The 86,150-nt window shown below is 64.9% G+C and carries 72 protein-coding genes; 47 read left to right on the forward strand and 25 right to left on the reverse strand.

The annotated features are described in order from the left end of the window. Positions 1–404 precede the first annotated feature (404 nt). The 3 genes from Q0K12_RS02760 to Q0K12_RS02770 form a co-directional block, all read right to left on the reverse strand. Positions 405–2,858 carry a PBP1A family penicillin-binding protein gene (locus Q0K12_RS02760; RefSeq protein WP_297260184.1) on the reverse strand — a complete coding sequence of 818 codons (2,454 nt, stop codon included), beginning with the start codon at positions 2,856–2,858 and terminating at the stop codon, positions 405–407. Between the two features lie 230 nt (positions 2,859–3,088). Beyond that, positions 3,089–3,406, reverse strand: a complete 318-nt coding sequence (locus Q0K12_RS02765) for a TusE/DsrC/DsvC family sulfur relay protein (RefSeq protein ID WP_296304256.1) — start codon at positions 3,404–3,406, stop codon at positions 3,089–3,091. 188 nt (positions 3,407–3,594) lie between these two features. After that, positions 3,595–4,260 (reverse strand): CBS and ACT domain-containing protein, encoded by a 666-nt coding sequence (locus Q0K12_RS02770; RefSeq protein ID WP_297260186.1) that lies wholly within the window; start codon positions 4,258–4,260, stop codon positions 3,595–3,597. A 220-nt stretch (positions 4,261–4,480) separates the two neighbouring features. Between Q0K12_RS02770 and Q0K12_RS02775 the strand changes: the two genes are divergently transcribed. After that, positions 4,481–5,677 (forward strand): LarC family nickel insertion protein, encoded by a 1,197-nt coding sequence (locus Q0K12_RS02775; RefSeq protein WP_297260188.1) that lies wholly within the window; start codon positions 4,481–4,483, stop codon positions 5,675–5,677. Between the two features lie 518 nt (positions 5,678–6,195). Here the strand turns inward: Q0K12_RS02775 and Q0K12_RS02780 are convergent. The 4 genes from Q0K12_RS02780 to Q0K12_RS02795 form a co-directional block, all read right to left on the reverse strand. Next, positions 6,196–7,401, reverse strand: coding sequence for an FprA family A-type flavoprotein (locus tag Q0K12_RS02780; protein ID WP_297260189.1), 1,206 nt, complete (start codon positions 7,399–7,401; stop codon positions 6,196–6,198). Between the two features lie 99 nt (positions 7,402–7,500). Continuing rightward, on the reverse strand, positions 7,501–7,641 hold the full coding sequence (locus tag Q0K12_RS02785; protein ID WP_297228853.1) for a rubredoxin: 141 nt from the start codon (positions 7,639–7,641) through the stop codon (positions 7,501–7,503). A gap of 33 nt (positions 7,642–7,674) precedes the next feature. Further along, positions 7,675–8,055 (reverse strand): desulfoferrodoxin, encoded by a 381-nt coding sequence (locus tag Q0K12_RS02790; protein WP_297228855.1) that lies wholly within the window; start codon positions 8,053–8,055, stop codon positions 7,675–7,677. Positions 8,056–8,203: 148 nt separating this feature from the next. Continuing rightward, positions 8,204–9,250 carry a phosphodiester glycosidase family protein gene (locus tag Q0K12_RS02795; RefSeq protein ID WP_297260191.1) on the reverse strand — a complete coding sequence of 349 codons (1,047 nt, stop codon included), beginning with the start codon at positions 9,248–9,250 and terminating at the stop codon, positions 8,204–8,206. Positions 9,251–9,409: 159 nt separating this feature from the next. Here Q0K12_RS02795 and folD point away from each other — a divergent pair, with 159 nt between their 5' ends. The 5 genes from folD to Q0K12_RS02820 all read left to right on the forward strand — a co-directional run bounded on the left by folD (position 9,410) and on the right by Q0K12_RS02820 (position 13,700). Then, a complete protein-coding gene (folD, locus tag Q0K12_RS02800; protein WP_297260193.1) occupies positions 9,410–10,264 on the forward strand; it encodes a bifunctional methylenetetrahydrofolate dehydrogenase/methenyltetrahydrofolate cyclohydrolase FolD in 855 nt (284 codons plus the stop codon). A gap of 41 nt (positions 10,265–10,305) precedes the next feature. Next, positions 10,306–11,478, forward strand: a complete 1,173-nt coding sequence (locus Q0K12_RS02805; protein ID WP_297260195.1) for a DUF805 domain-containing protein — start codon at positions 10,306–10,308, stop codon at positions 11,476–11,478. A gap of 103 nt (positions 11,479–11,581) precedes the next feature. Continuing rightward, positions 11,582–12,058 carry a DUF4952 domain-containing protein gene (locus tag Q0K12_RS02810; protein ID WP_297260197.1) on the forward strand — a complete coding sequence of 159 codons (477 nt, stop codon included), beginning with the start codon at positions 11,582–11,584 and terminating at the stop codon, positions 12,056–12,058. Between the two features lie 591 nt (positions 12,059–12,649). After that, positions 12,650–13,123, forward strand: a complete 474-nt coding sequence (locus tag Q0K12_RS02815) for a chemotaxis protein CheW (RefSeq protein WP_297260199.1) — start codon at positions 12,650–12,652, stop codon at positions 13,121–13,123. 1 nt (position 13,124) lies between these two features. Continuing rightward, positions 13,125–13,700: a TetR/AcrR family transcriptional regulator gene (locus Q0K12_RS02820; RefSeq protein ID WP_297260201.1), complete on the forward strand. Its 576-nt coding sequence runs from the start codon at positions 13,125–13,127 to the stop codon at positions 13,698–13,700. A 16-nt stretch (positions 13,701–13,716) separates the two neighbouring features. Here the strand turns inward: Q0K12_RS02820 and Q0K12_RS02825 are convergent, their stop codons facing one another. Continuing rightward, positions 13,717–14,352, reverse strand: a complete 636-nt coding sequence (locus tag Q0K12_RS02825) for a YigZ family protein (protein ID WP_297260203.1) — start codon at positions 14,350–14,352, stop codon at positions 13,717–13,719. A gap of 214 nt (positions 14,353–14,566) precedes the next feature. Here Q0K12_RS02825 and Q0K12_RS02830 point away from each other — a divergent pair, with 214 nt between their 5' ends. The 7 genes from Q0K12_RS02830 to Q0K12_RS02860 all read left to right on the forward strand — a co-directional run bounded on the left by Q0K12_RS02830 (position 14,567) and on the right by Q0K12_RS02860 (position 20,067). Beyond that, a complete protein-coding gene (locus Q0K12_RS02830) occupies positions 14,567–15,079 on the forward strand; it encodes a rubrerythrin family protein (protein ID WP_297260205.1) in 513 nt (170 codons plus the stop codon). A gap of 189 nt (positions 15,080–15,268) precedes the next feature. Continuing rightward, complete coding sequence (locus tag Q0K12_RS02835) at positions 15,269–16,570, forward strand: S41 family peptidase (protein ID WP_297260207.1); 1,302 nt, start codon at positions 15,269–15,271, stop codon at positions 16,568–16,570. A gap of 12 nt (positions 16,571–16,582) precedes the next feature. Next, positions 16,583–17,815 (forward strand): divergent polysaccharide deacetylase family protein, encoded by a 1,233-nt coding sequence (locus Q0K12_RS02840; protein ID WP_297260209.1) that lies wholly within the window; start codon positions 16,583–16,585, stop codon positions 17,813–17,815. Positions 17,816–17,903: 88 nt separating this feature from the next. Continuing rightward, a complete protein-coding gene (gene uraH / locus Q0K12_RS02845; RefSeq protein ID WP_297260211.1) occupies positions 17,904–18,314 on the forward strand; it encodes a hydroxyisourate hydrolase in 411 nt (136 codons plus the stop codon). A gap of 380 nt (positions 18,315–18,694) precedes the next feature. After that, complete coding sequence (proC, locus tag Q0K12_RS02850) at positions 18,695–19,513, forward strand: pyrroline-5-carboxylate reductase (RefSeq protein ID WP_297260213.1); 819 nt, start codon at positions 18,695–18,697, stop codon at positions 19,511–19,513. Further along, a complete protein-coding gene (locus tag Q0K12_RS02855) occupies positions 19,510–19,653 on the forward strand; it encodes a hypothetical protein (RefSeq protein WP_296304279.1) in 144 nt (47 codons plus the stop codon). The genes proC and Q0K12_RS02855 overlap by 4 nt, the downstream gene beginning before the upstream one ends. Before the next feature lie 36 nt (positions 19,654–19,689). Then, a complete protein-coding gene (locus tag Q0K12_RS02860) occupies positions 19,690–20,067 on the forward strand; it encodes a CrcB family protein (protein WP_297260214.1) in 378 nt (125 codons plus the stop codon). Positions 20,068–21,210: 1,143 nt separating this feature from the next. Here the strand turns inward: Q0K12_RS02860 and hydF are convergent. The 4 genes from hydF to Q0K12_RS02880 all read right to left on the reverse strand — a co-directional run bounded on the left by hydF (position 21,211) and on the right by Q0K12_RS02880 (position 25,934). Beyond that, positions 21,211–22,491 (reverse strand): [FeFe] hydrogenase H-cluster maturation GTPase HydF, encoded by a 1,281-nt coding sequence (gene hydF, locus Q0K12_RS02865; protein ID WP_297260216.1) that lies wholly within the window; start codon positions 22,489–22,491, stop codon positions 21,211–21,213. After that, a complete protein-coding gene (gene hydE, locus Q0K12_RS02870) occupies positions 22,484–23,464 on the reverse strand; it encodes a [FeFe] hydrogenase H-cluster radical SAM maturase HydE (protein ID WP_297260218.1) in 981 nt (326 codons plus the stop codon). The genes hydF and hydE overlap by 8 nt, the downstream gene beginning before the upstream one ends. Before the next feature lie 200 nt (positions 23,465–23,664). Then, positions 23,665–25,119: a monomeric [FeFe] hydrogenase gene (locus Q0K12_RS02875; RefSeq protein ID WP_297260220.1), complete on the reverse strand. Its 1,455-nt coding sequence runs from the start codon at positions 25,117–25,119 to the stop codon at positions 23,665–23,667. A gap of 56 nt (positions 25,120–25,175) precedes the next feature. After that, positions 25,176–25,934, reverse strand: coding sequence for an SPOR domain-containing protein (locus Q0K12_RS02880; RefSeq protein WP_297260222.1), 759 nt, complete (start codon positions 25,932–25,934; stop codon positions 25,176–25,178). A 242-nt stretch (positions 25,935–26,176) separates the two neighbouring features. Here Q0K12_RS02880 and speA point away from each other — a divergent pair, with 242 nt between their 5' ends. Next, positions 26,177–28,093 (forward strand): biosynthetic arginine decarboxylase, encoded by a 1,917-nt coding sequence (speA, locus tag Q0K12_RS02885; RefSeq protein WP_297260224.1) that lies wholly within the window; start codon positions 26,177–26,179, stop codon positions 28,091–28,093. Between the two features lie 426 nt (positions 28,094–28,519). Here speA and Q0K12_RS02890 read toward each other — a convergent pair whose 3' ends face one another. The 6 genes from Q0K12_RS02890 to Q0K12_RS02915 all read right to left on the reverse strand — a co-directional run bounded on the left by Q0K12_RS02890 (position 28,520) and on the right by Q0K12_RS02915 (position 39,951). After that, positions 28,520–30,229, reverse strand: a complete 1,710-nt coding sequence (locus Q0K12_RS02890; protein WP_297260226.1) for an FAD-dependent oxidoreductase — start codon at positions 30,227–30,229, stop codon at positions 28,520–28,522. 32 nt (positions 30,230–30,261) lie between these two features. Next, the gene (gene selB, locus Q0K12_RS02895) at positions 30,262–32,214 is read right to left on the reverse strand and encodes a selenocysteine-specific translation elongation factor (protein ID WP_297260227.1); all 1,953 of its coding nucleotides are present in this window, start codon (positions 32,212–32,214) and stop codon (positions 30,262–30,264) included. Between the two features lie 129 nt (positions 32,215–32,343). After that, entirely contained in the window at positions 32,344–33,711 is a 1,368-nt protein-coding gene (locus Q0K12_RS02900; RefSeq protein WP_297260229.1) for a diguanylate cyclase, read from the reverse strand. A 279-nt stretch (positions 33,712–33,990) separates the two neighbouring features. After that, a complete protein-coding gene (locus Q0K12_RS02905; RefSeq protein ID WP_297260231.1) occupies positions 33,991–35,310 on the reverse strand; it encodes a sensor domain-containing diguanylate cyclase in 1,320 nt (439 codons plus the stop codon). Between the two features lie 355 nt (positions 35,311–35,665). After that, positions 35,666–36,763 carry an ABC transporter substrate-binding protein gene (locus Q0K12_RS02910; RefSeq protein ID WP_297260233.1) on the reverse strand — a complete coding sequence of 366 codons (1,098 nt, stop codon included), beginning with the start codon at positions 36,761–36,763 and terminating at the stop codon, positions 35,666–35,668. A 107-nt stretch (positions 36,764–36,870) separates the two neighbouring features. Next, positions 36,871–39,951: a sigma-54 dependent transcriptional regulator gene (locus Q0K12_RS02915; protein ID WP_297260234.1), complete on the reverse strand. Its 3,081-nt coding sequence runs from the start codon at positions 39,949–39,951 to the stop codon at positions 36,871–36,873. Between the two features lie 353 nt (positions 39,952–40,304). Between Q0K12_RS02915 and Q0K12_RS02920 the strand changes: the two genes are divergently transcribed. The 3 genes from Q0K12_RS02920 to Q0K12_RS02930 all read left to right on the forward strand — a co-directional run bounded on the left by Q0K12_RS02920 (position 40,305) and on the right by Q0K12_RS02930 (position 44,706). Further along, the gene (locus Q0K12_RS02920; RefSeq protein ID WP_297260236.1) at positions 40,305–41,951 is read left to right on the forward strand and encodes an amidohydrolase; all 1,647 of its coding nucleotides are present in this window, start codon (positions 40,305–40,307) and stop codon (positions 41,949–41,951) included. Between the two features lie 18 nt (positions 41,952–41,969). Then, on the forward strand, positions 41,970–43,364 hold the full coding sequence (locus tag Q0K12_RS02925; RefSeq protein ID WP_297260237.1) for a sodium/glutamate symporter: 1,395 nt from the start codon (positions 41,970–41,972) through the stop codon (positions 43,362–43,364). 112 nt (positions 43,365–43,476) lie between these two features. Then, complete coding sequence (locus Q0K12_RS02930; protein ID WP_297260239.1) at positions 43,477–44,706, forward strand: MFS transporter; 1,230 nt, start codon at positions 43,477–43,479, stop codon at positions 44,704–44,706. A gap of 148 nt (positions 44,707–44,854) precedes the next feature. Here Q0K12_RS02930 and htpG read toward each other — a convergent pair whose 3' ends face one another. Continuing rightward, positions 44,855–46,771, reverse strand: a complete 1,917-nt coding sequence (gene htpG, locus Q0K12_RS02935; protein ID WP_297260241.1) for a molecular chaperone HtpG — start codon at positions 46,769–46,771, stop codon at positions 44,855–44,857. A gap of 516 nt (positions 46,772–47,287) precedes the next feature. Between htpG and Q0K12_RS02940 the strand changes: the two genes are divergently transcribed. From Q0K12_RS02940 to Q0K12_RS02985, 10 genes are all read left to right on the forward strand, one after another. Then, positions 47,288–48,595: a cytochrome ubiquinol oxidase subunit I gene (locus Q0K12_RS02940; RefSeq protein ID WP_297260243.1), complete on the forward strand. Its 1,308-nt coding sequence runs from the start codon at positions 47,288–47,290 to the stop codon at positions 48,593–48,595. 2 nt (positions 48,596–48,597) lie between these two features. After that, positions 48,598–49,632, forward strand: coding sequence for a cytochrome d ubiquinol oxidase subunit II (gene cydB / locus Q0K12_RS02945; protein WP_297229630.1), 1,035 nt, complete (start codon positions 48,598–48,600; stop codon positions 49,630–49,632). Between the two features lie 244 nt (positions 49,633–49,876). Beyond that, entirely contained in the window at positions 49,877–50,587 is a 711-nt protein-coding gene (locus Q0K12_RS02950) for an FCD domain-containing protein (RefSeq protein ID WP_297260245.1), read from the forward strand. Then, the gene (locus tag Q0K12_RS02955) at positions 50,584–51,381 is read left to right on the forward strand and encodes a sulfite exporter TauE/SafE family protein (protein ID WP_297260247.1); all 798 of its coding nucleotides are present in this window, start codon (positions 50,584–50,586) and stop codon (positions 51,379–51,381) included. The genes Q0K12_RS02950 and Q0K12_RS02955 overlap by 4 nt, the downstream gene beginning before the upstream one ends. Positions 51,382–51,441: 60 nt before the next feature. Beyond that, a complete protein-coding gene (locus Q0K12_RS02960) occupies positions 51,442–52,701 on the forward strand; it encodes an MFS transporter (RefSeq protein WP_297260249.1) in 1,260 nt (419 codons plus the stop codon). A gap of 61 nt (positions 52,702–52,762) precedes the next feature. Beyond that, positions 52,763–53,992 (forward strand): M20/M25/M40 family metallo-hydrolase, encoded by a 1,230-nt coding sequence (locus Q0K12_RS02965; protein ID WP_297260251.1) that lies wholly within the window; start codon positions 52,763–52,765, stop codon positions 53,990–53,992. 60 nt (positions 53,993–54,052) lie between these two features. Beyond that, complete coding sequence (locus Q0K12_RS02970) at positions 54,053–54,370, forward strand: tripartite tricarboxylate transporter substrate-binding protein (protein WP_297260253.1); 318 nt, start codon at positions 54,053–54,055, stop codon at positions 54,368–54,370. Beyond that, positions 54,358–54,528, forward strand: coding sequence for a hypothetical protein (locus Q0K12_RS02975; protein ID WP_363315613.1), 171 nt, complete (start codon positions 54,358–54,360; stop codon positions 54,526–54,528). Before Q0K12_RS02970 ends, Q0K12_RS02975 begins: the two co-directional genes overlap by 13 nt. A 71-nt stretch (positions 54,529–54,599) precedes the next feature. Next, the gene (locus Q0K12_RS02980; protein ID WP_297260257.1) at positions 54,600–55,610 is read left to right on the forward strand and encodes an ABC transporter substrate-binding protein; all 1,011 of its coding nucleotides are present in this window, start codon (positions 54,600–54,602) and stop codon (positions 55,608–55,610) included. 218 nt (positions 55,611–55,828) lie between these two features. Then, positions 55,829–57,052, forward strand: coding sequence for a M20 family metallopeptidase (locus Q0K12_RS02985; RefSeq protein WP_297260259.1), 1,224 nt, complete (start codon positions 55,829–55,831; stop codon positions 57,050–57,052). A gap of 49 nt (positions 57,053–57,101) precedes the next feature. Here the strand turns inward: Q0K12_RS02985 and Q0K12_RS02990 are convergent, their stop codons facing one another. The 3 genes from Q0K12_RS02990 to Q0K12_RS03000 all read right to left on the reverse strand — a co-directional run bounded on the left by Q0K12_RS02990 (position 57,102) and on the right by Q0K12_RS03000 (position 59,877). Continuing rightward, positions 57,102–57,449 carry an SMR family transporter gene (locus Q0K12_RS02990; protein WP_297260261.1) on the reverse strand — a complete coding sequence of 116 codons (348 nt, stop codon included), beginning with the start codon at positions 57,447–57,449 and terminating at the stop codon, positions 57,102–57,104. 102 nt (positions 57,450–57,551) lie between these two features. Next, positions 57,552–58,847: a phosphopyruvate hydratase gene (gene eno / locus Q0K12_RS02995; RefSeq protein WP_297260263.1), complete on the reverse strand. Its 1,296-nt coding sequence runs from the start codon at positions 58,845–58,847 to the stop codon at positions 57,552–57,554. A 241-nt stretch (positions 58,848–59,088) separates the two neighbouring features. After that, positions 59,089–59,877, reverse strand: coding sequence for a type III pantothenate kinase (locus Q0K12_RS03000; protein WP_297260264.1), 789 nt, complete (start codon positions 59,875–59,877; stop codon positions 59,089–59,091). A 174-nt stretch (positions 59,878–60,051) separates the two neighbouring features. Between Q0K12_RS03000 and Q0K12_RS03005 the strand changes: the two genes are divergently transcribed. Both Q0K12_RS03005 and Q0K12_RS03010 read left to right on the forward strand, forming a co-directional pair. Beyond that, positions 60,052–60,888 (forward strand): sulfotransferase family 2 domain-containing protein, encoded by an 837-nt coding sequence (locus Q0K12_RS03005; protein WP_297260266.1) that lies wholly within the window; start codon positions 60,052–60,054, stop codon positions 60,886–60,888. Between the two features lie 38 nt (positions 60,889–60,926). After that, positions 60,927–61,319: a hypothetical protein gene (locus tag Q0K12_RS03010; protein ID WP_297260267.1), complete on the forward strand. Its 393-nt coding sequence runs from the start codon at positions 60,927–60,929 to the stop codon at positions 61,317–61,319. A gap of 397 nt (positions 61,320–61,716) precedes the next feature. Here the strand turns inward: Q0K12_RS03010 and Q0K12_RS03015 are convergent, their stop codons facing one another. Beyond that, positions 61,717–62,649 (reverse strand): TIGR01212 family radical SAM protein, encoded by a 933-nt coding sequence (locus Q0K12_RS03015; RefSeq protein WP_297260268.1) that lies wholly within the window; start codon positions 62,647–62,649, stop codon positions 61,717–61,719. Positions 62,650–62,876: 227 nt separating this feature from the next. Here Q0K12_RS03015 and Q0K12_RS03020 point away from each other — a divergent pair, with 227 nt between their 5' ends. The 6 genes from Q0K12_RS03020 to Q0K12_RS03045 all read left to right on the forward strand — a co-directional run bounded on the left by Q0K12_RS03020 (position 62,877) and on the right by Q0K12_RS03045 (position 69,132). Then, positions 62,877–63,917, forward strand: a complete 1,041-nt coding sequence (locus Q0K12_RS03020) for a rod shape-determining protein (protein WP_297228356.1) — start codon at positions 62,877–62,879, stop codon at positions 63,915–63,917. A 222-nt stretch (positions 63,918–64,139) separates the two neighbouring features. Then, on the forward strand, positions 64,140–65,036 hold the full coding sequence (gene mreC / locus Q0K12_RS03025) for a rod shape-determining protein MreC (protein ID WP_297260270.1): 897 nt from the start codon (positions 64,140–64,142) through the stop codon (positions 65,034–65,036). Then, positions 65,033–65,503: a hypothetical protein gene (locus Q0K12_RS03030; protein WP_297260272.1), complete on the forward strand. Its 471-nt coding sequence runs from the start codon at positions 65,033–65,035 to the stop codon at positions 65,501–65,503. Before mreC ends, Q0K12_RS03030 begins: the two co-directional genes overlap by 4 nt. Positions 65,504–65,534: 31 nt before the next feature. Then, positions 65,535–67,637, forward strand: coding sequence for a penicillin-binding protein 2 (mrdA, locus tag Q0K12_RS03035; protein ID WP_297260297.1), 2,103 nt, complete (start codon positions 65,535–65,537; stop codon positions 67,635–67,637). Positions 67,638–67,646: 9 nt separating this feature from the next. Further along, positions 67,647–68,753 (forward strand): rod shape-determining protein RodA, encoded by a 1,107-nt coding sequence (gene rodA / locus Q0K12_RS03040; RefSeq protein WP_297260273.1) that lies wholly within the window; start codon positions 67,647–67,649, stop codon positions 68,751–68,753. Between the two features lie 28 nt (positions 68,754–68,781). Continuing rightward, entirely contained in the window at positions 68,782–69,132 is a 351-nt protein-coding gene (locus Q0K12_RS03045; protein WP_363315614.1) for a polymer-forming cytoskeletal protein, read from the forward strand. Between the two features lie 700 nt (positions 69,133–69,832). Here Q0K12_RS03045 and Q0K12_RS03050 read toward each other — a convergent pair. Then, the gene (locus Q0K12_RS03050) at positions 69,833–70,921 is read right to left on the reverse strand and encodes an efflux RND transporter periplasmic adaptor subunit (protein WP_297260276.1); all 1,089 of its coding nucleotides are present in this window, start codon (positions 70,919–70,921) and stop codon (positions 69,833–69,835) included. Between the two features lie 146 nt (positions 70,922–71,067). Further along, positions 71,068–71,664, reverse strand: coding sequence for an OmpH family outer membrane protein (locus Q0K12_RS03055; protein WP_297260278.1), 597 nt, complete (start codon positions 71,662–71,664; stop codon positions 71,068–71,070). 170 nt (positions 71,665–71,834) lie between these two features. Between Q0K12_RS03055 and epsC the strand changes: the two genes are divergently transcribed. From epsC to Q0K12_RS03115, 12 genes are all read left to right on the forward strand, one after another. Then, complete coding sequence (gene epsC, locus Q0K12_RS03060; RefSeq protein ID WP_297260280.1) at positions 71,835–72,740, forward strand: serine O-acetyltransferase EpsC; 906 nt, start codon at positions 71,835–71,837, stop codon at positions 72,738–72,740. A 464-nt stretch (positions 72,741–73,204) separates the two neighbouring features. After that, positions 73,205–74,479, forward strand: coding sequence for an amidohydrolase family protein (locus Q0K12_RS03065; protein ID WP_297260281.1), 1,275 nt, complete (start codon positions 73,205–73,207; stop codon positions 74,477–74,479). A gap of 192 nt (positions 74,480–74,671) precedes the next feature. Then, the gene (locus Q0K12_RS03070; RefSeq protein WP_297260283.1) at positions 74,672–75,277 is read left to right on the forward strand and encodes a MarC family protein; all 606 of its coding nucleotides are present in this window, start codon (positions 74,672–74,674) and stop codon (positions 75,275–75,277) included. A 233-nt stretch (positions 75,278–75,510) separates the two neighbouring features. Further along, positions 75,511–76,815, forward strand: coding sequence for an NCS2 family permease (locus Q0K12_RS03075; RefSeq protein WP_297260299.1), 1,305 nt, complete (start codon positions 75,511–75,513; stop codon positions 76,813–76,815). A 1-nt stretch (position 76,816) separates the two neighbouring features. Continuing rightward, positions 76,817–78,154, forward strand: coding sequence for an amidohydrolase family protein (locus tag Q0K12_RS03080; RefSeq protein WP_297260285.1), 1,338 nt, complete (start codon positions 76,817–76,819; stop codon positions 78,152–78,154). Then, positions 78,151–79,533: a sodium-dependent transporter gene (locus tag Q0K12_RS03085; RefSeq protein ID WP_297260287.1), complete on the forward strand. Its 1,383-nt coding sequence runs from the start codon at positions 78,151–78,153 to the stop codon at positions 79,531–79,533. Before Q0K12_RS03080 ends, Q0K12_RS03085 begins: the two co-directional genes overlap by 4 nt. A gap of 133 nt (positions 79,534–79,666) precedes the next feature. Next, entirely contained in the window at positions 79,667–81,046 is a 1,380-nt protein-coding gene (locus Q0K12_RS03090; RefSeq protein ID WP_297260289.1) for a sodium-dependent transporter, read from the forward strand. Positions 81,047–81,115: 69 nt separating this feature from the next. Continuing rightward, complete coding sequence (gene lepB / locus Q0K12_RS03095) at positions 81,116–81,754, forward strand: signal peptidase I (RefSeq protein WP_297260291.1); 639 nt, start codon at positions 81,116–81,118, stop codon at positions 81,752–81,754. Positions 81,755–82,094: 340 nt separating this feature from the next. Then, positions 82,095–83,627, forward strand: coding sequence for a YifB family Mg chelatase-like AAA ATPase (locus Q0K12_RS03100; protein ID WP_297260293.1), 1,533 nt, complete (start codon positions 82,095–82,097; stop codon positions 83,625–83,627). Between the two features lie 180 nt (positions 83,628–83,807). Further along, a complete protein-coding gene (dut, locus tag Q0K12_RS03105) occupies positions 83,808–84,290 on the forward strand; it encodes a dUTP diphosphatase (protein WP_297260294.1) in 483 nt (160 codons plus the stop codon). Between the two features lie 176 nt (positions 84,291–84,466). Further along, the gene (locus tag Q0K12_RS03110; protein WP_297260296.1) at positions 84,467–85,666 is read left to right on the forward strand and encodes an aspartate aminotransferase family protein; all 1,200 of its coding nucleotides are present in this window, start codon (positions 84,467–84,469) and stop codon (positions 85,664–85,666) included. A gap of 105 nt (positions 85,667–85,771) precedes the next feature. Further along, entirely contained in the window at positions 85,772–85,990 is a 219-nt protein-coding gene (locus Q0K12_RS03115) for a TraR/DksA family transcriptional regulator (protein WP_296303953.1), read from the forward strand. Positions 85,991–86,150 lie beyond the last annotated feature (160 nt).

Raw genomic sequence — 86,150 nt, forward strand, 5'->3', positions numbered from 1 at the left:
GAGCGCGACCCGACGGGCGGCCGCAGGCCGTGCCTGTTGGGCGACGCAGGAGCCTTACAGGCATCGACAGCAGAGCGAGGGGTTCCTCTGCCCCCCAAACAAGCAAAGAATAGTGTTAACAGGTCCTAGGCCTGTTAACACTAATTTTACAAATAATTTCAATATACAATCCTTATCGCCCGTACTCGCTCCGCTTACCATAGAGGCGGGGGTGCCTCGTGTCCCTGACTCTTCCTCCGGTAAAAGCGCGCTGGGGAAGGGGAACCCCTCCAGCGCCGGCGGCGATCCAACGGGCGGCCCGGAGGGCCGTGTCCGTTAGGCGACGAAGGAGCCTTACGGACATCGACAGCAGAGCGAGGGGTTCCCCTTCCCCCCAAACAAGTAACGAATAGTGTTAACAGGCCCTAGAACATCTGGCGCATGAGGGCCTCGCCGCCGTCGGAGGTGTCGGCCATGCCGTCGGCGGTCGTGCCCTCGCCGCCGTCGAGCGCCGAAAGTCCCGGTATGGGCTCTCCCTGGAAGGCCAGGCCGCCGGACATGGTGATGCCCGGGGGCATGGTGAACTCCTGCGGCTGATCCTTGTAGAGATCTTCCACCGCTGTCCGGTAGTAGCGGAAGATGGGGGCTGCCGTCCGTCCGCCCTGTTCGAGGCGGCCCAGCGAGCGCACCTGATCGAAGCCCACATAGACGCCGGTGGCCAGATAGGGCGAAAAGCCCACGAACCAGGTGTCCCGTTCCTCGTTGGTGGTGCCGGTCTTGCCCGCGATATTGGTATGCCCTTCGACGCGGGCGCGGCTGCCGGTACCGGCGTTGACCACCTCCTTGAGCAGGGTGGCCATCTGGAAGGCGTTCTGCGGACTGACGGCCTGCCAGTGCTCGGGGTCCTGCCGGTAGAGTTCGCGGCCCTTGTTGTCCTTGATGGAGGTGATGATGCGTGGCCGCACGCCCAGACCGTTGTTGGCAAAGGCGGCATAGGCCTGCGTCAGGTTGAGCGGGGTCACGTCCACAGCGCCCAGGCAGATGGCGAGCTCCGCCGGGAAATTGGGTTCAAGGCCAAGGGCCTTGGCCCGCATGATGACGTTCTCGATGCCGATGGTATGGGCCACGCGGACCGTGGTCGTGTTGCGCGAGAGCGCCAGCGCCCGGTGCAGGGGCATGACGCCCTTGAAATTGTGCTCGTAGTTGGAAGGCCGCCAGACTTCATTGGTGTACGGATTGACGTAGACGAAGGGGCCGTCCAGCACTTCGGAGGTCGGCGTGAAGCCGAAATCCAGCGCGGCGGAGTAGACGATGGGCTTGAAGCTGGAGCCGGGCTGCCGCCGGGCCTGCGTCGCCCGGTTGAAATGGCTGTTGCCGAACTGGTAGCCGCCGATGAGCGCCACCACGTCGCCGCTCTGCGGTTCGATGGAGGCCAGCGCGCCCTGTACTTCCGGCACCTGCTGCAGCAGCAGCGGGATGGCCGTGCCGGGGCGCACGCGGCCGGAATCGTAGGGAACGGTCTCCGTCCGTTTTTTCCTGGTCTTGGGATCGGTCGTCGTCACCTTTTCTTCGGCGGCGGAGACCAGGATGACGTCGCCGGGCTTCAGCACCGGCCGGGCGTCCTTGATGGCCGGAGCATACATGCCCGCCACTTTGGGGTTGGGCGTGCGGGCCCAGCTCATATTGGCGATGGGGATGACGCCCACATAGCCCTTGCCGAAGGCCACTTCCGCCCGCTGCTGCTCCACCTTGGTGACCAGCGCCCTGGCCCAGGAGCCGCCCAGCAGGTTTTCCGGGGTGAAGTCGCTCTTCTCCAGAAATTCCTTCTGGTCGTTGCTGGAAAGATGGGTGAGGGGGCCGCGCCAGCCCTGCCGTTTGTCCAGTTCTTCCAGACCGCGGCGCAGGGCCGCGCCCGCGGCTTCCTGCTGCACGGGATCCATGGCGGTCTGGACGGTCAGGCCCGCTTCATAGACGTAGTCCTCGCCGTAACGGGGCGTATCGATGCCGAGCGCGCGCAGGTTCTGCTCGGTAAAGAATTCGATGAGCAGACGGCGTGCCTCTTCCAGATACCAGTCGGCAGCCCCGCCGCGCCCGTCCGGCATGCTCCAGTAGACAAGGGGCTCGTTGCAGGCGTTCTGGTATTCTTCCTCGCTGATCCACTGCAGCGTCCGCATGCGTTCCAGCACATAGCGCTGCCGTGCCTGGGCGGACTCGGGCCGCCGGAAGGGATTGTACTTGCTCGGGGCCTGCGGCAGTCCGGCGATGACCGCGCATTCGGCCAGCGTCAGGTCCGCGGCGTGCTTGCCGAAGTAGGTGCGCGCCGCCGCTTCCACGCCGTAGGAATGCTGGCCCAGATAGATGTAGTTGAGATAGGTCAGCAGGATCTCATCCTTGCTGAGGCTGTTTTCCAGCCGGTAGGCAAGGATGGCCTCCTTGATCTTGCGGGTATAGCTGCGCTCCGAGGTCAGCAGGAGCTGTTTGATGATCTGCTGGGTGATGGTGCTGCCGCCCTGTCCCGTGCCGCCGTGCTGCAGATTGTGCAGGGCCGCGCGGATGATGGCCACGATGTCGATGCCGGGATGCGTATAGAAATTGTCGTCCTCGGCGGCCAGAAAGGCCATGGGCAGATAGCGGGACATGTCCGTCAGCTTGATGTCGTAGCGCTTTTCGTGCGCCAGCGTGCCGAGGATGGAGCCGTCCCGAGCCAGGATGGTGGTGGCCTGCGGCGCATCATAGCTGATGAGCCTGTCCAGATCGGGGAGATCCCGCGAGGCCCAGTAAAAAAGGGTCGCCACGACGCCCGCGGCGCCAAGGCCGCCCAGAAAGATCAGCAGCAGAAAAACAAGCGCGGTGCGCTTCAGGATGCGAGAGAATTTCATGGCAGGGCGATACCGTTTTTTTGCGCCAAGGTAAAGAGGGGGGAGGTGGTGTGTCGCCATCGCGGTGCGGCGGTCAAGCGGCAAAACGCGGCGTGAGGCGCGGGGGACGATGCGGTCAGGCGGGCAGACAGCACCGCCGGGCAGCGGAGTGGGGTGCTGGGAGAGCGTGGGGCGCGTCGGGGTGAAAAAAAAGGCGGAACCGAAGTTCCGCCTTTGAAAGCCGGTAGCGACTACACGCAGCCGGTGGGCTTGGGCAGGCCAGCCATTTTGCAGGCGCCCTTGCCGGGGCCGGAGGGGAAGAGTTCGTACACTTCCTTCAGCTTGTAGCCGGTGTTCTTGGAGAGGATACGCACCATGGGGGCGATGCCGTTTTTGCGGTAGTAATCCTGGAGGAAGTCAAGGATCTTCTGGTGGTCAGGATTCAGTTCCGTGATACCTTCGGATTCCTTCACATATTCCATCCACTCGGGGCACCACTCGTCGAAGTGGAGCAGGAAGCCGTCTTCGTCAACTTCAAAGGTTTTACCCTTATACGTGATTTCAGCCATCGTGTCCTCCTTGGACATGTATTACTCTCGCTCAGGGGCGATATGCCCCAAAGCCCGCCAGCCGATAATCGGCCGATTTCCCAGTGCTTGGTGGAGCATCTTCTGCTCCGCCACGAATTGCTTTGCCATAAAAACGCGACATTGGCAAGTGCGTGGCCTCCCTGCCGCAGTCGTTCTCCCTGAGCGGACTATACCGGTTCGCAGTGGGAGAAATCAAGGATCTTGGCCACGCCGCGCAGGGCATCGATGGTGGCGGCTTCCTGCGCGGGGCCGCTCATGGGCATGGTGCGGATGAAGACCTGCCGCTTGCCCGCGCCTTCAGGATTGCGGCTCAGCACGGAGCTGATGCGGGCTCCCTGCTCGCGCAGCGTGTCGAAGACCGGACGCATGGCCCCGGGCCTGTCGTCCACTTCCAGCGCCACATAAAGGCCGCCGAGGCGGGCGCCGGTGATGTCGATGAGCACCTTGAAGATGTCTTGGTCGGTGATGATGCCGCACAGCTTGCCGTCATCCCCCACCACCGGCAGGCCGCCGATCTTGCGGTCCACCATGAGGACGGCGGCATTTTCCACCGTGGCGTCGGGTTTGACAGTGACGGGGGATGGCGTCATGATGTCGCGCGCCTTGATCTCGGCCAGCAGGTACTGCATCTCATGCACTTCCAGAGCCGTCGCCTTGGACGGCGAAGCGCTCTTGACGTCCCGGTCGGAGATGATGCCGATGACATGGTTCTCGTCATCCACCACGGGCACGCGGCGAATATTTTTTTCTTTCATCAGGTTACGGCACTTGAGCAGCGAAGTGTCGGCCTTGACGGTGATGACGTCGTTGGTCATCCAGTGCTTGACGGCCATGCAGCCTCCTTGGCGGTGATGGTTGACGGTACGGTGCGGCGGCATGCCGCCGTGTTGGCATGACAGCGTATGACGCCTTGCCCGCTCCCGGCAATGTGCTGCCGCGGCTGAGGCAGGCGGTTCGTACGAAGCTTTCTTTCAAACAAGTATACACCAAGGGCTGAGGCTGTACAAGTCCGCCCGTTTTTCCGCTCCGGCGGAGCAGTCAGGAGGTCGGCACATGGAAATGTACTGGGATTGCGCAAACGGCATCAGCGGCGACATGACGCTGGCGGCGCTGGCCCATCTGGGCGTGGACTTCGCTCCGCTTGCGGCCTGTCTGGAGCGGGCCGGCGTGGCCTGCGTCATCGAATGCCGGGAGGAGAACCGCGCGGGCGGGCCGGGCTTTTGCGTGGACGTGCGCTGGCGGGAGGAGGAGCAGCCCCTGCGCCATCCGGCGGACATCGCCGCCATCTTCCGCCGGGCGGACGTGGCGGAGCGCGTGCGTGCGCGAGCTCTGGCCGTGCTGGACGGCCTGACGCGGGCCGAGGCGCACGCGCACCGCATCCCGGCGGAGCAGGTGCATTTCCATGAGGTCGGGGCCGTGGACACGCTGGTGGACATCCTCGGCGTCTGCTGGGGGCTGGAAGAGCTGGGCGTGGATCGGGTGACGGCCTCGCCCCTGCCGTGGTTCGGCGGCAGCATCGAGTGCGCGCACGGGCGCATCCCCCTGCCCGCTCCGGCCACGGCCTGGCTCATGCAGGGCAAGCCGGTGCGTCCGAGCGACGCGCAGACCGAGCTGGTGACGCCTACCGGCGCGGCGCTGGTGCATGCGCTGGCGGACGGTTTTGCTGACGGGCCGCTGGGGCGGCTGGGACGGCTGGGCACCGGCTACGGTTCGCGTCCGGCCCCGGCCGGGCTGCGCATCTGGGAAGTGACGGGCAACGGCCCGACGGACGCGCAGCGCTGCGGCGGCCGGGAAGAGGTCTGCCAGCTGGAATGCCATCTGGATCATCTGAGCGGCGAAGAGCTCGGGGCGGCCATCGAGGCGCTGGCTGCGGCCCCGGCGGTGCTGGATGTGCTCTGGCTTGCCGGGACCGGCAAGAAGAACCGTCCCTCCGGCGCGCTTCGGGTCTTGTGCGCGCCTGCCGCGCAGGAGGAAGCTTTGCGGCTGGTCTTCCGGCATACGCACAGCCTGGGGGTGCGCATCCAGCGGCTGGAGAGGGCCGTCCTGCCGCGCACGGCGGATACGGCGCTCTGCGACGGGGAGCGTATGCCGGCCAAATGCTATGAGCTGGAGGGGCGTCCCTACGTTCGGCCGGAAGCCGATGCCCTGGTCCGTCATGCCGCCGGGCAGGGTCTCGGCATGCCGGCCCTGCGTTTCAGCGGCGACGCCCGGCAGGACAGGCCGGAAGAAGGGAAGTACGAAATGCGCTGAGGGCGCATGTCCCCAAACAGCGAATAGCACGTTTTGCCTTTGAAAAAGGGAAAACGCGAGGCGGCGGCACAGCGCCGCCCAGCCGAAACCAAGCGGAAAATGTTTTAGGGCCTGTCAATACAAATTTTACTAATTATTTCAATGTATACAGAAAACGAACTGTACATGCCCCGCCTGCCCTAAGGGGCGATGCGTCCTGCCTCCCTGCTTTTTCCCCTGATAAAAGCGCGCTGGGGAAGGGATGGGGGGCTTTGGGGGGAAGAATAACAAGAACGCATTTCTCGCTTCGCTGCGAAAATGCTGGGCCCTCCCGCGCTGGCAGCGATCGAAAGGGGCCCGCAGGGCCGTGCCCGTTAGGTGACACAGGAGCCTTACGGGCATCGACAGGAGAGCGAGGGGTTCCCCTTCCCCCCAGACAAACAGCGAGCAGTGTTGACAGGCCCTGGTGCTGTGACAGGACGAAAAAAAGGAACCCCGCCGGGAGCGGGGTTCCTTTTTTGTATCGTGGCCGACAGGGCTTATTCGCCCTGGCACTTGCGCTTGAGGGCTTCGCCCACGGTCTTGCCCAGATCGTGGCAGGCCTTGAGAGCCTCATGGCCGGGGGCCCAGTTGCACTTGACCGGCGCGGCGGGCATCTCCATGCCCATGCTTTCGAGCTGTTCGTGGATGTACTTGGCGGATTCGCCCGACCAGCCGTAGGAGCCGAAAGCGCCACCCACCCGGTTCTTGGGCCGCAGGCCCTTCATGTAGGTGAGCTGGGCGGCCACCAGGGGCAGCACGGTATTGTTGTGCGTGGGCGAACCGGCGAGCACCGCGCCGCAGTCGGCCAGTTCGGTCTGGATCTGGCTGTGGTGGTTGTTCTTCACGGACATGAGGCGCGCGGGCACGCCCACCTCTTCCAGGCCGCTGCACACGGCATAGGCCATCTTTTCGGTGGACTTCCACATGGTGTCGTAGAAGATGACGGCGCGCTGCTGGGGCTTCTGTTCGGCAAGCTTGCGGTACATGTCGATGATGAAGCGCACGGACTTCTCGCCGCGGTGGATGAGGCCGTGGTCGGGCGCGATCATGTCGATGTCCAGGCCCTCCACGATGGGCAGGGTGGCCAGCACCTGCGGGGAGTAGGGCAGGACGATGTTGTAGTAGTATTCCTTGATGGCGCGCACGAAATCGCCTTCGTCGTGCTCATCGGCATAACGCCAGCTGGTGGCGATGTTCTGGCCGAAGGCGTCGTTGCTGATCAGCAGCTTGTCCTGCGGGATGTAGGAGACCATGCTGTCCGGCCAGTGCAGCATGCGGGTCTCCTGGAAGATGATGGTGCGCTTGCCGATCTCCAGTTTGTCGCCGCTCTTGACGGCGACCACGGGCCAGTCCTTGGTGTTGAAATAGCCCTGCATGGACTTCAGGCCGAGGGTGGAGCAGAAGATCTTTTCGGGCTTGCAGCGTTCCACGAGCTGGGCCAGGGAGCCGGCATGGTCCAGTTCCATGTGGTTGCAGACGATGTAGTCCACCTTTTCCGGTTCCATGATCTTGCCCAGACGGCAGAGCAGGGTGCCGGCGCAGCCCGGGGACACCGTATCCATGAGGACGTTCTTTTCGTCCTTGATCAGATAGGCATTGTAGGTGGTGCCTTCGGGCGAGCGGGAGTAGCCGTGGAAGTCGCGGTGGTCATAATCGACGCAGCCGACCCAGTAGATGTCTTTTTTCAGTTCAAAGGGCTGCATGGGAACTCCGTCAACAGCGTTGGGGGTTGTCGCAATACAACAGGAAACGCCTGCCCCATTCAAAAACAGGGCAGGCGTATGGCATCAGGCAGGCTCAGCCTATTCGGCGGGAGCGAACTGATCCTTGCTCACGCCGCACACAGGACAGGTCCAGTCGTCGGGGAGCTGGTCGAAGGGCACGTTGTCGTGTTCCGCCGGATCGTATTCGTAGCCGCAAACGCCGCAAACATATTTCTGCATGGGAATCTCTCCTTGTAAGTATCGTCCAGGGGATTAGTTTTCCGCTTTCCAGTGGCCGTGCAGGTTGCAGTATTCGCGGGCCGTCACCTTGGCGGCGTCGGTCTTGAACACGGCCTCCGGCTTGTCGCCGGGCTTCAGGAAGCAGGTCAGCACCTGATTGTCGGCGATCAGCTCGATCCATTCCACGTAGTGGGCTTCTTCCATGGGATGGGCCACGCTGCCCACGCTCACCTTGTAGCCGCCGTCGATCTTTTCGATGACGGGCACATGCTTTTCCTGAGCGCCGTCGGTAGCGCCTTCGGTCATGAGCTTCATGGGCTGGCCACAGCAGTTGAGGGGGGCGGCCCCGCCGTGGAAAACTTCAACGATATTGCCGCAATGCTGACACTTGTAAATTTCGAGATGCTTGGGCATGGTGTCCTCTCGATGTATTGGTTCGCTGGATTGGCGGCATACGCTCCTCAGCGGAGGGCCTGCCGCGCTGACGAAGCAAGTGTGTCCTATTCCGTGCCGCCTGTAAAGACTTTTTGCCCGTTAACAGGAAATTTTTTTATTAGCGGCGTCAGCGACGGCCGGCGGGCGTCCCCGATTCAGGCGCGGCCGCACGCCGCCGTGCGCCCAGCACATTGGGCAGGGCGACCCGGATGCTGCCCGCCGACAAAAATTCCGCGGCGCTGCGCCCGGCATAGTCGCGTTCGATGCCGCCCGCGCGCAGGACAAGCCCGGCCTGCCCGCCGCCTTCCACATACATGGTCGCGCCCAGGCGCAGCGGCAGGCGCAGCAGGGCCTCGGCAAAGCTGTAGGCGTCGAGCGGTTCGCGGCAGTGCAGGAAAAGGATGCGTCCCTCGGCGTCCACGCCCACGGCGGCGATGGCGGTGCGCGGGCCGCCGGGTTTCCAGAGGATGCGACCGTCCCGGCTGATGAGCCGGTAGTTCTGCACGACGAGGCGGTAGCGGGCAAGGCGCTCCTGCCAGTCCGGCTCGTCCTTGTCGATGATGGTGGCGGCGGGCAGGGCCGCATCGTCGGGCCCGGCGACGAAGAAGGCCCCGAAACGTCGTACCAGTCTGCGATTGTTGGCGTAGTCCCCTTCGCGCAGATAGCCGGTGCTGGTCACGCCGTCCGGCAGGTACATGCTGGCGTTGATGGCCGCCGAGAGGCCTTCGCGCTGGGCCCACTGGCGCAGGGTGAGGGGCGGATGCTTGCCGCGTCCCACGGCGCAGAGCACGAAGTCGAAATTTTCAGGGGGCAGGCGCACCACGGCCAGGCTGGGGCCCGGGCCGTCCCGCAGCGGCAGGGGCAGCTCGGCAAAGGCCAGCCCGTCTTGCTCCACCCAGGGGATGGCGGGAGCGTCACTGCTTGTTGCCGCCGATCCCGCCGGTTCCGCCGGTTCCGTCGGACTGGGGAGGGGCGGCGCTGCCGCCTCCCGCGCCGGGGCAGGCTTCCCCAGAGGCTCCGCCCGCACCGGCAGCGTCGCGCCGCAGCCAAGGCAGAGCAGCCAGGCGAAGAGGAACAGCCGGGCGCAGTGCCGCAGCGGACCGGAGCGGCGGCGGCCGGGATGGGGACGGCAGAGCGGCCGTCCGTGCGGCAGGGCGGATAGGCAGCGTTCCATGCCCTCAGCCTACGTTTCGGGCGGGGGGAAAGCAAGTCTCTTCTGTCGGAAGGGGGCTCGCCGGGGCCATGAACGCCGACTTGAATCCGAAAGCGGAGGGAGCTATAGTATCCCCCTCATTTTTCCACAGCCCCCCCGAAAAACGAAGAGAGGTGTAAGATGCTGCTGATAGACGGGAAAAAGGTGGCGCTCGAGATGCGCACGGCACTGCACAAGCTCATTGCCAAGGCCACGGCCAAGGGACGCCGCGCGCCGGGACTGGCGGTCATCCTTGTGGGGGATGACCCTGCCTCGCAGGTCTATGTGCGGAACAAGGAACGCGCCTGCAAGGAGGCGGGCATCATTTCCCTGCCCTATCACCTGCCCGCCCGCACCCGTCAGGAAGAATTGCTTGCCCTCATCGCGGACCTGAACTGCCGCAGCGACGTGGACGGCATCCTGCTCCAGCTGCCGCTGCCGCACGGGCTCAACGCCACCCAGTGCCTGCTGGCCATGAATCCGGCCAAGGACGTGGACGGCTTCCATCCCGAGAACGTGGGACGTCTGTCGTTGGGGCTGCCGGGGCTCATGTCCTGCACGCCCGCGGGGGTCATCGAACTTTTGCGCTACTACAAGCTGCCGACCCAGGGCAAGAAGGCCGTGGTGCTCGGCCGCTCGGACATCGTGGGCAAGCCGCTGGCCATGCTGCTGGGCCGTCCCGGCGAATACGGGGACGCCACGGTCACGGTCTGCCATTCCCGCACGCCGGATCTGGCCGAGCATTGCCGGGCCGCGGATTTCATTTTTCTGGCCGTGGGCAAGCCCAAGATGCTCACCGCCGACATGGTCAGCGAAAAGGCCGTCATCATCGACGTGGGCATCAACCGCACGCCCGAGGGCCTGTGCGGGGATGCCGACTTTGACGCCCTCAAGGACAAGGTGGCGGCCATAACGCCGGTGCCCGGCGGCGTCGGCCCCATGACCATCGCCATGCTGCTCAAGAACACCGTGCAGTCCTGGCAGGAACACTGCTGAGATCGCCGTCTATCCGTCATATTCAGCCATAAGGACTCATCATGCGCCTGTTGAGCGTCTGGAAACATTGCTTCGGCTCCGGTTTCCTGGAGTATGAAGGCCGGGCCGACCGGGAAGAATTCTGGCTGTTCTCCCTGCTGGCCCTGCCGCTGGCCGTTTTGCTCGTCTGGCTCATGCTGGCGCTGGATCAGATGTTCCCCGGCCTCTGGGCACAGCCCCTGCCCGCCGGGGAGGAGATCCCGCGTCTGCTGCTGCGCCTGCTGCTGCTGATCATCTGGCTCGGCCTGCTGACGCCGGCCGTCTGCGTGACCATCCGGCGTCTGCACGACATGGACGCCAGCGGGCGCTGGGTCATCGCCGCGCTGGTGCCGGGCATCGCCGCGCTGTGCTGCTGGCTGCTGACGTCCTGGCAGGTCGTTGCCGGGGAGCTGCCGCTCATGGTGCTGAAGATCTGCGCCGGCGGACTGGCCGTACTGGAAGCGCTGGCCGTGGTGTCGTTGGGCCTGGTCTTTCTGGGCGACGGGACGCACGGGAACAACCGCTTCGGTGAAGATCCGCTGGGCCGCATGCCGCAGCATCTGCCGCCGACGGACGTCAACGGCGTCCCCCTGGATCTGGAGGATGACGAGGCCGACGAGGTCATCGACCTTGACGGCGTGGCGTCGCCCGAATGGCATGACGTGCCGCGTGTGGAGCTGGACAAGGAAACGGAGGAAGAGCTGCGTGCCGGCACGCTGGCCCGGGAGGCCGCGCCCGCCGTGCAGGACGTGGTGAAGGTCAACGTGCCGGAAAGCCCCGCGCCCGCCGCGGAAGGCCCGACCCCCACGGAAGCCTTTGCCCAGATGGTCGCCCAGGCGCTGCAGAAGACGGCCGTAGGGGCCGCCGTGGCCGCCGGAGCGCAGACCGCGGCCGCTCCGGCTGCTCCCGCCGCCCCGGCCGCGCCGATCCCTCCCGCCAATCGTGGCCGTGGCGACTGGCCGCCTGCGGACATGACGCCGGAGGAAATGTCGCTGGCTTCACATTCCTTGCAGGACCTGGCCGCTCAGGTGGACCCGGCCGAGGACGAGGAGCTGGTGGACTCCCTGCTGGAAGAGATGGAACAGGCCGAGGACGCTCGCCGTGAAGCGGACTGCATCCGGCCCGGGCAGACCGTGACGCAGGCCATGCAGCGTCTGGAAGCCAATGAAGCGGGCCCGGCCAAACCCAAGCGCTGAGTCCTCGCCGTTGCGGCGCTGGGGGATCTTTTGCCTTTGCCTGCTGTGGTGGGGAGGGGGAGCGGTCGCTCCCTGTCCCGCCGCGGACGGGCAGTTTGCCCCTGTGCCGCCGGAGGCCGCCCTCACGTTTCCCCGCCTGCTCCCGGTCATGCCGGGCAAGGAGCAGGAATGCGGGGATATGCTGCGTGCGGCGGGCATCCAGACCACGGGACTGGAATTCCTTTTCTGCCGCCGGGAAGGGCCGGACGGACAGCAGCGCCTCACCGCCCGCTATCGGGTGCGCGGCAGCGACGCGGCCGCTGTGGAGCAGGTGCTGCGCGAACGATGTCACATGGGGGCGCTCGTGCGTTCGCTTGGCATCTGGGGCGTGCCGGACGGCGGGGAAGGGCGGCTGTCTCTTGCGGCGCTGCGTGCCTCCCTGCCGAAAAAATGGGCGTTGCCCGCGGATGCTCAGGCATGCGTCAGCATGGGGGAGGTGCCGCAGTCCGGCACGTTCGCTCCCGACAGGACGGCTTGGGCGGGCATCGCCTGGTTTGCCGTGCGGGTGGACGTCCCTCTGGACGTCGGACGGCCGGACTGAGCGGCCTGGCCCCGTCTTTCTTTCTCTCTCCCTCCCCCTCCCTCTCTTCTGTATGTTGGGGGAAAGGGGGGCCCCTCGCTCTGCTGTCGATGCCTGTAAGGCCTTACGGCCTAACAGGCACGGCCCTTCGGGCCGCCATTCGGTCGCGCTCTGCTGTCGATGCCCGTAACTCCTGCGTCGCCTAGGGCCAGCTAACGCAAATTTTACATATTATTTTCAATAGATAAGGCAACTCATTTATATAAACTCCGCTTGCCCTCAGGGGGGAGGCTGCCTCGTCCTCGGTATCCTCCCCTGATAAAAGCGCGCTGGGGAAGGGATGGGGGGCTTGGGGGAAGGGAAACCGCTCCCGCGCAGGCGGAGGGGTTTCCCTTCCCCCCAAAACAGGCGACGAATAGTGTTAACAGGCCCTAACGGGCACGGCCCTCGGGCCGCCATTCGGTCGCGCTCTGCTGTCGATGCCCGTAAGGGACTCGCTATCCTTCCCCCCAAGCCCTCCACCTCGCGGGCGGGCTGCCTGTTGACGCCCGACGTGGGAAAGCGTACACAAAAGACTAACAAGCGTTAGGAAACTTCCCAGCGAGGCAAAGCATGCAGACGGCCGGCACCGGCCTATCCGGGGTCATCCAATTCGGAACATTCTATCTTGATGGCCAGCTTTTCGGCGTGGACATCCTCAAGATGCGGGAGATCCTCCTGCCGCAGGACATGACGCGCGTCCCGCGTGCCGGACAAGAGATGGAAGGCGTCATCAATCTACGCGGGCTGGTCATCCCCGTGGTCAGTCTGCGGGCCCGTCTGGGCATCCCCCGCCGGCCGTACGACAAGCAGACGCGCATCATCAATATGGAAATCAACGGCATGGTGGTGGGCTTCCTTGTGGATTCCATCGGCCATGTGCACAGCTATGCCGCCAGCGAGATCAAGGAACCGCCTTCGCTTTACGGCGGCGGAGAGATCGAGGCCATTTCCGGGATGGTCATCACCGGGGCGGGGATGCTGGTCGTGCTGGATACGGCGCACCTTGTCTGTACGGACAGCCTGCGGCAGGCGCTGGACTGCTGAGATGTCCGCCCGGGACATTCGGCTGGCGGCCGTCCGGCTCTTCGGGGAGCACGGCTATGCGGCCACGCCGCTCTCGGCCATCGCGGCCGCCGTGGGCATCAAGGCCCCCTCGCTTTACGCGCATTTCCGCAGCAAGGAAGATCTGTTCCGTACCGTTTTCGATGAGGCGGTGGATGTGGAGCTCCAGGAACTCATGGCCGCCGTGACGCCGGAGGCGTCCGTCGCGGACGGTCTGCAGCGCTACCTCGAAGAGACGGCGGGCCGCTTCGAGCGCACCGTGCATCTGCCTTTCCTCCTGCGGAGCATCTATCTGCCGCCGGCGTCGCTGGCGGCGCATATCCGCGAGCGGGACAAGGTCTTTTCCGCCGAGCTGGTCCGGCGGGTGGAGCAGGCGTTGCTCAGGCAGACGGCGAGCGCGCCGCTGGGCATGCCGCCGGCTGAGGCCGCGCTCGCCTTCACCGGCATGTTGCGGGGGATCCACGCTGAATTGCTGTACGCCGGGCCGGGGCCGGCACAGCGACTGACCCAGGCGCTCTGGCGGGCGTACGCCCGCGCCCTGCGGCCGGACAGAGCGTGATGGCCGACTGGCCGGCTCAGGCGGGCGGATCTTCCAGCAGGCTGCATTCCGCCCGGCCGTCGGTGCGGCCGGCCAGCAGGGCCGAGAATTCGTCCCAGCGCGCGCGGGGCAGGCTGATGGTCAGGCTGGCGGCGGCATCATAGCTTTCTTCCAGCAGTCGGGCCTCCACATCGGGCAGCAGACGGTGCAGCCTGTCCAGGTGGGCGAACTCCACGCGGACACAGGCGCGGCAGCGGGGGACGCGCTCCTCCTGCGGCAGATCGGCCAGTACGGCGCGCACGCTGTCCTGATAGGCGCGCACGAGGCCGCCCGTGCCCAGCTTGACGCCGCCGAACCAGCGCGTCACCACGACGCAGAGCTCGCCCACGCCGCAGTGCAGCAGGATCTGCAGCATGGGCCGGCCGGCAGTACCGTGGGGCTCGCCGTCGTCGGAAAAGCCGATCTCCGCCGTCTGTTCCGGCGGGCCGGCCACATAGGCCCAGCAGTTGTGGGTGGCGTCGGCATGCTCGGTGCGGATGCGCTCCACGAAGGCCCGCGCTTCGGCATGGCCGGTGGTGCGGGCGCAGTGCGCCAGAAAGCGGCTGCGGCGGATGACGAGCTCGGCCTGATGCGGCTGATCGGGAAAAACGGCGGGGACAGGGTAGCGGCTCATGCAAAAAGGCCCTTGCGCCGGCAGGGCCGGTCGCGCGTGACAGGTTGGCCCGGCTTGTATAGCCCGTCGCCGCCGTTCTGACAAGTTGCGTCCCGGCGCGCGGACGCGTAAGAAAAAAATGGGTTTTCGGAAAAAAAGACTTTACAAGGCTGGTGGATTCCATTAAACAGGAATTGTTCCTGATAACGACAACACTTTTTGAAGGAGACATACCATGAGCAAGACCCAGGAAAATCTGATGGCCGCTTTTGCCGGCGAATCCCAGGCCAACCGCAAATATCTCGCCTTTGCCGCCGTGGCGGACAAGGAAGGCATGCCCCAGGTGGCCAAGCTCTTCCGCGCCGCTGCCGCCGCCGAGACCATCCATGCCCATGCCCATCTGAAGAACGCCGGCCACATCGGCACCACCGAGGAGAACCTCAAGGCCGCCATCGAAGGCGAGACCTATGAGTTCACCAAGATGTACCCCGAAATGATCAAGGACGCCGAGGCCGAAGGCAACACCGCCGTGGCCAAGTACTTCGACTTCGCCAACAAGGTGGAAGAAGTGCACGCCAATCTGTACAAGAAGGCCCTCGCCGATCCCAAGGGTCTGGCCTCCACCGACTACTATGTGTGCCGCGTCTGTGGCTACACCCACGAAGGTCCCTGCGATTCCTGTCCCGTGTGCGGCGGCGGTGCCGCGGCTTTCTTCAAGGTGGACGACACCTGCTGCCTGAACAAGTAATGCCGTCGAGCCGTCAAGGCTCCTGACGGACGATATGTGCGGCGCATGCGGCTTCCCGGCCGTGTGCGCCGTCTTTTTCCGTACGGAGCGGCAGCCCGGGGCCGCATTGCAATTTGAGGGGAAAGCGGGCAAGATGCGTATTCCACCCGTGCCGCATCCAGACGGCCGGGCGATCAGGAGGCCTTATCCATGCGTACCATATCTGTTTTGTGCGGCGCTCTGCTGAGTCTGGCGCTGCTGGGCGGCGGGGCCCCGGCCTTTGCCGCCGCCGCGTCTTCGCCCGAGAGCAAATACGAGGATCTGCGGCGCTTCAGCCAGGTTCTCGATCTGGTGGAGCGCAACTACGTCAAGGACGTGACGCGCGCGGACCTCATCAACGGCGCGCTCAAGGGCATGCTGTCGGCGCTCGATCCGCATTCCACCTTCATGACGCCGGAAGAATACAAGGAGATGCACGAGAACACCGCCGGAGAGTTTTTTGGCGTCGGTATCGAAATGACGCTGGAAAACGGTCAGGTGACCGTGCTCACGCCCATTGACGATACCCCGGCCTTCCGTGCGGGGGTGCAGCCCGGCGACCTCATCCTTTCCATCAATGGCCAGCCCACGCAGGAGCTTTCCCTGTCCGAGGTGGCTTCCCGCATCCGCGGCCCCAAGGGGACGGAAGTGGAGCTCACTCTGCTGCGCACCAACTCCAAGACGCCGCATACCGTGCGCATCGTGCGGGACGCCATCCCGCTGGTGAGCGTCAAGTCCCGCAAGCTGGAGGACGGCTATTACTGGGTGCGGCTCTCGCGCTTCGCCGAGCCGACGGCCGACGAGCTGCGCAAGGCGCTGACGCAGGCCGTCAAGGACAGCAAGCGGGAAGGCCTGCGCGGCATCGTCCTTGATTTGCGCAACAACCCCGGCGGCCTGCTGGATCAGGCCGTGGAAGTGGCGGACATGTTCCTGTCTTCCGGGGACATCGTTTCCATCAAGGGGCGCGACAGCGCCATGCAGCGCGTGTATTCGGCCCGGAAGCAGCCCGAGGACATGGCCGACGTGCCGCTGGTGGTGCTCATCAATGCCGGCTCGGCTTCGGCTTCGGAGATCGTGGCCGGGGCGTTGCGCGACCACAAGCGGGCCCTCATCGTGGGCGAACGCTCCTTCGGCAAGGGCTCGGTGCAGAATCTTATCCCGCTGATGGACAAGTCCGGCCTCAAGCTGACCGTGGCGCTGTACTACACGCCCAATGGCAGCTCCATCCAGGCGGAGGGCATCGTGCCGGATGTGGACGTGCCCTTTGAAGCGCCGCGCGAACAGGACAAGGAGGCCGAGCGCTTCCTCGTGCGGGAAAAAGACCTCAACCGGCATCTGGAGAACGGCAAGCAGACCGCCAAGGGCAAGGACAAGACGGCCAATGAAGGGCGCGAACAGCTTGAGCGGGACAACCAGCTGCGCATGGCCCTCAATCTGGTGAAGAGCCTGCCCCGGATGCGCACCATCAAGTAGCGGCCGCCGGTCATGCTGGAAATGGGCAGTTCCGCCGGAACACGCCGGACAGCGGAAGGGCGCGCGCAAGCATGGCGTCTGCTGCTCTTCGGCGTGCTCTGGTTCGGCCTGTCGCTGGCTGTCGGGATCTGGGCGCTGGGGCTGGAAGGCCCCCGCGCTCCCCGGCTGCTGCCGGGACAGGATGGCCTGCACCTGCAGGCCCTGCGGCAGCGCGCCTTTCTGGCCGTTCTCGAGCGGGCGGCGGAAGGCGTGCCCCATACCCGTTTGCGTCAGGTATCCCGCCCCGGCGACGCGGTGCCGGAGTACGTCATGGAAGGGGTGAGCGCCCCTTTGCGTCTGGCTCTGGGCATGCAGGAACGGGTGGAGGTCTGGCGTCGCTCCCTGCATCCGGGGGCGGAGTCCCCCCTGCTGCAGCCTGGCGGGGAGCCGCGCCTCGTCTGGCGGGACGACGGCAGCCTGGAAGCCTGCATCAACGAGCAGGCCGTCCTGCGCATCCGCTTCCCGGGGCATGAGGCCCGGCTCGGCGCGCTGGCCAGGCCGCTGGGGCCTGCCTCGCTGGTCATCGTCATCGACGACATGGGGCAGCGTCTGGATACGGCGGAGCAGCTTGCCGCCCTGCCGTTCCCGGTGAACTTCGCCATCTGGCCCCATGCGCGGCGGGCGGACGACGTGGAACGGCTGGCCCGGGAGCGCGGCCTTGACGTCATCGTGCATCTGCCCATGCAGCCCTTGCGTCGCGAGGGCGGCAAACAACCCGACGCCGGGCCGCATGCCCTGACGGAAAGCATGAGCGCAGCCGAGATGCGCGCCGTGCTGGATGCCGCCTTCACGCGTCTGCCCACGGCCATCGGCTTCAATAACCACATGGGCTCGCGCTTCACCGGCAGCCGCAACGGCTGCCGCCTGCTGTGCAGCCTGCTGCGCGGACAGGGGCTGTTTGTGCTGGACAGCATGACGCAAAACCATTCCGTGCTCTGCAAGGAAGCCCTGCAGCAGGGCCTCGTGGGGGCCGAGCGCAGCGTCTTTCTGGACAATGAACGCAAGGTCCCGGCCATCCTGGCCGCTCTGGACATCGCGGCCGCCAAAGCGCAACGCCACGGCGTGGCCATCGCCATCGGCCATCCCTACCCGGAGACCGTGCAGGCGCTGCGGGAGTGGCCCGTGGCCGCCGGACGCGAGGGCGTTGCCGTGGTGTCGCTGCGGCGGCTGGTCTGGCACCTGGCCGTGGCCCCCGGCAGACGCTGATCTTTCTTCCGGACGTGTGCCCGCTCACGGCGTGCGCCTGTCCGGCGTGTCATACTGACACACGTACACGCAACATTACGGAGGTCTTATGAAGTGGCTTGTTCATGCCTGCCTGGCGCTGGCCCTGCTGGCGGCGGGCGCGACCGCGGCCCGTGCGGACGCCTATCAGCTTTCCACGCATATCCTGGACATCAGCCGGGGAAAACCGGTCCCCGGTGTGGAGATCATCCTTTTCAAGATCGATACGGCCAAGGACATCTGGGTCAAGGTGGCCGAAGGCCGGACGGACGAAAACGGCCGGGTGGCCAATTTCCTGCCCGGCGTGGGCAATGACGGCACCTACAAGCTGCGTTACGAGGTGGCCCCTTATTTCAAGGCCCATAACGAGCCGTCGCTCTATCCCTTTGTGGAGGTCATCTTCGGCATCGAGGGGTCGGGACACTACCATATCCCCATCACCATGTCGGCCAACGGCTACTCCACCTATCGCGGCAACTAGGACCTGTTAACACGAATGCAACATGTTAGTGCAATGGATAAGGTAAATTATCCATGCACGCTCCCTTCCCCCCAACAGACAGCGAATAGAGCTTTTTCCGTTTGGAACGCGTTGCGTTTCCAAATGGAAATCGCTCCAGGGCGGGGCAACAGCACTGCCCGCACAAAAGCGCAAGGGCCCGTGGCGGATGATCCCGCCCGTGCCCTTTTTTGCTGCCGCGCAGCCGCCGTCACGATGGCCGGCGCGCCTGCGGCGGGGCTGGCTCTGGACTTTCCCTTCCCGAGAGCGTAGCAGGGGAGACGACCCCTTTCGCGGCGCGGACAGCGGCGACGGCCGATCGTTTGCCGTCCCGCACGCACGGGACAACAGGAGGAACGCATATGCACACATGCACTATTGCCTGCATCGGTTGCGGCAACATGGGCGGGGCCATGCTGGGCGGCTGGCTCGCCGTTGCCGCCGAGCGGGGATATGCCCTGACCGGCATGACGCGCACGCCGTCACGCGCGGCAGCCCTGGTGGCGCGCGGGCTCAGTCTCTGCGAAACGCCGGAGGAGGCCGCGCGGCAGGCGGATATCGTCGTGCTGGCCGTCAAGCCCTATCAGGTGGAGGACGTGCTGGCCCGCATGGCTCCGGCGCTGGGCCCCGAAAAGATCCTGATCTCCGTGGCGGCCGGCGTGAGCGTGGAGCGCCTGCGCGCGGCTTCCGACGGCCGTTGTCCGGTGGTGCGCTGCATGCCCAATACGCCCGCGCTGGTGGGCAAGGGCGTGTTTGCGCTCTGTTTTGACGATCCAGCCCTGACGCCGGATGCCCGGGAGCGCGTGCTGCGCCTTTTTGCGGATCTGGGCGTCTGCGTGGAGCTGCCCGAAGCGCGGATGACCGCTTTTTCCGCTCTGGTGGGCGCGGGCCCCGCCTATGTCTTCCAGATGATGCAGGGACTCGTGCAGGCTGGCGTGACGCAGGGATTTTCCTGGGCGCAGTCGCGCGAGCTGGTGGCGGCCCTCTTTGAAGGCTGCGCCTGCATGGCCCGGCAAGAGACGACGCCTCTCATGGAGATGCGGGACAACGTCTGCTCTCCGGCGGGGCTGACCATCGCGGGCGTCAACGTGCTCGACCGGGCGGGCCTCTCCGGCCTGCTGGTGGATGCCGTGCTGGCCGCCGAGCAGCGCGGCCGCGAGATGGAAGGCGGCAAGGCATGAACCGACCGGCGGGCGGCATGCGGAACCTCGGCCTGCTTGTCCGGCGGGAGGCTCCGCCGCTGCCCGTCTTCCAGACGACCCGCCTCCATGCCCGCTCAGTGAGCGTACGGGCGATGGCGGCGGAAGCAACGCACAACTGACGCGCTGCCTTTGACAGCGAAAAGGAGCGACCGACAATGACCCTGAGCAATATGGGCCTGCTGGCGCTGGCCGGGGCAATGGGCACGCTGGCCCGCTATGGCGCATCGGAGCTGGCCAACCGGCTGGCCGGGGGCCAGTATCCGCTGGGGACCTTCACGGTCAACGTGGTGGGATCCTTCCTCTTCGGCTTCATCTGGCATCTGGCGGCCGTGCGTCTGCTCATCCCCGACCATGTGCGCATCATCCTGCTGGTGGGCTTCATGGGCTCGTTCACCACCTTTTCGTCCCTCATGTTCGATTCCTTCGCGCTGGGGCAGACGCGCCTTGTGCTGCTGTTCTTCAACATCGGGGCGCAGGTGGTGCTGGGCATGGGGGCGCTGCTGCTGGGCATGACGCTGGCCCGGCAGCTTTGATGCACCGTTAATCCCCGCCGCCGCCTCCGTCGCAGCCTCCACAATCCCCCCCACCGTCGCCGTCGCCTCCATCGCCGTCCCCGCCAAAGAATCCCCCGCAATGAGGGCAGCGACCGCTTGTCGGGGCATGGGAATCGGGGGTGTCATCGAAAAAAGCGTCGTCCTTGCTCAGAGTGCCACCAGTACCGTCCACGGGGGCCCTCGAACCGAGGGCACGCTGTCTGGGGCGTCAGCCGCAGCGTTTTTTTATCATGTCGTCAAAGACAAGATATCGGAAGATGAAGTAAATCAGGAAGAGCAGAAAAACCACGAGTAAAAATTTACCAAGCAAGCTGAGCAGTTCCCATATCATGCAGGTCCTCCAGGTACAGGATTCCTTGTGTGTTTTTTGGGGGGGAGAAGTCTCCTCCTGCTGTGCTGGCGATGCCTGCCGGCGCGGCCCTGCGGGGCCCTCCCCGGAGCGTTGCCCTGCAGAAAGGCATTTTTTCCTCCGCACGCTCCTCCGCCTTTCCCCCACCCTCCGCCGGGGTGAGGAGGATGGGGCGCGAAGCATCCGTTCAAAGGAAAGAATATCTTCCTTTCCAGAGGGTCAGACTTCCCTCCTCGAGATGGGGTGTCTGATCATGCGTCCCGGCCCTGATGCCGTTCAATTCCCGCCGCCTCCGTCGCACGACGAACCGGCTGAGGATCCGCCCCCGGCATGATCGCCGCTACGGTTGCTGCCGGCGGGACGGGATGACGCGGCGGACGGCGTCCTTGCTCCGGGCGTGCTGTCGAAAAAGAAGCCGCCCTTGCGCGGGGGGAGTTCATTGTCGTTCAGCGGATCCCTCAGACCGAGGGCGCGCAGGTTGGGGCGTCAGCCGCAGCCGTTGCCCGCCGCGCCGTTGCCGATGAGGCGCGACAGGCCAAAGCCCAGCAGGCCGCAGATCAACAGGATAAGCAGGATATCCATACAGACCTCCCTTAAAGGGCGTTAGAGCGTTTCACCTTTGAAAAAGGTGAAACGCGAGGCGGCGGCACAGCGCCGCCCGGCCCAAACCAAGCGGAAAAACCGCGTTTTTTCCGCGAAACGCCAGACCGTATGGTTTGAAACGCAACGCGTTTCAAACTGGAAATGCTCTAGGACTGCCTTCATATATGCCGTCAAGCATGCCCTGCCCGGACGTTCTGGTCAAGGCAGGCCTCCCGGTAGGCGGCAAGAGCTTCGGGGAAAGGCGACAGCACCCGCTCCAGCACGCCCTGCGCCAGCGATATGGCCATACCGTAATTGGTCATGGGCAGATCGGCGCGCTGGGCCGTGATGAGACGGCGGGTCATCTGACGCCGGCTGAGGGTGCAGCCGCCGCAGTGCACCACGGCGCGGGGCCGGGGGGCGGCGGCATAGTCCTGCCAGTGACGCCCGGCCAGCAGGCGGCAGTCCAGTTCTCCGCCCGCCAGACGGGCCAGCAGGCGCGGGATCTTGACCCGGCCGATGTCGTCGGCCTGCGGATGATGCGAGCAGGCTTCCTGGATAAGGACCGTGTCGCCCGGCCGCAGGCTGTGGAGTGCCGCCGCGCCGCGCGCCAGCAGGGGCAGATCGCCCTTGAGGCGGGCCATGAGCACGGAAAAGGTGGTGAGCGGCACCTCCGCCGGCGCTGTGGCGGCGACGGCGGCGATGACCTGCGAGTCGCAGACGATGAGCTGCGGCGGCTCGCGCAGGCTGTCCAGCGCCGCGCCGAGGGCCTTGTCCGTGACCACGAGGCAGAGCGCGTCCCCATCCAGCGCATCGCGGATGGCCTGCACCTGCGGCATGATGAGACGTCCCTTGGGCGCGCTGCCGTCCTGCGGGCAGACGAGGAGCAGCCGTCCCCGCGGAGGCAGGAGATCGCGCAGCAGGGGAGGCTCTTCCTCCTGCGGCCGCAGGCGCACCAGCAGCTCCCGCACGCCGTCGAGCGCGCCGGCGGGCGTGGCCGCTCCGTCCAGACGGCAGATGGTCAACGGGACGGACGCGGGCAGGGCGAAGGCCTCCGGCCCCAGCTGCCGGGCAGCCTGTTCCGCCGCGTCGGCCCGGCAGTTGCAGACGATGCCGAACGGCACGTCCGCTTCCTTCAGCAGGGCGGCCAGTTCGCGTTCCGGCGCTCCCCAGCGCTGATCTTCCAGCACGATGAGGGCCATGTCCACTTCCTCGAGCGTGCGCAGGCTGCGGGCCACGCGTTGCGCGCCCAGTTCCCCCGCGTCATCCAGGCCGGGCGTGTCCAGCAGCACCACAGGGCCCAGCGGGGCCAACTCCATCACTTTTTCCACCGGGTCGGTGGTCGTGCCGGGCACCGGCGAGACGAGGGCCGCATCCTGTCCGCACAAGGCGTTGCACAGACTGGACTTCCCGGCATTGCGGCGGCCGAAGAGACCGATATGCAGCCGCTGGGGACGACGGGCATCAGACATGGGCGGGATCTCCTGCCGGAGGGGCGGCGGGCAGACGGTGCCGCAGCCCGGCGGCGGTTATGGCGTGGCGGGCGGCGGCAAGGCTCACCTGCGCCTTGTTGTCGTAAATGCGGTAGGCCGAACGGCAGGCGGGCGGCGTGAAGGAGGGCATGAGCACGTTGGCCCCGGCCAGCAGGCCCTGACGCTGTCCGTCCGCGGGGGAGAGGCTCGCCAGCGCCGTGGTGGCGGGCAGGTGCGCCGTGGGCAGGACAAGACGCAGGACGGCCAGCACCCGCAGGGTCAGCGGCACGTCGCCACGGGGCGCATGGGCCAGCGGCGTTTCGGTCTGCGGGATAAAGGGGCCCACGCCGCACATGGCCACGCCCAGCCGCCGCACCAGCAGGATGTCGTCCGCCAGCGACGTGGGACGCTGCCCCGGCACGCCCACCAGAAAGCCGGACCCCACCTCGTAACCCAGCTCCGCCAGCCATTCCAGCGCCCGCAGGCGTTCCGCCAGCCGGTGACCGGGATGCAGGCGGGCATACAGGGCCGCATCCGCCGTCTCATGCCGCAACAAGAAGCGGTCCGCGCCGGCTTCCCGCCAGCAGGCATAATGCTCGCGCGGCACTTCTCCCACGCTGAGGGTCACGGCAAGCCCCAGCTCGGCCTTGACCCACCTGACGATGCCGGCCAGCCAGTGCGGCGGGCGCTCCCATTCGCCGGATTGCAGGACGAGGGTATCCACCCCGGCGGCGGCCGCCTGCCGGGCGGCGGCCAGGATCTGTCCCTCCGTCAGGCAGTAGCGCCGCAGCTCGCGGTTGGCGCGCTGCAGGCCGCAGTAGCGGCAGTTGCGGCGGCAGAGGTTGGAGAATTCCAGCAGGCCGCGCACGAAGACGTGCCGCCCCACGGCGGCGCGGCGCTGTTGCTGCGCCGCCGCCCGCAGTTCGGGCCACGGCATGCGGAAAAGCAGTTCGAGGATCTGGCGGCGGTTCATAGTGCGGGAAAGCGGTCGGACAACGGACTGGACAGGCGGGGAATGACGGAAGGCAGGAGGCCGCCCGTATGAGCATTTTTCGTGTGAAACACTTCGCGTTTCACACCGTACGGCCTGGCGTTTCGCGGAAAAAACGCGGTTTTTCCGCTCACGTTCGGCCAAAGACAAAATACTCATACAAGCGACCCCCTGCCGGGAGATCAGCCGCGCGGCGCGCTGTCCGGCGAGGACTGGGCAAAGCGATCCACCAGCCGGGCGGCCTTGTCCGCCTCGGCCAGCACGCCCGCGCCGCCCACGCAGCCGCCCACGCAGGTCATAACCTCGATGAGGTTGCCGGGGCAGCTGCCGTCGATGTAAGACTGCATCTTGCGCAGAGCCTGCAGGGAAAGGCCGTTGATGAAGATGGGGCGTACGTCCTCCCGTTCGCTCACCACCTTCTTGACCGCCGCGGCCACGCCGCCGGAGATGGCGTAGCCGCGTCCGGCCCCGCTGGCATTGCCCAGCCCGGCCTCGGCGCAGTCTTCCACCACGATGCCCTTGGCGTCCAGCAGCGCGCCGACCTCCTCGAAGGTCAGCACGAAGTCCACCAGCGGATCGTTGAGTCCTTCAGTGCGCTTGGCGACGCACGGGCCGAGGAAGACGTTGATGGTCTCGGGGTGGGCCTGACGCGAGAGCTCGGCCGTGTAATGCATGGGCGTGCGCGTCTCGGAGACGAAGGGGAGCAGGTTGGGCGCATGACGGCGCACCGCCTCCACATAGGCCGGACAGCAGGAGGTGGTCATGAATTTGTCGCCGCGCGCCATGCGTTCCACGAATTCCTCGGCTTCCTTCTGACTGGTGACGTCCGCGCCGGAGGCCACTTCCATGACCTCGTCAAAGCCCAGTTCCTTGAGCGCGGTGATGATGCGCGGCAGGCCGCCCTTGAACTGGCCGACCATGGCCGGGGCCACCAGCGCCGTCACATGGGCCTCGCTGCGCAGGGCCTGCAGCACTTCCAGCACCTCGCTGCGCTCCATGACCGCGCCGAAGGGACAGGCCCGCATGCAGCGGCCGCAGCTCGTGCACTTGTCGAAATCGATCTCCGCGCGGCCTTCGGGGCCCTTGTGGATGGCCTGCACCGGGCAGGCGGCCTCACAGGGGACATTCAGGCGCACGATGGCCTGATAGGGGCAGTGCTCATGGCATTGTCCGCAGTTGCGGCACTTGTTTGCGTCGATATAGGAACGCCCCTGCGCAAAGGATATGGCCCCGAAACGGCAGCTCCCGGCGCAGGAACGCGCCACGCAGCCCTGACAGGCGTCGCTGACGAAATAGCGGGCCTTCATGCAGCCGTGACAGGCGATGTCGCAGACGGTCAGGATGGGCCAGTTGGGCGTCTGGTCGGCCAGGGCCTGTTCGGCCAGGTCGCGCAGGGGCACGCTGTCGTCCGTCTGATCTTCCAGCCGGAAGCCCAGTGCCGCTATGATGCGTTCGCGCAGGATGGCCCTGTCCTTGTAGATGCAGCAGCGCGTCTGCTCATTGCCGTTGCGCGGCCGCATGACGAAGGGGATGTTGTCGATGCTCTCGACCAGACGATCTTCCCAGAATGCCCGGGCAATGTGACCGATGACGCCGAGGCGCAGGGCACAGACCATATTCTTGTTTTGCAGGGTCATGTCATCTCCTGAAAAAAGGTCGAAGGAGGAGTTTCGTCCCGCAGGAACGGACCTTCTCAGCGCAAAACCGGTTTGCGGCTTCGCAGCATGGGCTTGCCGAGGCGCAACTCTTCCATGATGCGCGGGATCTCCGCCGCGCGTTCATCCGTGCCGCGCAGCAGAACCAGAACAAGATATAATTTGCCGCTGCGCTCCATGCGGGTGCGCAGTCCTCTGCCTTCCAGCCGCTGGCGCAGATCGTCCACCGAGGCCTCGTCCCGGAAGGCCCCCACCTGAAAAACATAGTCATGCATGGTGGCGGGCGCGGGCGGCGGGGCCTGCTGCCCTTCGGGCACGGCGGCCTGCATGCCCGGCGGCATGGGCGGCGTCTGGGGAGCGCCGGGAGCCGCCTGCCCCTGAGCGGGCTGCGGCGGCACCGCCGGCGGCAGCGGCGGGCTGGCCAGCTCCACCGTTTCGCCGGGCGCGGCACGCAGTACGCGGGAAAAACGCAGCTCCTCGGCGGAAAGGATGCCCTCCGGCTCCCCGTCCGCATCGCCCGGCTCCTGTTCCGGGGCCTCCGTCCCGGCAACGGCGCTTTCCGTGTCGGTCTCGCCGTCGGGACGCACGTTTCGGGGCGCGTCGCTGCTGTCGGTGCTCATGGGCGTGCTGCTTTCCCACTGGCTGCGGCCGAACATGACGCCGACCAGATAGGAGGAAGATATGGCGACCAGCGCCAGAAAAAGTACGGCCAGCATGGAAGGCAGCGTCAGCGGGATACCCGGGCGCGCGGCTTCCTCCTTGCCGGGGGTCTTTTTCGGGCGGAGGGTATTGGACATGGAAGCTCCTTGGGCCGTGTTCTCTCTGTTTGCCGTCGTAAGACATAACCTGACGGGTCCTGAAGGTAAAGAGAGGCGCGCCGGGCCCGCCGGATGCCGGGGCGGCGGCATTGACTTTGCAACGCTTCAACGTACAATGCGCCCGCCTGGCGCGCGCCTTGCGCATCCCCGTTCGGAAGGATGGCAGGGCGCTCCCTGTTTACGGCGTCTGGCCGAACATCCAGCCTCACGGAGGAAGCAGAGTGGCGAAAAACCGTGCCTTGCAGCAGTGGCGTGTGGAAGATTCCATCGAACTTTACGGCATCCGCAACTGGGGGGCCGGATATTTCAATGTGGCCGACAACGGCGATGTGGTCGTCTGCCCACAGGGGCCCAAGGGGCCGCAGATCCCCATCATGGAGATCATCGCCGGCCTGCATGAGCGCGGCTATGACATGCCCGTCCTCCTGCGCGTGGAAAATATCCTGGACGCGCGTATCAGCAATATCCATGACTCCTTCCGCAAGGCCATCAAAAATCTGGGCTACAAGGGGCAGTACCGCGGCGTCTTCCCCATCAAGGTCAATCAGCAGCAGCAGGTGGTGGAAAAGATCGCCCAGTTCGGCGCCAATTATCACCACGGGCTGGAAGTGGGCTCCAAGGCCGAGCTCATCGCCGCCGTCTCCCTCATGCGCGACACGGAAGCCTGCCTGATCTGCAACGGTTACAAGGATGAGGAATTTTTCGACCTCGGCCTGCAGGCCCAGCGGCTGGGCTTCAACGTCCACTTCGTCATGGAGATGCCCGGCGAGCTGGACCTGCTGCTGGAACGCAGCAAGGCGCTGGGCGTGCGCCCCAATATCGGCGTGCGGGCCAAGCTGGCCGTCAAGGCCGGCGGCCACTGGACCGATTCCGGCGGCGAGCGTTCGACCTTCGGTCTCGGCGCTTCGCAGATCGTGGATATCGTGGACAAGCTCAAGGCGCAGGGCATGCTCGACTGCTTCCGCCTGCTGCATTACCACCTCGGCTCGCAGCTCTCCAACATCCGCGACATCCGGCGCGGCGTCATGGAAGGCGCGCGCCTCTACGTGGGCCTCGTGCAGGAAGGCGCGCCCATGGGCTACCTCGATCTGGGCGGCGGCCTGGCCGTGGACTATGACGGCTCGCACACCAACTACATCTCCTCCCGCAACTACACGCTGGACGAATACAGCACCGACGTCGTGGAAGCCATCATGAGCATCCTCGACGAGCAGGATATCCCCCATCCGCACATCATCACGGAGTCCGGCCGCGCCACCGTGGCCTACTATTCCGTCCTGCTCTTCAATATCCTGGACGTGAGCGCCGTGGAGGAAGTGCAGCTGCCCGAGACCCTCGGAGAAGAGACGCCCGAACCCGTGCGCAACCTGCGCGAAGTGCTCTCCGGCATCACCCTGCGCAACCTTCAGGAATGCTATAACGACGCCATCTACTACCGGGACGAGATGCGGCAGCTCTTTTCCGCCGGCCGCGTGAACCTGCGGCAGCGCACGCTCTCCGAACGCTTCTTCTGGGCCATCATGCTGCGCATCGCCGAAGAAAAGCGCCGCCTCAAGACCGTCCCCCGCGACCTGCAGGACATCGACGCCAGCCTGGCGGACATCTACTACGGCAACTTCAGCGTGTTCCAGTCCCTGCCGGACTCCTGGGCCATCGATCAGCTCTTCCCCATCATGCCCATCCACCGGCTGAACGAGTTCCCCTCGCGCCAGGGCATCATCTCGGACATCACCTGCGACTCCGACGGCCGCATCGACCACTTCATCGACCCGCAAGGCCTCAAGCATACCCTCGACCTGCACCCCCTGCGCGACGGCGAGGAATACTACCTCGGAGCCTTCCTCGTGGGGGCCTATCAGGAGACCCTCGGCGACCTGCATAACCTCATGGGCGACACCAACGTCGTCTCCATCCGCTGCGCCGACGACGGCAGCTACGAATACGTCCGCGAGATCCGCGGCGACTCCGTGGCCGATATCCTGAGCTACGTGGAATACGATCCCCGCCGCATCCTCGATGAACTGCGCAGCACCGCCGAACGCGCCGTGCGTGAAAAACGCATCTCCCCCAGCGACCGCTACGCCATCCTCCAATGCTTCGAGGACGGCCTGCGCGGCTATACCTATTTTGAAAGATAAAGGGAATTTGGGGGGAAGGGCCCCTTTGTGGACAAAGGGGCCCTTCCCCCCACACCCCCCATCCCCCCAAAAACCTTACTTGTTCAGGTGCAAACCGTCGCGGCATACAGGCCGTCGCCCGACCTCACGCCAGCCAAACTCTGTGCAAAGAGGCCGGACAGTTTTCGCTGTCCAGCCTCTTTTTTCATGCCGGGGGGGCGTGACAGACGCGCGGCGTCTTGCGGGGCTGCGTCGCCATGCGCTGATCTGAATAAAAGTTTTGGGAAGGGAGAGGGGGAGCGCGAGGGGGAGAGGGAGAACCGTTTTTCAAAACGGTTTCCCTCTCCCCCTCGCAAAAAATATTCCCTTACGAAAGAGAGGCCGGTTTTCCCGCGTATCGCGCGGGAAAACCGGCCTCTTGCAAGCGCAGGGGATACCTGTCAGGCGTTAGGGCTTGAGGCCCATTTTCATGACGGCCTGCATGCCGCCCATGCTGTTGGAGAGGTCGGAGACGCCGTGGCGGGCCAGTACGAGCAGGGTGTCGTAGGCGCGCAGGCCGGTATTGCAGATGAGGGCCACCGGGCGGTCCTTGGGCACTTCATTGATGCGGGCGCGGATCTCTTCCAGCGGGATGGAGTGCCAGTCGGGGTATTGTTCCTGCACGGCCTTGCCGGCCTTGGCCGGGCGGGCGTCGATGAAGAAGACGTTGTTGTCCGCGCGGTTCTGCCAGAGTTCCATGAATGTGTCGGCGGTGATGGGGGTGAAGCGGCCGGCCAGCACGTTGTCGGCCACGTTGGCCACCACGTTGACCACGTCCATGGCGCCGGCAAAGGGCGGGGCGTAGCTGATCTCGAGGTTGGAGATGTCGTCCACCGTGGGTTTGGCGAACTGGAGAGCGCCGGCCACGGCGTCGATGCGGGCCTTGAGGGCGTCGCCGGCGGTGCAGGCTCCCTGCATGCCGAGGACGCGGCGGCTGGCCTTATCCACTACGATCTCAAGGCTCATGAGTTCCTTTTCGGGGTAGAAGTGAGCGCGGTCCACCTGTTCCACGCTGACGGACACGGCGTCGAAGCCTTCCTTGCGGGCCTTGTCGATGGTGAGGCCCACGCCGCAGAAGGACATGTCGAAGAGTTTGACGATCCAGGTGCCCACATAGCCGGGGAAGGTGGCCTTGCCGCCGGCAAGGTTGGTGCCGATGACGCGGCCCTGCCGGTTGGCCATGCTGCCCAGGGGCAGGTAGCCCGGTTTGCCGGTGATGAGGTTGGGGATGGAGACGCAGTCGCCGCCGGCGTAGATGTCCGGGTCGGAGGTCTGCATGTATTCATTGACGGCAATGGCGCCGAAGGGGGTGACGTCGAGGCCGGCATCCTTGGCAAGCTGGCCGTTGGGCGTGAAGCCGGCGGCAAAGATGACGAGCTGGGCCTCGATCTCCCGCTTGTCGGTCACGACCTTGCAGACCTTGCCGTCCTTGCCTTCCAGGCGCAGCACCTTTTCGCCGGTGTACACGTCGGCATTATGCTTGGTGCAGTCCACGGCGGCCATGCGGGCGAGCTGGGCGGAGAGCACGCCGGGCAGGATCTGATCCATCATTTCCACCACGGAGACCTTGACGCCCCACATGTCCGCCAGGGCCACGGCCGCTTCCAGACCGATGAAGCCGCCGCCCACGACCACGGCCTGTTTGACGGAGCCGTTCTCGCAGGCATGGCGGATGGTCTCCGCGGCTTCCAGACGGGTCAGGGAGAGGACGTTGCCGAGGTCACGGCCTTCCACCGGAGGCACGCGCGGGGTCGCGCCGGTGGCGAGCACCAGTTTGTCGTAGGAGAGGGTATCTTCCTGACCGGTCACTACGTTTTTGACGCGCACGGTCTTGGCCGCGCGGTCGATGGCGGTGGCGCGCGTCTGGATGCGCACGGTCACGTCCTTGAGTTCGGCAAAGAATTTGGGATCGCGGATGACGTTGTAGGGCGTGGCGCGCAGGTCGTTGACCGTGTTCACTTCGCCGGAGACGTAGTAGGGGATGCCGCAGCCGCCGTAGGAGATGTTGACGTTTTCGTCGATGAGGGTCACCTCGGCGTCGGGCAGGAGGCGTTTGCAGCGGCAGGCCGCCTTGGGACCAAGAGCAACGCCGCCGATAACAAGGATCTTCTGAGGCATGGCATGTTCTCCTGTTAGGAGTTGAGGGGGAATCAGGAGGGCTGACGCGTGCGCAAGTGCCGTGCGTCGCCTACTCTGACGGTGATCTTTTCCCTGTCCATGTATTCGAGCAGGGCTATGAGAAATTTGCGGGAAAGGCCGGTGATCTCCTTGAGGCCGGCAAGGCCGAGATCGTCGTGGTCGGCGAACCACTGCCGGGTGCGGGACAGGATCTCCTCCAGCGGGGCGGCGGCATAATAGAGGCCGTCGGCCACGCGGACGAGCGCCTTTTCCTCGCAGAGCAGACGCAGCACGGGAGCGGCTTCCTTCTGGCTGACGTCAAGTTCCGCGAGAACGTCCTTGAGGTTGGGCGGGGCCATGCCGCCCGCTTCATGGGCGGCCAGCAGCTTTTGCCGCAGGCCCTGCTGATCCCCGGCCAGGGAGACGGTATGCGAGGGCAGGCGCAGACCGTCGCCCTCCTGGACGAGGAGGCCTTTCTTGATGGCGCTTTCCAGGACGCGCTGCACGAGACGGGGCGGGAGGTCCTTGCTCCAGCCCGCACAGATGGCTCCCTGCCCGTGGACGGGCTTGAGGGGGTGCTTGCGGTGCAGTTCGTCGGCGCGCCGGCAGGCGGCCTGCATGAGCAGGTTGAAGGCCTCGCCGTCTATCCATTGGCGCTGCTCCCGGTTCCAGCAGATGAGCTTGCCGCGTGAGGCAAGATCCACCAGCAGCTTGTGCAGCTGCGAGGCGGGGAGGCCGGAAAGCGCCTGCAATGTCGGGACATCGCAGCCCATGACGTGCCGGATCTCCATGATGGCCAGCACAAGGGCCATGCCGCCGTCTTCGGCCAGGCGGGCGGGCGTGGCCAGTGCGGCAAGCTCGCGGAACAGTTCCAGGTTGCGGGCGCGGCGCGGGGCGCGGGCGCGCAGTTCCGGGGGCAGGGGCGAAACGATGCTGCCGCCGGCCACGGTACGCAGGGGCGAATAGGCCCGGACGACGCAATGATCCCCGAAGACGCCGGCCAGCGGCTGCGGGAAGCGCAGTTCCGCCAGGCAGGATTCGCCGGGAGCGAGGCGGTCCCGGTCGAAGAAGACGACGCGCGCGGCGCATTCCTGCGTCCCGTGGTGGAAGTGGACTTCCGTACGCTGGCGCAGGGCCCGGGGCGCGGAGGGAAGGCAGGTCAGTTGCAGCAGCCAGCGCCGGGCGGGGAAGAGCGTCCCCGGGCGGGCCAGCACCTGCCCGCGGCGCAGGCTGTCCGTTTCCGTGCCCTGAACGTTGATGGCGCAACGCTGGCCCGCGCGCACGACCTCGGCGGCCGCGCCGTGACGCTGCAGGGCCCGTGCGCGGACGGGGATATCCTCGGGCATGGCGGAAAGCTCCTCGCCGCTTTCCAGCCCGCCGGAGATGACGGTGCCGGTCACCACCGTTCCGTGGCCCTTCATGCCGAACACGCGGTCGATGGGCAGGCGGAAGAGGTCGGTGGGCACGCGGGGCGGGATCTCGGCCGCACAGCGGTAGATGTGGGCGCGCAGGGCATCGATGCCCTCGCCGGTGACGGAAGAGACGGGGAAGATGGGGGCCTGTTCCAGAAAACTCCCCTTGAGGAAGGAGCGAACGTCTTCCGTGACGAGTTCGAGCCACTGGGCATCCACCATGTCGCACTTGGTCAGGGCCACGAAACCGCGAGTGATGCCGAGCAGGGTGCAGATGTCGAGGTGTTCGCGGGTCTGCGGCATGACGCCTTCATCCGCGGCGATGACCAGCATGACGAAATCCACCCCCGCCGCGCCGGCCACCATGTTCTTGACGAAGCGCTCATGCCCCGGCACATCGACGATGCCCAGCCGTTCCCCGTCGGGGAGTTCGGCCCAGGCAAAGCCCAGTTCGATGGTGATGCCGCGCCGTTTCTCCTCTTCGAGGCGGTCGCAGTCGATGCCGGTCAGCGCGCGCACCAGCGAGGTCTTGCCGTGATCGATGTGTCCCGCCGTGCCCAGTACAAGCGCCATGAAACAACTCCTTTCCGCGGAAAGCGCATGGAAGAATTGCACTGGATATAGCCTGTTCCGGGGATAAGCGCAATGCCGTCGCCGCGCAGGCGGGGGGAAGATTTTTGGCTGCGGCCGGCCTTTCCCGCATCAGGAACGGCTGGAACAGCGGGCATCCCGCTGTTTGATGGGCTTGCCGGTATGGTATTCGAGCCAGTACCGCAGGAAGGTGAAGGCGTCGGCATGGTGCAGGCGCTTTTTTTCCTGCATGCGGATGTCCGCGGTATGGATGGTGCTGTACAGATCCGCCGCGTCCTCGCCGTTCCAGGTGGCATGTCCGATGCCGAGGAAGAGCGGCAGGCTGCTGTTGTTGCGGTTGTACTCCCGCAGGGACTGCTGGATGGCGAGGGTATGTTCCTCCGCCTGGGAGGCGCTGCAGGTGGGGAGGATGATGACGAATTCGTCCCCGCCCAGCCGGATGAGGCTGTGCGGAGCGCGGATGCTGCGTTGCAGGAGACGGCTGGCCTCGATGAGCAGGCGATCCCCCTGATCGTGCCCCAGAGTGTCGTTGATGAGCTTGAGGCCGCTGACGTCGCAGTAGATGACGCTCAGCGGCAGGGAGAGCTCGCTGTTCCATGAGGGGGCGTTCTGGGTGAGGAATTCGCGATTGTAGAGATCCGTAAGCGAATCGGTGAGGGCCTTGTGGCGCAGACTGGCCTGTATGCGGCGGTGCAGGGAGAGATCCGTATGCAGAGCGATGATGCGTGTGGCCCTGTTCTGCGCATCGCGCTGCACCACCTGGCCGCGCTGCATGACCCAGAGGAAGCGTCCTTCCTTGTGGCGGAGGCGGCAGCAGCATTCAAAGTAGTCGCCGCGTTCCGTGGTCAGGGCGATGGTGCGCTGCAGGGTCAGGATGTGCGTCCGGTCGTCAGGGTGCAGGGCATCGATCCACGCACTGACGTCATTGGGCAGCTCCTGCTCGCCGGAATAGCCCAGCATGGCCCGGTAATGCTGATTGAAGAAAAAGGCATCCGTCTGCGGGTTCCAGTCCCAGAGGCCGTCTTCGGAAGCGAAGGGGAAGGGCAGGGACCCCTGATCCGGCAGGGGAAAGAGGGGGCTTTCCTCCTCGGGAGGGAGGAGGGCGGCCTGCCGGTCGGCCGCGGCGACGCCATGCAGGCTGCCGCCGACCATGATGGCCCGGTTCTGCTCGTTGCGCAGCAGCACCGCGCCGAGCGCCACGAGCACGCTGCCCTGACGCGGCCCGCTGCGGACAAGGAAGGTGTCCCGCAGGCGGTCGCCCATATCCGCGTTGTGCAGGATATCGTCAAGGCTGGTGTTCTCGCCTATGGAGCCGAACATGTCGCGGATCTCGCCGCGCAGGATGCTGGCCCGTTCCGGAGGCAGGCCCAGCAAATGGCGGCAGGTCGCGTCAAGATGGATAAGATCCCTGTCGCCGTTGTAAAACCAGAACCCGCAAGTATCCGCTACGCCGTGGCAGGAAGGGGGGCTGCAGATCATAAAGTCGAATCTCCGACAGCGGTTTCAGCGTCAGGTTGAGGTTGGATGCCCGTTTTCGTGTCTCTATTGTATAAATTCGGCCTGAGCTGTCAACATATGCCCCTTTTTCGCCGGTATGGCGGCAGGAAAGGGGAAATTTGATGCGAAACGGCGAGTGGAAAGCAGGTAAAACCATTTTTGAGGGAGGCTGGTCTCTGGAAGGGCGGAAGCGTGCGGTACGCGCCCGCTGGGGAGAGCGTGCGGCCGTCCGGCAGGGAGAAAGGGGGCTGGGCCGCTTCCCTAAGGGGCACGACGGGAGTCGAAAAGCGAGACGGGCTGACTGGTGAGGCTTTCCAGCCACTGCTTCAGCTGCTGATAGGTCGTTTCGTGGGCAAGGGCCTTGTTGCGGAGCATCTGGTGGTCAGCGCGGGCGATGGTATCGGAGATGTCCGTGGCCGCGGCTTCCAGCGTGGCATGTCCCACGGAGATGAAAAGAGGCATGCAGCCTTCGGTGCCGTTGTGTTTCTGGATGGTCATCCGCAGATTGAAGACCAGTTCCTCGGTCTGCAGGGCGGAACAGCGGGGAAGCACCACAAGGAACTCGTCCCCGCCCTGCCGGATGGTCACATGCGGTACCTTGAAGCTGTTTTTGAGCAGATGGGCGGCGCTGATGAGCAGGGCATCGCCCACGCTGTGCCCCAGCGTGTCATTGACGAGTTTGAGGCCGCTGACGTCGCAGTACAGGACGCTCAGGGGCAGGTGCGGCGGCTGGGCCCAGTCCTTGATGTGCATGTCGAGACTGGCGCGGTTGCCGAGGCCGGTCAGCTGGTCGGTGTAGGCCTTTTCCAACAGGTTCTCGTGATCCTGCTGAGAGGCGGAGATGTCCGTGATCATGCCCATGACGCGCAGCGCGCGCCCCTGGGCATCCCGCCGCAGGACCTGCCCGCGGCAGAGTATCCAGAGGTAGTCCCCCTTGGCTCCCTTCAGACGGAAAGTGCACTCGAAATAGTTGGCGCCGTGCGGTTCCACGATATTGTAGAGGGCGCGATTGGCACGCACCCGGTCGTCCGTGTGGATGATGCCCTCCCAGGCTTCCATGCTGTTGGGGAACTGCAGGGGCGAATAACCGAGCATGGCCCGGAAACGCGGGCTGTATTCCACCCGGCCCGTTTTGGGGAACCAGTCCCACATGCCGTCGCCGCTGATGTCCAGCGTCAGCAGGGCCATGTCGGGATTGATTCCGGGATCGTCCACGCCGGTGTCGCTCAGCAGACGGATATTGCCCACAAGGCTCAGGGCCCGTCCTGCGGCATCCCGGCCCATGACCGAGGCGCGCACGGCGCATTGCCGGCCGCTGTAGGGGCCGCCGTACAGCGTGATGCTGCACAAGAGCACATCCCCTTCCGTCGGACTTTCGACCACCTGCTGGAAGAGGTTTTCCTCTTCGGGGTCGATGTGCAGGAGTTCTCGCAGATCGCTGCGGGACATGCAGCGTGAGGCGGCATCGACGCATCCCACAAGCGCCAGACTGTCCCGGTCCAGCCAGAAGCTGTCCCGTGTGGGGGTGTACTGCCAGAAGCCGGGCAGAAGTGTCGTCGGGGAGGAAAGCAGGGGGCTCACCACAGACTGCCTGTCTCACGTTGAAGCAGAGAGCCTTTTGAATGCCGGCGCCTTCAAAAGGCCCGCTGCCTGCATCCGGCGGAGGGACCATATGGTTTCCGCAGGGTGCGGGACTGCGTTCGGACATCCGCTGGAGTCGTTTCCACGAGAAGAACCAGCTCGAGCGGAGGGAAAAACCGTTTCCCGGCAATGTACGGAATACGGCAGGAGGCGTCAATGGGTCCCTGCCGCCTGCGTGTCCAGCTGCGGGGACAGGGGCGGGCCGGGAAAAGAGAGCCGCCTGTCCCGCCGCCGTCGTGCATTGGAGGAGAATACGACTGGACGGCGGAGGACAGGCGGCGCGTTGGGGGCAGGTTTACTTCGCCGGATCGCCGGTCACCTTGAGGGTGGCGGGGTCGATGAGGCGGAGGTAGCGGTCCGTGACGTACTCCGCATTTTTGACCTGTTCCAGCTCCTTGTCCGTTATCTGGCCGACGGTATGGGAAAAGGCGGCCATATCCATCATCCACTTGCGGGCCAGGCTGGGATCGCTGTTGATGGAGGTGAACAGGCTGAGCTGTTCAGGCAGGGAGAAGAGCGGGTGCTCCTTCAGATCGTTGCGGGCCAGGGCCGCATCGCACTTCCGGCTGCCGAAGGAGGCGCAGAAGCGCTGATAGTCCGCGACCAGGCTGTCCGCAGGCTGCGCCCGCACGAAGTCCGCGGCACGCAGGTAGACGGCCAGGAAACGGGCCGCGACTTCGGGGCGGGCCTTGGCGTAGGCCGTTTCCGCGACCAGCACCACGGGGATGGTCGCGCCGCTGTCATGCACCGTGGCGGCCACGGGATAGCCTTCCTCCCGCGCGCTGAAGAGCTGGGGGGCCCAGATGGCGGCGCCGCCGCTGAGGCTGCCGTCACGCAGGGCCGCCAGCGCCTGCGCCTGATCCACATTGCGCAGCACGACGTCGCCCAGGCCCAGACCCAGCGCCCGCAGCCAGACATAGAGGGCGTAGTGGGCGGAGGTGCCGTTGTTCACATAAAAGGTTTTGCCCTTGACGCTTTCGGCATTGCCCAGGATGTTGGGGAAGTCCTTCCGGGCATTTCGGACGGAGGCAATGGGACTGTTGCGGGTGAGCAGCACGGCATTGCAGAGGGATTCGTCATTGGCGATGCCGATGACCGAGATGCCGAGGCGCAGGTGCCCCAGCATGGCCGGCAGGGCCCCCATGCCGCCGAAGACCCATTCGCCGCGGCGCAGGCCGTCCAGCATGGTGATGCCGGAAGCGTAAAGCTGCATTTCCACATCCAGGCCGGCTTCCTTGTCCCAGCCTTTTTCCTTGGCCAGCCACATGATGAATGCCTCATGCTCGTCCAGCCAGCCTGTCGCGAGCTTCTGCGGTTCGGCGGCCGCCGCGCCGAGCGTCAGTCCCAGCGTTGCGGCGCAGGCCATGAGGAGGGTGAACAGTCTTTTCAACATAACGTGCTCCTTGATGTCGTACTTGGCGACAGGACGTGCGTTCCGCCGCCGTCCTGACCTCTGCATGCCTGATGCTTAAGCAAAAGATATGCCAGATGTTGAGCGGGTCAGTTCTCCCCGCTCACGTCGCCGCCGCGTATGCCGTATTCCCGCAGGCGGACATAGAGGGTGGAGCGCTTCATGCCCAGGATGCGGTCCGCGCCGCCCTCGCCGCTGACGCGCCCGCCCGTCTGCCGCAGCACATGGAGGATGTAGCGGCGCTCCAGTTCCCGCAGCGAAGGCAGGTCGGCGTACAGCGCATCGGCCGGGGGGGCGGCCTCCTTGACGGCGGGCCCGGCGGAGGGCCCCAGATGCAGGGAGACGCGCTCGCCGTCCGAGAGGATGACGGCCCGCTCCACGGCGTTGCGCAGTTCCCGGATGTTGCCCGGCCAGGCGTATTCGCGGATGTGGCGGAGCGTGGCCTCGTCGGGATAGGGCATCTTCTTGCCGTAGCGCCGGGCAAAGTGATCGGCGAAGTGCATGAAAAGCCCTTCGATGTCGTCGACGCGCTCCCGCAGCGGAGGGATATGGATGGGAAAGACGGCGATACGGTAGTAAAGATCCTCGCGAAAAGTCCCTTCCCGCACCATGTCCCGCAGATTGCGGTTGGTGGCCGCCACCAGCCGGAAGGAGGACTGCACCTCGCTGACCCCGCCTACGCGGGTGAAGCGGTGTTCCTGCAGCACGCGCAGCAGCTTGATCTGCATGTTCATGGGGATGTCGCCGACTTCATCGATGAAGAGCGTCCCCTTGTCGGCCAGCTCGCAGAAGCCGATCTTTCGTTCCGTCGCGCCGGTAAAGGCGCCTTTCTCATGGCCGAAGAACTCGTTTTCGAACAGGCTTTCCGAGAGAGCCGCCGGATGGACGGAGACCAGCGGCCCCGTGCTGCGGCTGTTTTGATGGATATAGCCGGCAAGCACCTCCTTGCCGACCCCCGTTTCTCCCAGCAGCAGCACGGCGGCGTCGGTGGCGGCCACGATGCGCGCTCGTTCCAGACAGGCCTTGAACGGTTCGCTGTGGCAGACGATGGCCGCCGGGGAACTGTTTTCGGCACGGGCGGCGGAGGGAGCGCGGGGGCTTGGGCGGTCACGCGCGCGCTCCTGCTGCAGCCGCAGGAAGTGGGCGAGTTCCGCGGCGCAGAAGAGCGTCAGGGTCTTCAGGTCGCTTTCCGAGCAGCGCAGCAGACGGCTGGAGCCGCAGGAGCTGCCGGCATAGAGGAGACAGTTCGTGCCGTCGTTGAGCCGAAAGGGCAGACAGAGCATGTCCATGCTCTCGTCCTTTATGTATTCCGGCCGGTCGCCTTCTATTTTTTCATTAAAGAAATCAGTGTGTTCGCTGAGTATTTCTTCCAGCTCCGCCCGTGAGACGTTGCAGAGCCCCAGGGCCTCCAGCCGGCTTTTCCCGTTGCGCAGCACGATGGCGCGCTCGGCGTGGAAGGCCCGCCGCAGGCAGGCCGCCAGGCCGTTGCCGTATTGCTCCAGCGTTTCCCATTCCTGAGAGGCGGCCAGCGCTGCGCAAAAGCGCGAGAGCAGGGTCTCCGCCGGACAATAGGAAGGGTCGTTGCCTTCCGGCAGATTGAGGGGCGCAAGCCGTTTGCGGGCCTCGCGTTCCGCGGCGTCGGCCTCCTCCGTGCGCTGGACGCTGCGGAGCAGATTGGCCCGCAGGCGCAGGGCCAGGCCGTGTTCCAGCGGCGTCCGGGCCCGTTCCAGGGCGGCCAGTCCCGCATCCAGGAGAGGCAGCAGCATCTCCGGCGCATGCTGCCCCCTGTGCAGCAGCAGCTCCACCCGGAAACGAAGGGCGATGCCCCGCATCATGGGGTTGGTGCTGCCTTCCATGCGGCGGAAAAGCTCCTCGAAATCGAGTTCGGCCAGCGTGGGCAGGTCATGCCTGGCATAGCTGGCGGCAAGTTCGATCATCCAGGGATAGTTGTAGGACAGGGAAAAGGCGGCGTCCTGCCGGGCATGGCGGAAGGCGCTGGTCAGCAGCTTGTAGGAGGCCTCCGCGTCGCCTTCATAGACATGGCAGAGCGCAAGGCCCGCATAGGAGCGCAGCAACATCTTGGGCACGGCGGCGATATGTGGGCTGGCCAGCACTTCCTGCAGGACGGAGCGGGCCTCTTCGGTACGGCGCATATAGGCATAGAGCACGCCGAGGTGCTGCCGGTAGAGCAGGCTGCGCAGGGGGACCCCCTCAAGCTGGGCCGTGGCGATGGAGGACTTGAGCATGCCCTCGGCATAGGTGAAAAAGCCGAGGTAGGTGGCTGCGGACGAGGCCTGGAGCCCCATCTGCGACTCCATGAGCGGCATGAGGGACTGGCGTCTGGCGCCGGCACGGACATCCTCGTAGCAGCGTATGACCTCAGTATAGTTGCCGGCCAGGAAATGCAGCAGGAGGATGAAGGGCAGCCCCTGATCGGCCAGCGTCTCGTCCCCCAGTTCGCGCAGCATCTCCGTGCCCTTGTCGCACAGGGCATGGGCCGATTCGTAGTCGACGATGCCCGCATAAAAGGTCATGAGCGCCCTGCCGAGGGTGAGCAGGGTCAGGATGTGCCGGTTGCCCTTGGCTTCGGCCAGTCCCGTGAGTTTGTCCAGGAGCGCGCGGGCCTGGGCGACGCATTTGTTCTGATAGGCCGCGGCATCCACGGCGGCCAGCGTCAGGCGCGTGAAGCGCTGCACATCCACGGTGCGGCTGGCTTCGAGCCAGCGCTCCAGGCGGAAAAGCAGCAGGTCGAGATAGCCCGCGCTGGCTCCCCCCTTGCCGTTGCGGAGCGAAAGGTAGATGCCGCGCAGGCAGACTTCGCACACGGCTTCCGGCAGGTTGAGATCATAGCCGGCCATGACCGCGGACAGCAGGCGCGCCTCGTCCACGGCCGTTTCGTCGGTGACGTCGCGCTCCACCGCCGTCAGCAACGCCTGCCGTTCGGCGGGAGAGGGCGTGGGCAGGCTGGCCAGAAGTTCCCGGCCTTCCTGCGTGAGGGAAAAGTGCTTGGCGTCGCGGGCGATGGCGCCTTGTCGTTCAAGCTCGCTCAGGGCGGCATCGGTCGCGGGACCGCCGGCGCCGAGCATCTGAACGAGGCAAAGGCGGGAGTGTTCATTGCGCAGATGGGCAAGCAGCCAGACTATGGCGCCGGCAGGCATGTCGGAGGGCACGGCATTTCTCCTGTATCTTCTTGAAATGTTGTGCAATCAGCAGAAAAAGGCGGTCTTTGCGCCACAGGGGCGGGCAGGGTCGCGGCCAGCGGCTGCGCCCTGCTGACGTCCTGCCGCCCAAATAGGGGAACCGACAGGATCGGCTGACAGTAAACACAGGGCAATAGTTTGTCCAGAATCTGGATTGTGGATTTCTGTCGGCATGATTTGTCCAGAATCTGGATTGCGGCCGCGTAAGGGGCCGTGCGTGGGCCCGTGCCGCTCTCACACGCGGCGTGGCATGTCTCTTGCTATTTCCACGGCAACGCAAAAGCACAACAGCGGCGGAACGCCGAAACATTAGGGAGGACTGTATGAAGCCTGCAACACAAATCTACCGCAACGGCAACATCATGACCATGGACTCGGCGGCCAGCAAGGCCGAAGCCGTGGCCGTGCGCGACGACGTCATCCTTGCCGTGGGACGGGAAGCCGACGTCATGGCGCTTGCCGACGCCGGCACGCGGGTCGTCGATCTGCACGGAAGAACCATGCTGCCGGGATTCGTTGACGGGCACAGCCATTTTTCCACGGCCGGCCTCATGGAGGCCACCCAGATCAACCTGTCCTCCTTCCCGGTCGGGACGATCCGCTCGCTGTCGGAAATCAAGGAGATCATCCGCCGCAAGGCCGCCACGACGCCCAAGGGGGAATGGATCCTCGGCTACGGTTACGACGACACCGGCCTTGAGGAAAAGCGTCACCCCACGGCGGCCGACCTTGATGAGGTCGCCCCTGAGCATCATGTGGTGCTGCGGCACGTCTCCGGCCATCTGAGTACCTGCAACTCGCTGGCCCTGAAGACCTCGGGCTATACGCGCGACATGCCCGACCCCGTGGGCGGCATCATCCGGCGTGACGAGCACGGCAACCCCAACGGCGTGCTGGAAGAGCCCCCGGCGCGCAAGCTGCTGTTCGAGCATATCCCGCCGACCACCAAGGACGACTGGGTGCGCGCGGTCAAGACCGCCAGCGAGATGTATGTGGCCAAGGGCGTCACGTCCGCGCAGGACGGCTTCACCGAGCAGACCATCTGGGACGCCCTCTTCCTCGGGCATGAAAAGGGCGTGCTCAAGAACCGCGTCCAGATCCTGCCCGGCGTCAACCGCATGGACATCGACGTCGCCGGCACGACCCGCTCCGGTACGCAGCTCACCCCGGACAAGAAGCTCAGCCTTGGCGCGGCGAAGCTGCTGGCCGACGGCAGCCTGCAGTGCTACACGGGCTTTTTGAGCAATCCCTACCACAAGATCCTGGAAAGCCTGCCCTACGGCGACGACTGGCGCGGCTATCCCATCAATGACGAGCTCGTCTTCTACGACATGGTCCGCGACCTGCACCGCAAGGGCTGGCAGCTCGCCATCCACGGCAACGGCGACGACGCCATCCAGATGATCATCAATGCCTACGAAAAGGCGCAGAAGGATTTCCCCCGCCACGACGCGCGCCATATCATCATCCATTGTCAGACCGTACGCGAGGATCAGCTCGACCGCATGCGCCGTCTGGGCATCGTCCCCTCCTTCTTCGTGGTGCACACCTACTACTGGGGCGACCGGCATAACGACATCTTCCTCGGGCAGGACCGCGCCGAGCGCATCGACCCCCTGCGCAGCGCCCTCAAGCGCGGCATCCCCTTCAGCCTGCATAACGACACCTTCGTCACGCCCATCGATCCCCTGCTTTCCGTCTGGTCGGCCGCCACGCGCAAGACCAGCAGCGGGCGCGTGCTTGGCGAAAACCAGACCATCCCCGTGCTGGACGCCCTGCGCGGCGTGACGAGCTGGGCGGCCTATCAGGCCCACGAGGATCATATCAAGGGCAGCATCGAGCCCGGCAAGCTGGCGGACTTCGTCGTGCTTGGCGCGGACCCGCTGGCTGTGGACAAGGATGCCATCCGGCACATCGATGTCGTCGCTACGGTTGTGGGCGGCGAAGTGGTGTACGGCGAACTGGACTAGACGTACGAGGAAAAGGTTATGGAAAGCTCGTTTTATCCCTATATCGGCGGTTTCTGCTGGGTCGGCCTGCTGCTCATGGTCGGAACCATCATCCGGGCCAAGGTCAAGATCTTCCAGACCATGCTTTTCCCGGCGTCGCTCATCGGCGGCATCCTGGGTTTCGTGCTCATCAACCTGGGCCTGATCGGCATGCCCAGCTCCTTCGGCTGGAAGGCCCTGACCCCCAGCGTGTTCTCCATGCTGACCTTCCATCTCTTCGCCTTCGGCTTCGTGGGCATCGGTCTGCTGGAAAGCAGCAGCGACAACAAGGAAGGCACGGGTAAGGTCATCGCGCGCGGCGCGTTCTGGATGGCGCTGATCTTCGGTTTCCTCTTCTCCATCCAGGCGCTCATCGGCAAGGGCACCTTCGATCTCTGGAAGATGTTCTTCGGCGGCGACTTCTTCACCGGCAACGGTTACCTGCTGGGCGCTGGCTTCACGCAGGGCCCCGGCCAGACGCAGGCCTACGCCACCATCTGGGAACACACCTATCAGGTCGCCAACGCCCTCAACGTGGGCCTGGCCTTTGCGGCCGTGGGCTTCCTCGTGGCCGGCGTGGTCGGCGTGCCGCTGGCCTACTACGGCATCCGTCGCGGCTGGATCTCCCTGAATGAAGAAGGCGGCACGCCCGGTTCCCTGCCGCAGACCTTCCTCAAGGGCCTCATGGACAAGGACGACCATCCCTGCTGCGCGCAGGCCACCACCCACCCGGCCAACATCGACAGCGTGGGCTTCCACTTCGGCCTGATGTTCGCCCTCTATGGCGGCGCGTATGCCTGGGGCCTGGCGTGGTTCCTCTACCTTCCCAAGGGCATCAACGGTCTCGGCTTCGGTCTGGTGTTCTGCTGGGGCATGTTCCTGGCCATGATCACCCGCAAGATCATGAAGAAGATCAAGATCAGCCATCTTATTGACCCCGAAACGACCCGCCGTCTTACCGGCACCACCGTGGACTTCATGATCTGCGCGGTCTTCATGGGCATCCAGGTGCGCGAACTGGCCGACGTGGCCGGGCCCTTCCTCGTCTCCATGACGCTGGCCTCCATCGCCACCCTGTTCTTCTGCGTGTGGTTCGGCCGCCGCGCCCCTGAACATGGCTTTGAACGCGGCCTGACCCTCTTCGGCTACTGCACCGGTACGGCGGCCTCCGGTCTGCTGCTCCTGCGCATCGTCGATCCTGACTTCAAGACGCCCGTGGTGGTGGAAGTGGGCATGATGAACGTCTTCACCATGGTCATCTTCAAGCCCATCTCCTGGTCCATGCCCTTCGCGCCCGTGGAAGGCTTCCCCATGTTCTGGATATTCGTCGGGGTCATCGTCATCACGCCCATCGTCATGTACTTCCTGAAGATGATCCGCAAGCCGGCCTTCTGACGCCAGCCTGCGCAACCGGGGCGCCCGCCGTCAAGGCGGGCGCCTTTTCCCTCAAACCCGGGCCGGGGACGGCCCGCGCAAATGCCGACTCTCGGCAACGTGGAGCAGTTCCATGGCTCACCATTTCGCCGGCGCAAAGGATTTTTTCCGCAAGACCCCCACAGCGGCGCTCCGTTCCGTGCTCACCCGCGACTTCCTGATCATCGCCGCCATCAACTTCTTCATGCTCGTGGCGTATTATGTGATCTTCGTGATCTCCACGCCCTATGCCATCCGCTTCTTCAACGCCACACCGAGCGAGGCCGGACTGACGGCGGGCATCATCGTTATCGGCTGTCTGGTGGGGCGCTTCTTTACCGGCTACCTGGTGGGCAGGGTCGGCTGCCGCGTGGTGTTGCTGACCGGCCTGCTGATCTTTACGGGCAGCCTTGCCCTGTATTTCCCCGTGGCTTCCCTGCCGGGCCTCTGCCTCGTTCGCTTCATCGGCGGCGTGGGCGTGGGTTTCATCGGCACGGCGACGGGGACCATCGTCGCCTATGTGGTGCCGAAGGAACATCACGGCATCGGCATCAGTTTTTTCAGCCTCAGTACGGCGCTGGCCCTGGCCATGGGGCCCTTCCTCGGGGTGACGCTGGTGCAGATCGTGACCTATCCCCAGCTGTTCGGCATCTGCCTTGCCGTGGGCTGCGTCAGTCTGGCGTGTTACATGATGCTGCGCGTCCCCAACCGCTTGCCCGGCAGTGAGGCCTCGTCGAAAAACCTGCTGGATCTGCGCAACTACATCGACTATTCCGTCATCCCCTTTGCCTGCGTGGTGCTGGTGGCGGCCATCTGCTGGGGCAACGTGCAGGCCTTCATCACCTTCTATGCCAAGGAACTCGGGCTCATGGGCGCGGCCAGCCTGTTCTTCCTGCTCTATGCCCTGACGCTCATCCTCACCCGGCCGGCCTCGGGCAAGATCTACGACATGCGCGGCGAGAACGTGGTGGTGGTGCCCTGTCTGCTGCTCACGGCGCTGGGTCTCTTCCTGCTGGGGCATGCCGTCTCGAACTGGAGCATGCTGCTGGCCGGGGTGCTGCTGGGACTGGGATTCGGCAATTTCCAGTCGGTCTCGCAGGCCATATCCCTTTCGCTGGTGCCGCGGGAGCGGTACGCGCAGGCCACATCGACCTTTTTCATCTTTTTCGACTTCGGCATGGGCTTCGGCCCGTACGTCTTCGGCAGCGTGGCCTCCCATGCGGGCTATGACGGTCTGTATCTGACGCTGTGCGGCGTGGCGCTGGTGGCGCTCGTGCTCTACATTCTGCTGCACGGCCGCAAGGTGGAGGCCTTCCGGGCCTGACGACGGGCCGCACACCAGCTTGCGGACAGAAGATTTCTCCATGAAGGGTGGGGAAAGCCACAGAAAAGGGGCAGGGATCGCATGATCCCTGCCCCTCTCATGTCATATCACGTCAGCCGGAACGTCCGGGCCCCGGCATACGATGTCCTCAGGCCAGATGGCGGACCTCGCCGTACCAGGCGGCGGCCTGCTCCAGCAGCGCGTTGCTGCGGGCGGCCAGGGCCTGCGGATCCTTGAGGTAGCCGTCCTGCAGCAGGCAGGCGTCAAAGAGGCATTCCACCATGTCGCTCAGGGTCTTGTCCGCGGCATCGGCCTTGTACATGCGCAGCAAACTGCGCAGCAGCGGGTGATCGCGGTTCACTTCCAGCACCTTGACGGGCAGGGAGTCGTCCTTCTGCATGACGCGCAGGAACTTCTCCATGCTGGAGGTCATGCCGCCGTCGGCGGAGACCAGCACGGCCGGGCTCTCGGCCAGACGATGCGACACGCGTACGTCCTTGACGCGCTCGCCGAGGATCTCGCGGATGCGGGCCAGCAGCTTGTCGAAGGTGGCGTTGTCGTCCTCGGAAAGCGGCGCGGCCGCGGGCTTGTCGGCATCGGCCTTGTCGGCGAAGGCATCCAGCGCGTCGTCGGCCGCCGTCTCCACGGATTTGAATTCCCATTCCTTGTAGGCGTGCAGGCCGTCCATGAGGAACTCGTCCACCGGTTCGTACAGATAGAGCGTCTCGATGCCCTTCTTGCGGAAGCGTTCCAGATGGGGGCTGAGGCGGGCGGCTTCCCGGTTGGGGGCCGTGACGTACCAGAAAGTCTTCTGGCCTTCCGGAGCGCGGGCCATGTACTCGTCCAGGCTGCTCAGGGCCTCGGCGTCCTCATGGATGGAGGTATTGAAGCGGAGCAGGGCGGCCACACGTTCCCGGTTGGGGAAGTCCTGATAGCCGAGCTTGAAGACCCGGCCGTGCAGCTTCCAGAAGCGGGCGTACTTCTCGGCGTCGTTGGCGGCCATTTTTTCCAGATGGCCGAGGAGCTGCTTGACGATGGTCTGGTGGATCTTGCGCAGCACCACATTTTCCTGCAGCGTCTCGCGGGAGATGTTGAGCGGCAGGTCCTCGGTATCCACCACGCCCTTGAGGAAGGCGAGGTACTCCGGCAGAAGTTCCTTGTTGCGGTGCTGGATGAGCACCCGGCGGCTGTAGAGGTCAAGGCCCCAGTAGTCACGGTCCATGCCGAAGATGTCCTGCGCGGCGTCCGGGATGTAGAGCAGGGCATTGAACTGCACCGGCGCGTCCACGGCGATGTGCAGCACGTCCAGCGGGGCCTTGGCGTCATAGGTCAGGTGCTTGTAGAAGGCGTCGTACTGCTCGCGGGTGACGGCGCTCTTGGGCTCGCGCCAAAGAGCGGGCTGCGTGTTGATCTTGTCCTCGCCCACGAAGATGGGGAAGGGCACGAAGGCGGAGTGGTTGCGGATGACGGTCTCCACCCGGAATTTTTCGGCGAATTCCGCGGCGTCCTCCTTGAGATGGACCACGATGCGCGTACCGCGCTTGAGCTCTCCGGCCTCGCAGGGGCTGACGTCGAACGTGCCCAGCCCGTCGCTGACCCAGACATGCGCCTGGCTGTCCTCGCCGAAAGCGGGCAGGGAGGTGACCTCCACCTTGTCGGCCACCATGAAGACCGAATAGAAGCCCACCCCGAAGCGGCCGATAATATTGGCCGCGTCCGCGGACTTGCCGTCGGCGGCCTGCGCGTCCAGCTCGGCAAGGAAGGCCTCGGAGCCGGATTTGGCGATGGTGCCCAGATTCTCGGCCAGCTCGGCGGCGCTCATGCCGAGGCCGCTGTCCGTGATGGTGAGGGTCCGCGCCTTTTCGTCCAGCGTGATGCGGATCTCCAGCGGCAGATCGGGCTCGCGCGGGGTCTCGCCGCGGCTCGTACGGAAGCGCAGCTTGTCCAGCGCGTCCGAAGCGTTGGAGATGAGCTCGCGCAAAAAGATCTCACGATTGGTATACAGAGAATTGGTGAGGATGCGCAAAACCTTGCGCACCTCGGCCTTGAATTGCTGTTCAGCCATGATGCAGCCTCCTGTCATGAATACCCCGTGAAGTAAGTCCCGCAGAGGATTCGTCAACCCCGCGCACGGCAAGGGGAAGATGGTTTTTGGCGGGAGTGCTTTTTGTTTTTGGGTGGGGGAAGGGCCCCTTTGTGGACAAAGGGGCCCTTCCCCCACACCCCCATCCCCCCAAAAACGTTGCTTGTCCGGATACCGGGCGTCGTACCCCACAGGACGACGCCCGGCCGCAAGCCAGCCAAACGCTGTACAGGACAGGAAGAACGACGCCCCGTGGGACGGCGGCACAGCGCCGCCCAAACGCCGGGCCGATTCCGCCATCCGCCAGACAAAAAGGAGATGCCCCCCTGTGCCGCGCCGGCTGGCCCACCCGCTGGAGAAAGAGGGGAGCAGGCCCGTCTGACGGCCCGGGAAAAAGAAAAGTCTAAAAATTAAAATAAGTTATATTACTTATCAGGATTTGCTCTTGCCTTATGAAACAGAGCGGTATACTAGTGGGCAACTCAGGAGGATGTCTCTATGGATGACGTTATACTGCTCTCGCGGCTGCAGTTCGCTGTCGCCGTTTTTTTCCATTTCATCTTCGTGCCGCTGACGCTGGGGCTGTCGCTGCTGATCGCCCTCATGGAGACGTGGTACGTCAAAACCGGCAATGAGGCCTGGCGCCGCCATGCCAAGTTCTGGGGCAAGCTCTTTGTCATCAACTTCACGCTGGGCGTGGTGACGGGGATCACCCTGGAATTCCAGTTCGGCACCAACTGGTCCCGCTACTCGGAGTATGTGGGCGACATTTTCGGCTCGCTGCTGGCCATCGAGGCCACGGTGGCCTTCTTCCTCGAATCCACCTTCCTGGCGGTCTGGCATTTCGGCTGGAACCGCGTGGGCAAGAAGGTGCACCTGCTCAGCATCTGGCTGGTGGTCATCGCGGGCAACCTTTCCGCCCTCTGGATCATCCTGGCCAACGGCTTCATGCAGAATCCGCTGGGCTACGTGATCCAGAACGGCCGCGCCGAACTGGATGACTTCTTCGCCGTGCTGTGCAACCCCTACGCCTGGGGCATGTACGCCCATACGCTCATGGCCGCCTGGATGCTCTCGGGCTTCTTCGTGCTGGGCGTGTCGGCTTGGCATCTGCTGCGCAAGAGCCATACGGACTTCTTCCGCATGTCCTTCCGCATGGCCGCGCCCATCACGCTGGTGCTGGCCGTGGCCCTGGCCGCGACGGGCGACCTGCAGGGCAAGACCGTAGCCCAGCTCCAGCCGGCCAAGCTGGCGGCCATGGAATCCCACTGGGAGACCACGACCAACGCGCCTTTCTACATGCTGGTGCTGCCGGACGTGGAGAATGAGCGCAACAGCGTGGAAGCCATCGGCATCCCCGGCCTCATGAGCTGGATCGCTTACGGCGATGCCAATGCCGAGGTGAAGGGCCTCAAGGACTTCCCCAAGGAGGACCGTCCGCCCGTGGCGCCGGTGTTCTGGGGCTTCCGGGCCATGGTGGGCCTTGGCGTGGTCTTCCTCATCCTGGCGGCGGCGGCCACGCTGCAGCGCAAGCGCGACATGCCGTGTTCCGGGCTCATGAAGGCGCTGGTCTGGAATATCCCGCTGCCGTACTTCAGCATCGCCTTCGGCTGGCTGGTGGCCGAAATGGGCCGTCAGCCCTGGATCGTCTATAATCTCATGCGCACCAGCGACGCCGTTTCGCCCGTGCCCGCGGGCAATGTGCTCTTTTCGCTCATCGGCTTCATCGTCGTGTACACCCTGCTGGGCGTGCTCGACATCTGGCTGCTGCGCAAGTATGCCTGCAAGGGCCCCGAGGAGGTCTAGTCATGCTGGAAACACTGCAAATCGTCTGGTTCATCCTCTGGGCGCTGCTCTGGGCCGTCTACTTCGTGCTGGACGGCTTCGATCTCGGCCTCGGCTCTCTCCTGCCCTGCCTCGGCAAGAGCGAGGAAGACCGCCGCATCATGTACAATGCCGCCGGCCCCTTCTGGGACGGCAATGAAGTGTGGCTCATCTCCGCCGGCGGGGTGACCTTCGCGGCCTTCCCCACGGTCTATGCGGTCATGTTCAGCGCGCTTTACGCGCCTCTGCTGCTCCTGCTCTTCGCGCTCATCTTCCGCGCCGTGTCCTTCGAGTTTCGCGGCAAGGTGGAAAGCGCGGCCTGGCGCGGCTTCTGGGATCTCATCCACTTCGTGTCCAACCTTGTGCCCTCCATCCTGCTGGGCGTGGCCTTTGCCAACCTCTTCATGGGCATCCCCGTGGATGCGGAGGGCGTCTATCACGGCAACCTCCTCGGCCTGCTCAATCCCTACGGGCTGGCGGGCGGCGTCTTCTTCCTGGTGATGTTCATGCTGCACGGTTCCCTGTGGCTGGCCATCAAGAGCGAAGGCGACCTGCAGCTGCGCGCCCTGGCCACGGCCAGCCTGCTCTGGCCCATCATGCTGGTGCTGCTGCTGGTCTTCCTCGGCATGACGTGGAGCTATACCCGTCTCTTCGACAACTACTTCGCTCAGCCGGCGCTCTTCCTGCTGCCGCTGGTGGCGCTGGCCGGTCTGGTGGGCGCGCGGGTCATGCTGCGTGCCGGGCGGCTCTGGCTGGCCTGGGCCTGCAGCGGCCTGTACATCGTGGGCGTGACCTTCTTCGGCGTGTCGGGCATGTTCCCCGGCATGATCATCTCCTCGCTGGATCCGGCGGCGACGCTCACGGCCTACAATGCCTCGTCCACGGAGCTGACCCTCAGCATCATGCTGGGCGTGGCGCTGGTCATGGTGCCCATCGTGCTGATCTACCAGTCGTGGGCCTACCACATCTTCCGCAAGCCGGTCACCGGCGAGGATCTGAAGGACGAGCACGCCTACTGATCCTCTTTGCTGAAGCCAACCACTGCGGCGGCTCCCGGTCTTTTCGGGGGCCGCCGTTTTTTTTGTGCCGAACTTCCCCAAAAGCCAGGCAGGGCAGGGCGCAACGGCCTGAAGGCTGCCGGGGAGCGTCCTCTTTTCGGGCAGGAGAGGTCCATATTTTCTTAATTGGTTGTAATAAAGGGTGCAAAATGGTTGACAGTGGTTGGATTGGTCTTCATAGTGGTTGCAAAGGAGAATGAAGCACATGGACGCCTTTTCCGCCAAGAGCCCGCAGCGCAGCTATGAGACCCTTCTGTCCCGCTTGCGGGCATTCATGGACGAGCTGCAGCTCAAGCCCGGCGACAAGCTGCCGCCGGAGCGCAGCCTGGCCAGTACCTTCGGGGTTTCCCGCAACAGCGTACGGACGGCCATCCGCACGCTGGCCGAGCAGGGCGTGCTGGAGAGCCGCCACGGGGACGGGACCTACGTTTGCAGCAGCGAGACGGATTTTCTGGAAAAGGCGTTGTTGTCGGCCGTGGACTCGGAATGCGCCATCTTTGATGAGGTCATGGAGTTTCGGCGCATCATGGAACCGGCCATAGCGCGGCTGGCGGCCCGCCGCCGTACGCTGGAACAGCTCAACGAGCTCAAGATCATCGTCTGCGACCAGCAGCGGCGGCTCCTCATGGAAAAGGGCGACGGCGACCTGGACGCGCGATTCCACCAGTGTCTTGCGCGCTGCACCGGCAACAGCCTGCTGGCCACGACCATGCAGCGGCTCAATACGGTCTACCAGCCCGGGCGTACGGCGGATCTGCGCTCCGAGGAGTGGCGGCAGTTCTCCATCAGCTCGCATCTGCGCATCATCGATGCGGTGGAACGGCAGGATGAAGAGGCCTGCGAGCAGGAATTGCGCCATCACCTCGGCACGGTCTCGGAGCGTCACCCTCTGGTCACGGCGAGGGATCGGTCATGATGGAAAGTCTTGTGCTCTACGGACTGCTGGGCATCGTGGCCGGACTGCTGGCCGGGCTGCTGGGCGTGGGCGGCGGCATCGTCATCGTGCCCATGCTGGTGTTCGCTTTCGGGCGTGCGGGCTTTGCGCCGGAAAGCATCATGCTGCTGGCCCTGGCCACCTCGCTGGGCAGCATCATGTTCACCTCGGTTTCCAGCGCGCTGGCGCATTCGCGGCGGGGCGCGGTGGACTGGCAGACCGTGTGGCGCATCAGCCCCGGCATCCTGCTGGGGACCTTTGCCGGGACGGCGGTGGCCGTGCTGCTGTCCCGCCGTTTCTTGCAGATCTTTTTCGTGGTCTTCCTGACCTATGTGGCCGTGCAGATGCTGCGCGGCAGCCGTCCGTGCGCCAGCCGGGAGCTGCCCGGCGCGTGGGGCATGGGGGCGGCCGGCGGCGTCATCGGCCTCACCTCCAGCCTGGTGGGCATCGGCGGGGGCACGCTCTCCGTGCCCTTCCTGGTCTGGCACAATGTGGAGATGCACCGCGCCATCGGCACGTCGGCGGCCATCGGCTTCCCCATCGCCGTGGCGGGCTGCTGCGGCTACCTGATCAACGGGCTGGGGGCGACGGGGCTGCCGCCGCACTGTCTGGGCTACCTCTACCTGCCGGCCCTTTTCCCCCTTGTCGTGTGCAGCATGCTCACGGCTCCGCTGGGGGCGCGCATCGCCCACCGTCTCCCCGTCAGCCGGCTCAAGAGCGCCTTTGCCGTCCTGCTGATCTGCGTCGGGATCAAGATGTTGTGGGACGTCCTGTAATAAAAATTTTATGTGGACCACATTTTTAAAATATGATGACACAAGTCAACTAGGAGGATGATGATGACGTTACGCGACAAATTGTCAATCTCACCAGCAAGATTTTTCTATGGTTTCATCGTGTTATACTTTTTGTTCATGCTTGATTTTGCTGCAAGATTAGGTATTACTTCCGCTTTTCCAAGCATGAAGAGCGAGCTTGGCTTTTCTGATACAACTATCGGTTTTGCAGGTTCTATTGTTTTAGCCGGAATGACAGTTTTTGTTCTTCCATTTTCTTTTATAGCGGATAAGACTTCAAAAAAGAGAAGCCTCAACGTCATGAGCGTCATCTGGGGAGGGGGATGTTGCATATGTGGTGCGGCTTCTTCAGCTTTTACCCTGCTGTTTGGACGTTTCTTGGTAGGAGCAGGTAACGCAAGTTACGCGCCGGTATCTGTAGCTATGCTCACGAGTTGGGTTAATCGGCCTTATTGGGGAACAATTATTGGTTTTTATAACTCGGCAATGTCGCTTGGACTCGCGCTTGGAACTTCTATTGTTGGAGTGCTGGTTCATAAATTTGGGTGGCGTGCGGCCTTTTATGGGGTCGGCCTGCTGACTCTTATTTTTGCTGTCTGTTCATTATCGGTGTCAGATGCCAAGACGAATAAGCCTAAAAATGAAGAAAATAGTGTTCGCCTTAGCGAAGCTTTTTCCTTTACCTTAAAAAATAAAACACTATTGCTCTTGGGGCTGGGCGTCGGCGCGGCCAACATGGGATATACGGCCATGATTACATGGATTCCCATGTATCTTGTAAGAATAATGGGCTGGAATACAGTAGATGTTGCCGCATACATGGGGCCTGTTTACCTTATTCAGGGGTTGTGTGTTACGGCTCTTTCAGGAGTTCTTATTGACTGGATCAGCAGAAAAACATCACCTAGGTCCAGAGCTTTAATAGGTGTCCCGGCCTTTATTGGTTGTGCTCTTACTTTCTACAGTGGATTTCACTATCAGTGGATATTAGGGCTGGCTTTTGGTATGTTCCTTTTTAAAATTCCTGTTACGGGTGTGCATGTAGCCACACAAGAACTTGTGCCCGCACGTTATAAATCTTCAGCATACGGAACCTATGTACTGCTCCTGCAGGGTATAGGTTTCTTCGGATCACTTCTTGTCGGTCTGCTTTCCGATACCTATGGTTTACAAAAAGCGGTAGAATATATGCAGCTTGTCTTCTGTGCAGGGGCTGTATTTATGCTTATCGGGGGTATTACCTATATGGTTGACTACAGAAGGGCCCAGGCAAATGATGATGGAAATATAGTAAAGTGAAGTTAAGTTAGTTAGATAATCTGATTTTAAGTGCTACTTTTAACCGAGAAAGGAGCGATGTATGGAACTTGCTCGATGGAATGAAGCTCTGAATAACTGGTTCGGCGAGCATGAGGCGGAGATGTATACCCTACTGGAGCAGCTGGTGAACATGGACAGCTTTTCACATGACGGCGGTGATGTGGACAAGGTGGGAGAAGTCATCGCAGAACACATGCGCGCGGCGGGCTTTACCGTGGAGACGCTGCCGCAGGCCCCCATCCCCGCTGACGAGCAGTGGATGACGAGCCTCGGCCATGTGGTGACGGCGCGTACCCATGCGCGGGAAGACGGGCCGGGGGTGGTGTTCATGGGGCACATGGACACGGTGTTCCCGGCGGGCACGGCGGCGGCGCGTCCCTTCCGCATGGACCGGCAGGCCGACAGGGCCACGGGCCCCGGCGTGCTGGACATGAAGGGCGGCCTCGTCATGAACATCTTCGTGGCGCGGGCCCTGAAGGAGCTGGGCCTCATGGACGTGCCCATGACGCTGACCTTTTCGCCCGACGAGGAGCTGGGCTCCCCGACGACGGGCTACCATCTGGGCCGCGAGCTCAACGGCGCGCATGCCGTCATGTGCACGGAGCCGGGCTATGTGGGGGGCGGCGTTTCCGTGGAGCGCAAGGGGTCGGGCCACATGCTGCTGGAGATCGAGGGCAAGTCGGCCCATGCCGGACGCAACTATGCCGACGGGCATTCGGCCATCCTCGAACTGGCCCACAAGATCCTGGCCTATGACCGGCATGTGGATCTCGACAGGGACATCACGGTCAACACCGGCCTCATCTCCGGCGGCACCTCGGCCAATTCCGTCGCTCCCTTCGCCTCGGCCCGCATCCACCTCACCTATCCGACCTATGAGCTGGGGCAGGAGCTGGTGCGGGCCATACGGGAAGAGACCGACAAGACCTATGTGTCGGGAACGCGCTCCCACATCAGCGGCGGCTTGCGCCTGCTGCCGCTGCGGCCCACGCCCAAGGTCATGGCCCTTTACGAGCTCATCCGCGCTGCGGCGGACTGCATCGGCTACCCCTGTTCCCTCGAGCGCTCCAAGGGCGCGGCGGAATCCGGCTTCTGCTGCAGCGTGCTGGACCTGCCCACCGTCTGCAGCATGGGGCCGGAGGGCACAGGCTTGCATACGCCGGAGGAATACATCATCCCGTCCACCTTCCTGCCACGGGCCAAGATCCTGGCCCTGACGGCGCTCCAGGCGGCACGGCGGTTTTCCGCGTCACCCAAGGTCACCCTGTAACCTCAACATCAACCGATCAACTTCGCCACGCACGGGGCTTTTTCCTCGCAGCGTCTGTACATGCTGATGGTGGAAAAGAAGCTCGGCGCGAAGCTCCCGCATGTGGCCTACACCAGCGGCCATGACGTCTCCACGGCCCTGCTGGGCGGGCACATCGCCAGCGCCTTCGGCGTGACCACCAACCAGCTGCCCTATGTGCAGGCGGGCGACTTCCGCATCATCGGCGTTACCAGCAAGGAGCGCGTCAAGGAATTGCCCGATGCCCCACCTTTACCGAGCAGTTCGACAATGATCCGGCGCTGGTCTTTCCCTCGCCCCACGGTCTGGTGGCTCCCCGCCGCACGCCCGACGACAAGATCATCGCCATGCAGAACCTGATCAAGGAAGCGCTGGAAGATCCCGGCGTACAGGCCAAGATGGCCAAGGCCGATCTGACCTGCAATTATCTGCCGCATGACGAGTTCCAGGAGGTCATCGACAGCATGTGGGCGACCATCGGCAAGGTGCTCAAGGAAAACAACATGGTCAGCAAGTAGCGTGTACCGCGCTGCGGCGTTCCCCTCCCGGGGAGCGCCGCCGCGCCGTCCCCTCATGAAGGAGAGTAGGCATGCGTTATCTTTCCGCACTGTTACGGATCCTGCCGGCGCTGATGCTGGCCCTGCTGCTCTGTCCCGCCGGCGCGCCCGCCGCGGCGGAGAGCGTGCCCCTGAAGACGGGCTGGCTCGGCGAGGAAGCCTTTCCCGTCTGGTACGCCCATGAACAGGGTTGGGACAAGGAAGCCGGCCTGGATGTGGAGATGCTCCGTTTCGACTCGGGCAAGGTCTTTATCGAAGGCATGAAGGTCTACAAGTGGGTCCTTGCCGGCTGCGGCATCGTGCCCACGGTCTCGGCCGCCTTCGGCTCGCCGTTCGAGGTGGTGGCCGTGGCCGGCGATGAAGCCGCCGCCAATGCCGTGCTGGCGCGCAAGGACGCCAAGTTCGCCGATGCGGCATCCGTGCGGGGCAGGCTCGTGCTGTGCCCGCAGGGCACGTCCGCCCATTATACGCTGGTGCAGTGGCTGCGTTCGCTGGGCCTGACGGAAAAGGACGTGAAGATCCGCTTCATGCCGCCGGAACAGGCTCTCGGCGCGTTCCGGGGCGGTCTGGGCGACCTTCTGGTCACCTGGGCTCCCTATACCTATGCCGCGGAAAAGGAGGGCTGCGCTCTGGTGGCCACAGCCGCCGACGTCAAGGCCTCCCTGCCGCTGGTGCTGCTGGCCGACAGACAGTTCGCCGCGGAAAACGCGGAGCTGGTGCGGCGCTTCCTGACCCTGTATCAGCGCGGGGCCGCCGTGCTGGCCGCGGAACCTGACGAGAAGGTGGTGGCGGCCTACGTGCGCTTCTGCAAGGAATGGGCAGGGCGTGAGCTGGATGCCGCCACCGCCCGTGAGGACTTGCGGGCCCACCGCGTTTACTCGGTGAGCGAGCAGCTGCGGCTTCTGGGCGACGGGCCCGGCTCGCTGCGCGCCACGCTGGAAGGCATGGCCGCCTTCCTTGCCGCAGGCAAGGCGGGCGACGGCGGCAAGGCGCCGGAGCTGCCGTCCATCCGCGCGGATTATCTGCAATCGTTGCCGCAATAGACTGCTTACCCCCAGTCTTTGCGGGGAAGGGGGCCCGTCGGATCTCCTCCCGGGCTTCCCTTCCCTCTTTTGAGAACCTTTTCAGGGGCAACATATACGGTCTGTCGTTTCGCGGAAAAGAACGTGGTTTTCCGCGGACGCTTGGTCGGGCGGCGCGCTCCGCCATCTTCCGAACGGACACGCCTCCGGCGGGCGCTGGCGGACGGGAGGGACGTCACATGGATATCCAGACCTGTCGGGCGATCATCGAGAAGGCCCTGCGCGGGCAGGAAGCGGCCATGCTGGCCCTGCTCAAGGAACTGGTGGACATCGATTCGCCCACGGACTGCGCCGAAGGCGTGCGCAGGGTGGGGCAGGTCTGCGCGGACTGGCTGGCCCGGGCGGGTTTTGCCACGGCTTGTCTGCCGCATGCCCCCGTACCGGAGGACGAAGCCTGGCAGGCGGAGCTGGCCAGCGCCTGGACGGCGCGGCATGGCGCGGCAGGGGCCGGGCCGGGCATAGGCTTCATCGGGCACATGGATACGGTCTTCCCTGTGGGGACGGCACAACGGCGGCCCTTTACCGTGGACAGGCAGGCGGACCGCGTCTACGGGCCCGGCGTGGCGGACATGAAGGGCGGGCTCGTGGCCATGCTCTTTGCCGCCCGGACGCTTGCCGAACACGATCTGCTGCCCTGTCCTCTGACCCTCATGTTCTCTTCCGACGAGGAGCTGGGTTCGCCCACGTCCTCACAGGCCTTGCGGCGGCATCTGCAGGGCGCGCATGCCGTTTTCTGCGCGGAGCCGGGCGGCGTGGGCGGCAGGGTGACCGTCTCCCGCAAGGGATCGGGACATATGCATATCCGCGTGCAGGGCGTGGCGGCCCACGCCGGGCGTGATTACGCGAACGGCGCGTCCGCCATCCTGGCCCTGGCGCGCAAGGTGCTGGCCTATGACCGTCTGGTGGATCTGCCCAACGGCGTTACCGTCAACACGGGGCTCATCTCCGGCGGCTCCTCCGCCAATTCCGTCGCCCCCTGGGCCGAGGCCCGCCTGCACCTCACCTACCGGCGTCTAGCCGACGGCGAGCGGGTGGTGGCGGCCATCCGCGACATAACGGCCGCCGAGAGCCTGCCGCATACGCGCGCCACGGCCAGCGGCGGCCTGCGCCTCTATCCGCTGGAACGCACGGCGGCCGGTGACCGCCTCTTCGCGCTGGTGCGGGAAGCCGGCAGGCTGCTGGACATGCCGCTGGAAGGGCAGCATTACGAAAGCGCCGCCGAATCCGGCTTCTGCTCTTCGGTGCTGGGCATCCCCACCATTTGCTGCATGGGGCCGGAGGGCGAGCATATCCACTCGGACAAGGAATATCTGGTGCTGTCCAGTCTGGTGCCGCGCGCCATGCTGCTGGCGCTCTCCGCCGTCATGGCCGCCCGTACGGATCTTGCCGTACCGGTCGTCTGAACCGCCGCGCTTGCCGGGAAGGGGGGCCGTCACTGCCGGGCGGCCCTGCTCAGGCATGGTGCGCCGTGCGGGAAAAGAGCTGGATGACCAGCACGCCGGCGATGATCAGCCCCATACCGACCAGGGCGGGGATGTCCATTTTCTGCCCGAACCAGAGATAGCCCATGAGCGTCACGAGGATGATGCCCAGCGCGCACCAGATGGCGTAGGCGATGCCCACCGGCAGATAGCGGAGCACCTGGGCAAGGCAGGTGAAGGAGACGCAGTAGCCCGCGATGCTGCCCAGCGTCGGCCAGAGGCGGCTGAGCTGCTGGGAGGCGTTGAGGCAGGAGGTGGCGAAGGTCTCGGCGGTGATGGCCACGGCCAGCAGGCCGTAGGCGATGAGGGGAGCTCCCATGATGTCTCCTTTCAGGCGGGTGTCCGCGCGCTCGAAAGGCGTTGCCGTATGCGCGGAGGGCGCAGGGAGCCAGTCCCCGCGCCCTCCTTGCCGGTACGGCTGTTACCCCTGTTCGATGGCGTAGTATTCGGCCAGCATGGGGCCGAAGAATTCCGCGCCGTCGCCCAATTCTTCCTCGATGCGGAGCAGCTGGTTGTACTTGGCCATGCGCTCGGAGCGGCAGAGCGAACCGGTCTTGATCTGTCCGGCGTTGACGCCCACGGCAAGGTCCGCGATGAAGCTGTCCTCGGTCTCGCCGGAACGGTGGGAGATGACCGTGGTGTACGCGGCTTCCTTGGCCATTTCGATGGTGTCCAGCGTCTCGGTGACCGTGCCGATCTGATTGAGCTTGATGAGGATGGAGTTGGCCACGCCTTCCGCGATGCCCTCGGCCAGGATGGCCGGATTGGTCACGAAAACGTCGTCGCCCACCAGCTGGATACGGTCGCCGAGGCTGCCGGTGAGCATGCTCCAACCGTCCCAGTCGCCTTCGGCCATGCCGTCTTCGATGGAGATGAGCGGGTACTTGCGGGTGAATTCTTCCAGCCACTGGGCCATTTCGGCATTGTTGAGGCTCAGGTTCTCGCCCTTGAGAACGTACTTGCCGTCCTTGTAGAATTCGGACGCGGCCGCGTCGATGGCCAGCGCCACTTCGCTGCCGGGATTGTAGCCCGCTTCCTCGATGGCCTTGATGAGGTAGGCAAAGGCCTCGTCATGGCTCTTGAAGTTGGGGGCGAAGCCGCCTTCGTCGCCCACGCCGGTGGAGTGTCCGTCCTTTTCCAGGATCTTCTTGAGGACGTGGAAGATCTCCGCGCCCATGCGCAGGGCGTCCCGGAAGCTCTGGGCGCGCAGGGGCATGATCATGAATTCCTGGATGTCCAGGTTGTTGGAGGCATGCGCGCCGCCGTTGATGACGTTCATCATGGGCGCGGGCAGCACCTTGGCGTTGACGCCGCCCAGATATTTGTACAGGGGCAGGCCGACGTATTCGGCGGCCACGCGGGCGCAGGCCATGGACACGCCGAGCATGGCGTTGGCGCCAAGGCGGCTCTTGTTGTCCGTGCCGTCCAGATCGATGAGGGTATTGTCGATCTGCACCTGATGCAGCACGTCAAGGCCGAGCAGGGCGTCGGCGATCTCGCCGTTGACGTTCTCCACCGCCTTGGTAACGCCCTTGCCGCCAAAGCGTTCCTTGTCGCCGTCGCGCATTTCGAGGGCTTCGCGGCTGCCGGTGGAAGCGCCGGAAGGCACGGCCGCCCGGGCGCTGTGGCCGGATTCGAGTGTGACTTCAACTTCCACAGTGGGGTTGCCGCGCGAATCGAGGATCTCGCGACCGTAGACAGAGGCGATGCTGCTCATGGCTGCTCCTAGTGTTGGGCTCTCCCGGGGGAGGGCGGGTATGGCGAAAAGCCGTCGCGCGCCCATGCGCTGCGTGCGGCAAAAAACGGCGCTCCCTGGAGCTCTTTTAGGTTGAAACGCTGTGCGTTTCAAACCATACGGCCTGTCATTTCGCGGAAAAAAACGCGGTTTTTCCGCTCACGTTGGGCCGGGCGGCGCTGTGCCGCCGCCTCGCATTTTGCTTTTTTCAACGGCAAAATGTCTAAGCCGGGCGGCATTCATAAAACAGGCGGCGCAGGCCTTCCAGCAGCAGGGAGGGCAGCACCTCGTCAAAAACCGGGCTCAACCGGGCGATGGACTGGGCAAAGCCGCCCGTGGCCAGCACGCGCGTCGTGCCCGGGAGCTGGGGCCGCAGGCGGGCCACGAGACCCTCCACCATGCCCACGAAGCCGAAGACCAGACCATGCTGGATGCTGGTGACCGTATCCCGCCCCACGGCGGGCACCAGGGCGTCCACTTCGAGGTCCACACGCGTGAGCTGGGCGGCATGCCGCGCCAGCGCCGCCAGGGCCGTCTTGGGCCCGGGAAAGATGAGCCCGCCCTCGTAGGCGTCGTGCGCGATGCAATCGAAGGTCACGGCCGTACCGAAGTCCACGACCATGAGCGATTCCGGCTCCGGATAGAGACGGCGGGCGGCATAAGCGCCCACCAGCCTGTCCGCGCCCACCTGTTCCGGACGGGCGTAGCGGTTCGTCAGGGGCAGCGGGACGTCGGCAGGCACGAAAAAGACGGGCCGCCGGACATAGCGGGCCAGGGCCTCGCGCAATATGGGAGTGAAGTCCGGCACCACGGAGGAGACCATGCAGGCGCGCACGCTGTCCCTGTCCAGACCGGCATGGCCGCAGAGGGCCAGCAGGCTCAGACCCAGGCTGTCGGCGGTCTGTTCGGCGTCGGTACGCAGGGAATAGGTGGTCAGCACACGTTCCGCATCGGCCAGGCCGATCTTGGTGGACGTGTTGCCGATGTCGAAAAGCAGAAGTTCCGCCCGCATAGCCGCTCCTTGCCGGACGTTCGGGATGCGTTGCCGCCGGAGCGCATCCGTGTGCCGATTGCCGCGGCAGTATGCCAGACTGCCCGCCGACACGCAAGCGCCGCCCTTGCCTGTCGGGGGCGGGACATGTAACATGCCTGCCGGAATCGGGGACGACGCCCGCAAGGAGAGCCCATGCCGCCCATGCTTTTTTTCCTGCATATGCCGCGAACAGGCGGCACGACGCTCAATACCGTGCTCAAGGCCAACTTCGCGCCGGAAGAGATCCTGAGCATCTATCACAAGGAAGATTACGAACGCTGCCGGGAGCTCGACCCCGCACAGCTGGACGGCATCCGGCTCGTCATCGGCCATCTCATGCCCCAGTCCGTGGAGCCTCCGCGCTTCTATGACCGGGAGGTGCGCATCTTCACCCTGCTGCGCGAACCGGTGGCGCGCATCATCTCCGAATACCGTTTCCAGAAGAGCTGGCCGTCCAACCATCTGTACGCCCGACTCAACGACGGGCAGGTCAGCTTTCGCGACTATCTCACCAGCCGGGAAAAGGGGCTGCGCTACCGCGGGCGCAACTTCATGACCCATACGCTGGCCCACTGCTTCCGGGAGGACATGCCGGGGGACGAGCTGCTGGACATGGCCCGGCACAATCTGGAACGCCTTTTCTTCTTCGGCGTGCAGGATCATTTCGATGCGGGCCTGCTCATGCTGGCCGACCGCATCGGCCTTGGGGAGATCTTCTACGAAAAGCAGAACATGCTCAATCCCGCGGGCTTTGCCCCCGTCAGCGAGGAAGACAGGGAGCTTGCCGCTCAGTGCAATGCGCTGGACAGCGCCCTTTATGCGTGGGCGCTGCGGCGCTTCGAGGAACGCATGGCCGCCGCCGGGCCGGCCTTTGCCGCGCGCCTGAAGACCTTTCAGGCCGTCAATGCCCGCTTTCACAAGGTCTGCCGCCTCATCAACCAGAAACTGGAACTGGAGGAGCGCGGCGCCATCATCAATCCCAAACGCTGATCGTCCGGCGATCGGCGCAGACCACACGAGGAACCTCCATGAATACGCAAGAACTGCTGGACATCATGCAGCGTCACAACATCCAGGGCGAAGCCGACAAGGATGGGGACATCCATTTCACCCACGAAGACATCTCCATGACCCTGCTGCATGACGACGACGATCCGGAGTATATTTCCCTGGGTGCGGGCTTCGAGGACATCGACGAGGAGCTGCACGAGGCCTGCTATGCGCTGGCCGCCGCCATTTCCCAGGCCTACAAGGTCGGCAAGGTCATCGTGTTCGACGATGAAGAGGGCTTTGCCCTGCGCTTTTCGGTGGAGGCGCTGGTCTCGCCGGAGACCTTCGAGCGCGACCTGCCCCGCTATCTGGATATCGTGACGGAGATGATCGCGGACTTTTTCGACGCGGCCTCGGGCGAGCAGGAGTAAGTCCTCTCGGCACGAATTTTAGGACCTATTGCCCAGGATAAAGTGCAGTGACCAGACGCGTTCCGCCCCCATCTCTGGGGGCGGGCATGTTTCGTGCCTCTATCACTCTTCGTTACTTGTTTGGGGGAAGGGGAACCCCTCCGCCGGCGCGAGAGGGGTTCCCCTTCCCCCAAGCCCCCCATCCCTTCCCCAGCGCGCTTTTATCAGGGGGAAAAGCAGGGAAGCGGGGTATGTACGGTTGATTTTCGTATCTACTGAAATAATTGGTGAAATTTGTTCTTGTAGGCTCTGAACGACGCGGGGGCCTTACGGGCATCGACGCAGAGCGAGGGGTGCCCCTTCCCCAAAAAATAACGAACAGCGTCAACAGCTCCTGCGCGGTTCGTCGGTCGGATCCTCAGCCCCCGTACCAGGCGGGGCGGGCGCCGGGCACGTCGGCCCGGCAGCCCTGCCAGAGGCCGCGGGCGGCCAGGGCCCGCCGTATGTCGGTGATGATGCCCCGTTTTTCGGCGGCCCAGGCCGGGGCCAGCAGTTCGCCGGGCGCGGGGTCGGCCTGCAGGCGGTGCAGGACGATGTGCGAGGGGATGCGGGGCAGGGCGGCGCAGAGCAGGTCCACATATTCGTCCCGGGCAAGGGGGCGATAGTCCCCGGCGGCATGCAGGGCGGCCAGGGCCGTGCCGCGCGGCACATAGGTATTGTGCAGCTTGAGGCCCGCTATGGGCAGGGCCAGCGCCCAGTCCAGCGAGGCGAGGAAGTCCGCTTCGTCCTCGCCCGGCAGGCCCGCCATGAGATGCAGGCAGACCTGCAGCCCGGCGGCGGCCGCCTGTCTGACGGCCGTGGCCACGCCGGCGGCGTCATGGCCGCGGTTGAGGCGGGCCAGCGTGGCGTCCGAGGCGCTTTGCAGGCCGAGCTCAAGCCATATCTCCGGCAGGCCGCAGCCGGTCAGCAGGGCCAGCTTTTCCGCATCCAGACAGTCGGAGCGCGTGCCTACGGCAAGGCCCATGCAGCCCGGCAGCCGCTTCACCTCGTCCAGCAGCCGGCGCAGCCTGTCCGCCGGGCCGTAGGTGTTGGAAAAAGCCTGCAGATAGGCCATGAACAGCCGGTCGCTGTCCGTGGCGGCATACTTGGCCTGCCAGCGATTCCACTGCTCGGCCAGCGAAAGGGCGCCGAGGCCGGAGCCGGAACCTTCCGCATTGCAGAAGAGGCAGCCGGCGCGGGAAAGCGTGCCGTCACGGTTGGGGCAGGACGCGCGGGCATCCAGTGGAATTTTTTGCACCCGGCTGCCGTAGCGGCGGCGGAACCATGTTGCCAAAGTATGCCAGAGAAGCATGTATTTCGCCTCGTTGACGGTTGCCGCAGGTACGCGGAAGGCAGGGAAAATTTTTGTACCGACCGCTCCAAAGCTTGACTTGCGACCGGTTTTAGTCGAACAAAAGCGGCTGAACCTCCGCGTATGGCGCGGGCGACTGCTTTTTCTTCTTGTCCCACACGGCCTGTTGCCGTTTTCCAGGCAGCCGAAACCATACGCATACCTGCAAAACGAGGCAAGCTTCATCCATGTCCAAGATTCTGGATTTCGCTCTGGGAATTTTCTCCAATGACTTGGCCATCGACCTCGGCACGGCCAATACCTGTGTCTATGTGAAGGGGCAGGGCATCGTGCTGCGCGAGCCGTCGGTGGTGGCCGTGAAAAACGATTCGCGCGGCAACAAGGTCGTGCTGGCCGTGGGGCAGGACGCCAAGCGCATGCTGGGCCGCACTCCCGGCAATATCGAGGCCATCCGTCCCATGAAGGATGGCGTCATCGCGGATTTCGAAGTGACGGAAGCCATGCTGCGCCACTTCATCGCCAAGGTGCACAATTCCCGCCGGCTGGTGCGCCCGCGCATCATGATCTGCGTGCCCACCGGCATCACCCAGGTGGAGAAGCGCGCGGTCAAGGAATCCGCCCAGTCCGCCGGCGCGCGGGAGGTCTACCTCATCGAAGAGCCCATGGCGGCGGCCATCGGCGCGGATCTGCCCATCCAGGAGCCGACCTCCAACATGGTGGTGGACATCGGCGGCGGCACCACGGAAGTGGCGGTGATCTCGCTGGCGGGCATCGTCTATTCCCGCTCCGTGCGCGTGGGCGGGGACAAGATGGATGAAGCCATCATGACCCATGTCAAGCGCAAGTACAACATGCTCATCGGCGAATCCTCGGCCGAGGAGATCAAGATCAAGATCGCTTCGGCCTATCCTCTCGATCCCGAGCAGCAGCTCGAGGTCAAGGGCCGCGACCTCGTGACGGGCATCCCGCAGAACATCATCATCACTTCCGAGGAAGTGCGCAAGGCCATCTCCGAGCAGGTGGACAGCATCGTGCAGGCGGTGCGCATCGCGCTGGAACAGACGCCGCCGGAACTGGCCGCCGACATCGTGGACCGCGGTATCGTGCTGACCGGGGGCGGCGCTCTGCTCAAGGGGCTTGACCAGCTCCTGCGTGAGGAGACCTCCCTGCCCATTACGGTGGTGGACGATCCGCTCTCCACCGTGGTGGTGGGGACCGGCAAGGCCCTGGACAACCTGAGCGTGCTCAAGGAAGTGTGCATCGACTAACCGGCATGCAGTCAGGGCGGCTGCCCGCAGGCAAACCCTGACGTGCGGACCGGCGGCAAGCCGCCGTCCCGTGAGGGGATGCCCCGCCAGAGCCTTTTCCGCAGATGCCAGAGCCCTCCGCGCGACCGGTAACGGACACGCCGGAGGGTCTTGCGTCTCGAAAAGGGGAAATCCGGCAGCCCGGGAAGCCCGTCCGCCGCTCGCCGCCCAACGGAACAGCCTGTGACCTTTCGCCGACTCCTTCTCATTGCGGGAACCCTGCTGATCCTTTTTCTGGGTATGTTCACCTGGAATCAGCGCACGCGTGCCCTGGATGACTTTGCCGGGATGCTGGGACTGGAAGTCACGGGGACGGTGCTTTCCTTCGTGCATGCCGTGGAGAGCGGCGTCAGCGAGACCTGGGATCACTATTTCGATCTGGTCGGCGTGCGTGAGGAGAACCAGCGCCTCAAGGCCCGCCTGGAAGAACTGGAAGCCCGCATGATGGCCACCGGCGAGGACCTGGCCGAGCTGCGCCGCCTGCGCAAGCTGCTCGAGCTGCCCGTGGACGAGGCCTGGAAGCCCGTGGGCGCGCGGGTGCTGGCCGGGCGCATGGGGCCCAACGGCCTGCTGGACAGCATCACCATCAACCGGGGCTACAGCACCGGCGGACGGCCGGGCACGCCGGTGGTGACCCAGCTTGGTCTGGTGGGCCGGGTGCTGCGCGCCAGTCCGCATTCGGCAACGGTGCTCCTGTTGACCGACCCCGGCAGCCGCATCGCCGTTTTCTCGCAGGAAGGCCGCGTGTCCGGCATCCTGTCCGGGCAGGGGGTGCATCAGCATCTCGAAGTGCGGTTCGCCCAGCTGGGCACGCCGGTGAGCCCGGGCGAAGTGCTGGTGACGTCCGGTCTGGACGGCAAATATCCCAAAGGCATCCCCGTGGCCCGCGTCATCAGCGCGGAGCCTTCCAACTACAATCAGTTCCTGACCATCAAGGCCCAGCCGCTGGTGGACCTGCGCAATCTCGAGGAAGTGCTCCTGCTGGAATCCACGGGCATCGTCCGCCCCAACCTGCCCAGCGGGCCGCCACCGGAATTTGTGGGACCGCCGCTGCCCGCCACGGCCCAGCCGCTGCCATGATCATGCTGCGTCATGTCCTCTGGTGGTCGGCCTTCATCGTGGCCGGCATTGCCCTGCAGTCCGTCGTGCCGGGGCTGGATGCCTTTGCCGTGGGGCTCATCCTGTTGCTGGAAGACCGGGACTACCGCAATCTGGCCTGGCTCCTGCCGGTGTTCATCATCCTGCAGGAAGGCATGGGCACGGCGCTTTTCGGCAGCAGCGTGGCCTGGTATACGGCGCTCGTCCTGCTCTACAAGCTGGGGCGCTGGCTGTTCGAAGTGAACAATTTTTTCTTTGTCCTCCTGCTCTCCACATGGTTCGGCGCCGCCTATTTCGGCATTGCCTGGCTGATGGCGCCCCTGCAGGACGTTCCCGGTTTCGATGCGCAGGGGACCCTGGACAAGAGTCTCATTCAGGCGCTCTACGTGCCCGTGGCCTGGTGGCTGCTGGCCGGCCTGCGCCGCTGGATAGTGCCACGTGAAGAATAAGCATCCCGCCGATTCGTCCCGCGGTCCTTCGCTGCAGCAGCCGGAACCGTCCCGGCGCTCCCGCTGGTTCGGGCCGCAGCAGGTGGATAACGAAGGGTACCAGCCGCCCCGCACCGGGGCCCTGCTGCTGCAGGGACTGGTGGCCATCTTTTTTTTCGTCTTCGTGTCCCGCTTCTGGTATCTGCAGATGCACAAGGGCGAGGAATTCTCGCGGCAGGCGCAGGCCAACCGCCTGCGCGAGGAACGCATCTTCGCGCCCCGCGGGCGTATCCTGGACGACAGCGGCAAGGTGCTGGCCGACAACCGCACGGCCTGCGGCCTGGCGCTCATCCGCGAGGATTGTCACGACATCCCGGCGACCCTGGCGCAGATCAGCCAATGGACCGGCATCCCGCTGGAACAGGTCTGGGAAAAGTATCAGGTGGACCGCTTCAAGGTGAAATCCTTCGAGCCGCTGCTCATGGTCACGGACATGGATTTCGAACTGGTGGCCCGCATCGAGGCCGAGCTTATCGACTGGCCGGGGCTGGAGATCTCCGTGCACAGCAAGCGCAGCTATCCGGAAAAGGATCTCTTTGCCCATGTGCTCGGCTATGTGGCCGAGGCCAATGAGAAGGAGATGGAAAAGGACCCCGATCTGGCTATGGGCGATCTGGTGGGCAAGCAGGGGCTGGAATACAAGCTCGAGCAGCGCCTGCGCGGCCGCAAGGGCCTGTACGGCGTGGAAGTGGACGCGCATGGCCGCATGCTGGGCAAGACCCTGCGTGAGGAGCCCCGCAGCGGAGAGGAGATCTGCCTTTCCCTCGACCGCGACCTGCAGGAGACCGCCTGGAACGCCCTGTCCGGCGAGGCGGGCTGCGTGGTGGTCATGGAGCCGGATACGGGCAAGCTGCGGGCGCTGGTCACGTCGCCGGCCTATGACAACAATCTCTTTGCCGCCGGCATCTCCAAGCGTGACTGGGACGCCCTGCGCACCAGCAACCGCTTCCCGCTGCAGAATCGCGTCATCCAGAGCGTCTACCCGCCCGGCTCGGTCTGGAAGCTGCTCATGGGCGTCTTTTTCCTGGAGAACGGCATCAGCCGTTATGAGACGGTCTTCTGTCCCGGCCAGGTCAAGCTGGGCAATCAGATCTTCCGCTGCTGGCGGCGCGGCGGACACGGCAGCATGAACCTCGAGTCCGCGCTCATCAACTCCTGTGACGTCTATTTCTACATCATGGCCGAGCGTCTGGGCATCGACAAGCTGGAAGCCTTTGCCAAGGCCAGCGGCTTCGGCTCGCCCACGGGCATCGACCTGCCGCACGAGCGTTCCGGCCTCGTGCCCTCCCGCGAGTGGAAGCGCCGCCGCTTCAAGGCTCCCTGGGTACGCGGCGAGACCTATAACGTTTCCATCGGACAGGGCTACACCCTGGTGACGCCCGTGCAGATGGCCGTTTATGTGTCGGCCCTGCTCAACGGGGGCTATCTGCTCAAGCCCCAGCTGCTCAATGACGCGCCGCGCGAGGTCCGCGGCCGTATCCCCGGCAGGCTGGAGACGCTGCGTTTCATCGTGGAATCCATGCGCAAGACGGCAGGCGGCGGCACCGCCCGTGTGGTGGGCCGCAAGGACGCCGACATGGGCGGCAAGACCGGGACGGCGCAGGTGGTCAAGCTCAAGATGAGCGGCGACCGCCGTCTGCGTACAGCGGAAATGGAATATGCCCAGCGCGACCATGCCTGGATCGCCACCTGGGGCTACAAGAACGGCAAGGCTTATGTGGTCATCGTCATGGTGGAGCATGGCGGCGGCGGTTCCAGCGTGGCCGGGCCCGTGGCCAAGAAGGTCTATGAGCATCTTTTCGGACCGGATGCGGGCGCGCCGCAGGTCATTGCCGCCAGCGACGGCGAGGGCGATGTGTCGCAGCCGCCGGTGCTGACGCCGCCGGATCTGCCGGGTCTGCTGAAGCCGGTGCCGGGGGGCCGCCAGCAAAACACGCGGGGCCGCCGCGAGGCACGCGTGTCCGGCGCCACGCTCGCGCCGCGCCCGACCGCTCCGGCTCCCATCCTGCCGGACCTTCCCGCCCGGCGCGGCGCGCCCCGCGGCAGGGTCATCGATCCGTCCGCCCCGCCAAGTCCTCTTACCGGGCAGCCCTAGGAGAGTCTCATGGACAAGCGTCTCCTCAGCCATCTCAACTGGAGCCTGCTGGCCTGTACGGTGCTGCTGTTCTTTCTGGGCGTGGGCAATCTCTTTTCCGCCAGCGCCATCCGCGTGGAGGACGGACTGACCTTTTCGAGCTTCTACCAGAAACAGCTGATCTGGGGCCTGTGCGGTCTGGGCTGCATGATCGTGGCCATGTGCTTCGACTACCGGCAGATCCGCAACCTCGCCTGGCCCTTCTGGCTGGTCTGCGTGGGGCTCCTGCTGCTCGTGCCGGTCATCGGGGTGACGACCATGGGGGCCAACCGCTGGATCTCCCTGGGCTTCATGAACCTGCAGCCGTCCGAGCCCACCAAGCTGGCGGTCCTCGTGCTGACGGCGCGCATCCTGGCCCAGCATAACCGTTCCCTGGGCTGGAAAGACTTTTTCAAGGTGCTGCTCGTGGGGCTCATCCCCTGCGCGCTCATCCTGGAACAGCCCGACCTTGGGACGGGCACGCTGGTGCTGCTCATCATGGGCGGCATGATCCTCTTCCACGGCTTGCGCAGCTATGTGCTCAAGACCTGTCTGCTGGCGGTCCCCTGCGTAGCGGCGCTCATGTGGTTCGTGGTCATGCACGATTATCAGCGTCAGCGCATCCTGACGTTTCTGGATCCCGGTTCCGACCCGCGCGGCGCGGGCTACCATATCCTGCAGTCGCTCATCGCCATCGGCTCGGGGCAGATGTGGGGCAAGGGCTTCACCGAAGGCACGGCAGGGAAATTGCGTTTTTTGCCGGAGCGGCATTCGGACTTTGCCGTGGCCGTTTTTGGCGAGGAATGGGGCTTTGTGGGCTGCGTTGCGCTGGTGACGCTGTTCTCCCTCTTCCTGCTGTCCATTTTTTCCACGGCCATGCAGGCCAAGGACCGCTTCGGCAGCTTGCTTGTGGTGGGGGTTTTCTTTTACTTCTTTTCACAGATCGTCATCAACATGGGCATGGTCATCGGGCTCATGCCCGTGGTGGGCATACCGCTGCCTTTCATCAGCTACGGGGGCAGCGCCACTGTGGTCAACTTTACGCTGCTGGGCATCGTGCTGAACGTGTCCATGCGGCGGTTCATGTTCAAGGGATAAAACATCTATGGCAAAATGGGGGTTGAGCGTGGGCAAGGATGAAATCAACGCTTTTCTTGGGGCGGGGACCGTTTACGAAGGTAAGCTGGCCTTTCAGGGCTCCGTGCGCATCGACGGGGTCTTTTCCGGCGAGATCACCAGTGACGGTACGCTCATCGTCGGCAAGGACGCGCAGATCTCCGGCACGTTCCACGTAGGGGAGCTCATGCTTTCCGGCAATATGCGCGGCGACGTGGTGGCCAAGCGGCGAGTGGTGGTGCACAGTACGGGCGTGCTGGACGGCACGCTGCACACCCCCTGTCTGCTGACGGAAGAGGGCGGCATCATCGACGGACAGATCTTCATGAAGAAGGGCGGTGCGGAAAAGCCCAAGGGCTAGACCGTCCTTTTCTTCCCCCTGTCCGGTACGACCGGGCCATGGCGGCCATGCGGCGGGCAGGGCCCGTCGCCGCGTGCGCCGCTTACCCTCTGACGGGGAGGCGGAGACGGCAAGGTGGGCAGCGGCACGACCAGCGGATGGACCGCCGCTGTGCCATGTGTGGCCGCATTAGAGCGCCTTGTCTTTGAAAAAGATAAGACGCGAGGCGGCGACACAGCGCCGTCCGTTCAAAGTGAGCGGGAAAAACGCATTTTTTTCGCAAAACGCCAGGCCGTATGGTTTGCAACGCGGAGCGTTGCAAACTGAAAATGCTCCAGGGCCTGTTGATATGAATTTTATAAACAATTCCAATAGATAAGCTAAGAAAGTCGTTCACGCGCCAGTTGTCATTGGGGCGGGGGGCTTCGCGTTCCTGACTCTACTCCCGGTAAAAGTGAGCTGGGGAGGGGGGAAGGATGACGAGAATGCTTTTTTCGCTTTGCTGCAAAAAGGTTGGGCCCTCCCGCGCCGGCGGCGACCAAAGGCGGCCCCGAAGGGCCGTGCCCGTTAGGCCGCAAGGCCTTACGGGCATCGACAGCAGAGCGCGACCGAAAGGCGGCCCCGAAGGGCCGTGCCCGTTAGGCCGCAAGGCCTTACGGGCATCGACAGCAGAGCGAGGGCTTCCCTTCTCCCCAACAAACGCAAATAGCGCCACCAGGCTCTAGTCGTCGAGCACGCGCAGGGGCAGTCCCGGGGCTAGTCGCACGATGCCTTCCACCACCACGCGGTCGCCTTCCTTGAGCTCGCCCTCCACGACGCTGTTCCCCTCATGCTCGAAAAGGACGCGCACCTTGCGCAGCACGGCGGTGTCGTCAGGCCCGGCAAGATAGAGATAGGCGCCGTCCCGACCGGACTGGACGGCGGTGCTGGGCACGGTGAGCGCGTTCTCCGCCCGGCCCAGCGGCAGATCGACGGTGACGAACTGCCCCGGCCACAGGCTGTGGTCCTCGTTGGCAAAGGTGCCGCGCAGGCGGATGGTGCCGGTGCGGGTGTCCACTTCGTTGTCCACGAGCGTCAGCAGGCCGCGTTCGGGCTTGCCGCCCGTAGGTGTGGCGGTAAAGTGGACGGGCCCCTGCCGCATGCGGTCGAGGATGACGGAAAGGTGCACTTCCGGGACGGAAAAGGTCACGTAAATGGGCGAGAGCGTGGCGATGGTGACCACAGGAGTGGAGGCATTGCCCTGCACCATGTTGCCCTTGTCCACGGCAAGCGCGCCCACACGTCCGCTGATGGGGGCGGTAACCCGGCAGTAGGAGAGATCGAGCTCCGCGCTTTCCACGGCGGCCTTGTCCGACTGTACGGTGGCCTTGAGCGCGGCGGCCTCGGTGGCCGTCTGCTCATAGGATTCGCGGCTCACATAGCCGCCGCCCACCAGTTTGCCGTAACGGCCTCGGTCGTCGAGGGCCTTGTTGAGCTGCGCCTGCGACTTGGCCAGCAGGCCGCGCTTTTCGCGCAGCACCGCTTCAAAGGGGCGGGTGTCGATGGTGATGAGCGGATCGCCGGCCTTGACGTTCTGGCCCTCGGTAAAATGGACTTCACGGATCTCTCCGGTGACGCGCGGCGTGACGGCCACCGTGGCCGAGGCCTTGACGTTGCCCACCACATGCAGGAGGCGGGGCAGGCTCTGACGCGCCACAGGGCGCACATGTACAGGGGCCGCCAGGGCCGCCTTGTCCGTATTCTTGTCGCCGGAGCAGGCAGGCAGGAGCAGCAGACCGGCGGCGAGGAGGGGGAGACAGAGTTTTCGCATGGCATTCCTCGAATGCCGTCAGCCTGCCTTATGCGCCTGCCGACGTCAAGGGCGGGCGTCGGCCGTCCGGCGTCGGCCCGGCGGCGCGAAGACAGGCGAAAAAAAAGCCCCGCCGAAGCGGGGCCGCGTAAGCGTGGGGACTGCCGTTATTCAGCAGCCTTGTCCTTCTTGCCGTCCTTCTTGTCCGCCGCGGCGTCCTTGGCGGCTTCCTTCTTGTCGCCGGCCGGTTCGTCCGCCTTGGGGCCTTCATCGGCAGGGGCATCCAGAGGAGCGAAGTTGACCTTCTGCTTGTTCATTTCCACCAGCAGGTCGTTGGTCACGTCCAGCTTTTCATCATAGGAGGACAGGGTCTCCGCGCTGAGCAGGACATCATAGCCCTTGGCCTTGCGGAATTCATCCATGACGCGCTTGGTGACGTTCTGCAGCTGGAAGAGCACGTTCTGCTGCTCTTCGCCCATCTGCTGCTCGGCACTCATGTACACGGTCTGGAGCTGCCGCTGGAGCTGCTCGTTTTCCGGGTCCTTTTCCAGTTTGGCCTGGATGTCGTCAAGCTGTTTCTGGATGCCCGCCCGCATGTCTTCAAGATATTTGATGCCCGCCTTGCCGGCTTCGCTGTCACGCATGACGCGCACGAGATCCACGACGGCGATGCTGGGGCCGGAGGCCTTTTCCTCTCCCTGCTGGCAGGCGGCGCACAGCAGGCTCAGCAGCAGGAGCGGAACCGCCATAAAACGAATACGCATGTAGATTCTCCTCTCGCAACGGATGGCCGTTGACGAAATAATTTTTGTAGAGCGGTATGCTACGTTTTTTCGGCAGCCGGCACAAGCTCTTTTTCCCACGCGCGGGGAGATAGTCCGTGATTGCGAGTCAGGGCGCAGCCGTGTACACTGCCCGAAAAAAAGGACAGCCCATGCACCAACCTTCCACGCTTCAGACTCCGGCCATGCAGCGCCTCGACAGCGTTGCGGAGCGTCTTTGCCACGAGGATTCCCTTTCCCGCGTCTGGCATTGTCCGGCCAAGGGCGCGCCCATGCCGTCCCTGACGATGCTCAGGGAGATCATGGATCGCCTGAGCGCCGCGCTTTTTCCCGGCTATTTCGGGGTGGAGCCTCTGCGCGAAAGCCTGCGCTACCACCTTTCGGCCAATCTGGACAGCATCTACCGCCTGCTGGGCGGGCAGATCCTTTGCGGCAAGTGCTTTTCCTGCGACGGCACGCAGGGCACCTGCGAGCAGTGCCGCGAGGACAGCCGCGAGCTGGCGCTTTCCTTCATGGACAGGCTGCCCCACATCCGTTCCCTGCTGGCGGGCGACGCCCAGGCCGCCTATGAAGGCGACCCCGCGGCCACCAGTCCCGGCGAAGCCATCTTTTGCTATCCTTCCATGCACACCATGCTCCATCACCGCATAGCCCACGAGCTCTATGCGCTGCGGGTGCCGCTGGTGCCGCGCATCATTTCCGAGATGGCGCATTCGCAGACGGGCATCGACATCCATCCCGGCGCGACCATCGGCGAGGATTTCTTCATCGACCACGGCACCGGCGTGGTCATCGGGGAGACCTGCATCATCGGCCGCAGCTGCCGTCTCTACCAGGGGGTGACGCTGGGGGCGCTCTCCTTCCCCAAGAATGAGGACGGCACCCTGACCAAGGGCATCGCCCGCCATCCCATCCTGGAAGACAACGTGACCGTCTATGCGGGAGCCACCATCCTGGGCCGCGTGACCGTGGGCCGGGGCGCTGTCATCGGCGGCAACGTCTGGATCACCGGCGACGTGCCCGCCGGCGCCAAGGTGGCGCAGGAGCGGCCACGATAGGGCGGGCCCATGCCGTCCGGCAGGGGGCGTCCACAGAGCGCGGGATGACGGAGGAAGGGATGCGTTACGCCATGATCCTGATCTGCTGCCTGCTCATGCTGGCGGGCGGCTGCGGCGTCAAGGTGACGGCCAGAGGGCAGATGGAGGGCGGCGTCGGCGTGGGACAGGGGCTGCGATAGAGCAATTCCACATTGAAAATGGGGATTGCTCTGGTAGTCGCGAGAGCGACTACCCGCAAGCGAACACACGGAAAAACCCCGCTTTTTCCGTCGTGTGAGGGCAGCGTCAGCATTGAAATGGGACACGATTTCCATGCGAATCCGCTCTAGGGCGGGCCGCCGCCGTCGCTCCCGCTGCCGCGTCTTGCGGTCCGCAACAGAAAACTGGGCATCGACGCGCCGGTCCGCCTTCAGGCGAAGAGGGCCGGCCGGTGCCGCAAGCATGCTCCATACGGGGAGGCAAGCGTGAGAACCGTGCTTCAGGGCGGCGCCGTGGTGCGCCCGGACGGCGTCTTTGCCGCGGATATTTCCTTTGAGAACGGCCGGATCCTGGAAATAGGGGAGCGTCTGCCCGCTGACGGGGCCGACGTGGTGGACGCCTCGGGCTGCTATGTGCTGCCCGGCGCGGTGGATGTGCTGGTGCACTGCCTGCCTGAGCATCTGGAAGCCACCGGGTACGCGGCCGCGCAGGGCGGGACGACCTGTCATGGCTGGGCCGCGCCCGCAGGCTGCGCAGGGCGGGACGTGCCCGCGCAACTGCCGGTGGATATGGTGCGTCTTGCGCCTCTGGAGGAAGAGGGGAGCACGGCTTTCCCCCTGCGGCTGCTGGATGCCCTGCGTCTGGAGACGTCCGGCACTGCCGCCGCGCTGCGCGAGGCGGCCCGATCCGGCGCAAGCGTGCTGCTGCGTCCCGAGCTGCCCGGCCTGTCTCGTTTTCTGGAAGAAGAGCTGCGGGCGGCGGGCCGCACGGCGGTCAGCAACTGGGCGGCCGCCGCGCCGGAATATGTGGAGGAGGAGGCCGCGCGCCTGGCCCTTTCGCTGGCGCGGGCGGCAGATTGCCGCCTGGCCCTGCTGCCGCTGTCCTCCGGCGGTTCGCTGGAGGCGGTGCGTCTTGCCCGGCAGCGCCGGCAGCCCGTATGGGCGGCCACCAGTCCGCAATATCTCCTGCTGGACGAGACCGCCTATGAGGAAGGCGCGGCGGAAGGCCTGAAGTACGCCATGCGCCCGCCGCTGCGTGCGGCGGAACAGGCTGCCCGCCTGTGGGACGCTCTGGCCGCGGGCCTGCTGGATGCCGTGACGTCCGACCATCACGATGCGACCTTTGCCGCCAAGTGGGAGGCCGGCGCCGCCGATGCCTTTGCCTGCCCGGCGGGCATCCCGGGGGTGGAAACGCGTCTGCCGCTGCTGTTCTCGGAAGGGGTGCTCAAAGGGCGTCTGACCCTGCCCCGCTTCGTGCAGTGCCTGTGCGGCAATCCCGCGCAGCTCTTGGGGCTCGGGCAGCGCAAGGGGGATCTGCGTCCCGGCTTCGACGCGGACATCTGCCTGCTGGACCCCTCGGAGGAGCGGCTGCTCACGGCGCGGCGGCTGCATCAGGGCGACTACACGCCTTTCGAGGGGTTGAGCGTGCGCGGCTGGCCGCGGACGGTCTGGCTGCGCGGGAACCGCCTGTCCGTGGACGGCCGCGAAGCGAACCCGGCCCGCACCCGGCACGGGATGTGGCTTTCCGGCGGCGCGGACTGACCATATTTGACTTGGCAGACGGGGCGAGGACGCGTATAACGCGCCTCACCGGAGGCAATTGTGCGAAATGGCGGCGCTGCGCACGCCGTACAAGCCCCGCGCATCGCTTCCGGTGACGGCTGGGGCTGCGCTGCGGTCCCGCACTGCCGGTCAGCAGGAACAGTCTTTTTTGCGCACAGGGGTTTCAGGTTCATGGATCAGAACATCATCAGCGAGGTGGTCAGCACCACCATCAAGATCTACGCCATGATGACGCCGCCTGCCGTGCTCAGCGCCTTCATCAGCGGCACCAAGGATTACGACAAACGCCGCAAGACGGCCACGGCCATCAAGACCTCAGCGGCGGCCTTCATCATCGGGCTGGTCCTCTATCTTTTCGGAGCGCATATCTTTGCGCTCTTTGGTTTTACGCTGGATGCCTTCCGCATCGGATCGGGCGTGCTGCTCTTCCTGACGGCCGTTTCCCTCATGGGCGAGGAGAAGGACAAGGACCACACCCAGAAGGAAGGGGACATAAGCGTGGTGCCGCTGGCCATCCCCCTCTGCATGGGGCCTGCCTCCATCGGCGCCATCATGGTCATCGGCGCATCGGCCAGCACGCTGCGTGAGATCCTGGTGGGCGTGATCTCCCTCCTTTTCGCCGCGCTGGGGATCTTTCTCATGCTGCTCATGTCCCACAGCGTGGAGCGCGTGCTGCACAAGACCGGCATCGCCGTGCTGGCCAAGCTGACGGGCCTGCTGCTGGCGGCCATCGCCGCACAGGTGATCTTTACGGGGATGAAGGCCTTTTTGAATTAGGGCCTGTCCACACTATTCGTTGCCTGTTTGGGGGAAGGGTCCTTCCCTCAGGATACGCCACGCCGAGTGGCGGCAGGTTCCCCCCGCCTGCCGTACCGGGCTCCCCGGACAGGATGTCCAGACACGATCGACCTGCCGCCGGCGTGCAGCGCGGCAACGGGCGAACTCCCTAAAAATGCGGATGGCTTGGCGTGCACGGCAAGAGCACATCCGGCAAGGAGAGCATACGGCCCATGATGGAGCGTCTCTTTCGTCTTTCTGCCCACGGCACCAGCGTTCGTCAGGAATGTCTGGCCGGCCTGACCAGCTTCATGGCCATGTGCTACCTGATCTTTGTCGTGCCCGGCATGCTGGCGGATGCGGGCATGCCGCGGGAGTCGGTCGTGGCTTCCACCATCTGGGTGACCATCATCGTCACCCTCATCATGGGCTTTTGGGCGCGCTTTCCCGTAGGGGTCGCGCCGGGGCTCGGCATCACGGCCTTTTTTGCCTACTATGTCTGCGGGCCCGCCGGTTATACCTGGCAGACCGGACTTGGCGCGGTCTTCATCTCCGGCATCGTCTTCCTGCTGCTGACCGTGACCCGGGTCCGGCAGATGATCATCGACGCCGTGCCTATGGACCTCAAGTACGCCATCGTGGTGGGGGTCGGCGCGTTCATCGCCTTTATCGGCATGAAGAATTGCGGGCTGGTGGTGGCGGATGCCTCCACCTTCGTGGCGCTGGGGCATCTGAACGAGGCGTCCACCCTGCTGGCCGTGGCGGGGCTCTTCCTCATCGGGGCGCTCATGGGGCGCAACGTGCCGGGCGCCATGATCATCGGCATCGTGGCCGTGACGCTGACCGGGCTGGCGCTCGGCGTGAGCCGGCTGCCGGAGGGCGAGCTGATCTCCTTCAGCGTGCCGCTGCCCACGGAGACGTTCGGGCAGATGGATCTTGCGGGCGCGCTGCATCACGGGCTCTTCTCCATCATCTTCACCCTGACCATGGTGGATCTGTTCGACAATATGGGCGTGCTCATCGGGCTGGCGCGCAAGGCGGGCTTCATGCGCGAGGACGGCCATATCGACAATCTGGACCGGGCGCTCATCACGGACTCCATCGGCACCATGGCCAGCGCCGTGCTGGGCGCCACCACGGCCACCAGTTATCTGGAATGCGCCGCGGGCGTGGCCCAGGGCGGGCGCACGGGGCTGACGGCCGTGGTCATCGTGGCCCTGTTCGGGCTGACGCTTTTCTTTGCGCCGCTGGTGGCCGCCGTGCCGGCTTACGCCACGGCGCCGGTGCTCATCATCGTGGGGGCCCTCATGATGCAGGATGTGGTGCACATACGCTTCCGGGATTTTACGGTGGCCCTGCCCGCCTTCCTGACCATCATCACCATGCCGCTGACCTTCAACATCGCCACGGGCTTCGGCTTCGGCTTCATCAGCTTTGTGGCCCTGCGCCTCTTGTGCGGCCGGGGACGCGAGGTCAGTCCCATCATGTACATCGTGGCCGCCTGTTTTGCCGCCAACTTCATCTTGCGGAGCCTGTGACATGGAAGCCGATCTCATCCTGAAAGGGGGAACGCTCATCTGCATGGATCCCCAGCGTTCCGTGCGCCAGGCCGATCTGATCATCAGCGGCGGCCGCATCGCCGCCATCGAGAGCGCGACGCGGCAGAAGGCCCGGCGCGTCCTGGACGTTCGGGGGGCGGTGGTCCTGCCCGGTTTCGTCCAGTGCCGGACACGGCTGGGCATGAGCTTTTTCCGCTATCCCGAAGAACCGGCCTCCCGGGACCGGCAGCGGCGGCTGGCCGCGCTGGAGGCGGGGCATGACCGGGCGTCGGCCTTTTCTTCCGCGGCGCTGGGGGTGGCCGAACTGCTGCGCAGCGGCACCACCGCCGTTCTGGACATGGGGGACGCCACGCAGGCGGAGATGCTTTTTCAGGCCGCCGACGCCATGGGCCTGCGCGGCGCTTTCGGCAGGACGCTGGCCGACAAGGGCGAAGGCCTGCCCAAGGCCCTGTGCGCGTCTGTGGAAACGTCCCTCAAGGAGGGGGAAGTCCTTTGCCGTCGCTGGCACAATGCCGACGGCGGGCGCTTGCGCTATGCGGTGAGCCTGCGGGGCCTCATGTGGAGCAGCAAGGTCCTGCTCGCCAAGGCGGCCCAGACGGCCCGCGGACAGGGCCTGCTGCTGACCGCCGCCGTCGCTCAGGACAGGGAGGCCCTGCGCGAACTGTCCGAACGCTACGGCGTCGATCCTCTGCGCTATCTGCTGGACAGCGGCTTTGTGGGGCCGGATACGGTGCTGGCCCAGTGCGACGTCTGCCGCGTCGAAGATTTGCCCCTGCTGGTCCGCAGCGGCGGCAGCATCTGCCATTGCCCGGGCAATCCCGTCGTGTGCGGCGAAGGGCGCGTGTCCCTGCCGGAGATGCTCTCGGCCGGCGTCAATGTGGCCCTGGGCTGCAGCGATCCCCTGTGGAACCCCGCTCTGGACATGTTCACGCTCATGCGGCGGGCCATAGAGCTCCAGGAAACGCGGGAGGGCGGCCCGGCGACCCTCTCTCCCCGCGCCGTGCTGGAGATGGCCACGCTGGGCGGGGCTCGGGCGCTGGGCATGGCCAGCGAGATCGGTTCGCTCATGCCCGGCCGCAAGGCGGACATCACCGTCCTGCGCCTAGATGCGCCGGATGCGGACGCCCGCGAGGATCTGGTCGCGCATGTGGTGCGTACGGCCACGGCGGCGCAGGTGAGCCATACCCTTGTGGGCGGACGGGTGCTGCTGGATGAAGGACGTCTGGCCGATGTGGACTGGGAAGGTCTGCTGGTGGAAGCCGCTCGTGAGGCCGCGGCCCTGCGGCGGCGCGCGGGCGACGGGGAGGCCGGCGCATGAGCGCGCCCCGCGAGATGCTGGGCAGCCGTCTGGGCTTCCTGCTGCTGTCGGCGGGCTGCGCCATCGGTCTGGGCAATGTCTGGCGTTTTCCCTATATCGCCGGGGCGTACGGCGGCGCGGCGCTGGTGGGCATCTATCTGCTCTGCCTGCTGGCGGTGGCGCCCATCCTGGTCATGGAACTGGCCGTGGGCCGAGCGGCGCGCTGCAACATGGGGCGCGCCCTGCGGGTGCTGGAGCCGGAGGGCACGCACTGGCACCGCTGCGGCTGGTTCGCGCTGGTGGGCAGCTATCTGCTCATGATGTTCTATACCACCGTCACGGGCTGGCTGCTGGCCTACTGCTGGTACATGGCCTCCGGGGCGCTGGCGGGGCGCGACCCCGCGGGCGTGGGGGCCTTTTTCGGGCAGATGCTGGCCACGCCCTCGGTACATGTGCTGTCCATGAGCGTGGTGGTCGGGCTGGGCTGCCTGATCTGCGCGCTGGGCGTGCGCCGGGGCGTGGAGCGGGTGGTCAAGCTCATGATGCTGGGCCTGCTGCTCATCCTCGTGCTGCTGGTGCTGCGGGCCGTGACCCTGCCGGGAGCGGGGGAGGGCATCGCCTTCTATCTGGCCCCCGATGTGGCGCGCCTGCGGGAGGCCGGGCTGTTCACCGCCATCAATGAAGCCATCAAGCAGGCCTTTTTCACCATCTCCGTGGGCATCGGCTCCATGACCATCTTCGGCAGTTATCAGCCGAAGGAACGTTCGCTCACCGGCGAGGCGGCCCTCATCGTGGGGCTGGACACCTTTGTGGCGCTCATGGCCGGGCTGATCATCTTTCCGGCCTGCTTTGCCTTTGGCGTCAATCCCGATGCCGGGCCGGGCCTCGTGTTCGTGACTCTGCCCAATATCTTCAACAGCATGCAGGGCGGGCAGATCTGGGGGACGCTCTTCTTCATCTTCATGGGCTTTGCGGCCCTGTCCACGGTCATCGCCGTGTTCGAGAACATCATCTCCTACAGCGTGGACGTCTGGGGCATGTCCCGCCGGCGGGCCACCCTGCTGCACTTCGTCGGTCTCTGGATCTGTTCTTTGCCCTGCGGTCTGGGTTTCAACGTGCTGGCCGGTTTCCAGCCGCTGGGGCCGGGCACCAACGTGCTGGATCTGGAGGATTTCCTCATCAGCAACAACCTGCTGTTCGCCGGGACGCTGCTCTTTCTCTTCTTCTGCACCAGCCGGCGCGGCTGGGGCTGGGAGAACTTCCTTGCCGAGACCAACGCCGGGAAGGGGCTGCGCTTCCCGTCCTGGCTGCGGGTCTATCTGCGCTGGGTGCTGCCCTGCCTGATCCTGCTCATCTTCATTATGGGCTATGTGGAGCGTCTGGAAAAGCTGCTGCGGTGAGCGCGGCGGGCTGCTGCTCCGCGAGCGGCGGACAGGGCGGCATTGCGTCATGGGCCGGACTGGGCTATGGTAGGCGGCTGCGCGCGGGCCCGCCGCCTTGCGCGCGGGACTTCATCCGCAAGAGGATCAGCTCATGTCTGAACATGCGCAACGTGAAATGTTGGGCAGCCGCCTCGGCTTTCTGCTGCTGTCGGCAGGCTGCGCCATCGGCCTCGGCAACGTCTGGCGTTTCCCCTACATCACAGGGGCGTATGGCGGGGCCATCTTTGTGGGGATCTACCTCCTTTGTCTGGTGGCGGTGGTGCCGACCATGATCATGGAGTTCGCCGTGGGCCGCGCCGCCCGCCGCAACATGGGCCTGGCCTTCCGCCTGCTGGAGCCCAGGGGCAGCCAGTGGCATCACTGCGGCTGGTTCGCGCTGGTGGGCAGCTATCTGCTCATGATGTTCTACACCACCGTGACGGGCTGGATGCTGGCGTACTGCTGGTACATGGCTTCCGGCGAGCTGAGCGGCCTTGCCCCCGAGGCGGTGGGCGCCTTTTTCGGCGCGACCCTCGGCAAGCCCGACGTGCAGGTCATCGGCATGACGCTGGTGGTGCTCATCGGCTGCGGCGTCTGCGCGCTGGGCGTGCAGAAGGGCGTGGAGCGGGTGGTCAAGCTCATGATGCTGGGCCTGCTGCTCATCCTCGTGGCGCTGGTGCTGCGTTCCGTCACTCTGCCGGGCGCCGGGGCGGGCATCGCCTTCTATCTGGCGCCGGATGCCGCCAAGATCGAACAGACCGGTCTGTTTGCCGTCATCAATGCGGCCATGAACCAGGCTTTCTTCACCCTGTCGGTGGGCATCGGGGCCATGTGCATCTTCGGCAGCTATCAGCCGAAGGATCGCGCCCTCACCGGCGAGGCCGTGTGGATCGTGGGACTGGACACCTTCGTGGCCATCATGGCCGGACTGATCATCTTTCCGGCCTGCTTCGCCTTCGGCGTCAAGCCCGACGCCGGGCCGGGCCTCGTGTTCGTGACGCTGCCCAACATCTTCAACAGCATGGAGGGCGGCCGCATCTGGGGGGCGCTCTTCTTCGTCTTCATGAGTTTTGCGGCCCTGTCCACGGTCATCGCCGTGTTCGAGAACATCATCTCCTATACGGCGGACGTCTGGGGCATCCCGCGGCGGCGCGGCACGGTGCTGCACATGATCGGCCTCTGGGTGCTTTCCCTGCCCTGTGCGCTGGGCTTCAACCTGCTGGCGGACTTCCAGCCGCTGGGGGCGGGTTCTTCCGTGCTCGATCTGGAGGACTTCCTCATCAGCAACAACATCCTTCCGCTGGGCGGGCTGATCTTCCTGCTGTTCTGCACCATGCGCCGCGCCTGGGGCTGGGACAACTTCATCACCGAGGTGGACATGGGCGAAGGCCTCAAGTTCCCGCGCTGGCTGCGCGGCTATCTGACCTATGTGCTGCCCTGTCTCATCGTCTTCGTACTGGCAATGGGCTATGTGGACAAGTTCTGGAAGTAGGAGCCGGAGCCTGTCCTTTCCCGTGAACCCGTGAGCATTCCCGCCTGCGGCAGGGCGGAAAGGTGTGTTATGAGCGAGATTCTGGGCGGCGGCCGCCGCCGCAAAAAATCCCTGGTGCGCGAATATGCCGAGGCGCTGGTGCTGGCGCTGCTGCTGGCGCTGGTCATCCGTACCTTTATCGTGCAGTCCTTCAAGATCCCTTCGGAATCCATGATGAATACCCTGCTCGTGGGGGATTATCTGCTGGGGGACAAGTTTACCTTCGGCCTCAAGATCCCTTTTACGGACATCTCCATTTATGACGGGCGCGACCCGCGGCTGGGGGATATCGTCATTTTCGCCTATCCCAAGGATCCTTCCGTCGATTTCATCAAGCGCATCGTGGGCGTCCCCGGGGACGTCATCGAAGTGCGCAACAAGCAGCTTTACCGCAACAACGAGCCGGTGAGGGAAGGTTTCATCCGCTTCACCGACCCGGACAACATCCTGGGCGTGCGGGACAATTACGGCCCCGTGACCGTGCCCGAAGGGCATTATTTCATGATGGGCGACAACCGTGACAATTCCCAGGATTCGCGCTTCTGGGGCTTTGTCTCGCGGGACGCCATCCGCGCGCGGGCCTGGCGCATCTACTGGTCCTGGGATTCCGAGGCGGCCAGCCTCATGCAGTCCCTCCGCTTCGACCGGCTGGGCAAGGCCATCGAATAGAGCGCTTGACACGCGAGGCGGCCGTACGGCGTTTTCCGGGGCCAAAGTGAGCGGAAAGCCGCGTTTTTCCGCGAAACGCCAGGCCGCATGTGTGAAAAGCGAAGCGTTTCAAACGGAAAACGCGCTAAAAAGGACGGACGAAAAAGGGCATGGCGCGGGTCGTGCCCTTTTTTGCGCAACAAGAGCGTTTCACCTTGGAAAAAGGTGAAACGCGAGGCGGCGGCACAGCGCCGCCCGGCCCAAGGTGAGCGGAAAAACCGCGTTTTTTCCGCGAAACGACAAGCCGTATGGCTTGAAACGCAAGGCGTTACAAACGGAAAATGCTCAAGGACGGCACGCTATGGTCATTCGCCTGAACAGCGCCGGATGGGAAGGAGTGGACGCTTACCGTGTGGACGTGGAAGTGGAGCTGGTCCGGCAGGGCCTGCCCGCCTTTTCCATGGTCGGCCTTGCCGAGGCGGCGGTGCGCGAGGCCCGGGACAGGGTCTTTGCCGCGCTGCGGGCCGGGCAGTTCCGCCTGCCCCCGGCGCGCATCACCGTCAATCTGGCCCCGGCCGGACGGCGCAAGAGCGGCACGGCCTATGATCTGCCGCTGGCGCTGGGCCTGCTCATGGCCTCCGGTCAGCTGCCGCCGGACTGTCTGGCGAATGCCTACATCGCCGGGGAGCTTTCCCTTTCCGGCGAGGTGCGGCCGGTATCCGGCGTGCTGCCGCTGGCCATCCTGGCCCGCCGTACGGGCGCGCGCCGCTGCATCGTGCCTCCGGCCAACGGGCAGGAGGCGGCCGTGGTGCAGGGGATGAGCGTGTACGCCCCGCGGACGCTGACCGAATGCGTGGCCTTCCTGCAGGGGGAGACGCGGTTGGAGCCGCTGACGCCGGATGCGGACGCGCCACTGGCGGGCGGCTGTCCCGGGGGAGGGGATTACGCCGAGGTCAAGGGGCAGCTGGCGGCCAAGCGGGCGCTGGAGGTGGCTGCCGCCGGCGGGCACAACCTGCTCATGATCGGCCCGCCCGGCAGCGGCAAGACCATGCTGGCCCAGCGGCTGCCCACCATCCTGCCGCCCCTGTCCTTTGAAGAGGCGCTGGAAGTGACCACCATCCACAGCGTGGCCGGACGCCTGCGGGATGGCGGCGGACTGGTGCGCTCCCGCCCGTTCCGCTCGCCGCATCATACGATCTCGGAAGTGGCGCTGGTGGGGGGCGGAGCGCATCCCCGGCCGGGAGAAGTCTCGCTGGCCCATCGGGGCGTGCTCTTTCTGGACGAGCTGCCGGAATACGCCAAAACGGCGCTCGAGGCTCTGCGCCAGCCGCTGGAGGACGGCGTGGTCAGCATCGCCCGGGCCAGCCAGAGCGTGACCTTCCCCGCCGACTGCATGCTGGTGGCGGCCATGAATCCCTGTCCCTGCGGCTATCACGGCGACCCGCAACACGCCTGCACCTGCCGTCCCGAGCAGCGGGCGCGCTACCGGGCCAGGCTGTCCGGGCCGCTGCTGGATCGCATCGACGTGCATGTGGAGGTTCCCGCCGTGCCGTACGAGGATCTGCGCGGCGGTCAGGCGGGCGAGAGTTCGGCCGATATGGCGCGGCGGGTGGCGGCGGCGCGGCAGCGTCAAGAGGCCCGCTTTGCCGGAACGCCCGTGCGCTGCAATGCCGGGCTTTCCGGCGCGTTGCTGGAGCGGCATTGCGCCCCCGATGCCGAAGGGGAGGCCCTGCTGCGGGCGGCCGTGCACAGCCTCGGCCTGTCGGCCCGTGCGTATACCCGTATCCTGCGGCTGGCCCGCACCATCGCCGATCTGGACGACAGCGACTCCCTGCGGGGGGAACATCTGGCGGAAGCCATTTCCCTGCGGGTGCTGGACCGCCCGGCGGACTGACCTCTCCGGGGCTCGCCGCGGCGACTGGGGAAGGTAAAGATTTTTTTGTTTGCTGTGATTTCACCCCTCGACCTGCGGACGCAAGTTTGGCATGCTTACGCCCGTCCTTCTTCTTGGCCTCGCTGCCGTGGGTGGCGCGGGCGAGGAGCGCACCTTTGCCGCGAGCGTATGTTTCCCTCCATGCACCAGCCGAGCCTTTCCGTATCCAGCCGAGTTCGTCTTGCCTTTGTCCGTCCTGAAGCCAGAGAGCTGTATGCCGGCGCGCTGCAGCCGGCTACCCGGTTGTCCGCCGGTCTTGATCTGCGCGCCTGTCTGGACGCGCCCGAGGTCCGCATAGCGCCCGGTGAGCGTATCTGCGTGCCCACGGGGATCAGCGTGCAGCCGGAATGCGCGGGGCTGGCTGGCTTTCTGTATTCCCGCAGCGGGCTTGGCGCGCGCGAGGGGCTGACGGTGGCCCAGGGGGTCGGCCTCATCGATCCGGACTACACGGGAGAGATCCTCGTCATGCTGCTCAATACCTCGGGTGAGGAGCGCGTGCTGCGGCACGGCGAGCGCATGGCCCAGCTCGTTTTCCAGCCCGTCGTCCGGCCCGACTGGGACGTGGTGGAGCGACTTGAAGATACCGAGCGCGGCAGCGGCGGCTTTGGACATACCGGACGATAGCGCATGTTTCGTTTGCAACGCTTCGCGTTACAAACCAGACGGCCAGTCGTTTCGTGGAAATATTTTTCAGTGGCGTTCCGTTACGTCGAGGGTCTGCCGCCCCGGACGGAGGCCCGGCCTCCCGGAATCGCCGGAACAGTTTAGCGCCGCCTTGCGGCCCCATGAGGAAAAGTGTCATGTCGGAAGCGTATGATGCCGTTGTTGCCCGTGAAGAAAACCTGCTTTGCCGTTCCTACAGCCGTTATCCGCTGGCCATCGTGCGCGGCAAAGGCTCGCGCCTGTGGGATGTGGACGGCAAGGAATATGTGGACCTGCTGGCCGGTATCGCCGTGGTGGGCCTGGGCCACTGCAACGGCGAGATTTGCGACGCTCTGGCGGCCCAGAGCCGCAAGCTCTGGCATGTGAGCAATCTTTTCTATCAGGAGGAGCAGCTCGATCTGGCGCAGAAGCTGCTTGCCACCACCCATCATGAAAAGGCCTTCTTCTGCAATTCCGGGGCCGAAGCCAACGAGGCGCTCATCAAGCTTGCCCGCCGCTACATGCGCAGCATCAAGCAGCGTGACGCCTATGAGATCATCACGCTCGGCAACTGCTTCCACGGGCGTACGCTCGGCGCGCTGGCGGCCACCGGCCGGGAAAGCCTGAGCGACGGCTTCACGCCGCTGCCGGAAGGCTTCCGCCAGGTGCCCGCCGGGGATCTGGCGGCGCTGGAGGCGGCCATCAGCGACAAGACCGCGGCCGTGCTGCTGGAGTGCGTGCAGGGCGAGGGCGGCGTGCTGCCGCTGCCCGCGGAGTATCTCAAGGGCGTGGAAGCCCTGTGCCGCAAGAAAGACATCCTGCTGCTCTGCGACGAGGTGCAGGCCGGTATGGGCCGTACCGGCAAGTTCTGGGCCTTCCAGAACTACGATATTCGCCCGGACGCCATCAGCGTGGCCAAGTCGCTGGCCAACGGTCTGCCCATGGGCGCCATGCTGGCCACCAGCGAAGCTGCCCGCGGCTTCGTGGCCGGGAGCCACGCCACGACTTTCGGCGGGGGCGCGCTGGTCTCCGCCGTGGCGGCCAAGACCATCGAGATCATGGAGCGTGACGGCCTTGTGGAACGGGCGGGACGCCTTGGCGCGGAAGTGCGGGCGGCGGCCACGGCCCTCATGCAGCGCGTGCCCGGCAAGATCCGGGAAGTGCGCGGACTGGGCCTCATGATCGGCATCGAGCTGTGCGCGGACGGTACCGACGTCTGGAAGGAACTCATCCGGCGCGGCTTCATCTGCAATCTGAGCCACGGCGTCACCCTGCGCCTGCTGCCGCCGCTCAACGTGGACAAGGCCGACCTCGACGCCTTCCTGGCCACGCTGGAAGATATTCTGCAGGGCCGCTAGGCCTTTTCGGTTTACAGCCGTCCGGCTGTGTGCTACACGACGGCATCACTCATACGGCAACCTTGCTGCGGCAAGGTTGCCGCTTCCTTTGCCAAGGAGAAAAGCATGGATGTTTTCGATCAGGCCACGGAACTGGAACGACTGGACAGGGAGTCCGCCCTGCTGCGCGCCCGCTCCCAGATGGACCGTGGCGGCCCGGAATGGATAGACGGTGTCCCCTGCTGCCGGGAATGCGGTGAACCCATCCCGGCCAAGCGCCTTGAGGCTCTGCCCGGTGTGGGGCTGTGCCTGAGCTGCCAGGAAGAGCGGGAATCCAGCCATTAGGGCCTGTCTCACAACGAATATGTCTATGGGGGAAGGGGTGTGCTCCTCTTCCCCCATTTCCCTTCTCCCCTCGGCGCGTTCGCTTAAGGTCAGGACTCATTATCAGGCAATATGTTCTGACTGAGATATTTTTATAACTTGTTGTAAAATAAATACTTAT

Source organism: uncultured Desulfovibrio sp. (assembly GCF_944324525.1).
GTDB lineage: Bacteria > Desulfobacterota > Desulfovibrionia > Desulfovibrionales > Desulfovibrionaceae > Desulfovibrio.

What these genes read in the sequence shown, in the direction of transcription:
- Q0K12_RS02760 (WP_297260184.1), bottom strand. Translation starts at nt 2,858, where the DNA reads ATGAAATTCTCTCGCATCCTGAAGCGCACCGCGCTTGTTTTTCTGCTG.
- Q0K12_RS02765 (WP_296304256.1), bottom strand. Translation starts at nt 3,406, where the DNA reads ATGGCTGAAATCACGTATAAGGGTAAAACCTTTGAAGTTGACGAAGAC.
- Q0K12_RS02770 (WP_297260186.1), bottom strand. Translation starts at nt 4,260, where the DNA reads ATGGCCGTCAAGCACTGGATGACCAACGACGTCATCACCGTCAAGGCC.
- Q0K12_RS02775 (WP_297260188.1), top strand. Translation starts at nt 4,481, where the DNA reads ATGGAAATGTACTGGGATTGCGCAAACGGCATCAGCGGCGACATGACG.
- Q0K12_RS02780 (WP_297260189.1), bottom strand. Translation starts at nt 7,401, where the DNA reads ATGCAGCCCTTTGAACTGAAAAAAGACATCTACTGGGTCGGCTGCGTC.
- Q0K12_RS02785 (WP_297228853.1), bottom strand. Translation starts at nt 7,641, where the DNA reads ATGCAGAAATATGTTTGCGGCGTTTGCGGCTACGAATACGATCCGGCG.
- Q0K12_RS02790 (WP_297228855.1), bottom strand. Translation starts at nt 8,055, where the DNA reads ATGCCCAAGCATCTCGAAATTTACAAGTGTCAGCATTGCGGCAATATC.
- Q0K12_RS02795 (WP_297260191.1), bottom strand. Translation starts at nt 9,250, where the DNA reads ATGGAACGCTGCCTATCCGCCCTGCCGCACGGACGGCCGCTCTGCCGT.
- folD (WP_297260193.1), top strand. Translation starts at nt 9,410, where the DNA reads ATGCTGCTGATAGACGGGAAAAAGGTGGCGCTCGAGATGCGCACGGCA.
- Q0K12_RS02805 (WP_297260195.1), top strand. Translation starts at nt 10,306, where the DNA reads ATGCGCCTGTTGAGCGTCTGGAAACATTGCTTCGGCTCCGGTTTCCTG.
- Q0K12_RS02815 (WP_297260199.1), top strand. Translation starts at nt 12,650, where the DNA reads ATGCAGACGGCCGGCACCGGCCTATCCGGGGTCATCCAATTCGGAACA.
- Q0K12_RS02820 (WP_297260201.1), top strand. Translation starts at nt 13,125, where the DNA reads ATGTCCGCCCGGGACATTCGGCTGGCGGCCGTCCGGCTCTTCGGGGAG.
- Q0K12_RS02825 (WP_297260203.1), bottom strand. Translation starts at nt 14,352, where the DNA reads ATGAGCCGCTACCCTGTCCCCGCCGTTTTTCCCGATCAGCCGCATCAG.
- Q0K12_RS02830 (WP_297260205.1), top strand. Translation starts at nt 14,567, where the DNA reads ATGAGCAAGACCCAGGAAAATCTGATGGCCGCTTTTGCCGGCGAATCC.
- Q0K12_RS02835 (WP_297260207.1), top strand. Translation starts at nt 15,269, where the DNA reads ATGCGTACCATATCTGTTTTGTGCGGCGCTCTGCTGAGTCTGGCGCTG.
- Q0K12_RS02840 (WP_297260209.1), top strand. Translation starts at nt 16,583, where the DNA reads ATGCTGGAAATGGGCAGTTCCGCCGGAACACGCCGGACAGCGGAAGGG.
- uraH (WP_297260211.1), top strand. Translation starts at nt 17,904, where the DNA reads ATGAAGTGGCTTGTTCATGCCTGCCTGGCGCTGGCCCTGCTGGCGGCG.
- proC (WP_297260213.1), top strand. Translation starts at nt 18,695, where the DNA reads ATGCACACATGCACTATTGCCTGCATCGGTTGCGGCAACATGGGCGGG.
- Q0K12_RS02855 (WP_296304279.1), top strand. Translation starts at nt 19,510, where the DNA reads ATGAACCGACCGGCGGGCGGCATGCGGAACCTCGGCCTGCTTGTCCGG.
- Q0K12_RS02860 (WP_297260214.1), top strand. Translation starts at nt 19,690, where the DNA reads ATGACCCTGAGCAATATGGGCCTGCTGGCGCTGGCCGGGGCAATGGGC.
- hydF (WP_297260216.1), bottom strand. Translation starts at nt 22,491, where the DNA reads ATGTCTGATGCCCGTCGTCCCCAGCGGCTGCATATCGGTCTCTTCGGC.
- hydE (WP_297260218.1), bottom strand. Translation starts at nt 23,464, where the DNA reads ATGAACCGCCGCCAGATCCTCGAACTGCTTTTCCGCATGCCGTGGCCC.
- Q0K12_RS02875 (WP_297260220.1), bottom strand. Translation starts at nt 25,119, where the DNA reads ATGACCCTGCAAAACAAGAATATGGTCTGTGCCCTGCGCCTCGGCGTC.
- Q0K12_RS02880 (WP_297260222.1), bottom strand. Translation starts at nt 25,934, where the DNA reads ATGTCCAATACCCTCCGCCCGAAAAAGACCCCCGGCAAGGAGGAAGCC.
- Q0K12_RS02890 (WP_297260226.1), bottom strand. Translation starts at nt 30,229, where the DNA reads ATGCCTCAGAAGATCCTTGTTATCGGCGGCGTTGCTCTTGGTCCCAAG.
- selB (WP_297260227.1), bottom strand. Translation starts at nt 32,214, where the DNA reads ATGGCGCTTGTACTGGGCACGGCGGGACACATCGATCACGGCAAGACC.
- Q0K12_RS02900 (WP_297260229.1), bottom strand. Translation starts at nt 33,711, where the DNA reads ATGATCTGCAGCCCCCCTTCCTGCCACGGCGTAGCGGATACTTGCGGG.
- Q0K12_RS02910 (WP_297260233.1), bottom strand. Translation starts at nt 36,763, where the DNA reads ATGTTGAAAAGACTGTTCACCCTCCTCATGGCCTGCGCCGCAACGCTG.
- Q0K12_RS02920 (WP_297260236.1), top strand. Translation starts at nt 40,305, where the DNA reads ATGAAGCCTGCAACACAAATCTACCGCAACGGCAACATCATGACCATG.
- Q0K12_RS02925 (WP_297260237.1), top strand. Translation starts at nt 41,970, where the DNA reads ATGGAAAGCTCGTTTTATCCCTATATCGGCGGTTTCTGCTGGGTCGGC.
- Q0K12_RS02930 (WP_297260239.1), top strand. Translation starts at nt 43,477, where the DNA reads ATGGCTCACCATTTCGCCGGCGCAAAGGATTTTTTCCGCAAGACCCCC.
- htpG (WP_297260241.1), bottom strand. Translation starts at nt 46,771, where the DNA reads ATGGCTGAACAGCAATTCAAGGCCGAGGTGCGCAAGGTTTTGCGCATC.
- Q0K12_RS02940 (WP_297260243.1), top strand. Translation starts at nt 47,288, where the DNA reads ATGGATGACGTTATACTGCTCTCGCGGCTGCAGTTCGCTGTCGCCGTT.
- cydB (WP_297229630.1), top strand. Translation starts at nt 48,598, where the DNA reads ATGCTGGAAACACTGCAAATCGTCTGGTTCATCCTCTGGGCGCTGCTC.
- Q0K12_RS02950 (WP_297260245.1), top strand. Translation starts at nt 49,877, where the DNA reads ATGGACGCCTTTTCCGCCAAGAGCCCGCAGCGCAGCTATGAGACCCTT.
- Q0K12_RS02955 (WP_297260247.1), top strand. Translation starts at nt 50,584, where the DNA reads ATGATGGAAAGTCTTGTGCTCTACGGACTGCTGGGCATCGTGGCCGGA.
- Q0K12_RS02960 (WP_297260249.1), top strand. Translation starts at nt 51,442, where the DNA reads ATGATGACGTTACGCGACAAATTGTCAATCTCACCAGCAAGATTTTTC.
- Q0K12_RS02965 (WP_297260251.1), top strand. Translation starts at nt 52,763, where the DNA reads ATGGAACTTGCTCGATGGAATGAAGCTCTGAATAACTGGTTCGGCGAG.
- Q0K12_RS02970 (WP_297260253.1), top strand. Translation starts at nt 54,053, where the DNA reads ATGCTGATGGTGGAAAAGAAGCTCGGCGCGAAGCTCCCGCATGTGGCC.
- Q0K12_RS02975 (WP_363315613.1), top strand. Translation starts at nt 54,358, where the DNA reads ATGCAGAACCTGATCAAGGAAGCGCTGGAAGATCCCGGCGTACAGGCC.
- Q0K12_RS02980 (WP_297260257.1), top strand. Translation starts at nt 54,600, where the DNA reads ATGCGTTATCTTTCCGCACTGTTACGGATCCTGCCGGCGCTGATGCTG.
- Q0K12_RS02985 (WP_297260259.1), top strand. Translation starts at nt 55,829, where the DNA reads ATGGATATCCAGACCTGTCGGGCGATCATCGAGAAGGCCCTGCGCGGG.
- Q0K12_RS02990 (WP_297260261.1), bottom strand. Translation starts at nt 57,449, where the DNA reads ATGGGAGCTCCCCTCATCGCCTACGGCCTGCTGGCCGTGGCCATCACC.
- eno (WP_297260263.1), bottom strand. Translation starts at nt 58,847, where the DNA reads ATGAGCAGCATCGCCTCTGTCTACGGTCGCGAGATCCTCGATTCGCGC.
- Q0K12_RS03000 (WP_297260264.1), bottom strand. Translation starts at nt 59,877, where the DNA reads ATGCGGGCGGAACTTCTGCTTTTCGACATCGGCAACACGTCCACCAAG.
- Q0K12_RS03005 (WP_297260266.1), top strand. Translation starts at nt 60,052, where the DNA reads ATGCCGCCCATGCTTTTTTTCCTGCATATGCCGCGAACAGGCGGCACG.
- Q0K12_RS03010 (WP_297260267.1), top strand. Translation starts at nt 60,927, where the DNA reads ATGAATACGCAAGAACTGCTGGACATCATGCAGCGTCACAACATCCAG.
- Q0K12_RS03015 (WP_297260268.1), bottom strand. Translation starts at nt 62,649, where the DNA reads ATGCTTCTCTGGCATACTTTGGCAACATGGTTCCGCCGCCGCTACGGC.
- Q0K12_RS03020 (WP_297228356.1), top strand. Translation starts at nt 62,877, where the DNA reads ATGTCCAAGATTCTGGATTTCGCTCTGGGAATTTTCTCCAATGACTTG.
- Q0K12_RS03030 (WP_297260272.1), top strand. Translation starts at nt 65,033, where the DNA reads ATGATCATGCTGCGTCATGTCCTCTGGTGGTCGGCCTTCATCGTGGCC.
- rodA (WP_297260273.1), top strand. Translation starts at nt 67,647, where the DNA reads ATGGACAAGCGTCTCCTCAGCCATCTCAACTGGAGCCTGCTGGCCTGT.
- Q0K12_RS03050 (WP_297260276.1), bottom strand. Translation starts at nt 70,921, where the DNA reads ATGCGAAAACTCTGTCTCCCCCTCCTCGCCGCCGGTCTGCTGCTCCTG.
- Q0K12_RS03055 (WP_297260278.1), bottom strand. Translation starts at nt 71,664, where the DNA reads ATGCGTATTCGTTTTATGGCGGTTCCGCTCCTGCTGCTGAGCCTGCTG.
- epsC (WP_297260280.1), top strand. Translation starts at nt 71,835, where the DNA reads ATGCACCAACCTTCCACGCTTCAGACTCCGGCCATGCAGCGCCTCGAC.
- Q0K12_RS03070 (WP_297260283.1), top strand. Translation starts at nt 74,672, where the DNA reads ATGGATCAGAACATCATCAGCGAGGTGGTCAGCACCACCATCAAGATC.
- Q0K12_RS03075 (WP_297260299.1), top strand. Translation starts at nt 75,511, where the DNA reads ATGATGGAGCGTCTCTTTCGTCTTTCTGCCCACGGCACCAGCGTTCGT.
- Q0K12_RS03080 (WP_297260285.1), top strand. Translation starts at nt 76,817, where the DNA reads ATGGAAGCCGATCTCATCCTGAAAGGGGGAACGCTCATCTGCATGGAT.
- Q0K12_RS03085 (WP_297260287.1), top strand. Translation starts at nt 78,151, where the DNA reads ATGAGCGCGCCCCGCGAGATGCTGGGCAGCCGTCTGGGCTTCCTGCTG.
- Q0K12_RS03090 (WP_297260289.1), top strand. Translation starts at nt 79,667, where the DNA reads ATGTCTGAACATGCGCAACGTGAAATGTTGGGCAGCCGCCTCGGCTTT.
- lepB (WP_297260291.1), top strand. Translation starts at nt 81,116, where the DNA reads ATGAGCGAGATTCTGGGCGGCGGCCGCCGCCGCAAAAAATCCCTGGTG.
- Q0K12_RS03100 (WP_297260293.1), top strand. Translation starts at nt 82,095, where the DNA reads ATGGTCATTCGCCTGAACAGCGCCGGATGGGAAGGAGTGGACGCTTAC.
- dut (WP_297260294.1), top strand. Translation starts at nt 83,808, where the DNA reads ATGCACCAGCCGAGCCTTTCCGTATCCAGCCGAGTTCGTCTTGCCTTT.
- Q0K12_RS03110 (WP_297260296.1), top strand. Translation starts at nt 84,467, where the DNA reads ATGTCGGAAGCGTATGATGCCGTTGTTGCCCGTGAAGAAAACCTGCTT.
- Q0K12_RS03115 (WP_296303953.1), top strand. Translation starts at nt 85,772, where the DNA reads ATGGATGTTTTCGATCAGGCCACGGAACTGGAACGACTGGACAGGGAG.